Source organism: Achromobacter sp. Root170, assembly GCF_001428165.1.
Taxonomy (GTDB): Bacteria; Pseudomonadota; Gammaproteobacteria; order Burkholderiales; family Burkholderiaceae_B; genus Achromobacter; species Achromobacter mucicolens.
Genome location: NZ_LMHN01000015.1, coordinates 336,125 through 449,934 on the forward strand (window position 1 = coordinate 336,125; position 113,810 = coordinate 449,934).

Below are 113,810 nucleotides of genomic sequence, written 5' to 3' on the forward strand. Positions count from 1 at the left end.
TCGAAGCCTTTCTGTGGTCCGCCCGGCTGGGCAGTTTCCGCGCCGCCAGCGACCGCCTGCACATCACGCAGGCGGCGGTGGCAAACCGCGTCGCGTCGCTGGAAGAAGACATCGGCGCGCGCCTGTTCGAACGCGACGCCAAGGAACTGAAGCTCACCGCGGTCGGCACACGGCTGCTGGACTACGGCGAGCGCCTGCTCGAGATCCGCCAGCAGATCCTGTCGCTGGGCAAGCGGGGCGACGAGGTCGCCGGTCTGGTGCGCATCGGTGCGATCGAAACCGTCGTGCATACGTGGCTGATCGGTTTTCTGACGAACCTGCGATCGACGTATCCGGGCATCGAGGTGCAGCTCACGTCGGAAACCACGCGCGCCCTGCATCGCGGCCTGCGCGAAGGCACGCTGGACATCGCGTTCCAGACGGACGTGCTGAACGATACGGGCATCATCAGCATGCCGTGCCTGCCGATGGAAATGGGCTGGGTCGGGCCGGCGGGGGGTGAAGACGCCATGACGGTGCATGACCTGCTGGGCGAGCCGGTGCTGACGATGAGCCCGGGCTCGCAGCCGCACGAGGCGCTCAAGGCGCTGTACCGCGAGGTGGGCATGCCGCAAGGCAAGGTGCATTTCGTCAGCTCGATCTCGGCGCTGGCGCGGCTGGTGCGCAGCGGGTTCGGCCGCGCGCTTGTGCCGTTGCCTCCCATCTACGAATACGTCGCGCGCGGCGAGATCCAGGTGATCCGCACCGACCTGCCGGCGCCGCCGCAGCTGCTGGTGGTGAGCTACCTGGAAAGCGGCGGGTCCGACGCCATCCGGCTGGTTGCCGAGCTGGCCTGCCGCGCGTCGGATCAGTTCACGGCCGCGGTGGTGGCCCCGCAGGCCGAACCGGCCCGTTGGCAAGGGTGAAAACCCCGGATCGCTTTCAGTAATTCTGTTGCCGGGTGCAAGATTTATTGGTTTGCCGCGCGGCGGCCTGCGCCCGAAGATGAGGCCTTGCTCATCCCGACCCTCTGCCGCCATGACGCCTGATTCCGAATTCCCGCTTGTGCCCAACGGGCTGCTTTTCGTCGCAACCGACGTCGATCCCGCCGATGAACCCGATTTCAACCGCTGGTACGACCGCGAGCATGTCGAGGAACGCGTGCGGATTCCCGGCTTCCTGTCGGGCGCGCGCTATGTGTCCGTGCAGGGCGGGCGCAAGTATCTGGGCCTGTACCGCACCCAGTCGCTGGGCGCGTTCACCACGGCGGCTTACCGCGCCGCGTTCGAGCGTCAGACCGCCTGGTCGGTAGCCAACCTGGACCGCATGCGCGATCCGATGCGTCGCGTGTGCGCGGTGGAAGCGGTGACCGGCGCGGGCAGCGGCAGCCAGCTTGTGGTGCTGCCCTTGCCGGTGGGCTGTGCGGGTGCGCCGGTGGGACGGGCGCGTAATGCCGGCGCCGAATTGCGTGAGGTCGACGGCTTCGTGCGGTCTTGTCTGCTGGTGCCCGACGCGGCGCTCAGCACCCCGCTGCCGCGAGAGTCCGCCAGCGGCCGCGTGCTGTCGCCCCTGTTTGTTGTCGAGGCCAGCACGCCGGCCGCGGCGCGAACCTTGCGCGATGGCGCCGCCGCGGCTTTTGATGCCGATCCCGCCGCAGCGTGGTGGTACGCGCTGGGGTGGAAGCTGGAGGGGGCGGACCTCGCGTAGCGGCTTGCCGCTTGCGGCCCAGCGCGTCAATGCGCCTGCGGATCGAACTTCTTGACCAGCACGGCCCACTTGTCGTGTTCGCTCTTGATGAAGGTGGCGAACTGCGCCGGCGTGCCGCCGACCGGCTCGGCGCCTTCACGCAGCATCTGCTCGTTCAAGGCGGGCAGCGTCGCGTTGACTTCGCGGTTGACCAGATCGACCACCTGCTGCGGGGTGCCCTTGGGGGCGAAGAAGCCAAACCACGAACCCGCGTCAAAACCCGGATAACCGGATTCCGCGATGGTCGGCAGCTCGGGCAGGGTGGCGGACCGTTGCTGCGTGCTGACCGCCAGCGCGCGCAGCTTGCCGGCGCGAATGTGCCCGATCACGGACGGAATGGTCGCGAACATGAAGTCGATGCGGCCGGCCAGCAGGTCGTTCACGGCGTCCGCGCCCTTGTACGGCACGTGGGTGGCGTTGACCTTCAGTTCGTCCATCAGCATGTAGCTGGACAGGTGCGACGACGTGCCCACGCCGGTGGAGCTGTAGTTCAGATCGCGCGCGGACTTCACGTATTTCAGAAAGCCCTGGATGTCCTTGGCGGGCGATGACGGCGGCACGACCAGCACGTTGGGCACGGTCGCGATCTGCACCATCGGCACCAGGTCGGTGAGCGGATCGTAGGACAGCTTGTTCAGCGACGGGTTGACGGCGATGGGGCCGACCGAGTTCACGATCAGCGTGTGGCCGTCGGGCGCGGCGCGCACCACGTACTCGGTGCCGATGTTGCCGCCCGCGCCGGGTTTGTTTTCCACGACGAAGGGCTGGCCCAGCTTCTGCGTGAGCGTGTTCGTGACGCTGCGGGTGAGCGTGTCGGTGGTGCCGCCGGGCGAGAAGGCCACGATGACCTTGACCGGCCGGTCGGGATAGCCGGCGGCGATGGCGGCGGGCGCGGTACAGGCGCCCGCCAGCGCCGCGCAAGCGAGCAGGGCTTGGGCAGTTTTCATGATGTCTCCTCGCGTGGTCGTTGTCGTGTGATGAGGGCCCCGTGCCGCCACGCCGGCCGGGACGCTGAAAAATCGGATGGTCAGTCGCGGTAACCGGGATCGATCCGGTCCAGCTTGCGCAAGAGCGCGGGCCACTCCATGACGCCGTAGGGGCGCCGGGTGCCAGGCTGGTAGTTGTTCCAGGTTTCTTCCAGCACCGGTTGCGGCACGGGCTGAAGCCGAGCGCCCGTTGCCATGGCCGCCAGTTGCGAACGGCAGGCCAGTTCCAGGCGGTGCATCCAGTTGAAGGCCTCGCCCACGGTGCGGCCCACGGTCAGTGCGCCGTGATTGCGCAGGATCAGCGCCTCGCCCTGGCCCAGATCGGCCAGCAGCGAGGCCTGCTCGTCGGTGCCCAGCACCACGCCCTGGTAATCGTGGTAGCCGATCTTCAGAAATCGCATGGCGGTCTGCGTCAGCGGCAACAGGCCGCATTCCAGCGACGACACGGCCATCGACGCCCAACTGTGGGTGTGGATGACGCAGTCCACCTCGTGGCGGTGGGCATGCACCGCGCTGTGGATCACATAGCCGGCCTTGTTGATGCCGTAGTTCAGATCGCCGAAGTCGGGCTTGGACAGGATGGTGCCGTCCAGGTCGACCTTGATGAGGCTGGAGGCCGTGATCTCCTCGTACATCATGCCGTAGGGGTTGATGAGGAACGCGTTGTCCTCGCCGGGCACGCGGGCCGAGATGTGGTTGGCCATCATGTCGGCCATGCCGTAAAGCTCGACCAGCCGGTAACAGGCCGCCAGGTCCACGCGGGCTTGCCACTCGGCGTCGGAGCAGTGGGGGCGCATGGAGGAAATGCCCAGCCGGCCGGGGCGATTCGGAGTAGTGGTCATCGGATTTCGTGAAGGTAAATCGCCGCGGCACGCTGCCGCGACTTGATGTGGATCAATTTATCTTCTAGAAAACCGACCGCCTAGGGATCCTAAGCGTATGGGGGCATCACGAATCGAGAAGGGTGGCGCCTGGCCAGCCGCCGTGCCGGACCAGGGCGCGCATGGCGTCCAGCAGCACCACGCGCGCGGCCAGGGCCGCGGGCGATAGTTCGTCGTCGCTGATGCAGTAGATCTGGTTGCGGCGAAAAAGATATGGGTCGTCGATGGGGTGCATGCTGAGCAGCCCGGTTTCGACGCGGGCCACGGCAGCGCCGGGCTGGATCGTCGCGATCGGATGGGCCTGAACCAGGTCCATCAACGTGGTCAGGCCGTCGACCTCGACGCCGATCCAGGGCTCGATGCCGGCCCGCTCGAAAGCCGCCTCGACCCACGCGCGCAGCCCGTGCGCCTTGCTGGTGACGGCCAGCGGCAGCCCCGCCAGATCGGCCATGCGGACGGGTTCGCCATCGGGACGCTCCATCATGCCGCGCGGGGCCAGCAGGAACAGGCGTTCGTCCAGCACCGGCACCACGCTGCGGCCTTGCGCGCTGTCGTTCTGAAATAGGACGGCCAGATCCAGCCGGCGGGCGTTGAGCAGGTCGCCCAGGTTGCCCGACAGGCCCTCGACCAGATGCAGCCGCACGTTGGGATAGCGCTCGGTCATGGCGGCATAGAACGGACGCGCCAGCAGCGACGCGGTGGTGGGCGCGAAACCGACGCTGACCGTGCCGGCCAACCGCGCCTCGCGCGCGGCCGCAATGGCGCTTTCCGCATGCCGCAGCGTCAGCTGCGCCTGCCGCAGGAAGGCCGCGCCGGCGGGCGTGGTGGTCACGCCCGTGGTGCTGCGCGTGAGCAGCCGCGTGGCCAGCTCGCTTTCCAGCCGGCTGATCTGCTGGCTGAGCGCCGAGGCCACCACGCCCAGGTCTCGCGCGGCCCGGCCAATGCTGCCCAGTTCGGCGACGCGGACGAAGTAACGGAGTTGGCGCAATTCCATGGGGCGAATTCCAGAGTGAAAAAGCAGGGCCGGCAAGACCATTTGCGGCCTGCCGCAGCATACTTTTTTTGTTCAAAAAGTTGTCAGCTATCTGAACAGGGCCTGAATAACAAACGAAAATTGTTTACACTCGCATCCACAAAATTCAAGCCGGAACGGTCCGCCGCGGGGGCGAGCCGTCCGGATTACGGGAGAAATTCGATGCGCAAGTTGCTTTTGGGGGCGGTGCTGGCTGCTGCGGTGTATGGCGGAACGGCGATGGCCGCCGTCGAACCCAAGGCCGTGGTCGCCACGTACTCCGATCTGGCGCTGGCCGGCTACGAGGATTCGCTGACGGCAGCCAAGAAGCTGCGCGAGGCCATCAATGCGCTGGTCGCCAAGCCCAGCGCCGACACCCTGAAGGCCGCGCGCGAAGCGTGGATCGTGGCGCGCGTGCCCTACCAGCAGACCGAGGCCTACCGTTTCGGCAACCCCATCGTCGACGACTGGGAAGGCCGCGTGAACGCTTGGCCGCTGGATGAAGGCCTGATCGACTATGTCGACGCGTCCTACGGCACCGAAAACGACGAGAACGCCTTCTACGCCGTCAACGTCATCGCCAATTCCAAGATCTCGGTGGGCGGCAAGACGGTCGACGTCAGCAAGATCACGCCCGAACTGCTGTCCGAAGTGCTGCACGAGGCCGACGGCAACGAAGCCAACGTGGCTACGGGTTATCACGCGATCGAATTCCTGCTGTGGGGCCAGGACCTGAACGGCACCGGCGCCGCGCCCAAGGATCGCAAGGGCACGCCGCAGGAGCGCCATTCCGGCAACCGCCCGCACACCGACTTCGATCCCAAGCAGTGCACCGGCGGCCACTGCGAACGCCGCATCGAATTCCTGAAGGCCGTGACGGACCTGCTGGTGACCGACCTGGAAGAAATGGTGGGCAACTGGAAGAAGGACGGCGCCGCGCGCAAGGCCGTAGAAGAGGATCCGAAGGCGGGCCTGATCGCCATGCTGACCGGGCTGGGCAGCCTGTCGTACGGCGAACTGGCGGGCGAGCGCATGAAGCTGGGCCTGATGCTGCACGATCCCGAGGAAGAGCACGATTGCTTCTCGGACAACACGCACAACTCGCACTATTACGACCAGATCGGCATCCGCAATGTCTATCTGGGTTCGTACACCCGCATCGACGGCAAGACCGTGTCGGGCGCGAGCCTGTCGGAACTGGTCAAGGCCAAGGATCCCAAGCTGGACGCCGAGGTGCGCGCCAAGCTGGACGCCACGGTCGCGGCCATGCAGGCCATGAAGACCCGCGCCGAGACGGTCGAGACCTATGATCAGATGATCGCGGACGGCAACAAGGAGGGCAACGCGGTGGTGCAGGCAGCCATCGACAGCCTGGTGGCGCAGACGCGCAGCCTGGAGCGCGTGATTACGTTGCTGGAACTGGGCAAGGTCGCCATCGAAGGTTCCGACAGCCTGGACAAACCTGACGCCGTATTCAAGTGAAACTCGTATTAGCCGCCGTACTGGCGGCGTCGGCCCATGCCGGCGCCGCCGCCGCGCCCGCCGCTTCCGGCGGGCGTGACGACCTGACGCCCGAAGACCAGAAGCGCGTCACCGCCATCACGGCGCCCACGCAGGATTTCTCGAAGATCGAATCGTTCGAGACCATGCAGGCCGGCGCCGCCACCACCAACAAGCTCATCAACGCCGACATCTTTTCGCAGCCGTCGGCCAACATGAGCTTTGAAGGCCGCCAGGAATTCCAGGTCGGCAACGGCCTGTTCCGCAAGGACTGGGTGTCCGCGCCCGCGTCCACGCAGGCGTCCGACGGCCTGGGACCGCTCTTCAATGCGCGCTCCTGTCAGGCCTGTCACACCAAGGACGGCCGCGGCACGGTGCCGGGCTTCGATCCGCTGGAACGCACCGACGCCGTCGCCTTGCTGCTGCGCCTGGCCGTGCCGCAAGGCGCGGACCGGGGGCATCCCAAGCTGGGCGCCGGCGAGATCGCGGCCTTGCCGGAACCCGTCTACGGCGTCCAGCTTCAGAACTTCGCGGTCGCGGGCCTGCCCGCCGAGGGCCGCATGGAGATCGAGTACGAACCCGTGCCGGTCGCGCTGCGCGGCGGCGAGACCGCCACGCTGATGAAGCCCACCTACCGCATCGAGAACCTGGGCTACGGGCCCATGCGCGCGGACACGCAGATCTCGCCGCGGCTGGCGCCGCCAATGATCGGACTGGGCCTGCTGGAATCGATCCACGAGGCCGACATCCTGGCGAACATCGGCGTGGACAAGCGCGACGGCATCGTCGGCAAGGCCAACTGGGTCACCGACGCGCGCACCGGCGAGCGGGCGCTGGGCCGCTTCAACCTGAAAGCCGGACAGCCGACGGTCGAGCAGCAAAGCGCCGCGGCATTCTCCAATGACATGGGCCTGTCCACGCCGATGTTCCCCAAGCATTCCGGCGACTGCACCGCCGCGCAGCCGCAATGCCTGGACATGCCGCATGGCGCGCAGCCGCGCTTCGGCCCGGAGGAAGTGCCGGCCAAGCTGATGGACTTCATCACCACCTATTCGACGAACCTGGCGGTGCCGCAGCGGCGCGATGCGGACGACGCGCGCGTGCTGGCCGGCAAGAAGCTCTTCTACGAGGCCAATTGCGTGGCCTGCCACGTGCCCAAGTACGTGACCAGCCGCAATGCCAAGCAGCCGGAACACCGCTTCCAGCTCATCTGGCCGTACACCGACATGCTGGTGCACGACATGGGCGACGACCTTGCCGACGGCGTGAGCGACGGCATGGCCACCGGCCGAGAATGGCGCACGCCGCCGCTGTGGGGCATCGGCCTGACCAAGACCGTCAATCCCAACGCCACCTGGCTGCATGACGGGCGCGCCCGCACGCTGCTGGAAGCCGTGCTGTGGCATGGCGGCGCGGCCAAGCCCGCGCGCGACCGCGTCGTGAACATGACGCCCGACGAACGCGCGGACCTGATCCGCTTCCTGGAGTCGCTGTGATGGCCCGTTCCGTCCGCCTTCCGTTCAAGCGCGCCGCGGCCGTGGCGCTGATGCTGGCGGCGCCGCTGTCTGCGCCGATTGCCGCGCAGGCCGCCTTGCCAGCCGACCTGGGTGAACGCCTGGCGCGCGATTACGCGCGGCCGGCGGTGGCCAAGATGACGGACGCCGCCGCGGCCCTGGAAGGGGCGCTGGGCGGCTGGTGCGCCAAGCCTGACGCGGCAGGCGCCAAGCGCGTCGGCGATGCCTTCGGCACGCTGGCGCACGCGTGGTCTGGGGTCGAGATCCTGCGCTTCGGCCCGCTGGTGCAGGCCAACCGCTTCGAACGGCTGGCGTTTTGGCCCGATACGCGTGGCGTGATGCCCCGCCAGGTGCAGGCGCTGATCGCGGCCAAGGACGACGCGCTGCTCCAGCCCGGCGCGCTGGCCGGACGCAGCGTGGCGGTGCAAGGGCTGCCCGCGCTGGAATATGTGCTCTATGGCGAACCGGATCTGCTCAAGCAGACCGGCGCGCCCGGTTTTGCCTACGCCTGCGGCTATGCCACGGCCATCGCGTCCAACGTGGCAAGCATCTCGCGCGATGTGGGCGAGGCCTGGAGCCCGCAGGGCGCGTTCGGCCGTCAGTTCGCCGCGCCCAAGCCGGGCAACGACCTGTACCGCAGTTCGCAGGAGGTGGCGGCCGAGGCCATGAAGGCCTTGTCGACCGGACTGCAGTTCGCGCGCGACGTCAAGATCGAACCGGTGCTGGGCGATTCGCCGCAGGCCGCGCGGCCCAAGCGGGCGGCGTTCTGGCGCAGCAATCTGTCGACCAGCCTCTTGGCCGCCAACGTGGATGCGCTCAAGGCGTTCTATGTGGCGGGCGCGTACCCGTTGCCGGCGGGCGAGGGCTGGATGGATGCGTCGGTGCGGGGCGAGTTGTCCAGCGCGGCGCACACGCTGCGCGATGTGCCGGTTCCGCTGGATGCGGCGCTGGCCAGTGAAGAGGGACGCCGTCTGCTCATGCTGGCATCGCTGACGCTCAAGAACGCCAAGGCCATCGTTGACGAGAACCTGGCGCCTGCGCTGGGCGTGACCATCGGGTTCAATGCGCTCGATGGTGATTGACCGGCGCCGGTTCCTGGCGCTGGCCGCCGCGCTGGGCTTGCCGCCCGCCGCCGCGCGCGCCGCAATGCCAGCCGGTGGCGGGCCGCTGTACCTGACCGCGCGCAAGCGCGGCGGGCGCGACGAGGCCGTGGTGCTGGACGAGACCGGCCGCGACCGCCTGGCCATCCCGATGCCCGCCCGCGGCCACAGTTTTGCGGTCGATGGCGCCGCTGGGCGCGCGGTCGTGTTCGGCCGCCAGCCGGGCTTTTTCGCGCTGGGTTTTTCGTTGGCCGGGGGCGAGCCGGTGGCGCTGACGCTGCCCGACGACCGCCACTTCTTCGGCCACGGCGCGTTCGTGCAAGGCGGGCGGCTTCTGGCCGCCACGGAAAACGACTTCGAGGCCGGGCGCGGCGTGCTGGGTCTGTACGACGCCACGCCGGGCGGCGATTACCGGCGCGTGGGCGAGTTCGACGCCGGCGGCATCGGTCCGCACGAAGTCGTGCTGCTGCCGGACGGCAAGACGCTATGCGTGGCCAATGGCGGCATCCTGACGCATCCGGACTACGGCAAGCTGGAATTGAACCTGGACACCATGCGGCCGTCGCTCGCGTATATCGACGCGGCCACCGGCCAGCTGCTGGAAAAGGTGGAGCTCGCGCCTTCGCTGCATCGGCTGTCGATCCGGCATCTGGCGCTGGCGGCCGATGGCGCGGTGTGGTTCGGTTGCCAATACATGGGGCCGGCCGCCGACCGGCCCGCGCTGGTCGGACGGCACCGCCGCGGCGCGGCGCTTGAACTGTTCGAAGGACCGCCCGAGACGCTGCGCAACATGCGCAACTACGTCGGCTCCGTCGCGGTCGATGCCGCAGGCGGCATCGTGGCCACGTCCAGCCCGGTTGGAGGGCAGGTGATCTACTGGGATGCCGCCAGCGGCAAATGCCTGGGGACCACCGCGCTTGCCGACGGCTGCGGCGTCGCGCCCGCCGCGCAAGCGGGCTTTCTGGTCACGAGCGGTTTGGGCGCGATGATCCGCACGGACGCTCAAGGCAAGGAAAGGCCGGTCCTGCCGCCGTCGCGCGATGTCTCCTGGGACAACCACTTTCGCATCGTGCCTGCGTAACGCGGCTTTGCCTGCCGGCGCCGGAAGACCTATGCTGCAGGTCGGTTCTCTTTACAAAGCCTGACACTCCCGCCAGGCGCCGCGCCGTTTTGCGCAAGCCGCTTCTGATACATTCTTCCGTCGATTTTTTTTCGCAGGAGGTTCCTCCATGGATGAGGCCGTAAAAGAGTTCTATCTGTGGGCGCCCAGGCTGATGGACATGGGCATCAATCTGCTGGTTGCCTTGCTTATCCTGGGCATCGGCTGGTGGGTGTCGTCGTTGCTGGGCGGTTGGGTCCGCCGGGCCGCCACGCGGTCGCCCAAGATCGATCCCACGATCGTTCCCATGTTCTCCACGACCGTGATCTGGGCGGTACGCATCTTCACGGTGATCGCGGTGCTGGCGCGCTTTGGCGTGCAGACGGCCAGCCTGATCGCGGTGCTGGGCGCCGCCGGTCTTGCCGTCGGCCTGGCCTTGCAGGGCACGCTGCAGAACATCGCGGCCGGCATCATGCTGCTGATCCTGCGTCCCATCCGCGCCGGCGAATACATCGCCCTCAGTTCGGGCGCCGACGGCACGGTCGAGGAGGTGGGCCTGTTTCTCACGCGTCTCGTGCAGGGCGATGGCATTCATCTCACGCTGCCCAACAGCACGGTATGGAACGCCACCATCACCAACTACAGCCGCAACAAGACGCGCCGTCTGGATATCCCCGTGCCGGTGCGTTATGGCGACGATCTGGATGCGGTGGTCGCCAAGCTGCAGCAGATCGTGGATGCGCGTCCCGATGCGTTGAAGGATCCGGCGCCGCAGGTCAAGGTGTTCGACTACAAGGAAAACGGCGTCACCGTGAACGTGCGCGTGTGGGCCGAGTCGGGCAAGTACTGGGAATTGCGCTGGAGCCTGTACCAGGAAATCCGCCGCGCCCTCGAAGAGGCTGGCTTCCAGGCCCCGATCCCGCTGCGCGAGATCCAGAATCCCAAAACCGGCGCCGCGGCTTCCTGAACGAGGCGCGCAGGGCGTCAGGCATGAAAATGGGAGCCTCGCGGGGCTCCCATTTTTTACGTCGCAGCTTCGTGGCTTTCTTCAGTGCATGAAAGCGATGCGGCAGATCCCGGGTTCAGGCCGGCATCGCCAGCCGGGCCAGTTCCGTCTTGATCCAGCCTGCGATCTCGCGCTGGCGCTGCGCGGGCATGCGGTCGATGATGGCCGTGACGCTGACCGCCAACAGGGGCGCGCCCTGCGCGTCCAGCAGCGCGCAACCCACGCCCAGGGCGCCGCGTACCGCATGGTTGCCCACCACGGAATAGCCGCGCGCACGGGTGTTTTCGATGAGGCGGAACATCTCTTGCGGCGTCATGCCGCCGTACTCGTCCAGCCTGCCGGAGTTGCGTTCGACGATGCCGCGCGCCACGTCGTCGGGCAGGGCCGCCAGCAGCGCCATGCCGCCCGATCCCACGCCCAGCGGCTGGCGCTTGCCCGCGTACGTGGCCAGGATCTGCACGGGATAGCTGCCGATCTCGCGATGCAGGCTGATGGAATCGTCTTCTTCGCGCACCACCAGGAACACGGCGTCGCCGGTGCGGTCGGCCAGGCGGCGCAGCACGGGCAGCAGCTGTCGCACGCGCGGGTCGCGCGAACGCGTGTCCGGGTCCACGGCGAGCTGGGCGCGGTACTTCTTGGTGCCCGTGACCGGCAACACCAGGCCGGCGTCCAGCAGCGCTGCCAGCAACCGATAGATGGTGGGACGCTGAATGCCGGTCAACCGGGCAATGTCGGTCACGCTCAGGCCGTCCGGGCCTTGGTCACGCAGGGCTGCCAGCACGGCCAAACCACGGCGTAGCGTGCGTGGGCCGGCGGACGCGGCATCGCTGTCTTGCATGCAAATCTCTGAAAACTAAGGGTTATCAACGAACGGACGAGGGAAAACCATTGTCCGTAGGGTGGACTCTACCTTGATGCCATCCGCATGTATAGCGCAGAATGCGTTCATCCAATAATTCAAATCGTCCATCTAATGGACAGTACCTGCACGGAGACACTATGACTACAGGTCACAAGCCTGGCATGCGGCGTCTGGCCGCCACCCTTCTGGCCACCGCCGCAAGCGCATTTGCAATGGGTTCCGCCCACGCTGCCTATCCCGACAAGCCCGTCCGTATCGTGGTCGGTTTCTCGGCCGGCGGCACCACCGACGTGATCGCCCGGATCATGGCCAAAGAACTGACCGAGTCGCTCGGCCAGTCATTCGTGGTTGAAAACAAGCCGGGCGCCGGCAGCAATATCGCCACCGACCAGGTCATGCGCGCCACGCCCGACGGCTACACGCTGCTGTTCGTGGCGGTGACCAGCGCGATCAACCAGACCCTGTACAAGAACGTTTCGTTCGACCTGACGAAGGACTTCGCACCGGTCGCCCTGGGCGCCAAGGTGCCGAATATCCTGGTGGTCAATCCCCAGGTGCCGGTCAAGTCCGTGAAGGAATTGGTCGACTACGCCAAGAAGAATCCGGGCAAGCTGGCTTTCGCCTCGTCCGGCAGCGGCACCTCCATCCACATGGCGGGCGAGCTGTTCAAGATGAAGGCGGGCATCGACGTCCTGCACGTGCCGTACAAGGGCAGCGCCCCGGCCATGACCGACCTGATCGGCGGCCAGGTGCAGTTCATGTTCGACAACATGCCGTCGGCCTGGCCGCACGCCCAGTCGGGCAAGCTGAACGCGCTGGCCGTGACCACGCGTGAGCGCTCCAAGAGCGCGCCGGACCTGCCGACCATGCAGGAATCGGGCTTTGCGGACTTCGACGTGTCGTCCTGGTTCGGCCTGCTGGCCCCGGCCGGCACGCCGCCGGAAGTGATCAACAAGCTCAACGCCGCCATGCAGCAGGCGCTGGACAAGCCCTCTGTGCAGACCAGCTTTGAAAAGCTGGGCGCCGTGGGCGTGAAGACCACGCCGGCCGAATTCGGCCAGTTCATCAAGTCGGAAGTCGACGGCTGGGCCCCCGTGGTCAAGGCCTCGGGCGCGAAGGTGGACTGACCGGCATGACCGCCGGCGAGCTGCCGGCGGACGGGCCAAACAAGAAGGGACGGGCAATGCCCGTCCCTTTTTTATTCGTGCATTTGGCAATGCCGTTGCCGGCCTGCCGGTCCGGGCGGCTATTTCTTCTTGACCGCGTTCAGCATCGCCGTGCAGACGCCACGCATCATGTCCACCTCGTCGCGGGTGAGCGACAGGCGCGAATACAGATGGCGCATGCGCGGCATCAGCTTCTTGGGATGGGAGGGGTCCAGGAATTGGACGCCGACCAGCGCTTCTTCCCAGTGGGCCAGAAAGGCCTGGACCGCCTCGCTGGAGGCAGGGGCCGCGCCGCGCGCGGGCTCCTGGGCGGTGGAACGGGGCAGCAGCTCGGCCCCCTGGTCCACCAGCAGGGCGTAACGCAGCTCCCAGGCGGCTAATTGCAGCGCCTGGGCGACGTTCAGCGAGCTGTACTCGGGATTGGCCGGGATATGGCAGATACGGTGGCACAGCGCGATCTGCGCGTTCGTCAGGCCGGCGCGCTCGGTGCCCAGCACCACGGCGGCCACGCCCTCGGCCGTGTCCGCCAGATGCGCGCAGGCCAGGTCGGCCGCCTGCCGGATGTCGCAAGGCGGAGGGCCCAGGTCACGGACCCGGGCAGTCAGCGCAAACGCCAGCGTGACGGGCGCCAGGGCTTCTTCCAGCGTCGGGTAGATGCGGGCGTTTTCAAGCACGTCCAGCGCGCCGCTGGCCAGCGCCACGGCCTCCGGCTGGCTTGTTACATCCGGGAATTTGGGGTCCACCAGGACCAGTTCCGAGAAGCCCATCGTCTTGATTGCGCGGGCCGCGGAACCGACGTTTCCGGGGTGGCTGGGGTTCACCATTACGAAGCGAACACGTGAAAATGCTTGAGTCATTTAAAATGGCACGTTTGGCTTCGTGCCTTCCTGGTTTTTTGGGTCGATTTCCCCGTGGGGGCGACGGCGCGGCGGGGGGCGGCAAGCGGCCTATCATCAAGCCAACTCATCGCATACGTACGGAATTTTATGCACCCGATGCTCAACATCGCCATCAAGGCGGCCCGGCGTGCCGGCACCATTATCAACCGTGCCAGCATGGATTTGGAACGACTCAGCGTGGCTCGCAAGGGTCCGCGCGATTATGTCACGGAAGTCGATCGGGCCGCCGAAGAGTCCATCGTCGAAACGCTGCACGCGGCCTATCCGGACCACGCCGTTCTGGGCGAGGAGTTCGGCCTGCAGGGTCCTGACCAGGCGGAATTCCAATGGATCATCGATCCTCTGGACGGCACCACGAACTTCATCCACGGCCTGCCCAACTACGCCGTGTCGATCGCGCTGACGCAGCGCGGCCAGGTCACGCAAGCGGTCATCTATGATCCCTCGCGCAACGAACTCTTCACGGCCAGCCGCGGCAGCGGCACGTTCCTGAATGACCGCCGCGTGCGCGTGTCGGGCCGTACCCGCTACCACGACGCGCTGTTGGGCGCGCACTGGCCTAACGCCGGCGACCCCGAACAGGGTTCGCAGCGTTTCCGCCAGATGGCCGAAGGCGCCACGGGCGTGCGCCGCCTGGGTTCCACCGTGCTGGATCTGGCCTACGTGGCCACCGGCCGCCTGGACGGCTTCTGCGGCGTGGGGCTCAAGCCTTGGGATCTGGCCGCGGGCAGCCTGATGGTCCTGGAAGCCGGCGGCCTGGTCGCCGATTTCGACGGCGAACAAGGCTGGATGGACAGCGGCAACGTGCTGGCCGCCAGCCCCAAGATCTTCACGCAGATGCTTGCCACGCTGAACCCGCCGTCCGCCGCCTGATCGGCGCGGCACAAAGAAAAACCGGCCCTCGTGGCCGGTTTTCTTTTTATCAATCGGGCCGATCAGGCGTCGCCGTTCTGCGTAATCAGCTGTCCGTCGGGCAGCACCATCCACGCTTGCACACCCAGGCGTCGCACCAGCTGCGCGGTGCGATCCAGCGGCATGTTCGAGAACGCGGTCGACAACGCATCGGCCGCGGTTGCCGTGGACGCCATGACCGATACGCTGCGGTACAGCGGCCGCGCCCGGCCGCTGTGCGGATCGAAGAGATGCGAATACCGCCCCTCGGCATCGAACGGCGTGCCGTAGCCGCCGGACGTGGCAAGCGCCTGGTTGCTGATCGGCACCTGCGTCAGGATCTGTTCCGGGGACAACGGGTCGGCCAGCCCGACGCGCCAGCCCGTTGCGCCGGCCGATTCATCCAGGCCGCGGATTTCGCCCATATCGACCAGCGCGCGCTCCAGCCCGGCATGGCGAAGCAGGTCCGTCACGCGGTCCGTGATGTAGCCCTGGGCGATGCCGTTCAGCGTAAGCGCCATGCCTGGCTGCAGGCCGATGCGTTGCGGGTCGATCTCGATGCCTTGGTACGAGACGCGCTGCAGGGCCGCTGCGATGTCGGCCTGCGCCGGCCCGCCCACCGATGCCCCCGGCTGCGCGAAGTGATCGGCGTATACACGCCACAACGGCTGCACGGAGGGATCGAAGAGGCCGCCGGTCAGTTCGGCGTAGTGCCGGCTTTCGCTCAGCAGCCGGACAAGATCGGATGGCGGATCGGCCAGGTATCCCTGGCGGTTCAGGACCGACAGCGCACTGTCGTCGCGATACAGGCTGAATACCCCTTCCAGCCGCCGAAGTTCTTGCAGCGCCTGTTCGATCAGCCGTTCGGCCGCCTGGCGGTCGGGATGGTACAGCCGCAGTTCCGCATCGGCGCCCAGCGCCACGCCTTGCCAGCGCGTGGGTGCGATGGCCGCTTGCGCGCGGCGCCATAAGCTGGGGGCGAGGGCTAGCGCGGATGACGCGGCGACGATACCGAGGAAGCGGCGGCGGGTGGGACGGTTCATGGCGTTATCTACTGAAAGGGCGCGAGGGGCAGGGAGGCTTCGAGGCAGGGCGGCGGCCGATCGCTATTGGGCAAACACGTAGTCCTCGGGCACGTCGGCAAAGCGCACAACGCGGCCGCCGTGGGTCTGGGCGAAGGCAAGCGCCCGGGTTTGATCCGAAAACGGCATGGCGTCTTCGGCGCCCATGCCGCCAAGAAAGCTGGAACCAATGACATAGAACGCCTCGCGGGCGTCCACCCAGGCTTTCGGGTCGGCGGCGCCGTCGGGCCCCGCGGCCGCCATGTCGTTGACGTAGATGGCGGCAAGCCCCTTGGGTTCCTCGGGCAGCCGGGTGTAGGCAAAGACCTGTTTGATCGACGAGAACCACACGGGCGCCGCGCGGCCCTTGACGAATATCTGGCCCTTCGGCCCCGCATGGTCCTTGAGCATCATCCCGCAGTAGTGGCCGACGGCGTCGGCGGACACCGCCTGGGGCGCGGGCGGCGGCGCGGCGGGTTCGTCGCCGCCGCAGGCCGAAAGCGCCAGCATGATGGCCGAGAAGGCCGTCACTGCGGCCCAACGTTGCAGTGTCATAGCTGTTTCCTCCGGAAGCAGAAGGCGGCCAGAAGGAACGGCACCGCGATCCACAGCAATTGCGCCGCCACCAGCAGCGGCACGGGCATCTGGGCCTGGTCGCTGACCCCCGCCATGCCCGCGTACATGGAGATGTTCTCGAAGCCCGTCAGGTTCAGCAGGCGGTACACGTCGGACGGGTTGGCCAGCAGCAGCGCGTTGAGCATGCCCGGCGTGACGTGACGGCCCTGGTCCGCCGCCAGCACGCCCAGCAGGCCCATGTCGTAGATGACGACAAAGAACAGCCACACGCCCAGCGCGATGCCCGCGGCGGTCGCGCGTTCGCGCACCAGCGTGCTGATGAGGTAGCCCATCGCCAGAAAGCTCGCGCCCAGCAGCACGCTGGCCCCGATCAGCATGGCAAAGGGTCGCCACGCGCCGGCATCCATGCCGCCATAGACCCATTGCAGCGCCAGTCCCGCAGACCCGTAGCCCGCGCCGGTGGCAATGGCCAGGATGGCCAGGTGCCCGATGAACTTGCCCATGATGACCTGCCATCGCGACACCGGATAGCTGAGCAGCAGGGCCATGGTGCCGCGGTCGACCTCGCCGACGATCGCGTCATAGGCGAGCAGCATGGCGATGAGCGGCACCAGGAAGATCGACAGGCTGGACAGGCTGACCACCGTGACGGTCAGGGGATCGACCTTGACTGCGCCAGTGGGAGCGCTGCCCAAGAGGCCCAGCGCCAGCGCCAGCGCGGCCAGGAGGACTGAGGTGGCAAGGACCCAGCGGTTGCGCAAGCCGTCGCGGATTTCCTTGCCGATGATTGTGCTTACGGCGTTCATGCGTCTTCCCGTTCAAGCAGGTGGGCGTAGATGTCGTCCAGCCCGGGAACCTGGATGTCCAGGTCGCCGATGGGCGCCCGGATGGCGCCGATGCTGCGGATAGCCTCGACTTTGTCCGATTCGTGGCACAGCCGCTCGTAGCGGCCGGCTTCGACCTGTCGCCAGGACGAGGAGGGCGGGGGGGCGGACGCATCGTCCGGCCCGAGCGTCACGCTGATGCGGATCGGCAGGCCGGTATCGCGGCGCAACGCGGACATGCCGCCGTCGGCGATCTTCACGCCCGCCTTCATGACGACGATGCGGTCGGCATGGCCAGCCAGTTCCGACAAGGCGTGCGTGCTGAGCAGGATGGTCGCGCCGCTGGCGCGCAATTCATGCACGATCTCGTAGAACTTGAGCCGCGACGCGGGGTCCAGGCCGGTAGTGGGCTCGTCGAACAGCAGGATGCGCGGTTCGCCCAGCAGGGCCTGCGCCAGCGCCAGCCGTTGGCGCATGCCTTTTGAATAGCCGCCCACGCGGCGGTGCGCCGCGCCGGAAATGCCCACCTTTTCAAGCAGTTCCGCGTTGCGCGATAAGGGCTGACGCTTCAAGCGCGCATAGAACGCCAGGGTTTCGGCGCCCGTCATCGCGGGATGCAGCGCCACGGTTTCAGGCAGGTAGCCGATCCGGTCCCGCAGGCGCGCGGCAGCCGGGCTGTGCGCGTCCTGGCCAAACAGCGTGACGCGCCCGTGCGTGGGGCGGATCAGTCCCAGGATCAGCTTGATCAGCGTGCTTTTGCCCGCGCCGTTGTGACCGGCCAGCGCCACGCATTCGCCTTCGCGCAGGTCCAGGTCCAGGACGCTGATGGCCCGGTGGTCGCCATAGTGTTTGCTGACGCCCGAAAGCGTCACCAGTGGATTGCTCATTGGATGTCCTCGGCGCGTTTCGCGCCGGTTTTTGCGCCGCGCGGCCTGGCGGGCTTCATCAGCGGAGCGCTGTCGATCACGCCGCCCGGCAGGATCGCGGGGAACTGCGATTGCGCCCAGCGCACCACCGAGATGGCGGGGCTGTTGAGCAGGATGCGCGCAGCCGGGGCGCGCCACAGCAGCTGGTCCACCACGTCGTTAGGGCGGTAGGCCGTGTCGGCGATGCCATCGCCGTCCAGGTCGAAGGCGGTGTTGTCGCTCCAGTAGTTGCCGCGGCCGCCGTCCGACCATTCCATCACCCGCGTGCCCACGTACTTGACCTGGTTGCGGTTGTTGATGAAGGCGTTGCCCGAGATGCGGTTGCCTTCGGAGCCCGCGGTGAAATGGATGCCGATGCCGCAGTTGGAAAAATGGTTGTCCGCAAAGCGGTTCTTGTTGGCGTTGTAGATGAACACGCACTTGGCCGCGCCATCGACGGTGTTGCCCGAGATGTCCGAGTCGTTGGCGTAGTTCATCATCAGGCCCTGCTCGACGTTGTTCACGGCCTCGTTGCCGGTGACGACCAGGCGGTGCGAATACATGATGGCAAAGCCGATGTCGTTGCCGGTGGACACGTTGCCGCTGATCTCGCTGTCGTTCGTGTACATGTAGTGCACGCCGTAGCGCAGGTCGTGGAAGCGGTTGCCGGTGAAGCGGTTCTGCTTGCTGGTGTTCACGAAGATGCCGTCGCGGCCGGCGGAAATGTCGTTGTCCACCACCGCGCTGCCGGGCGTGTTCCACAGGGACACCCCATTGCCGCGCTCGGCCACGCGCAGTTCCTGATTGCCCACGATGCGGTTGCCCCGCACCATCGCATCTTGCGGACCCCACACATACACGCCGAACAGGTTGTCCAGAATGTCGTTGTGTTCCACCAGCGCGCGATGCGCGGTGCGGTCCAGGAAAATGCCCGCGTCCATGGCGGGCAAATCCAGCCCCGAGCGCGTGACGGTCAGATTGCGCAGCGATACGTCCGCGGCCTTGACCCACAGCGTGCGGCCTTGGCGCGTGCCGGCGATGATCGCGGAACGGTCCTGCGGTCCTTCAAGGGTGAGCGGCTTGTCGATGACGAGGGCGCCCGCGTAGGACCCCGGCGCCAGGCGCAGCGTGTCGCCCGGTTGCGCCGCGGCGACGGCCTGCGCCAGGTCCGCGCCCGCCGCCACGTCCAGCGTCGCGGCCGCGGCGGCCCCGTGCAGGGCCGGGCCGAAGCCGGCCAGCACGAAGCCGGCCGCGGCCCATGCCGCGAGTCGCAAGGTTGCGATGGCAGCCATGGATCGTTACGCGGACTTCTTGGGGTGCACGATCATCTGGCCGGACATTTCCATGTGCAGCGCGTGGCAGAACCACTGGCAGTAGTACCAGTAGATGCCCGGGCGGTCGGCCTTGAACGTCACGGACGACGTGGCCTGGGGTCCGATTTCCATTGCGATGCCGTGGCCTTCCAGCGTGAAGCCGTGCGTCAGGTCTTCGATCACTTCCATGTTGGTCACGAACACCGTGACTTCGTCGCCCTGATTGACCTCGAACTGCTTCAGGCTGAACATCGGCGCGACCGCCATCATGTACACGCGCACCTTGTTGCCGTCGCGCACCACCTTGGCGGCGTCTTCCAGCGACACGCCGTCCTTCTTGGCGATCTGGCGGGCGTCTTCCCACATGGGGTCGTCGCGCTTCCAGACGCTGATCGGGTTGATCTTGGAGCGGTGCACCAGGCACATGTCGTGCGGCTCGGCAAAGCTGGGGCCATCATGGACAAGCTTCATTTCGTCGCCGGAAATGTCGATGAGCTGGTCGTTCTCGGGCTTGAGCGGGCCCACGTTCAGGAACCGGTCCTTGGAGAACTTGTTCAGCGACACCAGCCACTTGCCGTCGGCCTCCTTGGTTTCGCCCATGGTCGAGTGGTTGTGGCCCGGCTGGTAGTGCACGTCCAGCTTCTGGATGATCGGGTCGACCTTTTCGCCCTTGTAGGCGCGCTTGGCCTTGTCGATGTTCCACTTGACCATCTGGCTGTCGATGAACAGCGTGGTGTAGGCATTGCCGCGGCCGTCGAACGCGGTGTGCAGCGGGCCCAGGCCAAGCTGCGGTTCGGCCACGACGCAGTCGCGCGGCTTGATCTTGTCGGCGAACAGGTCGTCCAGCTTGCGCACGTCGATCACCGTCACGGTGGGCGACAGCTTGCCGTTCAGCATGAGGTGGATGCCGTCGGGCGCGGCGTTGCAGCCGTGGGGCGAGTTGGGCACCGGGATGTAGCGCGTGTACTTGGAACCGTGGCGGCCATCGACGACCGGCACGCCGCCCATCGTCTTGAAGTCGCCGTCCTTGACGGCCTGCTCGATGCGCTTGATGTTGAAGACCACGACCCAGTCCTGCTCGTTGGCCGACATCTCTTCAACGGTGACGCCTTTCTCGGAGTTGTAGCAGGTGGCAAACGAGTACTTGCCCTGGTAGTCGGCATCGCCGTTGTCCAGGTTGCCGTCGACCAGCACCTGCCACGCCACCTTCATCGTGTCGCCGTCCAGCGCCGTGTAGACGGAGAAGAAGTTCTTCTTCGGGTCGTCCAGCACCTTGCCGTCGTTGGGCAGGGGAATGATGTGCTCGCCGTTGGCAAACACGTAACCGGTGCGCGGGTAGCGCTGCGGACGCAGGCCGTGCACGCCCGATACGTTGGGCAGCTCGGTGATCTTGTCGGTCTTCATCACGTCAAGGCGGATGCGCGCGACGCGGTTGTTGGCCTTGTCGTTGATGAAGAGGTAGCGGCCGTCGTAGGTCTGGTCGGTGAACGACAGGTGGGGGTGGTGGGCGTCGCCGTTGGGGAACACGCCGCCCTTGTCCTTCAGGAACTCGCGGGTTTCGGGCGTGAGGCCGTCGGTCAGGATCTTGCGGCTTTCGTTGGTGCGGCCCCAGCCCGTGGCGCTGCATTGATTGAAGACGGGGATGCGCACCAGTTCGCGCATCGACGGCAGGCCCAGCACGCGGACTTCGCCCGACTGGCCGCTGGAGTTGAACGCGTAGTATTCGTCCAGTTCACCCGGCGCGACGTGCCCGAGCACGCCGCCGTTGCCGGACTTGGCGTCCTTGCCGTGCGCGGTGGACATCTGCGCCCCGGCAACGAGGCCGGCCGCGCCGGTGATGGCTGCGGTGCCCAGGAAGCTGCGGCGGGTAAGGCCGGCTTTTTCGGGGGTCTTGTCGGACATGGATAACTCCTAGGTAGTGGCGGCGCGGTGCGCCGCGGTACGAAAATCGTGTTTCACGATTCCGGGTTGGGGCGATTCGCCGGGTTGGGGCTGGGCATGCGGTGCAGAACGACTTCGTGCACCGCCGGCTCCGGGGGCGGCGCCGGGCGCCGTTCGCGCTTGGCCTGCTTCTGGATCAGGTGAGGGCACTTCTGCTTGTGGTGGTACAGCATCTGGCAATGCAGGCACTGGATGCACTCGTTCGGGTTGATTTCGCCGGATGGGTCGATGGCCTGGACGGGGCATTCGATGTTGCAGCGCTGACAGGGGTTGCCGCAGTCGCGGTAGCGCTTGAGCCAGTTGAAGATGCGCAGCCGGGCGGGGATGGCCAGGGCGGCGCCCAGCGGGCACAGGTAGCGGCAGAAGAAGCGCTCGATGAACAGGCCCGCGACAAGCAGCGCCACGGCGAACAGCACGAAGGGCCAGTGACGCACGAAGTGCAGGATGATCGCGGTCTTGAAGGGCTCGACTTCGGCGAGCTGCTCGGCGACCGCCAGGTCATACAGCGAGAAGCCGAAAAGCAGCAGGAAGATCACATACTTGAACGTGGACAGCCGCTGCGCCACGCCGTGGCGGATCTTCAGCTGGCGCACGCCCAGCCGCCGGGCGATGCGGTTGGTCAGTTCCTGCAGCGCGCCGAACGGGCACAGCCAGCCGCAGAACGCGCCGCGGTTCCAGAACACCATGGAGATGGCGGTGGCGCACCACAGGATGAACACCAGCGGGTCCATCAGGAAGTATTCCCAGCGGAAGTCGGTGCGCAGGGCAGAGAAGAACGTCAGCACGTTCACGATGGACAGCTGCGCCTGGCCGTACCAGCCGATCCAGAACAGCGCGAAGGCAAGGAACGCCAGGCGCAGGCGGTCGTGCAGCAGCGGGCGCGACGTGAGCTGGTCCTGGAAGAAGAAGATGCCGACGAGCACCGTCAGGGCGACGGTCAGGATGGCGATCTGGCCGGCCTTGCCGTGCCAGATCTGTTTCCATAGCGCGGGCGCGGAATCGGCCTCGGGCGCGGTCGCGGGCGAGGCTTGCGCCGGGCTGGGCGCGGAGGCGGCCGGGGGCGCGACGGAGCGGGTGTAGGCCTGGGGAAGTTCGTAGGGCAGATCGAACGTGACGAACGCCTTGTCCGACACGCTGAGCACGCGCTGCACCATCAGTTGCAGGCGCCACGGTTTGACCGGGTCGAGGGACGCGTCTTCGGGCACCACAAAGAGGGCGACTTCGCGCAGCGCCGGCGCGCCCTTGGCGTTGACGTCGGCCAGACGCTGGTGGTTGCGGTCGCGAAAGCGGAAGGCGCTTTCGTCCTGGATGACCTCGATGCGGTCGAAGATGCCGCCGCGCACATAGCCCGATCCCTTGAAGGAATACAGGCCGTTGCCCGCCACCAGCACGGCCTGCTGGCCGGGCTTCAAGCGCTCTTTCAGTCGCTGCCAGCCGATGTCGCCCAGCAGGCTGCGGCCGATGGACGGCGCGCTGACCAGCGCCGCATACAGATCGATGAAGGTGTCGTCGGGGCCGCCTTCGCCGTGTTCGGCGGCGTCTTTGCGGCCGGATCGCAGGAACGCCTGATTGACGTCGTCAGGCGTCAGGCGCAGGTTCTTCACGGCGCCCGCGTCGAGCAGTTCCTGCCAGCTCTGCACCGTGTCCTTGTCCTCGTCCAGCACGCGCGTGGCGGCCGGCTGCGCCGCTGGGCGCGCCGCGCCGGACTTGTCGATGCCGTGCGCGCGCGCCACCGCGATGGCCGATCGGGTGATCGTGTCGCCGATCACCATCAGCGTGACGGTGGCGCCGCTGACGATGTCCACGGGCGGCGGCGCGCCGTGGCGGGGCGGGGCCTCAACGAAGTTCAGGCCGACGTAGCCCTGGATGAAGTGGTCGACCTTGGACTGGGGAATGCCGATCAGCACGATGGGCTCGTGGTGTTCGACGAGCTTTGCGCCCATGATGCGGCCGTCGTCCGAAAGCCCCACCAGCACGTCGATCGGCTTGCTGGAGTACCCGCGCGTGTTGACCACGTCGGTGGTGAGATAGACCAGACCCAGTTGTTTGCCGCCCGCATAGACGCGGGCGACGGCGGGCTTGCCTTCGACGGGGCCGGTGCGGTCGGCGCCGGGAAAGATCTCGGTGATGGGCGTGGCGGCCAGGAATTCAGGCAGGCGTTGCGCCTGCGCCGCTGGCGCCAGGAACAGGCAGGAAAGCCAAAATGCAATCAACGCGGCTTGAACGTATCGTGCGACCCGGTGGTGTACTTCGGTACTGCCGCGCATGCTGAACTCTATTCGTCGTGTTTGCTTACAGGCATCCTACGAACATGCACTCCGCGGCGGATTGCGGTTTGTCAATTTGGCCTTTTGAATGCGTAATAGCCCTACGAAATGTAGGGGAAGTTCCCTAGTTTTGGGGGGTATGCGGGGTTGGGCTTGATGGATGTCAAGAGAGCGATGGGAAGGCGGTCCTACACTGGTCCGCGGCGGCAACGGCGTCTGCATATGGCTGGCGTACGTGCATCGACCGCTGTGTCATCGGAGAATTTCATGCTGGCAAAAGCCACCCTCGCCATCCTTCTTTCCGCCACCAGCCTGCCCGTGCTGGCCGCGCAATGTGAAGCCACCGTCGAAAGCAACGACGCCATGCAGTTCAACGTCAAGGAAATCGTCGTCGACAAGAGCTGCAAGGAATTCACGGTCACCCTCAAGCACGTCGGCAAGATGGCCAAGGTCGCCATGGGCCACAACTGGGTGCTCACCAAGGAAGCCGACAAGCAGGGCGTCGCCACCGACGGCATGGGCGCCGGCCTCGCACAGGATTACGTCAAGGCGGGCGACACCCGCGTCATCGCGCACACCAAGGTCATCGGCGGCGGCGAATCCGACTCCGTCAAGATCGACGTCTCCAAGCTCGCCGCGGGCGAAAACTACGCATTCTTCTGCTCCTTCCCCGGCCACTGGGCCATGATGAAGGGCACGCTGAAAGTCGGCGGCTGATACGCCGACGGGCCTGTTGAGACAAGCAAGAGCCGGCCGGGGGGCCGGCTTTTTCATTGCCGGGCCGCCCCGTTCAGGCGCTTGCAAGCCTTAGTCCTTTCGGGCCAAAGCCTCTGTCCATCAGGCTTACGGAGGGGATACGTCACCGGCATGTCACGGATTTTCCATGTACGATTACCGGTCGTGTAACTTCTGGAGCTCCTGATGGAGTGGCTGCTGGACCCCGCTGCGTGGGTCGGCTTGCTTACCCTGGTCGTCCTAGAGATCGTCCTGGGCATTGATAACCTGATTTTCATCGCCATCCTGGCGGACAAGCTGCCGCCCGCGCAGCGCGATCGCGCACGCATCATGGGCCTGAGCCTCGCGCTGATCATGCGCCTGGGCCTGCTGTCCGTCATGTCCTGGCTGGTCACCCTGACCACCCCGCTGTTCAATATTGGTCCCCTGTCGCCCTCGGGGCGCGACCTGATCCTGATGGTGGGCGGCCTGTTCCTGCTGTTCAAAGGCACCATGGAACTGCACGAGCGCCTGGAAGGCAGCGCCCATACCGGCGCGTCCGGGCCGCGCGTCTATGCCAGTTTCTGGGTGATCGTCACGCAGATCGTGGTGCTGGATGCGGTGTTCTCGCTGGACTCGGTCATTACCGCCGTCGGCATGGTGGATCACCTGGCCATCATGATGATCGCGGTCATCATCGCCATCGGCATCATGCTGATCGCGTCCAAGCCGCTGACGCGCTTTGTCAACGCCCACCCCACGGTGGTGGTGCTGTGCCTGGGCTTTTTGCTGATGATCGGCTTTTCGCTCCTGGCCGAAGCCTTCGGCTTCAAGGTGCCCAAGGGTTATTTGTACGCTGCCATCGGCTTTTCGGTCGCCATCGAGGCGCTGAACCAGGTGGCCCGTCGCAATCTGCTCAAGCTGGATGCGCGCCGTCCGATGCGCGAACGCACGGCGTCGGCCGTGCTGCGCATGCTGGGCAAGCGGCCGCCCGCCAGCGACGAACCCGACCTGCCGCACGCCGACGGCCCGTCCGTCCAGGCGTTCGGGGTCGAGGAACGCAACATGGTCAGCGGGGTACTGACCCTGGCCGAGCGCTCCATCCGGTCCATCATGACGCCGCGCACCGACGTGTCCTGGATCAACATCGACGACGATCCCGAGAACATCCGCCGACAGCTCACCGAAGCGCCCCACAGCTTTTTCCCGGTGTGCCGCGGCTCGTTCGACGAAGTGCTGGGCATTGGCCGCGCCAAGGACCTGATTGCCGACCTGATCACCGAGGGCAGGGTGCGCCGCAACCGCCTGCGCGATCCCATCATCGTGCACGAGTCGATCGGCATCCTGCGTCTCATGGACACCCTCAAGCGCTCGCGCGGCCAGCTTGTGCTGGTGGCCGACGAATTCGGCGCCATCGAAGGCCTGGTGACGCCGATTGACGTCTTCGAGGCCATCGCCGGCGAATTCCCCGACGAGGACGAACTGCCCGACATCGTGGCGGACGGCGAAAACACCTGGAAGATCGATGGGGCCGCCGACCTGCACCACGTCGAACAGGTGCTGGAAACCGAAGGCCTGGTCGACGACGCCCAGGACTTCTCCACGCTTGCGGGCTATCTGCTTTCTCGCTTCGGACATCTGCCCAAGCCGGGCGACGTCTGCGAATACCAGATTCACCACCAGCATTTCCGTTTCGAAGTCCTGGAAATGGACGGCCGCCGCATCGCGCTCGTGCGCGTCGAAAAGCGCCCGCAAGAGCATTTCCCTGACGAATCCTCCCTAGCCAACGACTAACAGAAAGAGACCCCAGCCCGTGACCGAGAACACGCTCTATCTGATCAAAGCATTCATCCTGGGCATCCTGGAAGGCCTGACGGAATTCATTCCCGTGTCCAGCACGGGCCACCTCATCCTGGTCGGCGACTGGCTGAATTTCGATTCGGGCGACGGCAAGGTGTTCGAGGTGGTCATCCAGCTGGGATCCATCCTTGCCGTGATGTGGGTCTTCCGGGCCCGACTGCTCCAGCTCATTCGCGGCACGCTGACCGGCGTGCCCAGCGAGGTGGCCTTCACCCGCAACCTGATCCTGGCCTTCCTGCCCGCGGCGGTGATCGGCGCGATCTTCATCAAGACCATCAAATCGGTGTTCTACCACCCGGCAGTGGTGGTGGTGACGCTTGTGCTGGGCGGGCTGATCATGCTGTACGTCGAACGCCGCACGCGCCACACGCCGGGCGACGCACCGGGCGCGGCGGACGACACCGCATCTGACGAACGCGCATCGGCCCACACGCTGGAGCAGATCACCTGGAAGCAGGCGCTGGGCGTGGGCGTGGCCCAGTGCTTTGCCATGATTCCCGGCACCTCGCGCTCGGGCGCCACCATCATCGGCGGCATGATCGCGGGCATCCAGCGCAAGACGGCCACCGAGTTCTCGTTCTTCCTGGCCATGCCCACCATGCTGGGCGCGGCGGCCTACGACATGTACAAGAACTTCGGCCTCCTTACCCAGCATGACCTGTCCGGCATCGCCGTGGGCTTCGTCGCCGCATTCCTGAGCGCCATGGTGGTGGTGCGCGCCGTGCTGCGCTTCGTGGCCAACCACACGTACCGTGTCTTCGCCTGGTACCGGATCATCTTCGGCGGCGTCGTGGCCGCCTGGATCTTCACACGCTGATGCCTTCCCGCCACGGCGGGGCGCAGAATACACAAGGGCCGCTTTTTCAAGCGGCCCTTGTGTTTGACTTGCGCGGTACGGCAGCGGCTACGCTTCTGTTTCCAGATCGTAGAACTGCAATCCGTCTCGGTCGATGACCAGCCAGCCGCCGCGCGGGGGCGACACGTGGTCGCAGTCCCAGTCGGGCAGCACCCAGCGTTCGCGTTTTTCGCCGTCGACCTCCAGCACGTGGCGCGCGGGGCGATGCGTGTGGCCATGCACCAGCACGCGCACGCCCGATTCGCGGAAGATCGATTCGATGGCGCCCGCGTTGACGTCCATGATCTCCATGGACTTCGTCTGGTTGGCCGCCTGGCTTTCGCCGCGCGCCTGCTGCGCCATGGCCAGCCGCTCGGGGATGGTCTTGGCCAAAAATTCGGCCTGCCATTGCGGATTGCGGACCATCTGGCGGAATTGCTGATAGGCGGCGTCGTCCGTACAGAATTCGTCGCCGTGCGTCAGCAGGATCGAGCCGAAATCGGTTTCCAGCAGCGCCGGCTCGGGCAGCAGTTGCGCGCCCACGGCCTTTGCCAGTTCCTCGCCGATCAGGAAATCGCGGTTGCCGCGTCCCAGCCAGACCGGGATGCGGGCTGCCGTGGTCTTCAACGCCGCCAGCACCGTGGCAAGCCACGGCGGGGCGGCGCGGATCACGTCGTCGCCGATCCAGGCATCGAAGATGTCGCCGGGCAGCAGCAGGGCTGCCGCCTCTTCTTGCGCAACCTGCAGAAAGGCCAGGAAGGCCTCCGAGGTGGCCGGCGTGGCCGGCCCCAGGTGCAGGTCCGATGCCAGCCAGACCGGGCCGGGCAGCGTGATCTTATTCAAGAACTTCGGCCTTCTCGATGATGACGTCTTCGTTCGGCACGTTCTGGTGGAAGCCCTTGTTGCCGGTCTTCACGCCCTTGATCTTGTCGACCACGTCCTGGCCTTCGGTGACGGCGCCGAACACGGCATAGCCCCAGCCGTTCGGCGTGGGCGACGTGAAGTTCAGGAAGTCGTTGTTGGACACGTTGATGAAGAACTGGGCGGTGGCCGAGTGCGGGTCGCTGGTGCGGGCCATGGCCAGGGTGTACTTGTCGTTCTTCAGGCCGTTGTTGGCCTCGTTTTCGATCGGAGCGTGGGTTTGCTTCTGCTTCATGCCGGGCTCGAAGCCGCCGCCCTGGATCATGAAGCCGTCGATCACGCGATGGAACACCGTGCCGTTGTAGAAGCCTTCCTTGACGTAGGTCAGGAAGTTTTCGACGGACTTGGGCGCCTTGGCGGCGTCCAGGGTGATGACCATGTCGCCTTGGTTCGTTTGAAGCTTGACGCGGGGATTGGTGCTCATGGTTTTGGTGCCTTCGGAGGTGGAGGGGGAAGAAGAGGCTGCCGGGGCGGCGCTGACCAGCGCCGGTGCGAATGCAGCCAGCGCGAACGAGCACGCCGTCAGGCGCAGCAGGTGTAGAGGGGAGTAACGGGACATCATTTGCCTTGTTTATCCTTCAACATTGTTTCAACTTCGCGGACCTTTTCGCGCATGCCGGGCACGCCGTCGCCGGCGGCTTCCTTGTAGGTGCGCAGGGCCTGCAGCAACTGCAGGTCGCCCAGGTTGGCGCGGGCAGCCGCGTAGTTCGGGTCGGCGCGCAGGGCCATCTGCAAGGCATCCTGCGCCCGGTCGAGTTCACCGCGGCTTGCATATAGAGCCGCCAGGTTGTTCCAGGGTTCCGGCAATTCGGGGAACCGCGTCGTCATGTCGTCGTAGATGTCGATGGCTTCGTTCGTGCGCTTGAGCGCCGCCAGGGCGCGCGCATGCTGGAACATGAGCTGGACATCGGTGCCGCGCTGGTCCTTGATCTCGGCCTCGCGCTTTTCGATCATCGCCAGCGCCTTCTCGTTATCGCCGCGGTTCAAGAGAAGCTCGATGTGCGTCGTGATCTGGGAGGCGGACGGGGTCAGGCGCGTATCCACGCTGGGCTTGGCGGCCTCCAGCAGCTTGGCCAGGGCGTCCCAGCCGCCTTCGGGCGGGATGGGGTCCAGGGTGGTGCGAGTGGCGTTGGGGTTCTCGCCCGCGCCACCGCTCATCGACTGGGCGATGGCGACGCCCGCGGGCGAGCTGGCCAGGGCCAGGGCGAGCAGGGCAACGCAAAAACGCGGCTTGATAGTCACGTGTGGGTTCCGTTAAAAGTCTTGGCCGGCCGGCGCTTACGCGCTCGACCGGGCCGCTTGCTATACTTGACGACCACCATTTTAGCCCCGGTTGGGTTTTGGCTCGACCATCGCGTTCAGGGCAGGAAGGGAAAGCAGGTCGCGAAGTCATTCTTTTTACGCGAACCCGCCTGCCAAAGTGCAATGGGACGACCCTGAACAAAGTGCAATGGGACGACCCTGAACAAGGGAAGCCCCCTGCAAACGGGTCGGCACTGTAAATGGGGCGGCACGCGTCGGCGGATCTTCCGCCGACTGCAATTTTCCGAACCGCCACGGAACACTAATCGAAGCCTATCGCGCCATGCTGCAAATCTACAACACGTTATCGCGTACCAAAGAACCGTTCAAACCGGCCCAGGCCGGCCAGGTGCGCATGTACGTGTGTGGCATGACCGTCTACGACTTCTGCCATCTGGGCCACGCTCGCATGCTGGTGTCGTTCGACGTCGTGCAGCGCTGGCTGCGCGCCAGCGGCCTGGCTGTCGACTACGTGCGCAACATCACGGACATCGACGACAAGATCATCCGCCGCGCGGTCGAGACCGGCCGCCGCATTGGCGAAGTCACCGAGTTCTATATCGACGCCATGCACGCCGACGAGCGCGCGCTGGGCGTTGAATCCCCCGACCGCGAGCCGCGCGCCACGCAATACGTGGGCGAGATGCTCGACATCATCGGCAAGCTCGAACAAAACGGCCTGGCCTATCAAGCCGAAGACGGCGATGTGAACTACGCCGTCCGCGGGTTTGCCGGCTACGGCAAACTGTCCGGCAAGACACTGGATGACCTGCGCGCCGGCGAGCGCGTGGCCGTCGGCTCCGGCAAGCGCGACCCCCTGGATTTTGTTCTCTGGAAGTCCGCCAAGGCCGAAGAACCGGCTGACACCAAGTGGGAATCGCCCTACGGCCTGGGCCGCCCGGGCTGGCACATCGAGTGCTCGGCCATGAGCAAGTCGCTGCTGGGCCTGCCCCTGGATATTCACGGCGGCGGTCCGGACCTGAAATTCCCGCACCATGAAAACGAGATCGCGCAGACCGAAGGCGCGTTCGGCGGCACGCTGGCCAACATCTGGATGCATTGCGGCCCGCTCATGGTCGATTCGGACAAGATGTCCAAGTCGCTCGGCAACTTCCGGACCATCCGCCAGACCATTGCCCAAAGCGATCCGGCAGCCGACCAGTCCGATTACGCGGTGAACCCGCGCGAAGCCGAAATGGTGCGCTTTTTCATCGTGCGCAACCACTACCGCAGCCCGCAGAACTACACGCCGGATAACCTCGTCGACGCGCAGAACGCGCTGGATCGCCTGTACCAGGCCTTGCAGAACGTGCCGGCCGACGACCAGGGCATCGACTGGAACGAGCCGCAGGCGCAAGCCTTCAAGGCGGCCATGGACGACGACTTCAACAGCTCGGGCGCCGTGGCCGCGCTGTTCGAACTGGCCTCCGAGGCCAACCGTACCAAGAGCGCGCGCAGCGCCGGACAGATGAAGGCGCTTGCCTCGCTGCTGGGGCTGCTGCAGCAAGCCCCGGCCGCCTACTTCCAGTCCGCCACCCGCTATTCGGCGGCCGCCATGGAGCAGGGCGCGCGCAGCACGCTCGACGCCGACGCCATTCAGGCCCTGATCGACGCGCGCGCGGCCGCCAAGGCCGCCCGCAACTTTGCGGAGGCCGACCGCATCCGCGCCGAACTGCGCGATGCCGGCATCGAGCTGGACGACAAACCGGGTGGCCTCACGCAATGGCGCCGCGCGTGACCAAGCAGGATACGCCGGCCATGTCCACCGCAGATCTCGACATTCCCAAGCCTGAATATTGGGAAGCCGCCGTCGCGCACTTGATGCGCCGCGACCGCATCCTGAAAAAGATCATCCCCCAGCATCCCGAGGTCTGGCTCACCTCGCGGGGCACGCCGTTCATCACGCTGGCGCGGGCGATCATCGGGCAGCAGATTTCCCCCAAGGCGGCCGATGCCGTCTGGACCAAGTTCATCGACGCCGTGGGCAAGCGCCCCACGCCCGTCGCCGTGCTGCGCGTGGGCGTGGACGGCCTGCGCAAGGCCGGACTGTCCCAACGCAAGGCCGAATACGTGCTCGACCTGGCCGTGCATTTCGGCGAACGCCGGGTCCACCCCGAGAAATGGGCGGCCATGGACGATGAGGCCGTCATTTCTGAACTGGTCGCCATCCGCGGCATCGGACGCTGGACGGCGGAGATGTTTTTGATTTTCAATCTACAGCGGCCTGATGTCCTGCCGCTGGATGATCCTGGGTTGCTCAAGGCAATCTCGCTACACTATTTCAGCGGCGAGCCTGTCTCTCGCTTCGAGGCTCGCGAAGTCTCGTTGGCGTGGCAACCCTGGCGTACCGTGGCAACCTGGTATCTGTGGCGCAGTCTGGAACCGACGCCGGTCCAATACTGACGCAAACCAGGCAGCCCATCTACGGAACCACACTACATGCGCAATACATTTCTGGAATTTGAACAGCCGCTCGCCGAGCTTGAGAACAAGATCGAGCAGCTGCGCTATGTGCAGGCCGATTCGGCGGTAGACATCTCCGATGAAATCGGACGTCTGCAGCAGAAGAGCCAGACGCTCGCCAAAGAGATCTACGCCAAGCTCACGCCCTGGCAGACGGCGCTGGTCGCGCGCCACCCCCAGCGTCCCTACACGCTGGACTACGTGCGCGAAATGTTCACCGACTTCCATGAACTGCATGGCGATCGCATGTATGCCGACGACCAGTCCATCGTGGGCGGCCTGGCGCGCTTTAACGGCACGCCTTGCATGGTCATCGGCCACCAGAAGGGCCGCGACACCAAAGAGCGCGCCGCGCGCAACTTCGGCATGCCGCGCCCCGAGGGCTATCGCAAGGCCCTGCGCCTGATGCGCCTGGCCGAAAAATTCGGCATTCCCGTCTTCACGTTCGTGGACACCCCCGGCGCCTACCCCGGCATCGGCGCCGAAGAGCGCGGCCAGTCCGAAGCCATCGGCCACAACCTGTACGCCATGGCTGAGCTCAAGGTGCCGGTGATCTGCACGATCATCGGCGAAGGCGGTTCGGGCGGCGCGCTGGCCATTGCCGTGGGCAATGCCGTGCTGATGCTGCAATACGCCACCTATGCCGTGATTTCGCCCGAAGGCTGCGCCTCGATCCTCTGGCGCAGCGCCGACAAGGCCCCCGAGGCCGCCGATGCGCTGGCCATCATCGCTCCGCGCCTCAAGGATCTGGGCCTGGTGGATCGCGTCGTCAACGAACCCGTGGGCGGCGCCCACCGCGACCCCCGCGTCATGGCGCGCCTCTTGCGCCGCGCGCTCGGCGACGCCCTGCGCCAGCTTCAGGGCCTGACGCCCGAACAGCTCGTCGAGCAGCGCGTGCAGCGCGTGCTCTCGTACGGCGCCTTCCAGGAAGTGCGCGCGTAGAGCGGGCAGGGCGCCGGCCCCCAGTGCCGGCGCCGCGGCCCCCGCGCCTTCTGCCATGACCGACGTCCCGCCGCCCGGCATCTCCCCTCGGGCCGACGCGGGCGGCAGTTTCTCCTTGCCTCTTTGCGCCGCGCTTGCCGCGGCGTTGCGTCAGGCGCTCACGGCATTGCCCGAGCGTCCGCGCCGCATCGCCATCGCCTTCAGCGGCGGGGCGGACTCGGCCGTGCTGGCCGTTCATGCAGCCGCGGTTGCGCCGGCGCTTGGCATCGAGGTGCTGCTATTCCATGTGCATCACGGCCTGCAGGCGCAGGCGGACGCCTGGGCGCGGCATGGCCAGGACCTGGCCGCACGGCTTGCGCTGCCGCTATATGAAGCGCGCGTGCGGGTAGAGCCGGCCGCCGGCAAGGGCATCGAGGCCGCTGCACGCGACGCGCGCTATGCCGCGCTGGCCGGGTTGGCGCGCCAGCACGAAGTCCATCACATCCTCCTTGCCCACCATCGCAACGATCAGGCCGAAACCGTGCTGCTGCGCCTGCTGCGCGGCACCGGACTGGCCGGCATGGCCGCCATGGCGCCGGTGGCGCAGCGCGATGGCGTGACTTACTTACGGCCGTGGCTGGAGCGGGATCGCAGCGAGATCCTGGGCGCGGCGAACGACCTCGAAGCCGCCATCGGCTGGCGCGCCGTGCAGGACCCCACCAACGCCGATCCGCGCTACACCCGCGCCGCGCTGCGCGAATTGCTGGCGCCCGTGCTGGATGCGCGGTGGCCCGGCTGGCGCGCCATCGTCGCGCGCCATGCGCGGCACATGGCCGAGGCGGCCGAGATCCTAGGTGAAGTGGCGGCCGAGGATTTTGCGCGGCTGGACCCCAGCCCTGACGGCGTGAGCTTTTCGCTACAGGCATGGCGCGGTCTGTCGCCCGCCCGGCAGGCGCACGTGCTGCGCCATTGGCTGGCGTGCAACGGCGCCCGCATGCCGACCGATGCGCGCATGGCCGATCTGTTGCGGCAGTTGCGGGGGCTGCACAGCCTGGGCCACGACCGGCAGTTGCGGGTGGAGCAGGCCGGCCACGTGGTCCGGTGCCATCGCGGCCGCGTGTGGGTCGAGGCCCGGGACGGTTCGGATTCGTAATCGGGGCGCGGCGATGCGGGATCGCAGGTTTTAACGTGGCTGCCAGCGATTTTGCGCGCGGAATGGACATAAATTTCCGCAATCTGCGCAAATTTTTACCGTCGCGCTAGAATATATGGTTTTGCCCGTCAACACTTGCGGCGGGTGTCCAGCCAGAGTACGAGATGTCCCTGATCGTTCACAAATATGGCGGTACTTCGATGGGCTCGGTCGAGCGCATCAGAAACGTGGCGCGTCGCGTCGCAAAGTGGCACGCCGCCGGCCACCAAGTTGTTGTTGTCCCGTCCGCCATGGCGGGCGAGACGAATCGTCTGCTGGGTCTGGCGCGCGAGATTTCGCCCCAGCCCGACGGCCGCGAGCTCGACATGATCGCCGCCACCGGCGAGCAAGCCAGCAGCGGCCTTCTGGCCATTGCGTTGCAGGCCGAAGGCGTGCCCGCGCGCAGCTATGCCGGTTGGCAAGTGCCCGTGCGCACCGATTCGTCGTTCACGAAAGCCCGCATCACGTCCATCGACGACGCCCGCGTGCGCGCCGACCTGGACGCCGGCCGCGTGGTCATCGTGACGGGCTTTCAGGGCATCGACCCCGACGGCCACATCACCACGCTGGGCCGCGGCGGCTCCGACACCTCGGCCGTGGCCGTGGCGGCTGCCATCAAGGCCGACGAATGCCTGATCTACACCGACGTGGACGGCGTCTACACGACCGATCCGCGCGTGGTGCCCGAAGCGCGCCGCATGGCCGTCGTTTCCTTCGAGGAAATGCTGGAAATGGCTTCGCTGGGCTCCAAGGTCCTGCAGATCCGGTCGGTCGAATTCGCCGGCAAGTATCGTGTTCCGGTCCGGGTCCTGTCCTCGCTGACCGACCCCCTTATCCCGCTCGAGGAAGAAATGGTCTCGGGCACGCTGATTACTTTTGAGGAAGACGAAAAAATGGAAGCCGCCGTTGTCTCCGGCATCGCCTTCAGCCGCGACGAAGCCAAAATCACCCTGCTGGGCGTTCCCGACAAACCCGGCATCGCATTCTCCATCCTGGGCCCCGTCGCCGCCGCCAACATCGACGTCGACATGATCGTGCAGAACCAGTCCGTGGCCGGCACGACCGACTTCTCGTTCACCGTGAACCGCAATGAATTTGCGCGCGCCGTGGACTTGCTCAAGCGCGAAGTCATCCCCGCCGTGGGCGCGCGTGAACTGTCCACCGACGAAAAGGTCGCCAAGGTCTCCATCGTCGGCATCGGCATGCGCTCGCACGTCGGCGTTGCCAGCCTGATGTTCCAGACGCTCTCGCAAGAGGGCATCAACATCCAGATGATCAGCACGAGCGAAATCAAGACCTCGGTCATCATCGACGACAAGTACATGGAACTGGGCGTGCGCGCGCTGCACAAGGCCTTCGGTCTGGACCAGGCGCCCGCCACCAAGGTCTGACGAATCAGGTCCGGCACGATTTTTTTGCGTGAATGCCCGAACCGCGGGCGAGAGCCAAAAAAATCGTGCTAGAATCTCGTTCTCTTTTCGGAGACGTGCCCGAGAGGCTGAAGGGGCTCCCCTGCTAAGGGAGTATGTGGCTAAAAACTGCATCGTGGGTTCGAATCCCACCGTCTCCGCCAAAGACACTTGCACCAGTGACACAAGGTTGCCTCAAGACCCGTATAGCTTATTGCTCTGCGGGTTTTTTGTTTTGTTTGTGTTTGTGGTTGCGTGATTCAGCGCTGGAGTTTTGCGGGTACTTTCGGATATGCGGATCCGGTGGATGGGAGGCTCCAACATTCGGCCGACACGGCGTCCGAGAACTCCACGAAACCATCCCCCGCGCGGATTAGGAGCCTCAGTTCTTGGACGGCAGGGTATGCCATCTGATGCAGCCGGAGATCAAACGAGAAATCTACGGCCTGCCCGAGTATCTGGCGGCGTTCAACTCGGCATGGCTCAACGAAGCCGCGACGCTGTTCCGCCGAAAGTACTACCTGAACGGCAGTGACGCCGGGTTTGTGATGGATGTGACGGACGCGCTACAGGATGAGTCGTATGTGAACGACATTCGCAAGGCGATGAAAGAAGCCAGGGGGCCGGGGAACTCCCGCAATCTGTTTGTGTACGCGCCAGGCGGAAAGAAGGACGGCCTGCAGATCGTCCCTGCTAGCGAGGTGGCCGCGCGTGATGACTTCTTCAACATCAAGAACGTTTCGCGTGATGATGTGTTGGCCGCGCATCGCGTGCCGCCGCAGTTGATGGGCTCGGTGCGATCGAACTCGGGTGGCTTTGGAACGCCGATATCGGCGGCCAAGGTTTTCGCGCCAATGAGCTGGAGCCACTGCAGGCCAAGTTTCTGGGAATCAACTAATGGATTGGTTAGGAGGTGGTCAGATTTAAGCCCTACACCATCCCTGGCGAGAGCGACGAGTAAGTCGCGACCGCATCCATCTAACCCCGCCTATGCGGGTTTTTTTCGCCGCTTTTTACTTCTGTTCGCCGCGCCTGGCGTTGGGCTTCACGGCCAGTGCTTCGTTCAGACAGGGTTCGGCCGCCACGTACTCGCGCAGCTCGGCCACGCGGTCGATGATGTCCTGGCGGTGGCGCAGTCCGCTGGCGCTCCGCAAGCCGGCCCCCCAGGGCCACGATGACGCGCTGCAGGCGCCATATCTCCCATGCCATAGCGCAGGCCTCGGAGGTCGGATTGCGGGCGTACAGCTCGCGTGTGCGGGCCGCCGGCAGGGGCGCCGGCGCTGAACGGTCGAAGAAGTCCATGATGCACCTCAGAATGCTGTATAAATATACAGAATTTGGCACGGTGCGACGTCCTGGCGCGCAGTTCTCCCCCTCCGCGCCTGCGCGCTAAATCTGCGGGAAATGACTCGGCCGTAGATCACCCGCTGGCCCCAGCATTGGTTTGCCTCTGCGGGCTACTGAGGGGCTTTGTCAGGCGACGCAGAACGACGCAATCACGACGCTCTTTTACCCGCCTATTCCGGAGGCTAGTTTTCGATCAGATCGAAGACGCTACAAAGGTAGACTGATCCATCAATGCGCACGCGGGCCAGGGGTTCGCCGAGCGCGTGGGTCAGCCCCACAAAAACACCAATTTCGTTGTATTGAGCGTGGTTGGCGTTGTTGATGATGACTTCAGTGCCATGCTGGATCGGCGATGTGGGCAGGTGGTTACTTCGCATATAACTTTTTGGAGGGGCAGACGCCAAGACGCGACTGAGGTCTGGTCTGCTCAGAGATCTATTGCGTGAGTCAGCCCAAAATAGGGCCCATCAGCCGCATGACGCGCTCAGGTTGAGTTGTATAGGTGTGGACGGCCAATAGGTTGAGAAGTGTCACTCGGACATCCATATCCTTGGCGTTGTGAAGTTGCGCTGCGATCTTTACACAAAGGTCGGTCACGATCTTCTTGCAGCTGTCCCTCGGCTTGGCGGGATCAAATGGGGGAAGCCAATCGGTGCGAAGCGAAATGTTGTGATTGTTATAGTGCGCGCGCAATTGGGTCCGCACAGCCTCTCGCTCGGTTCGCAGAAATTCGACGAGCCCAACTTCGGGTGTAAAGGGCAGATATGAAATCTGGTCGCTCCTTCTGTCGCGGATGTCGATAATGTCGGCTTTCGTTGCAGTATCAAGAGACTGCTCTGCGTCTGCGTCGAGAAGTATGAATGCTCTTGAAATAGCGGGGAGTAAGTGGATTTGTTGGTCGAAAAATCTTAGAACATTTACAAAACCGCCTACCGGTACTACCGAGAAACTCGGTACGACCTGGTCATCCGCGTATTTCCGCGTCAAGAACTTTCGGGCAAATTGCTCTGCAACGATACGCGCGGCATCGTCCTCCACGTAGATGATGATGTCGGCTGCGGACTCTTCACGATCAGCCATTGCTCCCAATACGAACGAAGGGAAGCAACCTGACACCGTCTTGATCTCGCCGTCATCTTGACGCTGGAGCATCAATATTTGCCGACGATGGACACGTTTAATCAGCGTAGATGAATGCGTCGAAAAAATAACGGTTAGTTGCTTTTCATCGGCGATCTTGTGGAGGTAGTCCAACAGAGCAGCTTGTGCGAGAGGATGTAGCGCAAGCTCTAATTCATCGATTAGGACGAGGCTACCCCGCGGGCAGTCCTTTAGCGTCTTCAGTAGCTTTAGGATGCACAGTTCGCCAAGACTGAGATGGCGTTCAGAGTAATAGCGCTTAGTTTTGGATTTGGGCCCGGGAATTTCCAATAGGAACGCGTCCGCGCCGACTCCACGACGAAGGTTGACGACGTGCAGGTTATCGAACTTTTTAGTATCGAAAATGCGGTTGACTTCACTGATAAGTTCGGCATTTGCCGGCCGGATGCGCTGATGTTTGAATTCGTCGATCCGAGGTTCCATACGTGCCGCATTCGCAGCGATGGTTAGCACGGCTGGATAGCCGAGCGATTGCAACGCTTTACTGTTCTTCCGGGGTGTAGGCGCCCAGCGCTCACTCCCAGCGGTGTAGGTGACCTCGCCCTCAGGCGTCTCGTACTTGATCCAGGCGCCTTCGGACGAGTCCAGGTTTCGCAAAAGCTGCGAGCGAGGGAAGTGGAGGGCGAAGGCGTTTGGATCGCCTATTCGACGCAAGCAGGCCAGCAAGGAAGTCTTGCCGCTGCCATTTGTCCCAGTCAGCAAATGCACGCCTTGTTTGGGAATATCGAACCTCAAGATCTTGATGTGTCGCAAACCGGAAATTGTGATTGTCGCCAACGACCTTCTCCATATTCTCTATCTGTGTGTATCAACGATGCTCGCTCGGCTTTACGGGCTGCTGGTATATCTTGGTAAGTCGTGCAAGTTGTCGGGCCAATGACGCCACTTGTTATGTGGGTTCCTCCGGGCTTGCGACGGGCTGTGTCGCCTTTGTCGAAGTAGGATGGCGCGACTTCCTTCCAGTCACACGATCTGTAAGCCGCTCACGTAGGGCCGGCATAGTTTCAACGGCTCTTTGAAATGCTTTTGAATCGATGAACTCGTGCATGGGGCTGCTGTAAAGACCGGCGCCTTCGAGTAATCGAATTGGGGGCTCTTCCAATCTATCGAGAGCAGCGCTAAAGAGACGAGTGGAGAAATCCGTTACTGCGAGTGAGCTTGCTTCTTCTCTGTATCCCTCATAAGCCTTCGCGACTGATGCCTTGAATGCATAGTCTTCTGCCAAGCGAAAACGTTGTCCAATTTGGCTGGTCGCTAACCAAGCAAACCAAAGAGGTGCGCCAACGGATAGCACAGACAGCACGATTTGCAATATCAGTGATCCAGCATTTGCGTTGGTCGAAATGAGCTGGGTAAGGGCTGAAATTCGGCTGCTGCCTAACAACGCTCCTATGGCGAGCGCCGCTAAGAGTCCAGCAGTCCACCAGCCAATCGACCAATTCAGACTCGTGGCCTTCTGTTGGAATGCTCCGGCAAGTCCGGTCGACGTGGCAATCCGATAAGCATCTTTGCACTTTGCCACTATTGCGGTGGCTTCCGCTGCTTGTTCATTGAGTTTTTTAAGTTGAAGGGAAGCAGACAATTGAGTGCTTTCAATGCTCACCCTTGTTTCGGCACATGATTTCTCTGCCGCATGCAATTCCTCCCGAACTCGGTCGAGTTCCTCCAGATCCGCCGGGAATGCCTCCGCTACTTCATGGACACGCTGTATTGTGTCCAGCTTTTCCTGTAGGCCTTCACTACTGTTTTCCACGTCCTGCACACGACGTTCAGCTGCCTTGATCCGGCGCGACAGCTTTGGTGGCATCGCATACTCTTCCCGCGAACTCGGCCAGCGTAGCCATTTCGCGAGGAGCATATGGATAGGCAACAGCGTGGATAAGATGGATGACGCCGCCTGCCCACCGTTTCCGTTCCACAGGTTTGGGACGGCATTGGTTTCAAGTAGCGCAATCCGCTTTGCGAAACTCACGACGTATGTGCGAAGCGAACTTCGGGCTTCGTCTTCCCAGTCAATGTCTTGCGTCGAATCTCTCACATCGTCAACCAGCTCGTTGATGTAACGAACCATGTCATATTTGTCGATTGCCGCGCCTGCGAGTCCCACAAGCTCTTGAAAGCTCCTTCTTTCGTCTGAGCTCTCGCTGATCGCCTTGGACAACGACCGTAGCGCGTTGATAAGCCGTTGTGAGGGAGACAACTCAGCGGTAGGTTCTGACATTGCATGTCCTATTTTGACAGTTGGTGTCATCAAGGTTAGCGACCACCTGTGAGCATGACAACAGAGCAACACTCCATTTTTTTACATGAATGCGGGTACTTGTGAGGGTATGTGTAAATTAGAACGGAGAAAAACAGTTAATTATCAATGGGTTGTGAAATAAATGAGGGTGTCACCGTCTCCGCCAAAGACACTTGCACCAGTGAAACAAGGTTGCCTCAAGACCCGCATAGCTTATTGCTCTGCGGGTTTTTTTGTTTTGTGCGGTCCATTGCGGGCCGCAGTTGTGCCGGCGTAAAGCAAGGCGCGCTGCGATTCACCCCAGCCTGTCGATCAGCGTTTGCGCTTGCTCGATGACATCGGGGTCATTCGGCCGGAAATCCAGCCGCTCGGCGCGTGGCAGATTCACAAAGTGCGACTGCGAGCTGCGCGCGTACGCCGGGTCGTAATGGCGGTCGATGAGTTCGCGCGCGAGGTCTTCGCGGCGGCCTTCGTCCACCAATGTCATCCAGCCCTTGATGGTGTCTCGGCTGTGCAGCCCGACCATGCGCTGCAATTGCGCCTTTAGCCAATCCGGCGTCTCAAAGAGCTGTGCATAATCCTGTTGCAGGAAGCGCGCGCGGTCTTCGCGGCTGGCGCGTACGTCAATGCATTGGCCGTGATGCATGGCGCGCAGCAGCGATGCGGGAATTTCCACCGCGCCAATCTTGCGGCTTTCGGCTTCGATGAACACCGGCTGGCTGGCATCGAGTTCGCGCAGTCGCACCGCCAGCAGCGTGTCGAAGCGCTTTTGCGTGGGCTGCTCAGCGTGCGGCCAGGCGCCCAGCAGCGAGCCGCGGTGCGAGGCAAGCGCTTCCAGATCCAAGGTCTGCGCGCCTGCTTCGCGCAAGGCGTGTAATAGCCGCGTCTTGCCGCTGCCGGTGGGACCGGTCAGCACGACAAAACGCAGTGGTTGCGGCAGCGTCTGCAGGTCGTCCAGCGTGGCGCGCCGGTAGGTCTTGTAGCCGCCGTCCAGTTGCCGGGCGCGCCAGCCGATCATATTGAACATCAGCGTCATCGATCCCGAACGCTTGCCGCCGCGCCAGCAATACACCAGCGGACGCCATCCTTGCGGGCGGTCCGCGAAGGTGGTCTCCAGGTGGCGGGCGATGTTGAGCGCGACGAGGGCGGCGCCTGCGCGGGAGGCTTCGAACGGCGAGACTTGCTTGTACATCGTGCCGATCAGCGCGCGTTCTTCGTTGTTGAGCACCGGTGCGTTGCAGGCGCCTGGAATGTGGTCGTCGGCGTATTCAAGCGGCGTGCGCACATCGATGATTTCGTCGAAATCATGCAGCCTTTCCAGGCTGACAAGCAGGTGTTTCACGAAGACCGCCTCGGTGGAAGAATCGGAAGATTTTCGCACGCGGCGCGGGGGCGATGGGTTGGAGGGCAAGCGAAGCGGGGGCGTGCGCGGCGTGTTCGCGCTTGAGGGCGGTGTGCAGGCTGGGGCGATGGAGGGGAAGCTAGAATGATGGCCCCCGCGCCGCGCCGGTGTCAGGCCGGCGGGACAGTCTGCAGGAGCCACCCGGATGGACTTTTTCTTTACATGCACCGCCTGCGGCGAGGTTCATTACGGCTTGCCGAGCTTTGGCGCGGAGGCGCCCGCGACGTACTACGCCGTGCCGCCCGAAGAGCGCGACCGGCGCTGCGATCTGGGCAGCGATGATTGCGTGATCGATGAACAGCACTTCTATGTGCGCGGCTGCATCGAGTTGCCGATCGCCGGTTATCCCGACCCGTTCGTGTGGGGCGTATGGGTGTCGCTCAGTCTGCAAAGCTATGAGACCTGGGTGCGGATGTCGGACGAACCGAAGCGGTCGCACACGCCACCCTTGTTCGGCTGGCTCACGACGCGACTTGATCCGTATCCGGACACCATTGGATTGAAGACGCACGTGCATCTCAGGGACGATGGCATCCGGCCGTACATCGAACTGGAGGCGACGAGCCATCCCTTGGCTGTCGAGCAGCGGGAGGGGATCACGACCGGCCGTGTCGCGCAGATTTACGCGCTGCTGGTGCACGGACAGGCGGGTCCGGGGTAGACGGGCTCACGTGCCATCCGACTTGCGCAACCTTCGAAACAACGCTATTATTCAAGGCTTGCTTTTTCAAGCGCCCGTAGCTCAGCTGGATAGAGTACCTGGCTACGAACCAGGGGGTCGTAGGTTCGAATCCTGCCGGGCGCGCCAAGTTATTTCGCGGTTGTTTGCGCTATGCGCAATGTCTGCGAGACCGATGAAAAAGCAGCGTTTGTAGTGAAGAGAAGTTATGCGTCACTACAAACATGGCACGATTATTCTGATATAATTTTGCCTCTTTGCCGGAGCGCCCGTAGCTCAGCTGGATAGAGTACCTGGCTACGAACCAGGGGGTCGTAGGTTCGAATCCTGCCGGGCGCGCCAAATCATCACGGTTTAAACATCGCGATGAAAATGCGGCAAAGAAAAATTGCAGTAAAGAAAGTGCAGTAAACAAAATGGAAAGGCCTTTGATCTTGCATCGAAGGCCTTTTTGTTTTGGCGCGCGATTTTTTATGCGTGGTTCTGTAGTGCCGGTTGCCGTTAATGCTTGTGCGCGTGCGTAAGGTTTTGCTTGCTACTTGCCCCGCACGGCAACATCGCAAACGTGCAGGGCGGCAGTGCCGGGCTTCCTCCCCGATCAATGCCGATCAATGCGCGGCGCTTTCTTCCGCGCTTTCCTTCTCTGCATCCTTCGATTTTTCGTCCGCGTTGTCGAAGCCCCAATCTCCGAACAGATACCAATCTTCGCCCAGCGATTCCGCCGGGTGCATGGTGCGCCCAGAGCCGTTGCCGCAGGCCATGGAGTCGGTGGAACAGTAGCGGTCGCAGCCCCAGCATATGCGTTCGGGGTGCTTGGGGTGGAGAGGAAACTTCTTGGCCATGCTGTCTGCCTGATGTTCTTGTTGAACTCAGCGTACTGCTGTCGGGGCCTGCGATTCATTGACATCGCGCAAATGCGGGGTCGCCACGTGTGCCGAGTCTCGGTTTAAACGGGGTCGATTTGCATGGTGTGATTCTTTCGTGTTATAAACACGCCTCTTTCGGGGCGCCCGTAGCTCAGCTGGATAGAGTACCTGGCTACGAACCAGGGGGTCGTAGGTTCGAATCCTGCCGGGCGCGCCAACTTATTCGAGATCATGCTGCACAGCGTGGTTTCCGCAGAAAAAACCGCAGCAATGCGGACGCGAAAAGCGGCTTGATGAATTCATCAAGCCGCTTTTTTTCGTGGCGCGGATCACTGGCGCGGATCACTGGCGCGGATCACTGGCGCGGATCACTGGCGAGGATCACCACACGCGGTACACGCGTCCCGTCTGCGCGCCTTCGACGCTGCGGCTGAAGGCCAGCGCCACGCGGCTGGCCGGGGCCGCCTCGAAGCCCTGGAAGTAGGGGCCATAGCTGTCCAGCGACTCCTGCAGCACGGTGGGGCTGACCGCGTTGATGCGGATCCCTTGCAGTTCCACTGCCGCGCCGCGCACAAAGCCATCGATGGCGCTGTTCACGGCGGCGGCGTTGGCGCCATAGCGAATGGGCTCGTCGCTCAGAATGCCGCTGGTCAGGGTGATCGAGCCGCCCGCGTTGACGTAGTGCTGGCCGATGAGGGCCAAGTCGACCTGTCCCAGCAATTTGTCATGCAGCCCGATCTTGAACTGATCCGCCGTCATGTCGGCAAGCGGGCCGAAGTGCAGGCTGCCGGCGGCGGACACGATCGCGTCAACCTTGCCGACCCGTTCGAAGAGGTCGCGAATGCTGTCGCTGCGGGTCATGTCGACCTGATATTGGCCGCGGCGCTTGCCCACCGCGATGATGTCGTGACGTTGGCCCAGTTCGCGGGCGACAGCGCTGCCGAGCGTGCCATTTGCGCCGATGAGGATGATCTTCATGGAGTTCTCCGTGGAATGCCGTTTGGGGTGGCACCGGCGGGTCCGCCAGCGCATGAACGCATTCTGCGCGTCGCATTCCGCAAGAAAAATCCTAGAATTGTCGGATCAGTCAACACTCAGGGTACGGAATCCATGGATCGCCTGCTTAGCATGGAAGTCTTCGTGGCGGTGGTCGAGCTGGGCAGCCTGACGGCCGCCGCGGCGCAGCTGGACATGTCGCCCGCGATGGCCGCCAAGCACGTCAAGGGGCTGGAAGACCGGCTGGGACTGCGGCTGATGAGCCGCACGACGCGCCGCCAGAGCCTGACCGAGGCAGGCCAGGCCTACTTTGCGCGCTGCAAGGCCATCCTGGCGGACATTCGCGATGCGGAGCAAGGCGCCGAGGCGCTGCGATCGGCCCCGCGCGGCCATCTGCGCATCACGTCGTCGGTGTCGTTCGGGTCATTCGCGCTGGCGCCGGTGATCGCCGATTACCTGTCGATCTATCCGGACGTGAGCGTGGAACTGTCGTTGAGCGATAGCGTGGAAGACGTGGTGGCGTCGCGCTTTGACGTCGCGCTGCGTATTGGCGAGCCCGCGGATTCGGGCCTCGTGGCGCGGCGCATCGGGCTTTATCAGATGATTGTCTGCGCCGCGCCGGCGTATCTGGCCCGCTACGGCACGCCCGCCACGCCTGGCGATCTGGCCCGGCATCAGTGCCTGGATTTTTCGCATTGGAGCCGGCGCACGGGCTGGCGGCTGGGCACGGATGAGGGCGGGGAAATGGGGTATCCCACGGGGCGGTTCGTGTCGAACAATGGGCAGGCGCTGCGGCAGGCGGCGCTGGCCGGCTTTGGCATCGTGTTGCAGCCCGAACTGCTGCTGACTGACGACGTGCGCGCCGGCCGCCTGGTGCCGATTCTGCAGCCTTATTGGCCGGTCGCCCGGCCCATCACGCTGCTGTATGCGAAGGATCGCCAGGCGCCGCCCAAACTCACGACCTTCGTGGATTTCGTGGTGACGCGGTTTGCGCGGTAGCGGCAGGGCATCAGGCGCGTCGTCGGTCCACCGCCGTCAGGGATGTGCCGCTTTTGAGAAGCTGATAGGTCTGGCCGCCCAGCCACGCGACCTTTTCACCGGAGCTGGTGCGGCAGACGCAATGCGTCTTCGGGTCAAAGCGTGGCGTGCCCAGCGCGGAATACGCATCGGGATCGGAAACGAAACGTTCGATGCGATACAACGTGCCATCCGGCGATGTGGCGAGCACATCGGTCAATCGTCTTGCGGTGCCGAGCATATTCAATACCTCCATGCGCGGGCCGTCAGGTGTCGGCGCCAAAGTCGTCTGAACAATTCACGGCGGGAGCGCGAGGCAATGCCTTGCGCGCGACGCTAATGAAACTGTCCTCCTAACAATGAATCATCCAGTTGGTCTGGCGATACGCCCAGGGCCTCCGATACACGGTCAAGAATGACCTGCCGGGGCCGCGGGCGCGGCCGTTCCAACTCGATATAGATGGAGTGATCGACGCCAAGCCGGGCAGCCATCTCAGCAGTGCTGATGTTCAGATGCTCGCGCCAGGCGCGTATCAAGCTCCAATCGTTGCCGGTTTTTAGATTGACTACAGCTGGCGGCAGGCGCGCCTTGGCCCCTGCAACTTTCTTGCGAGAGGCGCGCGGCGCGGATGCCGCCTTTTCATCGCCCGGGACCGCGCCGCTGTGCCGCGATTCGCCCCGGGGTGTAGTGTGTGCCGTGACGGCAAGAAAGATGGCGCCGCCGTTCAGTTGGCGATACTTGTCGTTGCCCATCCAGCACAGCGTTTCGCCGTTGTCGAGCTTGCATTCGCAATCCAGGTGGGTATTGCTGGGCATGCCTTCGAGCTTGGCGATGGTTTCCGTGGTCGTGGCGTGACGCACCACACGGTGCAGCACACCGTCCGGCGAACGTACGAAGACGTCAGGAAGTCTCCAGGAAAACGGAATGATCATCTCCACAAACGAAGCCCATTACACCACTGTATAGCGCCGATGTAATGGTGAATTTGAGGGTTTTCCTGGAAGTGTCGCGCAAGTGTCATAGGCGTGTGGTTGGACGCCACGGATGCTCACAAAACCTCGCGGCCGCCCGGTGTTGCCGGCGTGGCCGGCAGGCCTGGCGTGAATTGCGCCGCCGCCAGCACGGCGGGCATGATCTGGGCCGCGGCGCCGCGCAGGTTGTGATGGGCGATCGCGTCCAGCGGCGTTGCGGCCGGGTTGACCTGCACGACCGTGGCGCCGCCCGCGACGGCCAGCCGCGGCAGTTCGGCCGCGGGATACACGAGGGACGAGGTGCCGATGCTGAAAAGCAGGTCGCACTGCTGCACGGCAAGGGTGGCGTCACGCCAGGCCTGCGCGGGCAGGCTTTCGCCGAACCAGACGACACCGGGCCGTACCGGCGCGCCGCATTCCGTGCACGCGGGCGGCGCCAGGCGCCGGCCGGCGTCGGGCTCTTGCGGCAGGTCGGTGGCAAACGCTTGCGGAGCGCCGCAGCGCGAACAACGCGGCGCATGCAGGCTGCCGTGCAGATGCGTGACCGCGCGGCTGCCCGCGCGCTCGTGCAGGTCGTCCACGTTCTGCGTGATGACGGCCAGCTCCGGAACATGGTGCGCCAGCGCCGCGATGGCATGGTGTGCGGCGTTGGGCGCGGCGCGCAGGACCTGCGCGCGCCGCCATTCGTACCAGCCCCATACCAGGTCGGGATGTTCGCGGAATGCTTCGGGCGTGGCCAGCGCCTGGGCGTCAAAGCGCGACCAGAGCCCGGTCAGGGCATCGCGGAACGTGGCGATGCCGCTTTCGGCGGACACCCCGGCGCCCGTGAATACGACGACGCGGCGCGCGCTGCGCAGGGCCTGCGCCAGCGCGGGCGGAATATCGTGATGCGTGTTTTTCATTTCCAACCTTGCAGACAGTTCGATACGCTGCACGCGCCGGCAAGGCGCTGTCAAGGGTGGACACACGGCGCCGCGCGGGCCAGCAAGCGGGACGCGCGTGCGTCCGCGTCCCGAATCGTGGATACTGTTTTTTCAATCTGGGATTTCATCCCGCCTTGGAGAGCTGAGAATGCCTGAATCGAACACCGGCCTGGAACGGCTGCGCCGTTTTATTGCCACTGCGACGCGGCTGGCTTCGCCGCAGGCGCTGGACCAGGGCCCCGAGCTGGCGGCCGCGTTCGCGGACCTGGTGGGTCACGACGATTGGCTGCCCGACGCCTGTACCGCCCCGCATCCGCAGTTCTACCAGCAGTACCTGCTGCATTGCGATCCGCTGGAGCGTTTCTCGCTGGTGAGCTTTGTCTGGGGGCCGGGGCAGTCCACGCCCGTGCACGATCACGAGGTCTGGGGCTATGTGGGCATGCTGCGCGGCGCCGAGATCAATCAGCGGTTCACGCGCGATGGGGACGGCCGGTTGGCGTTGGCGGGCGAAGCGACCACGCTTCGCCCAGGCGACGTCGAGCGCCTGTCGCCGGCCGAGGGCGACATCCATCGCGTGTCCAATGCCTATCCGGATAGGGTGTCCATCAGCGTGCACCTGTATGGCGGCAATATCGGCGCGGTGTCGCGTCACGTGTATGACCCCGATACCGGCCAGGCCAAGCCGTTCGTCTCGGGCTATTCGTCGCCTAGCCTGCCCAATCTGTGGGATCGGTCCGCCGCCGTGCGCGCCACGCTGGGCTAGCGTATCCGCCGGGCGGAATTTGCTGTTCCCGCATCGCGTCCCGTGCTATGTTCCCGTCCTAAATATTAGGAAAAATCACGAATGGACAAGACGCTGCTCAAAGGGCTGATGGTGTTGGAAGCCGTGACCGATGTGGACAATCCGCCGCGCACCATCGACGCGCTGGCGGCCCGCGTGGGTCTGACCCGCAGCAATACGCATCGCACCTTGCAGACGCTGATACATGCCGGCTACGTGATCAAGGACGACGACGGCGGCGGTTACCGCGGGGCCGTGCGCCTTTTCGAACTGGCGGCGCGGCAACTGGCGCAACTGGACGTGCGCAAACTGGCCGCGCCCCACATGCGCACGCTGGCGGATCAGACAGGCGAAACCGTGCACTTGTCGGTGCTGGATGGCTTTGACGTGGTGTACGTGGACAAGATCGACAGCCCGCAACCCATTCGCGCGTACTCGATGGTGGGCGGCCGCGCGCCCGCCTATGCGGTGGCGACCGGCAAGGCGCTGCTTGCGTATCAGCCCGAGGGCTACGTCGAGCGCTACGCGGAGCAGATGGTGCGGCACACGCCGTCCACGATCGTGTCCATGCCGCTTTTGAAAGACGAGCTGCGCAAGATCGCGCGCGCCGGTTATGCGGTGAATCGCGGAGAGTGGCGCGAAGGGGTGGGCGGGCTGGCGGTGACGGTGTTCAACAGTCTGGACCAGCCCGTGGCCGCGGTGGGCATCTCTGGCCCCCTGGATCGCCTGAGCGCCGCTAGGATGAAGCAGCTTGCGCCGGATGTGGCGGCCTGTGCGCAGTCCATCTCTCAGGGAATGGGCTATCGCCGCGGCTTTCTGGATCAGTGAGGGGCGTGGCGCGCAGGGTGGCCGCGATCCGCTCGGCCTGATCGCGCGCCAGGCGGGCATTGACGTCCATGGACGTGGTCCAGAAGTAGGTGCCTCCGGCCAGGCTGCCCAGCACCGAGACGCCAGCCACGTGCTGGCCGGCGCCATTTATCAGGCAGCCCGTGTCGTAGTGCAGCGTGAGTCCGCCGTGCGGATCGGCCTGCGCGTGACCTTCGCGCAGCAGTTCAGACACCAGCGGATCGTCCGTGCGCGCTGCGTCCACCGAGAAGCTCGTGGCGTTGATCAGATGATGGCTCAGGTGTTCGATCTGGCCGTCCGCCGTGCGCAGCCGCGTGCGGAACAGGCCACTGGCCGGAACGTGTTCGCAGCCGGCAAAGCCCGCCGCAACGCTGAGCTGATTCGCGCCGAACAGTGCCTGCAATTTCAAGGCGTTGCGCATGGGGAAGGTCGCGCGCCGGGCCATCCATAGCGATCGCCATTGCGACTGGAAGCGGCGCCGTTCGGTATCGGGCAGCAAGTGCCAGATCTGATCCACCGCCGCGTTGGTGGCTGCGGCCACCGCCTGCCACGGACGCGGGGCGGCGGACGACCGGCGGATCTCGTCTTCCAGCGCGGATCGCGCGTCGCCGTCCATGCCCAGCACCTCGTCGGGGTCCAGAGAACCCTGCAACGCCAGCACTTCGTCGCGCAGGGCTTGCCAGATGATGTCCAGCGTCAGCGCCCCGCCGTGCTGAGCGGCCAGGGCGAGGGCGCCGTCTCGGCTCAGGCGTTGCAGCGTGTCCGGGGGACGGTTGTGCGGGCTGCGCACGGACGGCAAGCGGCCGTTGCGCGACACGCACAGGATCGGGCCTTGGTGTCCGGCCTGTTGCAGTGCGGCCACGGCGTCCACCGCACTCAGGCTGGTGCCGACGATGCACACGGACGCATCGGGTGCGATGTCCTGCGCTAGCGCCGACACCGGATACGGGCTGTTGAAGTAACCGGCCACGCCTTCCAGCGAGGGAAACGCCTGCGAGGGCAGGTTGCCGTTGCACAGCACGGCGTGGCGCGCGTGGCGCAGCGCGCCGTGTTCGGGCTGGATGATCGCGCCGCCGTCCGGCTGCGGCGCCACGCGGTGCACGCGGCTGCGCACGTGTTCCAGCGTCACGCCCAGGGACCGGGCGAGCTGGCGGCAGCGTTCGTAGACCGCGCCCATGTAGGCGCCGAAGAGCGGACGCGGCAGAAAGTCGGCCGGATCGATCGCGGTGACGCCGTAGCCGCCGAGCCAGCCGGCATCCTGCGCGCGCAGCCAGTCGACGAAGTCCAGCCGATGGTCGGCGCGCGCCGACATGTTGCCGGCGGGGATATTGAGCAGGTTGCTGCGCAGGTCGTCCTGGTATGCGCCGCCCGGGCCGGGCACAGCCTGCGGTTCGAACAGATGGATCACCGGCGGCCGCGCCTCCCGCGCGGGGGGCGCGGCCTGCATCGCCAGCAGGAACTGATACAGGAAGCTGACGCCGACCGAGCCGCCGCCGACGATGGCCAGGTCGATTGCGGCCGGCCGGCCCGATGCGGGGGTGTGCGTCATTTCGCCACCGACAGGCGCACCACGTCGGCCCAGCGCGAGGTTTCCTGCTTGAGCATCCGGCTGGTGTCGGCCGGGGTCGTGGCGATGGCGTCGGCGCCGAGCTTCAAGGCGGCCTGCTGCACGGAGGGCATCGCGGCGGCGCGGCGCATCCCGTCCGACAGCTTCTCGACGACCGCGGGCGGCGTGCCCGCCGGCGCGAGCAGGGCGTACGTGGTGGCGACCGAATAGTCTTTCACTCCCTGTTCCATCAGTGTCGGCAGGTCGGGCAGGGCCGTGGCGCGCTTGGCGGTCGTGACGCCCAAAAGGCGGATCTTGCCGCTGGCAACCTGCGGCAAGAGGGCGGGCAGGGTTTCGATGACCATGTCGATCTGGCCGCCCAGCAGATCCGTGATGGCCGGCCCGCTGCCGCGGTAAGGCACGTGCATCAGCCGCGTGCCGGTCACCGCCTGGAAGAGTTCGCCCGCCATGTGCTGCGAGGTGCCCGGGCCGGCCGATCCGAACGTGATCGTGCCGGGTTTGCTTTTGGCCAGCGCAATCAGTTCCTGCACGTTCTTGGCGGAGATCTTGCTGCTGTTGACCGCCACCGCCATCGGCATGCTGGTGGCCATCGACACGCCGACGAAGGCCGTGCCGAAATCGTAGCCCGGCTTGTCGGGCATGGCCGCGTGGATGGCGTGGCTGCCCACGGCGCCCATCAGCAGCGTGTAGCCGTCGCCCGCGGACTTGGCGACGAACTCCGCGCCGATCTCGCCACCCGCGCCCGCCTTGTTTTCCACGACCACGCTCTGGCCGAGAAAGTCTCCCAGATGCTGCGCATAGATACGCGCGGCGGCGTCTGTGGCTCCGCCCGGCGGAAACGGCACCACCATGCGCACGGGTTTCGTTGGCCAGTTATCCGCGGAAGCGGGATTGGCCGACAGCGCCAGCACCGTGCTGGCCAAGGCAATACGCCACAACAGTCTCATGCAAGTCTCCTCGGTGGATGGGGCAGCATGCGACAGGCGCCGTGCGTATCGCCGGCGACTTGACCGCTGCAGTCCTCTTCTACTAAATCCTAAAATATAGGATCGACGTTCCAATAAATGGTTTACGTAGAATTCCACACGGTGCTATGCTGGTCAACAATTAACCGCGACACCTAGGGATTGCACTAGGCTTCGCCTGGAAATCAACGGCTTCCCGTCTTGGTCGGACTGGATGATGCCACCGTTGAAAGCCGCGTCTTATACTGTTTTTCTTATCCCAAATATTGAATTTTCATAACGAGAGGTCAGACATGACACCCAGTTCGGCGCTAACCGGCATCACAGTGCTGGAGATTTGCAACGTCGCGGCGGGACCCTTTTGCGGCATGTTGTTGGCGGACATGGGCGCGGACGTCATCAAGGTGGAGCACCCCGAAGGCGGCGATACGCTGCGCAGCTGGCCGCCCATCTCCGATGGCTACAGCGAGAACTTCGCTTCGCTCAACCGCAACAAGCGCTCGGTGACGCTGAACCTGAAGGATCCCGGCGACGTGGCCTTGGCGCGCGAGCTGGCGCTGCGCGCCGACGTGCTCATCGAAAACAACCGGCCGGGCGTGATGGATCGGTTGGGCCTGGGATACCTGCAGCTGCGCGAGGCCAATCCGCGCCTGGTCTATTGCTCGATTTCCGCCTACGGCCAGTCCGGACCGCGCTCGCAGGAAGGCGGCTTTGACCTCACCATCCAGGCCATGAGCGGGATCATGAGCGTGACGGGCGAGGCCGGCGGCGAACCCGTCAAATGCGGCGTGCCGCTGGCCGATTTTTCGGCCGGGCTGTATGGCGCGTTCGCCATCGCGTCTGCGCTGCGCGCGGCGCAGGCAAGCGGGCAGGGCACGCACATCGACGTGCCGATGCTGGGCGCGACGCTGGGCATCGCTGCCTTGCAGACGTCCGAGTTCTTCGGCAGCGGCAAGGATCCCGTCAAGCTGGGGTCGGCGCACCCGCGCAACGCGCCGTATCAGGCATTTCGCTGCAAGAACGGGTATTTCGGCATGGCCGCCGGCAACCAGGCGCTGTGGAAAGCCGTGTGCGCCACGGTGGGACGCGACGACCTGCTGGCCGATCCGCGCTTTACCGACACCAGCGCCCGCGCGCGCAACCAGACCGCGCTGCGCGACATCCTGGAAGCGATCTTTGCGGAACACGAGGCGCAGGAATGGCTGGCGCGTTTCCGCGCGGCCGGCGTGCCGTGCGCGCCCATCAACACGTATTCCGAGGTGCTGGACGATCCGCAGGTCGCGCACATGGGCTGGGTCCAGCCGCTTGAACTGCCCAACGGCGTGCAGACGCGCACGTTCGGGCTGCCGGTGCGGTTCGACGGCGAGACGACGGCGCTGCGGCGCAGGCCCCCGGCGCTGGGCGAACACAACGACGAAGTGCTGGGGCCGCTGCGTGCGGGCGGCAAAGGGAGCGCGGCATGAGCGTCCTGCGTATCGACAGACAAGGGCCGCGCCACGTGCTGACGCTGGCGCGCCCCGAAAAGATGAATGCGCTGTCGGCCGACCTGGTCGAGGCGCTGATCGCGGCGCTTGACGAGGCCGAAGGCCAGGGCGCCAAGGTCATCGTGCTGCAAGGCGAAGGCAAGAATTTCAGCGCGGGCTTTGACTTCGGCGATTGGCAGACGCAGAGCGAAGGCGATCTGCTGCTGCGCTTCGTGCGGATCGAAACCCTGCTGCAGCGGCTGGCGGCCTCGCCGTGCCTGACCGTCGCGCTGGCGCACGGGCGCAATTTCGGCGCGGGCGTGGATGTGTTCGGCGCCTGCAAATGGCGCGTCAGCGCGCCGGACGCCACGTTCCGGATGCCCGGTCTGAAGTTTGGACTGGTGCTGGGCACGCGGCGGTTTGCGTCGCTGGTGGGCGCCGAGCGCGCGCGCACGGTGCTTGAGCAGGCCGCCACGTTCAATGCCGAAGACGCATTGCGCGACGGCTTTGCCAGCCGGCTTGCGGCGCCGGCCGACTGGACGCGGATCGGCGACGAGGCGCTGGAAACCGCCGGCGCGCTCACGGACGACAGCCGCGTGCAGCTTTACGCAGCGCTGTCGCAGGAGACGCCGGACACGGACCTGGCACGGTTGGTGCGCTCGGCATCGGCGCCCGGGCTGAAGGACCGCGTGGCGGCATATCTGCAGGCGCGCTAGGCGCGTCCCATCAAGCAGGGAGGAAGACAATGGCTTCAGGATTCAATCAGAAGAACAAGCAGTGCAGCTTGCAGGAACTGGCGGCGCTGGTGCCTAACGGGGCATCGATCGCGCTGGGCGGCAGCTTCCTGCATCGCGGCCCGTTCGCGTTCGTGCGTGAACTGATCCGCCAGGAAAAGCGCGATCTCGAACTCATCAAGCAGTCGCCGGGGTACGACGTCGACATCCTGTGCCGGGCGGGCGTGCTGCGCCGCGTGCGCGCGGGCATCGTCGCGATGGAGGGCAACTTCGGTCTGGCGCCCTGGTACCGGCGCGCCGTGGAACGCCACGAGATCGAGCTGGAGGAACATGCCTGCGCCAGCCTGACTGCCGGCCTGCGCGCGGCGGCCTTCGGCGTGCCGTTCCAGCCCTGCGGCGGCCTGCATGGCAGCGGCCTGCCGGAACTGAACGGCTGGAAATGCCTGGAAGACCCGTACGGCAGCGGCGAGAAGACCTGGGTGGTGCCCGCGATCCGGCCGGACTTCGCGGTGATCCAGGCGTCGGAGGTGGATGCGCAGGGCAATGTGCGCGTGCATGGCACCGCGCATTGGGACCGGATCATGTCGCGTGCCGCCGGCAGCGTGCTGGTGGTGGCCGAAAAGCAGGTGGATAGCGCCGTGTTCGAGGCGCAGCCTGAATCCACGCTGGTGCCGTATTTCATGGTGCAGGCGTATGCGGTCGTGCCGGGGGGCGCGTGGCCGGGATCGTGCTGGCCCGATTACGCCATCGACTATCCGGCGGTGGAAACCTACATGGACAAGAACAGCGATCTGCGCGCGCACCTGGCTGCGGCGCCCGAAGCGCGGGAGGGAAATCATGGCTGAGCAATGGTCGGGCTTTTCGTACATCGTCACCAATCTGGCGCGCTTCATCCGCCCCGATGAAATCACGTTCAGCGGCGTGAACTCCACGATGCCCATGCTGGCCTGCCTGCTGGCCAAGCGTGCGTATGACTGGGACTTCGTCTACATCAACGTGGCTGGCGGCGTGAACCCGCGGCCCTCGCACATTCCGTTGTCCAGCTCCGATCCGGTGCTGGCCGAGCACACGGCGTCGATCTTCTCGAACGAAGACTTCTACGACCTGTGCACGCGCGGCCGCATGGACCTGACGTTTCTGGGCGCGGCGCAGATCGACGGCGCGGGCTGCGCCAACAACTCGTGCATCGGCGACTGGCATGAACCCAAGGTCCGCCTGCCCGGCGGCGGCGGCGGCGCGGTGATGCTGCCCACGGCGCGGCGCGCCTGCACCTGGCGCACCGAGCATTCGCGCCGCACGTTCGTGCCCAAGCTGGACTTCATGACGTCGTGGGGCGGCTTTCATGGGGTGGTCACGCCGATCGCCGTGTTCATCAAACGCGACGGCCGGCTGGCGCTGCAATCGTGGCATCCGGAGTCCAGCCTGTCCGAGGTGCGCGAGCGCACGGGCTTTGAGTTCGACGCCGCCGGCGCGGGCCCGACCGAACCGCCGACCGAGCGCGAAGCCCTTGCCTTGCGCGAACTGGACGCGGACGGGCAGTTCGAACGCGACGCCGCCGTCACGCTGCGCTGATCGCGCATCTACCCATCACATCGAGCCCGGTACAGGGGGAATCAGTCATGTCGATTGCCGATGCCACGGTCGTGGCGGCGTTTGCACGCTTGTGGGACCAGCCGGAATGGGCCGCGCGCCCCGCGCTCGTGACCGCCGAGGAAACCGTCACCTACGCGGACCTGCGCCGCCGGGTGGGGCAGGCCGCGGGCGGCCTGAGGGCTGCCGGCGTTGCGCCCGGCGACTACGTTGGCGTGGCGATGGAGCGCTCGCTGGCGCAGGTGCTGGCCATCCTGGGCGTCATGGCGGCGGGCGGATGCCCGTGCCCGCTGGAGCCGCGGCTGTCGGTTGAGGAAACCGCGCGGCGGGTGGCGGCAGTGGGGCTGACGTGGATGCTGGCCGATAGCGACAACGCCGCCACCGCGCGCGGCTGCGGCCTGCCGGCGGCGCGCGTGCTCGATGCGGCAACGATCGCGCAGGGCGGGCAGGACTGGTCCGGCGCGGATGTCGCGCCAGATGCGCCGGGGCTGTTGCTCTTTACGTCCGGCAGCACCGGCAATCCGAAGGGCGTGCTGCTCAGCCATCGGGGGCTCGTGAACAACGCGCGCGGCGTTCTGGCGCATACGGGTCTGACGCCCGGCGATCGCCTGCTGCACGTCATGCCGCTGCACCACACCAACGCGCTCAACAATCAAATTTTCACGCCGCTGCTGGCGGGGGCGAGCGTGGCGCTGGCCGGCCGGTTCCGCGCGCAGGACATGCCGGGTCTGCTGGCCGCCTTCCGGCCCACGATCATCACCGGCGTGCCGACGATGTATGCGCGGATGCTGGAATTGACGTTCGATCCGGACAGCCTTGCCGGCCTGCGCTTTGCCCGGTGCGGCTCGGCGCCCATCACCGAGGCCTTGCACCGCCGGATCGAAGCCTTCCTCGGGTGTCCGCTGGTCGTGTCCTATGGCCTGTCGGAGGCCACGTGCACGTCCACCATGAATCCGCCCGCGGCGCGGCGCGTGGGATCGGTGGGCACGGTGCTTGAAGGGCAGGACGTGAGCTTGCGCCTGCCCGACGGCAGCCTTGCGCCGGCAGGCGCCGAAGGCGAGATCTGCATTGCGGGCGACAGCCTGATGCTGGGCTATCTGGGCGTGGACAGTGCGGACGCGGGCGCGCCGCGGCTGCTGCGCACGGGCGACCTGGGCCGCTTCGACGCAGAGGGTTATCTGATGATCACCGGCCGCATCAAGGACGTCATCATCCGCGGCGGCGAGAACATTTCGCCCGCGCTCATCGAAGGCGTGGTGACGGGCATGCCCGGCATCGCCGCCTGCTGCGTGGTGGGGGCGCCGGACGAGGATCTGGGCGAGACGCCGGTGATCTTCGTGCACGGCAATGGCGACGCCGCGCCTGACGCGGCCGCGATACAGGCCGAGGTGCTGGCGCGGCTGGGCCGGATCTACGTGCCGCGTGACGTGATCTGGGTCGACCGGTTGCCGGAGAACGCGGTGGGCAAGGTGGACCGCAAGGCGCTGGCCCGGCAAGCGGCGGGGCGCGAAACGGTGCAATGAAAAAGGGGGCTCGAAGCCCCCCGATAGCAGCTACGTTCCGCTCGTCATTCGACCTTGCCGATCCGCTTGACCGCCACTTCCAGCGACGCGGAGTCCTTTTTCCAGTAGTCGTCGAACGCCGGCGCGTCCAGGTACTGCACCGGGCTGCCGGTGCCGGCGATGCGCGCCTGCACCGCGGGATCGTCCGCGATCTGCTTGACGGCATCGCGCAGCTTGTCGATGACGGCGGGCGGCGTGCCGGCCAGCGCGAAGATGCCGGACCACTGCACGAAGCTCGCGTCAAACCCCTTGGACTTAAGCGATGGCACCTGCGGCAGGCTCTCCAGCTTGCCATCGCCCCAATGCGCCAGGGGGCGGACACGTCCAGCTTGAATGAGCTGCATGACGCTGGACGGGCCGGTGGCCAGGGCGTCAACCTGCCCGCCGACCAGCGCCTGCACCGCGGGACCCGCGCCGGTGAAGGGCACGTGCATCATCTTGATGCCGGCGGCGTTCTGCAGCATTTCCATCGGCACGTGCATCGTGCCGTAGATGCCCGAGCTGCCGTAGCTCAGCTTGCCGCCCTGTTTCCTGGCCGCCTCAAGGAATTCGTCCAGCGTCTTGTAGGGCGCGTCCGCGCGCACCACCAGCACGGTGGGATCGGCGGTGATGCGGGCGATCGGCACGAACTGGTCCAGCTGATAGGCGGGTTTGCGCTCCAGCACCCGGTCGGCCGCGGGCAGGATGGAGATCGACGACAGGCTCATCAGCAACGTGTAGCCATCGGGCTTGGCGCGGCCCGCCTGGCCGATGCCGATGGCTCCACCGGCGCCGCCCTTGTTTTCGATGACGATGGGTTGGCCCAGCTTGTCGCCCAAGGCCTGGGCAATGGGGCGGGCGATGGTGTCGGCCACGCCGCCGGGCGGGAAGGGCACCACCAGCGTGACGGGGCGTTCGGGATAGCCGGCGGCCAGCACGGTCATCGTGGCCGTCGCACTCAGGCATAGCAAGGCAGCCGCAGCCACCTGTTTGCAGCGCAGTTTCATGTCTCACTCCTTATGGGCTTGCGTGCTGCGCGGCGCCGGTTTCATTGACCGGCGCTCATTGGCGCGGGCGTCAGACGAATCGGTTCTCGATCCTTCCAATGCCGTCGATTTCAATGCGGACGGTGTCCCCGCTCTTGAGGAACTGGGGCGGATTCAGGCCCTGGCCGACGCCAGCGGGCGTGCCGGTGGCAATGACGTCGCCGGGGTACAGCGTGATGCCGCGCGAGCAGGTTTCGATGAGCGTGGGAATGTCGAAGATCAGGTCTTCCGTGTTGCCGTCCTGGCGCAGCTCGCCGTTCACCCAGCAGCGCACGCGCGTGTTGCGCCCGTCCAGCTCGTCGGCGGTGACCAGCCACGGACCCATCGGGCAGAAGGTGTCGAAGGATTTGCCCAGGTCCCACTGCTGGTGGCGCATCTGCACGTCGCGTGCCGTGACGTCATTGACCACGGTGTAGGCGATGACGTGGCTCATGGCTTCGGCGCGAGAGATGTTGCGACCGCCCTTGCCGATCACCACCGCCAGTTCGGCCTCGTAGTCGATCTTGTCGGAGATGCCCGTGGGCAGCGTCACGTCGGACCAGGGGCCCACCACGGTTTGCGGCACCTTGGTAAAGACGATGGGCCAGGACTCCGGGTTGGCGTCGTTGTCCTTGAAGACGGAGTCGCGCAGTTCCTTGGCATGGGCGTGATAGTTGCGGCCCACGCAGAACAGGTTGCGCGGCTGCGCCGGCAGGGGCGCTTCGTGCTCGACCTGATCCCAGCGATAGGACGGTCCCGTCCGGGCGGGCAGGGCGCGGCCCTCGGCCAGCCACCGCACCGCCGTCAGGGCGCCGGCCGCGGCCAGTTCGGGCGCGAAGTCCAGCGCGGTAACCGTGCTGCCGTCGTCCGAGACCACGCCCACGCGCCGTTCACCATTGACTCGAAATACCGCGATTTTCATGCTTGCTCCTGCGGGGCTTACGCCGCCCGTTGATGAAATACCAAAACATACCAATTTGAATAATTCAGGCCCAATTGGTGCTGTTCGGCAGGATAAACCAAAATTCTCCGCAGGCGAATCGGTTTATTGCCGGATAAGCAGGAATTTATTGGACTGATTTGGTATCATCGCGGCATTCATCCGGGAGTCCTCATGGACAAAGCCTCCGCCATGCGGGCGGTCATCATCGAAAACCTGCAGTCGGGCATCTGGCCCGCCGGCCATCGCCTGCCGACCGAGCGCGCGTTAAGCGAGGAATTCGGCCTCAGCCGGTCTACCGTGCGCCGCACGCTGGCGCAGTTGAAGGACGATGGACTGATCTCGCAGCGCGTGGGCAGCGGCACCTACGCCAACCCGCCGTCGACGCTGGCGCAGACCGAGGCGTTCTTGCGCGGCGAGGTGCTGTCCACGAGCCCCGCCGAACTGATGGCCGCGCGCCTGGTGCTGGAACCGGCCATTGCGGCGTTGGTGGTGCAGCACGGCACGCCGGCCGATTTCGCCGCCATGCAGCATGCATGCGACGAGGCGGAGGCCGCGGCCAGCTTTGAAGCGTTCGAGGTGTGGGACGCGAAACTGCACGAACTGATGGCCACGGCCACGCACAATCTCTTCATCGAAAAGGTCTTCGCGTTGATGACCGCGGCGCGCTCGCAGGCCACCTGGGGCGCGCTCAAGCGCAAGAGCCTCACCCCCGAACGGCGCGCGGCCTACCAGGCCGAACACCGCGAAATCGTCGAGGCGCTACATGACCGCGACGCAGACCGCGCCATCGCGGCGGTGCGCCGGCATCTGGTGCACGTCAGGGAGAACTTGCTGGGGTGAGCCAGGGCGTGCGCCCGCGATGCAGGCGCCTAGTTCACGCGCAGATGCCGTTGCAGCGTATCCAGAAACACCTTCGCCCGCGCCGGCGTCACGCGGTTGTCGGAGAGCGCGTAGATGGTCGCCGGGGGCAATTTCCAGTCTGGCAGGATCTGTTCCAGATCCAGTTCCCGCAGCGTTTGCGACAGCGCCAGGTGGCTGGGCATCCAGGCAATGCCCAGCCCGGCGATGGCAAGCTGCACGCCCAGCGCCGAGCTATTGGTGCCGATGTGGGTGGGGCCGAGGACGTTCAGCAGGCTCTCGCCTTCCCCCAGTGTCCAGTCCTGCAGGTCGCCGGTGATGATGCGCTCGTGCAGGCCCAGGTCTTCCGGGCAGGTCGGCCGGCCGAATCGGTCCAGGTAGCTGCTGGCCGCGACCAGCACCCACTGCACCTGCGCGACGTGCTTCTGGATGAACGCCGAATCCGCCAGCTCGCCTGAGCGCAACATCAGGTCGAAGTGCTGGCCATTGCGGCCCGTGTCGGCCAAGCCAAGCTCCACCTCGAACGAGATCTGCGGATAGGTTTCGCGCAGCTCTTTCAGCACCGCCGGCAGGATCGTCGTCAGGCCGGGCATGACCGACACGCGCAGCGTGCCCGCCAGGTGGTTCAAGCGCGAATTGATGATTTCATGCGCCGACAGGGCGCTTTCGACGTGTTCCGCGCAATGATCGAAGTACTGCTGTCCGATGGCCGTCAGGCTGACGCTGCGCGTCGTGCGATGCAGGAGCTTGTAGCCCAGCGCCTGTTCCAGCTGCGTGAGCCGCCGCGACAGCGTGGCGACGGGGATGCCGAGCGCGGCGGCGGTGGCGGACAGCTTTCCACGCTTGGCGACTTCGACGAAGTAATGGATGTCCTGCATCGAGATATCGTTTCTGTTCATGATGAGTTCCGGGCGCGAGCCTTGATTGCCTGCCTATTGTCGGCGTGACCGCGCCTGCCGATTGTTGCCATTGCGGCAACATCATGGTCCCCGCGCCGGGGCTACTGCGGTCCGGCGGGCCGGCCTACGATTTGGGCGTCGAACAAGCAAGCGCCGCGCCCGGCAACCCGATCGGGAAGCGCCCAACCCACCCAGGAGCCATCATGAGCCAACGTCTCAACGCCTTTGCCCAATCGCCGGAACTGTTCAAGAAGTTTGTCGAATTCACCATGCTGGCCAAATCCGGCACCATCGAAAAGTCGATCCTTGACCTGGTCGACATCCGCGCCTCGCAGATCAACGGCTGCGGCTTCTGCCTGGACATGCACATCAAGCAGGCCAAGCTTGCCGGCGAGCGCGAACTGCGCCTGCACCATGTCGCCATCTGGCGCGAATCCAATCAATTTTCGGCGCGCGAGCGCGCCTGCCTGGCCTGGACCGAAGCGCTGACCACGCTGGGCGTGCATGGCGTGCCGACCGAAGTGTACGAGCGCGTGCGCGGCGAACTGTCCGAAAAGGAAATCTCGGACCTCAGCTTTGCCGTCATGGCCATCAATGGCTGGAACCGGCTGAACGTGGGATTCCAGACCGTGCCCGGCTCGGCCGACAAGGCGTATGGGCTGGACAAGGCCCAATTCAACTAAGGATCGATCATGAAAATCCTCGTCATCGGCGGCACGGGCCTGATCGGCTCCAAGCTCGTCAAACTGCTTGCCGAACGCGGCCATGAGGCCATCGCCGCCTCGCCCGCCACCGGCGTGAACACCATCACCGGCGAAGGCCTGGACGCGGCCCTGGACGGGGTCGAGGTCGTGGTCGACGTGGCCAACTCGCCGTCCTTCGAAGACAAGGCCGTCCTGGAATTCTTCCAGACCTCCGGCCGCAACCTGCTGGCCGCCGAAAAGCGCGCGGGCGTGCGCCATCATGTCGCGCTGTCCGTGGTGGGCACCCGCCGCCTGGCCGAAAGCGGCTACTTCCGCGGCAAGATCGCGCAGGAAGACCTGATCGAAGCCGCCGGCATTCCGTACACCATCGTGCACAGCACGCAGTTCTTCGAGTTCCTGGGCGGCATCGTGCAGTCCGGCACGCAGGGCGAAGAGGTGCGGCTGTCCTCCGCCTACGTGCAGCCCATCGCCTCGGACGACGTAGCGCTGGCCATGGCCGACGCCACGTTGGGCGCGCCCGTGAACGGCATTGTCGAGATCGCCGGTCCGGAGAAGGTCAGGTTGTCCGAACTGGCCCAACGCTACATGAGTAGAATCGGGGACACCCGCACCGTGCACGCGGACGCCGGCGTGCGCTATTTCGGCGCGCTGCTGGACGACAGCACACTGGTGCCGGGAACCATCCCGCGTCTGGGCAAGATCGGCTTTGACACCTGGTTCAGCCGTTCGGGTGCAAGAAAGTAGCGGCGGTCACAAGGACCTACATGAGCAAACTGCGGCCTCCTCCCCAAAGCCTCCTGGACAAGTACCGGGGCGGCGCCTTCCGTCCCCTGTACACCACCAGCGTGACAGTACGGGGCGGGGAGGCCGCGCATGGCCGCGCCTCGGGCATCGCCATCTCGGACGACGGCGAACTGCTTGTGGAATTACGGTTGCCCGTCGAACTGGGCGGCACGGGCGGCGGAACCAACCCCGAGCAGCTCTTTGCCGCCGGTTACGCAGCCTGCTTTCACGGTGCGCTCAGCATGCTGGCCCAGCGGTCCGGTCTGTCCATTCCCGACGCCTCGGTTACCGCCACGATCGCGTTCGGACGCGACCCCGTCGATGGCCTGTTTGCGCTGAAGGCGGACGTCAACATTCACCTGCCCGGCCTGGACAAGGCCATTGCCGAAGAACTGGTGCGCAACACCGAGCGCCTCTGCCCTTATTCCAAGATGGCGCAGGGCGGCATCGAAAGCGTCGTCGCGCTGACGCAATAGCGCCGCTTGCCGGGGCGCCTTTCCACGCGCCTTGCTGCCTTGCGCTTCACGCCGGCTTGACCAGCAGGCTGTCCAGTATCTGCAGGTCCATCGCGCGTATGTTCTCCGTCATGTAATCGATGAACACGCGCATGCGCACCGGCAGGTGCTGGCGGCTGAGAAAGCACAGGTAATGCCCGCGGTCGTCCGGCGCATATTGCGGCAGGCAGGCCACCAGCCGGCCCGCCCGCAGATGGTCGCAGACCTGATAGGCCGCCATCTGCGCGATGCCGTGTCCGTCCAGCACCGATTGCAGCACCAGGTCCGCGTCGTTGAAGGTCAGCATGCCGGGCGGCGCCACCTTGCGCATCTGTCCGCCCACCTTGAACTCCCATTCGAACACGCGGCCGGACGCCAGCTTGAAATTCACGCAAGCATGGTCCGCGATGTCCTCGACGCTGGCGGGCAGTCCGTGGCGCGCGGCATAGGCTGGCGACGCGCACAGCAACATCTGCATCGGGATCACCTTCTTGGCAATCACCTGGCTGTCTTCCATGCGCCCGTTGCGAAAGGACACGTCCACGCGGTCGGTCGTGAAGTCGGTAGGGCCGTCGTCCAGCAGCAACTCCACCGAGATGCCCGGATTGGCCTCGCGAAATCCCTTCAACAGCGGCGCGACGATCTTGCGGCCGAAGCCCACGGTGGCGCACACGCGTAACTGGCCCGACGGCGGGCCCTCGCGAAGGTCGCGCATGTCGTCCAGCGCCTGGATGATGCGTTCAACCCCCGGGTGGCATTGCTCGTAGAAGCGCTGGCCCTCGGGCGTGAGCGACGTGCTGCGCGTGGTGCGCACGAACAGTCGCGTGCCGAGCTGATCTTCAAGCTTCTGCACGCTGCGGCTGACGGCCGAGCGGCCGATGCCAAGCCGGTCGCCCGCCTTGGCGAAATTGCCTTCGGCGGCGACGGCGATGAAGGCCATGACACCGGCATAGCTGGTGGCAAAGCTGTCGGCCAGAGAATCCGGTCCGGCCGAAGCAGGGGTATCCGAAGGGGCAGGGTAGGGTGTCGACATGGTGGCGGCGCCGCAAGTGGGTTGATCCTACAGCTAAGACGGCGCAGCCTGCAATCTTGTGACATCACGCGCAAAAAAAGGCTTTCCCCCGAGGGGAAGGCCTGGCGGGCCGACGAAAGGCCCCCGCCGCGTGCAGGGCAACCTTATTTGACCGGGGTCAGGGCGGGCGCGCCTTGCTTCTTGATGAGGACGACCAGGAACTTGGCCGGCTGGGTCTGGCTGGCATTACGCCCCACCGTGTGAACGTCGTCCGGCCCTTCATAGAAGGTTTGCCCGGGCGTCAGCGTGACTTCCTTGCCGCCCTTGACCTGCATGACGATGCTGCCTTCCAGCACATAGACAAAACCATACGCATCGTGGCGGTGAATGGGATCGGCCCCGCCGGGCGGATAGTCGACGATGAGCATCAACGCGTCCTTGCCGGGAATGTCCGGCAGGGCCTTGGTCATCAGTTCGGTGACGATGGGATCCGCGGCCGTGGCGCCGGACGATGCGTGATGGGAGGCGGCGTAAACGGGCTGGCCGAGCAGCGCCGCCGCGGCGATGAAGGGCAATCCGAACTTGGTGGTCTTAGACATGGCCTGTCCTTGCGTGTGTGAGTGATGACAGGTCCATCGTAGAAGCGCGGCCCGCGAGGCGGTAGGCACGCACAGGGGATCACCGTGTTGCCTGCCAGGCACCAACGCATCAGGCCGCCAGTGGCGGCGCGTAGCCAGGGCCGCTGGCGGTGTCTGACACCCTTGGGACATGAACTTGGTATGAAGCGAATCTCACAAGGGTGTCAGACACCAAGAGCGGAAGCAGCCACACGCGAAGCGCCATCGCCACGACGCAAGACGCCGCGTAAGCCCACGAAGGCCGCCCGCGCGGCCGCCCGGGGGCGGGCCCCGCAAGACGCTTCTCTTCCACCCCGTCGCATGCAAGAACCTTAAGAACCCAATTCGCCCCGCTGTCCGACAAGATTCAACGGCAGAGCCCGGTGTGGCGTGGGCCTGGGGTGGGCGGGGCGTTTAGATGCGCCCGGCGGAAACCGAAGGGAGCCGAAGGCGGACGAGGTTGAGCGCGGGGCAGTCCGGAGCGAAGGCTCCGGACCGCAATCGGAGCCCCGCCCGCCCCAGGCCCACGCCGCGCCGGGCGTCTCAAGAACCCAGCCGAATCCCATGCAAACCCACCCAGTCCGCAACTCGATGCAGCGCAATTCCCCTTCCACGCCACCCGCGCGCATGAACACGCCACCCGCGCGCATCAAGAGCCCTTGAGCGCCGCGGCAACGCCCGCAAGCTTGTCCGGATTTCGCTGCACCAGCACCCGCGTCAGCCGTTCGCCATCGGTCTCGTAAGACTGCACGGACTCCAGATCGCCGTCGATGAAGCGCAAGAGGGTCCATTGCCCGTTCACCTGCACCACCCGGACATCCAGCGCGTCGCGATACCGGCGCTTGCCAGCATAAAAGAGCTGCGCCAGCCGCTTGCCGCCCACCAGACTGGCAAACGCGGTCACCTTGTCGCCGCCGTCGCCGATCAGTTCGGCGTCGTCGCTCAGAAGCGCAAGCAGTCCGTTGAAATCGCTGCGCTGCATCGCGTCGGCAAACGCCTGCAACAGGCGCTGCAGCGTCGCGCGCGGCACGGCCTCGCGCGGCGCGCCCTGGCGCAGTTGCTGGCGCGCGCGCCGCACCATCTGGCGCACGGCCGCCGGGGTCTTGTCCAGCGTTTGCGCGATGTCTTCGTAGTCCGCATCGAACACGTCGCGCATGAGAAACGCCGCGCGGGCATCCGGCGACAGGCGTTCCAGCATGAACAGAAACGCCACCGACACATCGTCCGCCTGCTCATGGATCTGCTCCGGCGTGGAGGGCGCCGCCATCAGCATGGGTTCCGGCAGCCAGACACCAACGTAGTGTTCGCGTTCAGCCTTGACAGCGCGCAAGCGGTCGATCGACAGGCGCGTGGTCACCGTGACGAGCCATGCTTCGGGATTCTGGATGACCGCGCGGTCAGCCTCGTGCCAGCGCAGCCACGCTTCCTGCACGACGTCTTCGGCCTCTGCCACGGCGCCCAGCATGCGGTACGCAATGCCATAAAGGCGGGAACGGTGCTGGTCGAAGAGGGCGGAGTCGGTCATGGTGCCAGCGCCGGGGCGAGGGGAGGGACGCAGGTATTTTGCCGTAGCGGCCTGCCCGCCACAAGCGCGCACGACGTCCATATCGGCCTCCATGCCCGCCTCCTGATGTAGCTGCACGGGCGCGACGCTGAGATCGGCCAGAGGCATGAGTTTGTTGTGCCCACAGCAACTACGAGCCGGGTGGTTCTTCGCGAGAATCGAGAAAAGGGTGCGCCGCCGCGGCGGCGGCCAGCAGCGGGCCGTCGCTGCCATGACGGCCAACGAGTTGCACACCCAGCGGCAGGCCTTCGATTGACCATGCCGTGGGCAAATGCACAGCTGGCCAGCCAAGCACGGACCAGATCCGGTTGAACGTCGATTCGCCCGTGCTTGCCAGACCAGTTGGGGCGATCCCCGCCGCGCTGGGAGTGAGGATGAAATCGAAGCCTGCAATAGCCTGTTCGAAAACTTGGCGCTCGGCGTTCGCGCGAGCCAAGGCGTTGCGATACGTGGTGTCGTCGATCGCCAGTCCGTCGCGGATCGCGCCGCGCAGTACGTCGCTTAGGGGTTGAGTTCGTAAGTAGGACTGCGGCGACAGCGAGCGGGCCAGCTCATACAGCATGATCTGACGATGGCATCGTGCCAGGGCGGGAAGGCACTCCTGCATGGAAACCGCTACGACTTCGTGGCCGGCATCGCGCATCGCTTGTGCCGCGGCGTGCAGCGTGCGCAGCGCCTGCGGTTCCAGCGGTCCCAAGGGTTCGGCATCAACGAGCATCACGCGCCATGTATCGGGCGTCGCGAGCGTGAGGCCGGGCAGCAACGCGCGTGCCGCTTGAACTGCATCCTCCGTGCTGCGGGCGAACCAACCCAGACAATCCAGACTGCCGGCTACGGGGGCGACGCCGTCGAGAGACAGAGCTCCCAACGACGTCTTGACGCCGACGACACCGCAATAGGCGGCTGGGCGTATCACCGAACCACCGGTTTGAGTGCCCAGCGCAAGTGGCACCACGCCGGCCCCAACGGCTGCGGCGGATCCGCTGGATGAGCCGCCTGGGGTCCGGTCCAGGGCGTGCGGATTGCGGGTCGGGCCGGGATGCGCGTATGCGTGTTCGGCTGTGACTGTCTTGCCGACCGGTACCGCGCCCGCCGCGCGCAGCAGCGCCACGCACGTCGCGTCGCGGTCGGCCGGCGCCGGCGTGAAGCCGGCCAGGCCCAGCGCCGTGGGCATGCCGGCAACATCGATCACGTCCTTGACCCCCACTGGCACGCCAAGCAGCGGCAAATCGCGTCCCGCTTGGACTGCGAGATACTCGGCCTCTACCTGTCGCGGATCGAACCAGCTCCATGCGCGTATCGCGGACTCTTGTCGAACCTGGGCCGACACCAGGGCGCGACTTGTTGTGGCGGTCGTTAGCGTGCCGTGGCGTAGCGCCCGGGCGATGCCAAGTGCGCTTTGGGAAGATTTGAAAAGTTTTTGCATGGTCGCAAGTATCGCCAATGCGTAAACGCTGCGACCGTAGGGCGGGCGGCGATTTTTTTTCGTGCCCCCCACGCCTATTCGTCGTTTGCCTGTCGGCTGCCCTACGGACCAGACTTGGGTTCCAAGGAGAACGCCATGCAAGAGTATTCCGATCAATTAGGCCTGCGCTGCGTGCTGATGCGCGGCGGCACTTCCAAGGGGCCTTTTTTTTTAGAGCAGGACCTGCCCGCGCCGGGGCCGAGGCGCGATGCCGCGCTGCTGCGCTTGATGGGCGCATTGGAGCCGCGACGCGTCGATGGTATTGGGGGCATTGATTCATTGACCAACAAGGTCGCCATAATCTCTGCCAGCAACAGGCCGGATGTGGATGTGGATTATCTGTTTGGGCAGATATGCGTGCATAAGAACACGATCGATTATTCGGTGAACTGCGGCAATATGTTGGCGGGGGTCGGGCCTTTCGCCATTGACGAGGGACTGGTCCGTGCAACCGGCGACGCCACCAAAGTTGCCATTTTCAACGTCAACACGGGCAAGCGGATTGTCGCGACGGTGCGCACCCGTCGGGGACTCACCGTCTACGACGGGCAAGACGCCATTGACGGGGTCGCGGGGCATGCTGCGCCCGTGTGGCTGAAGTTTTGCGAGGTGGCCGGATCCAAGACCGGAAAGCTGCTGCCGACAGGGCGCGCCGTCGATGTCATCGAGGGTGTTGCAGTGAGTTGCGTGGATGCGGCCGTGCCGATGGCCATCGTAGACGCGGCGGTGTTCGGACTGACGGGTCGAGAGTCGGCAGAAGAGATTAATGCAAATCCTGAACTGCTCGCCCATGTCGAGCGCGTGCGTTGCGCGGCGGGCAGAGCGATGGGCCTGGGGGATGTGGCGAAGCTGGAAATGCCCAAGCTCGTGACGGTTTCGTCGCCACGATTCGGAGGTTCCATAAGCGCGCGATACTTCATGCCCTACACCTGCCATACGTCATTCGCAGTGACCGGCGCAGTCTGCCTGGCCGCTGCCGCGCAGATACCCGGGACCGTAGCCGCGCACGCCGCCACTTTGGCCGCGGTGGGCAAAGTCGTCATCGAGCATCCGGCCGGTAGGCTCGATGTCGACGTGGAGGCCGACCATGCGCAGGCCGGCGTGGAGATCAAATCGGCCAGTCTCCTGCGAACCGCCAGGCGGCTGTTGGCAGGCACCGTGTATGTTCCGGCCGCAACCTTGGCGGCGCAGCAATTCGAAGCGGCAGAGCAAAGTTGATCATGAAAATCCTATCCACATTTATTTTCCTGGCCTCGACGGCCATCTTGATTTGGGGCAACCCTGCGGCTGCGGCCGATACCTACCCGTCCCGGCCGATCCGCCTAGTGGTGCCTTTTCCCGCCGGAGGCGGTACGGACACGCTGGCACGGGAGCTGGCGCGCGAACTCGACCGCCAATGGCATCAGCGTGTTGTTGTCGAGAACCGCCCGGGCGCTGGCGGCTCCATTGGCGCAGTCAGCGTGGCGAATGCCGAGCCTGACGGTTACACCATGCTGATGACGACTGCTGGTGTTTCTGCCATCAATCCTGGGCTCTACAAGTCGTTGAACTATGATCCTCAGGCGCAGTTCACGCCTGTGAGCCGCGTGGCTTCAACTGTCTTCGGCGTGCTGGTGCATCCGTCGCTGCCAGTGGACTCGATTGAGGAACTCGTCGCGCTGGCCAGGAGCAAGCCTGGGTCGCTAACCTTCGGATCTGCTGGCAACGGCGCGGCAGGTCACCTGCCGGCTGAACTTTTTCGCTCAATGGCGGACGTGGACATACGCCATGTGCCGTACCGAGGGACGACCCCGGCGCTGAACGATCTGCTGGGCGGGCAGATATCCATGATGTTCGCGATCCTCGGTCCAGCCGCGCCCTACGTCCAGGCGGGCAAGGTCAAGCTGCTCGCCACGACAGGTGCGACCCGCTCACGGAGTTTTCCCGATGTCCCCACGGTCGCCGAAGCCGGGCTGCCCGGCTATGTGGCGGACGAATGGTGGGGCGTGGCAGCGCCAAAGGCTACGCCGCCGGAGATTGTCCAGAAATGGAACGCGGCGATGCGATCGTACGTAACGAGGCCTGAAGTGCAGCGCAAGCTCGTCGAAAGCGGCTATGAACCGGCCGCTGATTCCGTCGAGGATTTCGCTGCGCTCATCACGGCCGACAAAGCCAAGTGGAGCAAGGTGATCCAAGAGGCCTCGGTCCGCGTCGACTGAAACGTGCGCGTCATCGACTCAGGACCGGACCTGTTCTTGAAGCGCCAGTAGCAGGCGCGACACCGCCGGGCTGGGAATTACGCCCGGGTCCATCACAATCCTGAGCTCGAAATGCGCCCACTCGTCCGACAGGGCGACTAGGCGCACGTTCCGGGGAACGTGCCACGACGATGGCGCGGCCGGCACGATGGCCACGCCAAGCCCGGCGCTGACCAGCGAAAACAGTGCGGGGAAGCTGGTCACCTGTGTATTCACAGCAGCCGGCTGTGCGCCTTCAGCCGAAGGTTGACCGGAGAATTGCGCCAGCGCGCTGCCAGGGGCGCGAGCCAGGTGCGGGTATATCAGGGTTTCGGCATAGGTCACCGAATGCCGGGCTGCCAACGCATGCTTTTCGGGCACTGCCAGCACCAGCGGCGTGCGGGTATAGGGTGAGGAATTCAGGCCCGCGCGGTCGGCGCTGGCGTGAGCGATGCCCAGGTCCGCGGATCCGTTGGCCACGGCATCCGCGACGGCCGCGCTGGTGGCCTCCTGGAGCGAGATCCGGATGTCGGGGTAGTCGGCCGAAAATCGCGCCAGCAGTTCCGCCAGACCGGCCGACAGGCCGGAGGTGTTGGAGGCGATCCGAACGTGGCCTCTTCGGCCTTCGGCGAAGCCCGCCAAATCTGCGTGCAGTTCTCGCAGTTCTTCCAGGACGCGTGCGCTACGTTGTGCCACCTTGTGTCCGGCCGCGGTCAGGCATGCGCCTTCCGGTCGTCGCAGCAGCAGCGCAATGCCCAATTGCGTTTCCAATTCCAGGATGCGCTTGCTGGCGGCGGAAGCGGTCAGGTGGATGGTTTCGGCCGCGCGCGCGACGCTTCCGGTCTCGTCAACTTTGCGCAGCAATTGCAGGGTCAGCAGGTCGAAGCGAGGATTCATTCGGCACATCCTTGAACGCTGCGCGATTGATGGCGATGTGTTGGACCGCCGCGGAGCAGGCTGATGCGCGTCTTTCCCATCATGCGCTTTCCCGGCGTACGATGCGAAAACCGATTTCCACCACCGACTGCGCGGGACGCTGGCCGTTGGCGCGCAAGCCGATCATCTCGGCCGCCTGCGCGCCGATCGCGGCGCCGTCCACGTGCACGGAGGTGATGGCCGGAGACATCGACGCGGCGATGTCCATGTCGCCAAAGCCCATCACGGCCAGTTGCCCAGGCACGTCCAGCCCTTGCGCCGCGGCCTCGGTCAGCACGCCGGCCGCCATCATGTCGGAACTGCAAAACACCGCGTCGATGCCTTGGCCCGACCGCTGCAGCGCGCGCAGCCCTTCGCGGCCTTGCGCGTGCGTTGTCGGCGCGGGCATGTAGTGCACCAACGGTTCGGGCAGGCCCGATTCCAGCGCCGCGCGAACCAGGCTTTCGGCGCGCAGCCGGGCGCGGTGGTCGTCGCCGCTCAGCACCGCCTGCCGCGTCTTGCCTGCGTCGCGCAGGTAGTGGCTGACGGCCGCGCCGATGGCGTCGTGCGACAGGCTGAGCAGCATGTCGATGGGGGCGTCCGTGGCATCCCATGTTTCGACGATGGGGATGCCCGATGCCTTGAGCAGCTGCCGGCCCTGCGGCGAGTGCATCACGCCCGTCAGCACGATGCCGTCCGGGCGCCGTCCGATGATGGCGCGCAGCAGCGCGTCCTCGCGGGGCGAGTCGTAGCCGCTCTGGCCCACCATGAGCTGAAAGCCCTTGGCCTCCAGCGACTGCGTCAGCGCGGTCAGCATCCCGCCAAAGAGCGATCCGGCGATCGAGGGCACCAGCACCATCACCAGGTTGCTGCGCGACAGGCGCAGGCTGCCGGCCATCAGGTTGGGCACATAGCCCAGCGCCTGGATCGCGGCGTTGACCTTGTCCAGCGTGGCGGGCGAGACCTGCTGCGGCGTGTTGATGGCGCGCGAAACGGTAATCATCGACACCCCAGCCGCTTGCGCCACCTCGCGCACGGTGACGTTGGCGCGCTCCGGGGAGCGGGAAGGGGAGTCGGCGGACGGCATGCGGGGCGGGTGCATCAAAAAGGGAGTCGAAAACGGCGGGGTGCAATTGGCGTCAAGCCTAACCGCAGACGCACGCCTTGCGGGCCAGATGGTGTCAGGGTTTGTCCGGATGGCGAACCGTCGGCGCCCCGAAATATTCTAAAAAAGCCGTCATGTTAACGTTAACAAAAGAAATGTTAACGTTAACGTAAATAAAAGAACCCAATCCGGAGACAGTAATGAAGACCAATGCGCGCAAGTGGATGCTTGGATTGACCCTGATGGCCGCCGCAGGCGCGGCGCAGGCCTGGCCTGACAAGGCGGTCACCGTCGTCGTCCCGTTCCCGCCCGGCGGCGCAACCGATTCGGTGGCGCGCGCGCTGTCCAACAAGCTGGGCGAACAGCTCAAGCAATCCTTCGTCGTGGAAAACAAGGCGGGCGCCACCGGCACCATCGGCGCGTCGCAAGTGGCCCGCGCCGCGCCGGACGGCTACACCCTGATGGTCACCTCGCTGGCCCCGCTGGTCGTGGCCCCGCATCTGATGAAGGGCATCACCTACGATCCGGCCAAGGATTTCACGTATCTCACCGTGGCCGTGCAGACGCCCAATGTGCTGGTGGTCAGCCCCAAGCTCGCGCCCCAGATCAACAGCGTGCAAGACGTGCTGAAGCTGCTGAAGGACAAGCCGGGCGCGATCAGTTTCGCGACCTCCGGCGCGGGCTCGTCCGACCACCTGACCGCCGAACTCTTCTGGCAGAAGACCGGCACCAAGGGCCTGCATGTGCCCTACAAGGGCGGCGCGCCCGCCATTTCCGATCTGCTGGGCAACCAGGTCGACATGTCGTTCCAGAACGTGAACGCCGTGCTGCCGCATATCAAGTCCGGTAAGCTCAAGGCCATCGCCGTCACCGGTTCCAAGCGCTCGCCCGTGCTGCCCGACGTTCCCACGTTCGCCGAAGTCTCGGTGCCCGGCGTCGACGTCTATGCCTGGCAGGCCGTCGTGGCGCCCAAGAACCTGCCCGCCGACGTGCGCGACAAGCTGTCCGCCGCCCTGACCGCCGCGCTGAAGGATCCGGCGCTCAGCAAACCCTTCACCGACATCGGCCTGGAGGTCGTCGCCAACTCGCCCGAAGCCTTCACCGAGTTCCAGCAGCAGGAAAGCGCCCGCTGGAAGCAGGTCATCGAGACCGGCGGCATCTCCGTGCAATGACGCAACGCGCCCGGCCCCGCCGGCCGGGCATTTTCAAGAAGCAATCATGACTCTTCACGCATCGCAAGCCTCCCAGACGCCCACGATTACCGGCATGCGCGTTGTGCCGGTCGCCGGCCAGGACTCCATGCTGCTCAACCTGAGCGGCGCCCACGCGCCTTACTTCACGCGCAACCTGGTCATCCTGACCGACAGCGCGGGCAACACCGGCGTCGGCGAAGTGCCTGGCGGCGAAAAGATTCGCGCCACGCTGGAAGACGCGCGCGCCCTTATCGCGGGCAGCTCCATCGGCAACTACCAGCACACGCTGAACCAGATGCGCCAGGCCTTCGCCGGTCTGGACAGCGCGGGCCGCGGCGCCCAGACCTTCGACCTGCGCGTGGCGATCCATGCCGTGACGGCGGTGGAGTCTGCGTTGCTGGACCTGCTGGGCCAGCACCTGGGCGTTCCCGTGGCCGCGCTGCTGGGCGAAGGCGTGCAGCGCACCTCCGTGCAGATGCTGGGATACCTGTTCTACGTGGGCGACTCGTCGCTCACGCCGCTGCCTTACCAGACGGCGCCCGACGCCGATGGCTGGCTGCGTGTGCGGCACGAAAAGGCCATGACGCCCGAGGCCATCGTCCGCTTGGCCGAAGCCGCTCATGACCGCTATGGCTTTCAGGACTTCAAGTTGAAGGGCGGCGTTTTGCGCGGCGAGGAAGAGGTCGAAGCCATCCGCGCCCTGCACGAGCGCTTCCCCGAAGCGCGCGTCACGCTCGACCCGAACGGCGGCTGGCTGCTCAAGGACGCCGTGCGTCTGTGCCGCGACCTGCACGGCGTGATGGCCTATGCCGAAGACCCGTGCGGCGCCGAAGGCGTGTTTTCCGGCCGCGAGGTCATGGCCGAGTTCCGCCGTGCCACGGGCCTGCCCACCGCCACCAACATGGTCGCCACCGACTGGCGCGAAATGGCGCATGCGCTATCGCTGCAGTCGGTCGACATTCCGCTGGCCGATCCGCATTTCTGGACGCTGCAGGGGTCGGTGCGCGTGGCCCAGACCTGCCAGGCCTTCGGCCTGACGTGGGGCTCGCATTCCAACAATCACTTCGATGTGTCGCTGGCGATGTTCACGCATGTGGGCGCCGCCGCGCCGGGCCGCGTCACCGCGATCGACACGCACTGGATCTGGCAGGACGGCCAGCATCTGACCCGCAACCCGCTGCAGATCCGCAACGGCTACGTCGAACTGCCGCAGACCGGCGGACTGGGCATCGAGCTGGACATGGACGCGATTGAACGCGCGCATCAGCTCTACCTGCAGCATGGCCTGGGCGCGCGCGACGATGCCACGGCCATGCAGTATCTGGTGCCGGGCTGGAAGTTCGACAACAAGCGGCCTTGCATGGTGCGCTGAGCGCATCAAAAAAAATCGGGGCGGCAATATGCCGCCCCGATTTGCTTGCAGCCCGCGTTCCGCGGTTCAGGACTGCCCGCGCAAGCGTTCCAGTTCAGCCGACAGCTCCGCCACCAGCGCCTGTGCGCGCGCGAGCGGATCGTGTCCGTTGACCGGCGCCTGCGGTTCCGGGGCGGGGTCATGCAGCCGCGGCTGCACGCTTTCGTGTCCCATGCTGACGTCCACGTCGAACACCAGTTGTTCGGCGCGGTGCCAGGTGGTGAACCATTCCAGCGGCTTGCCGTGCTGGTCCATGCCCTGGCCTTGCAGCATCAGCAGCGGCGTGCCGGTCTGTGTGTCGAGCAGCCTGGCGAGCTTGTCGTCGGCCGCGACGGCGCGGATCTGGTTGCGCCCCGCGCCGGGGCGCAGGCCGAACTGCCGCGTCAGCACGCCGTGCAGGGAGGCGTCGGCCAGATGGTCGGCGACGAGGCCCGGCACCGCGTCGGCGGGCAGCCAGGTGCGCACGTAGGCCAGCGGCGCTTCGGCCACGTGGCGCAGGCGTTCCAGCAATAACAGGCGGGTGGTGCCGAAGAACTCGGCCACGTCGGCGGGCGGCTCGGCCGGGCCCAGCGCCAGCACGCGCGTGCGCAGCGCAACACCGGATTGGGCGAACTGTTCGTAAAGACCCGTGGACCGCTGCACCAGGCGGCGGTGTTCCTGCGGCGCCGCCACGGTGGCGGGGCGGCCGGTCTCGCGTTGAATGAGACCCTCGGCGGCCAGCGCCGCCAGGGCCTGGCGCACCACGCTGCGCGCCACGCCGAAGCGGTCGCAAAGCGCCGCCTCGCTGGGCAGCACGGCGCCTGCCGCGAGCTTGTTCGTGCGGATGTATCCGCGCAACCGCGACGCCACCTGGGCGTGCAGCGGGATGTCTCCCGCGCGGTCAAGATCGGGCAATGCGTCGTGCGTGGCGGGCGCCATGGGAATCAACCTCCGGTTTGTGCCCGCGCAGTTTCCCATACATGCGTCCAGCCCGGGGCCAGATGCGCGGCGCGCTCGGCGGCCAGGATCAGGCTGTCTTCGCGCGCGATTCCCTTGCCGGCAATGTCGAACGCGGTGCCGTGGTCCACGGACACGCGCACGACCGGCAGGCCCACGGTGATGTTGACGCCGTCGTCGCCGTACACGGACTTGAAGGGCGCGTGGCCCTGGTCGTGGTAACAGGCGATCACGAACTTCCACTTGCCGCGCACGGCCTGCGGGAACAGCGCGTCGGCCGGGATGGGACCCGCGGCCAGGATGCCGGCGGCGTTGGCTTCGGCCACGGCGGGCGCCAGGATGTCGGCGTCTTCGCTGCCGAAGATGCCGTTCTCACCGGCGTGCGGGTTCAGGCCGGCGACCGCCACGGGTTCGTCGGCACGGCCCAGCGCGGTGGCGAACGAGCCGGCCAGCCGCAGCACGGCGCGCATGCGGGCTGGGTTCACGTCTTCGATGGCCTGGCGCAGCGACACGTGCGTCGTGGCGTGGAAGATGTAGAGGTCGCCGGCCGACAGCACCAGCGAGAACGTCTTGACGCCGAACTCATGTGCCAGCAGTTCGGTGTGGCCGGGCCACTTGTGGCCGGCGGCGTGCATGGCGGCCTTGTTCAGCGGAGCGGTGACGATGCCGTCGATCTCGCCGGCGCGCGCCAGGGCGCAGGCCGTCGTGACAAAGCGGACCGAGCCGTCGCCGGCGTCCGCGCTGATCTCGCCCAGCTTCACGTGCGCCAGCGACGGGCCGGCCTGCAGGACTTCGATCAGGCCCGGGGTGTTGGTCGCGTCGGCCGGGCGCTCGATCTTGCGCACGATGGCAGGGTCGGCGCCCAGATTGCGCACCGCATTGGCCATGACGTCTGCATCGCCGACCACGAAGAGGCGCGCCTTCTGGCGCAGTTCGTCGTGGCCCATGAGCATCTTGGCCGTGATTTCCGGCCCGATGCCCGCTACGTCGCCCAAGGTCACAGCCAAGAGGGGCAGCTTCGCGGGAGGGGTTTGTGTCATCGCTTGAATCTCCTGTCGCGGATCGCGCGCACCGCGCGAACCAGTACGTCTTCGGTGCCAAAGCCGCCGGCCTTGGTCACCACGGGCAGGCCTGCGGCCGTGCCTCCGGTCAGCGTGCCCAGAGGCACGCCGCCCATCACTTCGTCCACCAGCGCGATGCCGTTGGCTTGCAGCGCCAACAGTACGCTGCGCGCGCCATCGCCGCCGGTGGCGACCACGCCGGCCGCGCGCGAGGCGGCAATCAATTGCGCGGCCAGGCTGCCGAGGCGGTCGGCGACCTTGTCGGAATCCAGGCCGGCGCGCTGGCCTTCTGGGGCCAGCAGCAGAATCGTGCCGGCTTCCAGCGGGGCCTGCGCGTGCGCCTGCAGCAGCGGCTGGCTCCATGCCTGCCATTGCGCGTCGTCAGCAAGTTGCTCGAGCGACGGGCGCCAGGTGTCGGCGCCCGCAGCCTGCAGCGCGGCGGCCTGGCCGCGCGCGGCGCTGTGCTGCGAGGTCACCACGACCACGACAGGCGCGGTCTGGTCGGCGCCTGCCCACACGCGGGCAAGCGGCACGGCCAGTCCGCCCGCGCCCACGGGCAGGGCGCGCTCGCCCAGCAGTCCGACGGCGCGCGCCAGCCGTTCCAGGTCGTCATCGGTGGCGGCATCGACCACCACGGTGGCGCCGGCCTGCGCGATGCGCGCGGCCAGCGTTTCAGGCGTGTCGTCCGCCAGCGGCGCCACGTGGGCGCTGCCGAGCAAGGTCGGAATATGGCTTTCGGTTACCGGCGTCACGGGGTCGGTGGCCGCCGAGGTCTCGGTGACCGGCTTGCCGTTCACATACAGAATGCCTTGCTCGACCGTGCGGCCCGTGGCCGGAAAGGCGGGGCAGACCACCGCGATGGCGTCGTCGCGCCAGGCGTCGCGCGCCGCGTCGATCTCGGCCTTGAAGGCACCGCGCAGGGTCGAATCGACCTTCTTGTACAGGCGCGACACGCCGGCTTCACGCAATTGCCGCACGTTGCGGCCGATGACGTCGGCGGCATCGGCGGCGCTGAACGCCCGGCTGTTGGTCGTGACGGCCAGCACCTGGACGTCGTCGTGCGCGGGACCGGCCAGGGCCTCGTCCGCGCCGCCGATGGACAGGTGCGTGCACCAGCCAGCCCGCACGAATTGCACGGCGGTGTCGCCGGATCCGGTCAGGTCGTCGGCGACGATGGCGATGGCGGGTTTCACAAGGCCTCTCCGCGGGCTTCGGTCAGGGGCGGGGCAACGGTGGCATCGGCGTCCTCGGACTTGAGCTCACCGGCGCGCTTGAGGAACCAGGATGCCAGCACCGGGGCCAGAATGGAACTGATCAGCACGCACGCGGCGACCTGCGCGGTGGCGGCCGACACATACTGCTGGAAGTTGGGGTCGGCTGCCGCGACCACGGCGGGCGTGGCGATGGCGTTGCCGGCGGTGGTGCCGGCCGCAAAGCCCAGACCGCTCTTGCCGCCGCGGCGCAGGATCAGGCGATAGCCCAGGTAGACCAGACCGCCGGTGATGGGGCTGATGATCAGGCCCAGGATCAGACCGCTGATGCCGCCGCTGACGACCGCGCCCAGATTAATGCCGGTGCCCAGGGCAAAGGCGAAGAACGGGATGACGATATTCGGCACGGGCTTGAGCACGTCGCGCCACTTCGGGTCCAGGTTGCCCACGACCACGCCCAGCAGGAAGGGCACCAGCGCGGCCACCAGGGCGATCATCGGAATGTCGGCAAGGCCCGACGCGCCCAGGAACAGCAGGCTGAAGAAGGGGCCGTCGTTGACCGCGCTGGCCACGTAGGCGCCGCGATCGCGGGCATCGCCGTACTGGCCGGTGTAGGCCAGCCACAGGCCGCCGTTGCTGTTGTCGAAGGCGGCGAGCATCGCCAGGATCGACACGCCCCACAGGCCGTCAAGACCGACGTAGCTGCCCAGGATGATGATGAGGGTGGCGGGCACCAGCGTCTTCATCAGCAGGATGGTGCCGGCGGTGGCCAGGATGGGACCGCCCGTGCGGGCGTTGACGTGCGTGCCGGTTGCGAAGATCAGCAGCGCGATCAGCGGCAGTGCGCTGTTCTTGAAGAGAGCAGTGGTGAAGCCGCCGATGGCGAGCGCTTCGGGGGCAAAGGTGCCGATCAGGGAACCCAGGATCAGCGGCACCAGCATCAATCCACCGGGGATTTTCTGCATCGTGCCAAAAAAGGGCGAGCGGGTAGTTGCGGTCGACACTATCGGGGTCTCCAGGACGATTTTTCTGGGTTGCAGACGTTCATGCGCGCGTCTGTCGGACGGTTGAAAAAATCGTAGTGTACACCTGTACGTACAGCATGTACGTACAGGTTGACCCGAGGTGTCCGTCCCAGATATGGGGACGGTTTGGGCGTCAGAAGCGGTAGGCGCCGCTCAACATGACCGTGCGGCGCGCGCCGTAGAAGCAGTCTCCGCGGTCCAGGCACACCACTTCATACGTGCGGTCCGCGATGTTGTTGACGTTGAGCGCGTAGCGCCACGGTCCGTTCGTGTAGCTGACCATCGCATCGAACAGCGTCACCGACGGCGTTTCCGGCGCGCCGCCGTCGCGGAACTTGGACAGGAAGCGGGTGCCGGCGCCGACCGCGAAGCCGGGCTGGCCCGCGAGCGTGAAGCGGTATTTGCCCCACAGCGACGCCATGTGCTTGGGCATGCCTTCAAGCTGCGGATCGATGTCGGTGTAGATGTAGTTGGCGATCACGTCCACATTCTGGGTGACGCGGCCGCGCATCTCCAGTTCGACGCCGCGCGTGCGCGTCTTGCCTGCCTGGATCTGGTTGTTGGGGTTGTCCGGATCGTTGGTCTGGCGGTTGCTTTCGCGCAGGTCGTACGCCGCTGCCGTGAATTCCAGGTCGGCGCCGGGCGGCATGTACTTCAGGCCCACTTCCCACTGCTTGCCTCGCATGGGTTTCCAGCGCTGGTTGTAGAAGTCCGCGCCCGCGATGGGGGTGAAGGACTCGCTGTAGCTCACGTAGGGCGACCAGCCGTTGTCGGCCGCGTACATCAGGCCGAAGCGCTTGGTGGTGGCCTGGTCGGTTTCCTTGTCCTGGCCCTCGGTCGTGCTTTCGACACGATCGCGTCGGATGCCCGCCAGCAGGATCCAGTTCTTGTCGAACGTGATCTGATCCTGCGCGTAGAAGCCTATTTGCTGCTGGCGCTGCTTGGGCGTGTCGGTCAGCGTGTAGTCCGGCGCGTTGCCGTATACCGGGTGGTACAGGTTCAGCGGCGATCCCAGCCCGCTGTCGGACTGGCTGGTTTCGCGGTAGCGCGTGTAGTCCATCCCCACGATCACGGTGTGCTGCGTGCGGCCCCAGTTCAGCTTGCCTTCCAGGTTCTGGTCGGCCAGCAGCGTGCGCATGCGGGGCTTGTTGATGTAGTAGTAGCGGTCGACGGTGGTCTGCGCGTCTTCGATGTACGAATCGCCACGGCGGTCGCCATAGACGTTCGGATAGAGCGACTTGTAGTCGACGCTGCTGACCGTGTTGCGAAAGCTCTGGCGGACCTTCCAGGTGTCGTTGAACTGGTGTTCGAACAGCCAGCCCACGTTGAATTGCTCGGTGTCGTAGGCGTCAAAGCCCGGCTCGCTGGCGAAGCGGCGCGTGGGGATGCGGCCGTTCGGATTGTGGTCGACGGTGCCGCTCCAGGGCAGAAACGATTGCGTCGTGCCGGACCGGTCCTTCTGCCACGAGGCCAGCAGCGTGAGCGAGGTGGCCGCGCTGGGCTGCCACGTGAGCGACGGGGCAAGAAACATCCGGTCGTCCTGCGCGTACTGCACCTGCGTGTCGCTGTCGCGGCCCAGGGCCACCACGCGGTACAGCCACTGGCCGTCCTCGGTCAGCGGACCGGTGATGTCCGCCTGGATTTCGCGGCGGTTGAAGTTGCCCAGTTGCACGCCGATTTCGCCCTGCTGTTCGGCCTGCGGGCGCTTGCTGACCAGATTGACGATGCCGCCCGTGCTGCCCTGTCCGTACAGCATCGACGCCGGGCCGCGCAGCACCTCGACGCGTTCCAGGCCGTAGACCTCGGTGCGCGGGTTGTTGTAGTTGAAGAACTGGCGCAGGCCGTCCAGGTACTGCACGGGCTCCACGCCGCGCACGCGCACGTAATCGCCGCGGTTGTCCACGCCGTAGGCATTCGGACGCACGCCCGCCGCGTAGTTCATCGTGTCCTGCACGTTCTGCGCGCCCTGGTCGATGATCTGCTCGCGCGGGATCACGGTGATCGCTTGCGGCGTCTCGGACAGCGGCGTGTCGGTCTTGGTGCCGGTGGCGCTGCGCCGGGCCACGTAGCCGTCGACGGGGCCGGTGGCGGTCTCGCCGGTGCCAAGGACCTGCACGGCGGGCAGCGTGGCGGGCTGCTCGGGTTGCGCGTGCGCGGCGCCCGCGCCCAGGCAGGCGGCCAGCGCGGCGGCGGCGGGAACACGGGGGCGCAGCCGCGCGCGCAGGGCGGCCGGAGTGTGATGGCGTTTCAAAAGGATCTCCCCACTGGCGCGGCTAAGGGCGCGTCCAGTTACTCATAGAAATAACAACGATAACTATTATTAATTGTGTTGATGGACACAGCCAATAGCGGACGTCGGGGAAGATGTAAAAAAGCCCTGCGGCAGCGCGGGGCTTTGGGAATTGCCGAAGAAAAGCCTTGCGAATTCAGCGGGTTGACGCGCAGGACCGCGCCAGGGGCCGACGCGGGCGCTGTTGCCCGCGTGCGACAGTGCCGCGTGGGCCGAAAGGCGGCGCGCCCGCGGCGATCAGTCCTGGCCGGTCGCCTGGCGGGTGATGGCGGGAGCGGGAGCGGCGGCGTTGCCGATGGCGTCGGTCGCCGCGTGGGACGCAATGGCCGGCGCCCCGCCTTGCGCGTCCGGGCGCAGTTCGCGCCGCAGGATCTTGCCCACGGTGGTGCGCGGCAGGTCGTCGCGGAATTCGATGTACCGAGGCACCTTGTACCCCGTGAGCTGCGTGCGGCAATGCGCGATCAACGTGTCCGCGTCCAGCGTGGGATCCTTGCGGATGACGTAGAGCTTGACGGCCTCGCCGGAGCGCTCGTCAGGCACGCCCACCGCCGCCACCTCGCGCACGCCCGGGTGCAGCGCTGCCACGTCCTCGACTTCGTTCGGGTACACGTTAAAGCCCGACACCAGGATCATGTCCTTCTTGCGGTCGACCAGATAGACATAGCCCGTCTCGTCGACGTAGCCAATGTCGCCTGTGCGCAGGAAGCCGTCCGGGTACATGACCAGCGCCGTCTCGTCCGGCCGGTTCCAATAGCCCTTCGTGACCTGCGGGCCGCGCACGCAGATCTCGCCGTTTTCCCCGACCCCCAGTTCGCGGCCGGCGTCGTCGCGGATCGACAGGTCGGTGGAGGGCACGGGCAAGCCGATGGACCCGTTGAAGATCTTGGTGTCCAGGGGATTGATGGTGACGGCGGGCGACGTTTCCGTAAGCCCGTAAGCCTGCGCGATCGACACGCCCGTTGCGGCGCGCCAGCGGTCTGCGACCGAGCGCTGCACCGCCATGCCGCCGCCCATCGTCAAGCGCAGCCGCGAGAAATCCAGGTGGGCAAAATCCGGGTGGTTGAGCAGCGCGTTAAAGAGCGTGTTCACGCCTGTGAATGCCGAGAACGGCACCTTGCCCATCTCTTTTATCAGCCCCGGAATATCGCGCGGATTGATGATGAGCAGGTTGCTTGCGCCCAGTTTCATGAACGTCAGGCAGTTCGCCGTCAGCGCAAAGATGTGATACAGCGGCAGGGCCGTGACGATGCATTCCTCGCCGTCTTTCACCAGGGGCCTGACCCAGGCGTAGGCCTGGCTGACGTTTGCCACCAGGTTGCCGTGCGACAGCATGGCGGCTTTGGCCACGCCGGTCGTGCCGCCCGTGTACTGCAGAAACGCCAGGTCGGCAGCCGTGAGCGGCACGTCGGTGAACGGCAGGTCGCGGGCTTGGCGCAGCGCATCGCCCAGTTTCTGCGAGCCGGGCAGCGACCACGCCGGCACCATGCGCTTGACGCGCCGCAAGGCAAAGTCCACAAGACGACCCTTGATGGGACCCAGCATCTCGCCGATGGACGTCACCAGCACGCGTTCGATTTGCGTGGCGGGCAACGCCTTTTGCAGCGTGGCCGCAAAGTTGTCCGCGACCACGATGGCGCGCGCGCCCGCATCGGCAAGCTGGTGTTCAAGCTCGTGCGCGGTGTAGAGCGGGTTGCAGTTCACCACGATGCAGCCGGCGCGCAGGGCGCCGAAGAGGCAGACGGGATACTGCAGCAGATTGGGCATCATCAGCGCGACGCGGTCGCCGCGGCCAAGGCCGTTCGCGTGCAGCCATGCGGCGAAGCGTCGCGTCAGCGCGTCCAGTTCGGCATAGGTGATCGATTTGCCCATGCTGATGTAGGCCGTCTTGCCGGGAAAGCGCCGGAAGCTCTCCTGGATGATCGTCACCAGGGTGGTCGCGCTGTCGGTCCCGATCTCGGCGGGCACACCGTAGGGATAGCTCTTGTGCCAGATTCGTTCCATGTCTTGCGGTTCCGTTGGGGCGCAAGGCCCTAGTTGCCCAGCAGGGCTTTCTTCAGGGAGGCCTGGGCGGGGCTGTCGCCCAGCCAGACGCGAAGCAGGGCGCGGGCGAAGGCGGGATCGTCGATGCGCCCGCGCGGCTTGCCGTTGCTGGCAACGGCGACGCCGCGGGCATCGAAGTCCAGATCGATGACATCGCCCTCGCGCGCGGCGCCGATGTCGCTCATCAAGCGTGACAGGCGCTCGGCGGGCGCTTTCAGCGCGGCAAGTTCCTGCGAGGTCGTATTGTCTCGCAATCCGTCCCGCAGCGCGCCATCCAGGCTTTTGCTGTCCACGTCGCGCAGCATCCGCAGCCGCATGCGGCGCGGCTGCGTGCTGTCAATGAGTGCCGCGGCATCGTGGCTTTTCGTGGTGACGTACAGCGCGGCCACGTAGACCTTCACGACGAAACGGGTGCGCAGGCCCGCGCCGTTCAGCGTCAGCGCCTGGCTGCCTTCGGCAAGCTGTTCGGGCACGCGCACGCCGGCAACGTCCACGTCGGCAAAGGCGGGCGCGCCCGCCAGGCAGGCCGCGAGAATCAGGCTCAGGGCGGCGGTGCGCCCTCCGGGGTTGAAACGCATTTGTCACCTCCAGTGTTCTTCTGCTTGTAGAACTTCTTGTCTGCGATGTAGATCGTGCGTTCCACGACGGCGTATACGACGTCGTCCTTGTCCTTCAGTTCGACCGTGTAGGTGCGGGTCGTTTCGTGGTGCGTGGCGAGCAAGCGCCGGATTTCGGCGATCTCGCCCGGCGGCAGCCGGAAGTCGACATACAGCGTGGTGTAGGCGGGCTTGCGGAAACGGATGGAGGCCGCCTTGTCCCAGACGATGTGATCCGGGCCCAACGCCGACATCAGCATGGTCGGGTGGGCGCCATCGGTTACCGCAAAGAGCGAGCCGCCGTACATCGACCCCACGATGTTGCGGGTGCGGCGCAAGAGCGGCAGCTTGATGCGTATGTGCTGGAAGTCCGGCGACACGTGCAGCACGCGGCCGCCGGTGGCGCGAAAGGCCGGATGCAGGTTGAAGCCCACCCGCATCAGCCGCGCGCGCCACTCGGGCGACAGGTTCTTGAACCAGTAGGGCTTCACGCTGGCCGCCGTTTGGTTACATGGCCTCGAACAGGCCGGCCGCGCCCATGCCGGTGCCGATGCACATCGTGACCAGCCCGTACTTGCCGCCGGTGCGGCGCAGCCCGTGCGTGATCGTCGCGGTGCGGATCGCGCCCGTGGCCCCCAGCGGGTGGCCCAGCGCAATGGCCCCGCCCAGCGGGTTGACCTTGGCCGGATCCAGGTTCAGCTCGCGGATCACGGCCAGCGACTGGGCCGCGAACGCTTCGTTGAGCTCGATCCAGTCCAGCGCGTCCTGCTTGATGCCGGCGCGTTCCAGCACCTTCGGGATGGCGGCGACGGGGCCGATGCCCATGACCTCGGGCGGCACACCGGCCACGGCAAAGCCCACGAAGCGCGCCAGCGGGCTCAGGTTGAATTCGCGCAGGATGCGATCGGACACCAGGATCACGGCCGCCGCGCCGTCCGACATCTGCGAGCTGTTGCCCGCCGTGACGCTGCCGCGCGTGGAGAAGACCGGCTTGAGCCGCGCCAGCGCTTCCAGGCTGCTGTCGGGACGCGGGCCTTCGTCGACCTCGACGAGGCGGCGCGCGACGCGCACCGCGCCGCTGGCGCCGTCCGGCAGGTGCGTGACGACCTCAAAAGGCGTGGTCTCGGCGCGGAAGTGGCCGGCGGCAATCGCCGCGCAGGCCTTCTGGTGCGAGGCCAGCGCAAAGGCGTCCTGATCCTCGCGCGACACCTTCCAGCGTTCGGCGACCTTTTCGCCGGTCAGGCCCATGCCGAACGCCATGCCGATGTTTTCTTCGTGAGCGAAGATGGCAGGGTTCATGGACACCTTGTTGCCCATGATCTGCGGCATGGCGCTCATGGATTCGGTGCCCGCGCCGATCATGATGTCGGCCTCGCCCAGCCGAATGCGGGCGGCGGCATCCGCCACGGCCTGCAGTCCCGACGCGCAGAAGCGGTTGACGGTGACGCCCGCCACGCTTTGCGGCAGGCCGGCCAGCAGCAGGCTGATGCGGGCCACGTTCATGCCCTGTTCGGCCTCGGGCATGGCGCATCCGGCGATCACGTCGTCGATGCGGGCGGCGTCCAGCCCGGGCGCCTGCGCCAGCGCGCCGTTCAGCGCGGCGGCCAGCATGTCGTCGGGGCGGGTGGTGATGTAGGCGCCATTGCGCTTGCCCACCGGCAGGCGCGTGGCGGCAACGATGTAGGCGTCTTGGATCTGCGTGCTCATATCCATTTCCTCAACTAACAATAGCGAGATATATCAATCGGACCCCCCGCGCAAAATGGTCTCCCACAAGCGGGGCCGCGCGGATCCGGCTTTTCCGGTCCGCTTGCGGCGCCCCTGGGGGAAGCGCCGCAGGCGCCTGGGGGGGATCAATTCCGTAGCGGCTTGCCGGTTTCCAGGGTGTGGCGGATGCGCGCCTGGGTCTCAGGCGTGCGCAGCAGCGCCACGAATTCCTTGCGCTCCACGGCCAGCAGCCATTCTTCGTCGACCTTGGTGCCGGTCTCGACCTCGCCGCCGCACAGCGCGACGGCCGCGCTGCGGGCCACGCGGTAGTCGTGCGCGCTGATCATGCCGCCTTCGCGCATGTTGACCAGCACCATCTCGAAATTGGCGATGCCGTTGCGGCCGGCCACCGGCACGTTCTGCAGGCGGGCAGGCGGCGTGTAGCCTGCCTGTGCCGCGGCGCGTGCCTGGCCGATGGCCACATACAACAGTTCGCCGGGATGGAACAGCACGATGTCGTGTTCGCGGGCAAAGCCGGCCTCGATGGCTTCCAGTGCGCTCTTGGCGACCTGGGCCATCGCAATGGTCTGGAAGACCGGTTGCAGGTAGGGGAAGACTTCGCCGGGCGTGGCCGTCTTGGCCGCCAGCGCCGCCGCACGCGCGGCGAACTCCTTGCTGCCGCCGCCCGCCGGAATGAGGCCGACGCCGGCCTCGACCAACCCGATGTAGCTTTCCAACGCCAGCACGCGGTGCGAGGCGTGCATCAGGAATTCGCAGCCGCCGCCCAGCGCCATGCCCTGCACCGCGGCAACGGTCGGGATCTGCGCGTACTTGAACGACTGCGAAGCCCGCTGGAATTTTTCGACCGTGGCTTCCAGCATGTCCCACTGGCCCGCCGCGCAGGCTTCAACGACCTGCTGCAGGTTGGCGCCCACCGCAAACGGCGCGTCGTGCCAGATGACCAGGCCGTCGAATTCACGTTCGGCCTTGGCCACCGCCTGCAGCACGCCTTCCAGCACCTCGGCGCCCAGCGTGTGGTTGCGCGACGTGACCGACAGGATGGCGATGCCGGCGTCGACCTGCGGCAGGTTCCACAGGCGCACGCCTTCGTTTTCCCAGACCGTGACGCCGCGGTCGTCGGCGGCTTCGCCCACGACGCGTTCCGGGAACAGCTGGCGCGCGTACACCGGCAACGTCGAGCGCGGGTGCAGCTTGCCCGTGCGGGCGGAGTACGAGCCTTGCGGCGCATGCACGCCCTGGCGGTCCGGTTCCAGCACCCAGGCGGGCAGGGGCGTGTCGCTCATGGCGCGGCCGGCGGCGATGTCCTCGGCCACGGCGGCGGCGATGGCCTGCCAGCCCGCGGCCTGCCAGGTTTCGAACGGGCCTTGCGACCAGCCGAAGCCCCAGCGCATGGCCAGGTCCAGGTCGCGCGCGTTGTCGGCCACGTGCTCGAGCTGCACGGCGCTGTAATGGAAGATGTCGCGGAACAGGCTCCACAGGAATTGCGCCTGCGGATGCTCGCTGGCGCGCAGGGCGGCAAAGCGCTTGGCCGGGTCGCGTTCCTTGAGCAGCGCGGCCACTTCATCGGCCAGCTTGCCCGTTCCTGGCGCGTAATCCTGCTTTTTCAGATCCAGCACCTGGATCTCTCGGCCCTGCTTGCGGTAGACACCCGCGCCGCTCTTCTGGCCCAGCGCGCCCTTGGAGATCAGCGCCGACAGCCAGTCCGGCAGCGCGAAGTACCGGTGCCACGGATCGTCCGGCAGGTTCTTTTCCATCGTGCCCACCACGTGGGCCAGCGTGTCCAGCCCCACCACGTCGGCGGTGCGGTACGTGGCGCTCTTGGGGCGGCCGATCTTGGGACCGGTCAGCGCGTCGACTTCGTCGAAGGCCAGGCCCAGCCGCGCGGTATGGTGCATGGCGGCCAGGATCGAAAACACGCCAATGCGGTTGGCAACGAAGTTCGGGGTGTCCAGCGCGCGGATCACGCCCTTGCCCAGCGCGGAGGTCAGCCAGGTTTCCAGCTGGTCCAGCACGTCCGGTTGCGTGTGCGAGGTGGCAATGATCTCCACCAGGCGCATGTAGCGCGGCGGATTGAAGAAATGGATGCCGCAGAAGCGGTCGCGCAGCCCGGCGGGCAGCGCGTTGGCCAGCGCGTCGATGGACAGGCCGGACGTATTCGAGGCCACGATGGCGCCGGGCGCCACGTGCGGCGCGATGCGCTCGTACAGTGCCGTCTTCCAATCCATGCGCTCGGCGATGGCTTCGATGACGAGATCGCAGCCGCTCAGGCGGGCGAGGTCGTCATCGTAATTGGCGGGCGTGATGAGCGCCAGGCGCGAGGCGCCGGCCAGCGGCGCGGGTTCCAGTTTTTTCAGGCCGGCCAGCGCCTTCTTGACGGTGCCGTTGCGGTCGCCTTCGCGGGCGGCCAGGTCGAACAGCGTGACCGGCACGCCGGCATTGGCCAGGTGGGCGGCGATCTGCGCGCCCATGACGCCGGCACCCAGCACGGCGACGTTTTTGACGACGAACTTGCTCAAGGGAGTCTCCTGAAAAAGCGGGGGACGGCGCGCGGCCGTCCCCCGGTTCACGGCTAGAAGCGGGACGAGAGTTGCAGGCCGAGGATGTGGCCGCTGCTGTCGTAGGTGCCCGCGACACGGCCCTTGGTGGCCGCGCTGCCGGACGTGGTGTCGATGTCCGTCTTGCGCAGGTACAGATAGGTGTAGCCCAGGTCGATCGTGGTGTCCTTCGTGGCGGCCCATTGCACGCCGGTCGAGAACCAGTAGCGGTCGTTGTCGGGCAGGGACGTGGGACGGTCGGCGGCGTCATGCACCGGCGACTGATCGAACGCCAGGCCGAACTTCCACTTCCAGGCGGGGGCGAACTTGTAGTTGGTGCCCACGGCAACGCGCCAGGTATCGCGGAAGTTGAGCGGCAGCACATCGTCGCGCGCGCCCGGACCCGAGTTCTTGATCTTCAACTGGGGGATGCTGCTCCAGCCGGTCCACGAGACGTCGCCCAACAGTTCCCATTTTTCGTTGAGCTGGTGCGTGGCGCTAAGAATCAACGTGTCGGGCAGGTCGACGTTGGCCTTGGCATCGAACGACACGGACTGGCCGGTGGGGCCGATGTTGTCGATGTCGGTGTCGCCCTTGGCCGAGTGCTTGATCTTCGAGCGGTACGACAGGCCGATGCGCGTGTCTTCGGTGGGTTGCAGCATGAAGCCGACGTTCCAGCCCCACGCATCGCCCTTCAGGTTCAGGTCGGCGTCGCCATTGGTGGCCAGCGGCAGGCCGGCGATGGGCACCACGGTTTTTTTCTTGTAGGTGGCGTCGATGTGTTGCCAGTTCACGCCGAAACCCATCGAGAATTTCTCGTTGACCTTGTAGGCGATGGACGGGTTGACGTTGATGGTCTTGATGTCGAACTTGTTCGAGTGGTATTGACCGACCCAGCCGTCGTCGTATTCGGTCATCAGGCCGAACGGTGCGCCGACGCCCAGACCGATGTACCACTGCTCGTTCAGTTGCCAGGAGGCGTAGAGGTTGGGCACGACGCCCAGATGGCCCGCGTCCCCGCCATTGCCGCCGGTGGGAACCGAACCGTTCAAGCCCGATCCGGGAATGCCCGGCGCGCTGGGGTTGCGGCTGTTTCCGTTGTCCGAAAACTTGAACGACGGTTTGATCAGGTTTACCCCGCCGGAGAAATTAAGGCCCGGCAGATAGGTCAAGCCTGCCGGGTTGAAATACATGATGCTGGCATTCTCCGGGTTTGCCGCCGAGCCCGCATACGCGTTGCCCAGGCCGCTGGCGTTCTGCTCCAAGAGCTGAAAACCGGCGCCGTAGGACGTTGCGGATGCGCCCAGGCCGACCAGGATGGCCGACAGGGTGCTCAGGGACAATGGACGTCTGCGCATGGTACTGCCTCCTCGAGTTGGATGTGTGTCTCTCTTCCACTGCCGGCCTGGTTTCGCCGGTCTAATCGGCGCGAGCCGCTGTGCTGCGGTCCTGCTTGGTGCTGCCTGCTTCGTAATGCAAGGGGCCTCCCGTGAATGGCGCGAAGCCCGTCCCAAAAATCACGCCGGCATCCGCCAGATCGGCGTCGGCCACGATGCCGCCCACGACCCGTTCCCGCGTGGCGTCGATGAGCGGCTGGATCAGGCGCTGGGCCAGGCCGGCGGGCGCTGCGGCGGGATCCGCGCTGCGCTGCTTGACCGGCTTGCCATCGCGCCAGGTGTAAAAGCCCTTGCCGCTCTTTTTGCCCAGCTCGTTGCGCGCCAGGCGCTCGGCCAGGCAACGTGGCGGCTCGGCGCCGCCGGCCAGTTGCGCGCCGGCGTCGCGTGCGATGTCCAGGCCCACGGTGTCGGCCAGCTCCAGCGGCCCCATCGGCATGCCGAAGGCCACCATCGCGGCGTCCACGGTTTCCGGCGCGACGCCTTCGTCCACGCTGCGCATGGCCTGCAGCATGTAGGGCGCCAGCACCGCATTCACCAGGAAGCCGGGCGCGCTCTTGACCGGCAGCGCCAGCTTGTCGATCTGCCCCACGAAGGCGCAGGCGCGGGTCTGGGCGTCGGGGTCGCCGCCTTGCGCGTGCACGACTTCCACGAGCGGCATCTTGGCCACGGGATTGAAGAAATGAATGCCCACCAGACGCTCCGGCCGCGCAAGGCCTTCGCGCAGCGTTTCAAGCGACAGGCTGGACGTGTTGGTGGCCAGCAGCGCATCCGGCTTCATGCGCGGTTCCAGCGACCGGTACAGCGCGCGTTTGGCGTCGGGGTGCTCGCTGATGGCCTCGATGATGACGTCGGCCAGCGGCACGCCGTTGCCTTCCGGGTCCGGCACCAGCCGGTCGAAGGCGGCGCGCGCCAGTCGCGGGTCTTTCAGGCGGCGCGTGTAAAGCGCTGCGGCGCGCTTGAGGGCCGGCGCGATGCGGGACATCTCCTGGTCCTGCAAAGTCACGGTCATGCCCTTGTACGCGCACCAGGCGGCAATGTCGCCGCCCATTACGCCCGCGCCCACCACGTGCACATGGCGCGCAGGCGCAACGCCGGGCTGCTTGCCGTTGGCCTTCAGACGCTCTTGCAGGCGGAACACGCGTAGCAGGTTGCGCGCCGTGCCGGACGAAATAATGCGGTCGATGAGGTCGGGCGCCTTGAGCGCATTGCCGCCATGCTTTTCCCAGATTTCCACGATGGCGGGCGCGGCCGGGTAATGGCCCAGCGGATCCTTCGCGGCAATCTGCTTGCGGGCGCGGTTGGCGACGATGGCTTTCAGTGGCCAGCGGTTCAGCAACGCGCCCAGGCCGCGCGCGCGCCGGGCGGGCTTGCGCGACAGGACCGTCTGGCGCGCCGCGGCCAGCAGCAGGCGTGGCGGCACGCGCGCGTCCACCAGCCCCAACGCGGCCGCGCGGCGGGCATCGGCGCCGCGGCCGGTCAGCATCATGTCCAGCGCAGCCGGCGCGCCGATCACCTGCGGCAGGCGCAGCATGCCGCCCCAGCCGGGAAAGATGCCAAGCATGACTTCGGGCAGCGCCAGCGAGGCGCCGGGCTGGTCCGCCACCAGCCGGTAGCGGCAAGCCAGCGCCAGTTCCAGGCCGCCGCCCAGGCAATGCCCCTGGATCAGCGCCAGCGTCGGATAGCGCACGCCCGCCAGGCGGTTCATGAGATTCCAGCCGCGCGACACCAGCCCGCGCGCCTGTTCGGGCGTGTCCAGCGTGGCGAATTCGTTGACGTCGGCGCCCACGATGAAGCCCGTCGCCTTGCCGGACTGGATGATGAGGCCCTGGGGCGGATCGCGGTCCAGCGCGTCAAGCACCACCGAGAGTTCGGCCATGGTATCGGCCGACAGGGCGTTGACCGCGCTGCCCGCGCGGTCGAAGGTCAGCCAGGCGACGCCGTCGGGGTCGCGGTCCAGGCGCCAGTGGGAAAGCGTATCCAATGTCGTCATGGGCGGTCCTCGTCCAGGGTTTCGACCAGCATCGCGCCGCCTTGGCCGCCGCCGATGCAGATGGCAGCCATGCCGCGCCGCGCGCCGCGGCGCTTGAGCGCATGCAGCAGATGCAGCACGATGCGTGCCCCCGAGGCGCCCACCGGGTGTCCGATGGCAATGGCGCCGCCGTCGACGTTGAGGCGCGCGGGGTCCAGTTCGCCCCAGGCGGGCGTGCCGAAGTTTTCCTGGCAGTAGGCCTCGTCCCGCCACGCGGCCAGGCAACCTAGCACCTGCGCCGCGAAGGCTTCGTTGATCTCCCACAGGTCCAGGTCATTCAAGCCCAGCCCATGGCGCTGCAGGATCGGCGTGGCCGCATGCACGGGGCCCAGGCCCATGATCGCGGGGTCCAGCCCGGCCCATTGCGAATCGATGATGCGGCCCAGCGGGCGCAGGTTCCATTTGCGCACGGCTTCTTCCGAAGCCAGCACCAGCATGGCCGCGCCGTCGGTGACCTGAGAACTGTTGCCTGCGGTGATGTTGCCCCACGGCTTGTCGAACACCGGCTTGAGTTTGGCCAGCTTGTCGGGCGTGGAGTCTTCGCGTACACCGTCGTCCGCGGCGTGCAGTGTGCCCTGCGTGTCGATGACCGGTGTGACCTCGGGCATGCCGGCGGCGCGGGCCGCCAGCGCGCGCTGGTGGCTGCGCGCCGCGTATGCATCCATGGCGGCGCGGTCGATATTGAACAGCGTGGCGACGTTCTCGGCGGTCTGACCCATCGACAGGCCCACAACCGGGTCCGTCAGGCCCTTGAGCAGGCCGATCACGGGCGCCAGGTGCTTGGGCCGGAAACCGCCCAGCGCCTTGAGCTTGGCGCCCACGCCGCGCGCGGCGTACCAGCGCGACAGCCAGCGCACCATGCCGTCCGAAAACAGCACCGGCGCGCGCGACAGCGCATCGGTGCCGCCGGCCAGCACCAGGTGCGACCGGCCGTTCTGGATGTTTGCAATGGCCGAATCCAACGCTTGCATGCCCGATGCGCAGTTGCGCATGACGGTCCAGCCGGGCACCCGATCGCCGCAACCTAGCCGCAGCGAAATCACGCGGCCGATGTTGACCTCTTCGGGCGAGGCCGCCGCGCAACCCACGATGACCTCGTCCAGGTCGGTGGGCGCGTAGGGCTGGCGCAGCAGCAGGGCGCGGCCGGCCTGCACCGCCAGATCCCCGGCAGAGAAGGGGCCCGGGCCCGTGCGGGCCTTCAAAAAGGGCGTGCGTGAACCGTCGACGACGTAAACCGGTTTGAATGCCATCCGCTACCTCCCTCAGGCGACCTTGCGTTCGGCCGTGGGCCGGTCCGCGTCGGCGGCGCCGAGGTCAAAGGGGAAATCATCCACTTTCACCACGGTGTCGCGCAAGCGGTTGCGGCGCTTGACCACCGCGTACTCTTCCGCGGTGATGCCGCCGATGGCCACTGCCGCGTCGGCGATGTCGCGCACATTTGCTTGCGGATTTCCGTCCAGCACGCCGCGCTTTTCCAGTTCGCGGATCTTGGCCTCGATCGGCTCGGCGTCCAGCGTGGCGGCCAGCGCCTGCTCGATCGCGCCCACAGGCTCGTCCGCGGTGGCGGGCAGATGGCAGCCGGCGGTCAGGCGGTCGCGCGTGGCGCTGGGGCTGATGAGCAGCCGGGCCACGTCCTGGCCAAGCTGGTCCGACGGCGGGATCTGGCTGTGGCCCCACGGAAACACAATGCGGCGAATGATCCAGGCCACCGCACGGTTCGGGAAGTTGTCCAGCACGCCGTCAAAGGCTTCCTGCAATTTGCACAATGCGTCCTGGATGGACCAGTGCGCCAGCGGCGCGTCGGCGGCCTGCCGGCCTTCGTCCTCGAAACGCTTGAGCGTGGCGCTGATCAGGTACATCTGCGACAGCACGTCGCCCAGCCGCGCCGACAGGCGCTCGCGCCGCTTCAGGCTGCCGCCCAGCACCAGCATCGAGGTGTCGGCCAGCATCGCGAATGCCGCGGAATAACGGCCCAGCAGCTGGTAGTAGCGCTTCATGGCGGGCGAGACGTCGGCGTTCACGGCGGCAAACCGCGCGCCGGTCAGCGACGTGCCCAGCGCACGGAAGGTGTTGCGCACCACGAAGCCCACGTGGCCCCAGAACGCGGCGTCGAAATCATCCAGCCCCCGCTTGCGGTCCGGCGATTGCGCAGCCTGCATTTCGGCAAGCACGTAGGGGTGGCAGCGGATCGCGCCCTGGCCGAAGATGATGAGGCTGCGCGTCAGGATATTGGCGCCTTCGACCGTGATGCCGATGGGGATCTGCTGGTAGGCGCGGCCCAGGAAGTTGGACGGTCCCAGGCAGATGCCCTTGCCGCCGATCACGTCCATGCCGTCGTTGACGACCTGGCGCGCGCGCTCCGTGACGTGGTATTTGACGATGGCTGACACGACCGACGGCTTTTCGCCCAGGTCCACCGCGCCGGCCGTCATGGTGCGCGCAGCGTCCATCATGTAGGTGTGTCCGCCAATGCGCGCCAGCGCCTCTTCGACGCCTTCGAATTTGCCGACCGGCATGCGGAACTGGCTGCGCACGCGCGCATAGCCGCCCACGGCGCGCGCTGTCAGCTTGGACATGCCGGTGTTCGAGGAAGGCAGCGAGATCGAGCGGCCGGCGGCCAGGCATTCCATCAGCATGCGCCAGCCCTGGCCGGCCATGGCGGGACCGCCGATGATGAAGTCCAGCGGCATGAAGACGTCGGCGCCGCGCGTGGGGCCGTTCATGAACATGGCGTTCAGCGGGAAATGGCGCCGGCCGGTGTCCACGCCGGGGTGGTCGTGCGGCACGAGCGCGCAGGTGATGCCCAGGTCCTTCTTGCCGCCCAGCAGGCCGTCCGGGTCGTACAGGCGGAACGCCAGGCCCAGCAATGTGCAGACGGGCGCGAGCGTGATGTAGCGCTTGTCCCAGGTGACGCGCATGCCGATCACCTCGCGGCCCTGCCATTCGCCCTTGCAGATGATGCCGCTGTCGGGAATGGCAGCCGCATCCGAACCCGCCCACGGGCTGGTCAGCGCAAACGCCGGCACTTCCTCGCCGCGGGCCAGGCGCGGCAGATAGTGGTTCTTCTGTTCCTCGGTGCCGTAATGCAGCAGCAGTTCAGCCGGACCCAGCGAGTTCGGCACCATGACCGACACGGCCAGCGCGGAAGAACGCGTGGATAGCTTGGTCACGATTTCGGAATGGGCGTAAGCGGAGAACGCAAGGCCGCCGTACTGCTTGGGAATGATCATGCCGAGGAAACCCTCGGTCTTCAGATAGTTCCATACGTCGGCGGGCAGGTCGAAGCGCTCTTGCGTGACGTGCCAGTCGTTGACCATGCGGCACGCGGTCTCGGCCTGGTTGTCCAGAAAGCGCTGCTCTTCGTCGGTCAGTTGCGGGCGGGGATAGGCCAGCAGACGGCTCCAGTCGGGCCGGCCGCGAAAGAGCTCGCCTTCCCACCAGACGGTGCCCGCCTCGAGCGCATCGCGCTCGGTGTCCGACATCTGCGGCAACACCTTGCGATACAGGTTGAAGATCGGCGCGGACAACAGCGCTCGCCGGATGGGGCGCACGCCCAGCAACACGGCGGCCAGGAGCGCAATGACAACCAGCGCGACGATGACTGCGTACATTTTCTTGTCTCCTCGTTGTTCTTCAGGTGCGTGGCGGCCTTCGAAGGAGGGCGCGCCGGCCGGGCGGGCGGTGGACGGCGGTCAGGCGCCTCCGGGGCTTGCGTTCACGTGCGGCAAGGGCGAACGCAGTCCGCCCAGCAGAAAACTCATCAGGCGCGGCAGAAGCAGTTCGCGGTCGTTGGGCTGCTCGGCTTCGTCGCCGGCCAGGCCGGTGACCGAACGCAGCAGGTCGGTGCCCATGATTGCGTACGACGTCGCGCCCAGCATGAACTGGAAACGCCAGATGATCTCGGCGCGGGGGACGTCCGGCAGGGCGGCGAACAGGGCGTTGCGGTAGCGCGCGAGCACGTCGGCGTATTCCTCGGCGAATAGGGCCCGGATGAAATCCGTGGGATCGGTCATCGTGCGTTCCAGCAGCGGCAGGAACGTGCTGCCGGCCTGCGCGGGATCGGCGGCCAGGCGCAGCAGCGTGCCGAAGAACGCATCGACGATCTGCGAGGGCTTCAGGGGTTTGCCGCCGGATTGCGCCTCCAGTTCGTCCAGAAGGCGCATGCGCTCGCGATTCAGCACTTCCAGGCGGCGTTTGAGCACCGCCTGCACGAGTGACTCCTTGGAGCCGAAGTGATAGTTCACCGAAGCGAGGTTCACACCGGCCGCGCCGGTGATCTGGCGCATCGACGTCGCTTCGTGTCCTTGTTGCGCGAACAGGGACTCGGCGGTGTCCAGGATGGCTTCTCTCGTGGGTGTGGAGCGGATTTCTTGCATAAGGTTGAATTCAAACGTTTGTTTCAATGCATTATGCGGGAGCCTTGGATGAGAGGCGAGCCTCTGCTATCCCCAATAGGGTTTACCCCTAAGCGCTAGAGGCCGTGGTGTTGCTTTGGCCGCGTGCGCGCTTCGCATCGTGCGTACGGACGAGGCCCTGCCGCGAAGAAGCATGAGGCGCGGCCCGCGCGGGAGGTTGAGATTTAGCCGAATGTCCTCGGACACCAGTCCTAGGATGAATGCGCTCTGGAACGCACGCTCAAAAGCCCGCAGTATCAGCGCGAGAACATAAAAGCATTGCCCCGGGTGTGTGCCGGGCGAGGCCCTGCGCAGTCACGGCGCGGCAGGCCAATCGCCCTGATACAGGAGCACGAGAAATGACGACGTACAAGGTGGGATTGCTGGTTGACGGGTATGAGCAACCCGGCTGGATGCACGAGATGGTTGAGTGGCTACTCCACAGCCAGGAGTTCGAGCTCACGGCGTTGCTGGTGATGAACGGAGAGGTCGCCGACAGTGCACCGAGGCTGAGCGTGAAGGCGCTGTTCGGCACGCTGTCGCGCCTGGAAGGCAAGCTGCTGCCGCAGAAGCAGCGCGACATGCTCGCCTGCCGCGACATGCGCGACAGCCTGCAGCAGGCCGGCACGGCGGTCATTCCGCTGGCGCCCCGCGATGAGGATCCGCAGGCGCGCCGCGAGGTGCAGGCGCTGGGGCTGGACCTGGTGATCACGCTGGGCGCGTCGCTCGCGACGCGCTCGCAACTTTCCAGCTGGTCGCGGCTGGGCGTGTGGCAATTGAGCTATTCGGATATTGCGGTGGCAACCAGCCGTTATGCCGGCTTCTGGGAGGTCTTTCAGCGCGAAGATCACACCACCGTGAAACTCTGGCGCATCGGCGCGCGGCAGGAAGACGACGAACTCCTGGACCAGCGCAGTTTCAACACGGAAGTGTTCTGGCTGAAGAATCAGGCCCGCGCTTTCAGTTTGGGAAACTTCATGGTCTATGACGCCTTGCAGGCGCTGGCCCACGACCGGCCGGGCGTCGCGCCGCCCGCCATGCAGATCATGAGCGGTCCGCGCCGCGCCGACCCGGCTGAGTGGGACAGCGCCGCATATATTGCGCGCCAGGCGTGGTTAATGTCGGATCTGGTTGTGCGGCGCATCATGAAACGCAATGTCCGGTGGCGGATCGGTATGTTTCCCTCTGCGCGGCAGCAGGCGGTTGTATCGGAGGCGATGGTATTGCAGCCGCCCAAGGGGCGGTTTTTCGCGGATCCCTTTGTTTATACGCACGACAAAAAACCATATATATTTTTCGAGGACTATGATTTTACGTCCCGCAAGGGCACGATCTCCGTCGCGACCTACTCCGACGGGGCTTTCCGGCTGTTGGGCACCGCGCTGAACCTGCCTTATCATCTTTCATTTCCGTATATTTTTGAACACGAAGGCGTGACATACATGGTTCCGGAAACGTGCGGAAATCGCAGTATCGAGCTATGGAAATGCACGGAATTTCCGCTGAAATGGGAGCTGGATGTTAATCTGATGACCAATATTTCTGCCGTGGACACCATTATTTTTAAACACGGCGAATACTGGTGGCTATTAACAAATATCGACCGGACTGACGGCCAGAGCCACTGCGACGAGCTGTTCGCGTTTTTCTCGGATTCGCCCCGCTCGACGTCCTGGACGCCCCACGCCTGCAACCCGATCGTGCGCAACCCGATGCGCGCCCGAAACGCCGGAATCGTTGTATCGCCTGACGGAGACGTGATCCGGTGCGCCCAGTACCAAGGCTTCTGTCACTACGGCAAGGGCGTCTCGCTGAACAAGATTGAGGAGCTTTCGCCTTCCACTTACGTCGAAACCGATGGCGAGATCCACTACGCTAACTTCCTGAGAAAACGCCATGCTTCAATGCACCATTGGCATCATCAGGGGGGACATACGGTATTTGACTTCGCCTATATGGAGTAAATACGCCTGCGGGCGTAAAAATAAAAATGTTACCGTTATTTCGATTGCAGGGATCGCTCACCGGCGTGATGTGTCGACAGATACAAGTTGACAGCTTTCCCTCCCCATCCGGCACCCCAAGGCCGCGTCAGGCAGATGCCCCGACGTGGCTTTTTTTCGTCTGTAACACGGGCATTCCGGGCGTGGCAGGCCGGCAAACCGAGGCCGTGTCATAGGGAGAACCGCGGGTGCAACGGGGTGATACTGGTGAAAACCCTAGCGGTAAAAAGGACGAGATGAGGTTCCTCATCCGTATTTAGGAACATGATTAAGGCTAACGATTGATTTCTGATTTTGTCGGATTATATCGCCCTGAAACGTCTTGATTTTGACAAATCCGAACCATAAGATGGGTTCCATGCCATCCGTTATGTTGGCTACCAAAGTCGACCAGCCTAAACGTCCCGGTTCAGCTTCATTAGATATTCCGGGATATGCGGACCACCCCCGCAGGGCTGGATAAATAATATCTTCAGCACAGCGAAGATCCCTTCTAGGCCCGTCGAAAAACCGGGAGGACACCATGGCCAAGATGGTCCTGATTGAAGCCCATCCGCTACTGCGGTTGGGGTTGTGGCAAATTCTTAGCAAGTTGGATGATGTGTGGGAGATCGAGGGGATGGGCCTTGCGGACGTGTCCAAGGCCGACGGCGTGCACGCGGGCGCCGATCTTCTGATCTATGGATTGCCAGTGGATACCGATGAAGCATGGAGCGCCTTGCACGAGATTCAGCGCGTGCTGACGCCCAAGCGGATTCTGCTTCTGACGGACGTCATGCCCTTGCCCATGCCGGTGCAAGGCCTGCCTGGCGCCAGTGTGTACGGTTGCCTGATGAAGACGGCTTCGGTCGAGATCCTCGAGGCCGCCATCCGCCTGGTGATGGCGGGCGGGCAATGCTTCCCGAGCGAACAGGCGCTGCAGGCGCCGGCCTCCGCCGTATGCGCCTTGCCGTCGCGGGATGCGGAAGAAGGCGGTGCGAAGGGCGCCATGCCGGTCAGCGCGGGCGCACAGCTCCTGCAGATCACGCCGCGCCAGTACGAAGTGTTGGTGTTGCTTGCAAGGGGCTATCCCATCAAGACCGTCAGCCGGATGTTGAACATCTCGGTGGCAACCGCGAAGACGCACGCGTGCACGCTGTACCAACGCCTGCATGTCAAGAACAAGGGCGAAGCCGTGTACGCGGCGCTGCAACGCGGCGCGACCCTTGAATGGCATGAACCGAATGGTCGCGAAGTGGATGCCGGGCAGATCTATGGGCGCAAGCTCGGTTAAGCAAGGTTTGCGCTGCCTGCCCGGCAGCAGGAACGCCCGTTCCAACGCTGCCGGGACCGCGCATAGCCAATACGGCTAAGGCATAGAAAGCAGGTGTTCACGTCGCTGTCGCCTCGCTTTCCGCCACCAATCATCCTCCTGAACGAGATTCAGCGAACGTAGCCGCTGATAGCATGAGTTGTGTCCGCAAGCATGGATTGATAGGGCGAATCACTTAGTCTCGCCACTGCAATCCCAAGGCTGCGGACAGGATTCCCCTGAACCTGGCGACGCGCGTGAACCCGCGCATTGCGCGGCGTCGCGCCAGCGTCATGGGAACCGTAATGGGCCATGCGTCACAAGGTTCTTCCCGGGATGACAACCGTACTGATCGAAGACTACGCTCTGCTTCGTGTCGCAATTCAGCATGTGCTGGAACGTGTGCGCAACGCCGACGATATCCTGGCCATCTCGCCAGCCCACCTCCTTAATATGTCCAGCTCGATCAACAAGCCAGTGGAGTTGCTGGTGATCGGTTGCAGCGGCACCGCGGAAGAGGACATCGGCCTTCTATCGCAGGCCATGGCCTTTTTCATGCCCAGGCTGGTGCTGGTGCTGTATTCCGCGCTGGACCAGAGCGTGATGGCCGCGTGTGCGCGCGCCGGGGTCGCGGGCTATCTGCCCAAGGCTTCCAGCCCCGATGCGCTGGCCGCGGCAGTCAGTCTGGTGATTGCGGGCGGCGAATGCTACCCGCAACCCGCCGGCCGGCCGCCCAGCACCGCGCACGCGTCCGTGCAAGAGCTGCGCGAGCTCACGCAGCGGCAGGAGGAAATCCTGCAACTGCTCGTGCAAGGCAAGACCATGCGCGAGATCGGCCAACAGGTCGGCATCTCGGTCGCCACCGTCAAGAGCCACGCGCGCACGCTCTATTGGAAGCTGAACGCACGCAACCAGGCCGAGGCCGCGTACATCGCGGTGCAGATGGGACTGGTACGCAGCTCGAATGGGCAGCCTGCGCCGGCCAAGGGCGACGCGAGCTGAAACGAGGACGTGAGTCAGGGCCTGTGCGGGTGGCGCTGCCGCCCGCACAGGCCCTGGCTTTTTTGTGCGCCTGAAAGTTGTCGCAATAGAAGCTGACGAACTTCAAAATCGTACTTGTCTGATACCCAAGCCTGGGCAGGCGTGCCGTAATGGGCGCGCGCAGGCTGGGCACGCATTGGTGGTGTGGAAAGCCTGTGGTTTCCGGGAGCCCGACATTCCTATCCAGTCCGATTTCGCTTCGTATTTGCCATCGACGACAAGTCCTTCGACGTCGTCGTGTACACCTTGCGGGAAGGTCTGTCCAAGGCCTTCGTGTTGCCTGTGGGCCATGAAGACCCCGCTATGACAACGCCCCACAAGAAAGCGCTGAGTCCCGACCGCCCTAATGAAAAACAACTGGGCAAGGCCATCTCACCGCCATCGTGTCAGCGGTGTGTGCCCATCTACCCTTTGCGCTACGGCGTTGCAGAGCGCACCTGGGATAAAGACGTGTTTCCCACGCTAAGCGCTGAGGGCTATCCCGCGCTGACCGCCGGCAAGGCATACGGTCTGCGCGTGCTGCGTCCAGGCACCTACGTTTACCTCTGCTACTTCCAGAACGGCCGGATGTGGACGCAGCACTATCAAGTCACCGACGACATGCGATTTGCGCGCATCTGGTGGACTCCTGCAGACGAAGACGATGCCATCCCCGGGCGGCTCGCTCGCCCCGAAACGGTCAGCGCCAAACCTTGTCTGTCTGCCCCAGCGACCCAAGAAGCAGACGTCGTCTACCTGCTGACCAGCGAAACGATGCTGACCCATGCCAGGCTCTGGAGCATCGAGAACGATACGGGCGGCATCCGCTCCAGGTTGGCGACAAAGGTCAGGCCCGCTGGTGGTGTTGAGCAACCCCATGTGTTCAACATCGCGTTGCTTGCTTACGCGACGCCGGAACTGCGACGACCCGACCTGAGTGGCAAGTCGGGGTACTACACATGGAGCGAGATATCAGCGCCGGAGTCGTTCCCCACCTACGAAACCGTCATCCCGGGCGCTTACGTCGAGCTGGTTCCGATCAAGGATATCGTTCCTCTGGCAGTCGTGCTGCACGACCCGATCGGCGTCATGAGTGAACTGGCGCATCTTGTCGCAGTTGCGGCGGCAGATCGGCAAGCTTATGAAATCGATAACAATCACGCTTACACAAGCGCCACCGTCATAAAGCAGTACTTGCAGAGCGTTCAGAAGCGTGCGACTCCAGAAGCCTATGCCAAAAGGCGAGATCTGGTTCGCTTTGACGCGAACGATGACGCGGACCGCTCCCATGGCAATGCTGTTCCATACATGCGCTCGTATGAACAGACAGTCAGGCGGAAACAGGCCGACATTGACACGCTGGTGAAGGACCTTGAAGGCTGGATCAGGACTGGCGGCAGCGCCATCGCCAAGGATTGGCAGGATGGATGGTTTGGCAAGGTGCTGTCCTGTTTTGACTTGGGTGCAAAAGAGAATGCACAGGACTACGAGCGCGTTGTTGCACACTGCGTGGGTAATCTGACTCACAGCGAAAGTGGTCGATCGACGTACCGGAGTTTGTTGCTGGCCCCACCAGAAAGAAGTCCTGTCTGGTTGGCGCTAGCGCATGGCATCCCTGAGTTGCACGCCGATTTCGCCAACCCTGCGCCGCTGAAGAACGTGCTGGACGTTGGGATTGCGGCCTTTGCGCCCATCTTTCAACTGAACGTCTCCTATCCAGCGACCCAGTCCTCAGATGTACTCGTAAGCCAGATGCTTTCTCAGCTTGGTGATACGCGTTTACCCGAGGCCACAGCCAGCAGCATCGTCCGGCGATTACGCCTGTATGCAGAAGTCCGCGTTGGCAACACCATTGTCACGTACCGCGTGTCTAGCGCCGAGGCGAATTTCCAATACTCCCAGTTCCACGGTGAACGAAGCATGAACACCGAACAACTAAGGAAGTGGGGTATTACCGTCAAGCAGCCATTGCGCAATCAGCCGGCGACGGTGCTCCTTTACGAAACCGTGCGCATCGGTGATCAAGCAACCCGTATTTCTCCTGCCCAACCGTCTGTGCACAATCCGCAGCCGTTCCAACTTGAAGGAAATGTATTCAAGCGGATGCTGGATCAGGTTCGTCAAAGTAAAGCCTACGGCGCCGCGCAGACTGGAATCGTACGCGGGGAATACGGGTTCACAGGCCTGGCCGCCATTTCCGCCATCATGGCACTTCGGTCGTCGATCAAAGATCTCGCGAACGGGAAGATTGATCGATCAGTTACTGGGTTCGCCAACGGGGCTAGCGCGTTGGCGGCGGTATTCGCTGTGATGAGCTCCGGCATGTTGCTGAAGGGCGACGCGATTCAGCTACATGCACTCGCGAAAGGGAACTCGTTGAGCATGGCGCGGGAAGCAGCCCGCGAAGTGCGAAAGCTAGCGACAAAGCTAGGCGCAGTAACTGCCGCTATTGGGGCAGTCGCTGATGGATTACGTGCCGCTAGCGCCTACGCCACGCAACAAAACTCCGAAGCAGGTCGAATGTATCTGGCGTCTGCTGGCTGTGGAGTACTTGCGACTGCTGGACTGCTTTTAAGCGCCTCCAGCGTCGTCCTCGGCGTCATTGGGCCAGTCGGCTGGCTTGTGCTGGCTTTTATCGCCACCCTAGGAGTAATTTATTTCAGCATCCAGGCCGCTCTCGCGAAATATCAGCCCGACGAAGTCTGGTTGGCACACAGCTTTTGGAGTCAGGGTGATCGAGCATACCGTTATAGCTCTCTGGACCAGGAACTTGCCGCATTCCACGGTGCCGTTTATGGCGTCCGCGCGGTAGCGAATTGGGAAACCCCCGAGGTGTCGGTGGGTGATATTGCAGTCCGCAGCATTCCCATTTACGGACTCTGGCAAGACAGCATTGATCTAAATCGCGCTATCGCCCAAGAAAGGATAGGAACACTGTCCCTATCTTTGGTCCTGCCCGGCTATCCAACTTCGGGCGAAGAGTCGCAGCAAGTAAAGCATGCTGAAGTCTTCCAATACACGCTCAAAGCCAGGCGGAACGGCCAAATACTAAACATGGTTCGGGGGCCCATTGCGGCATCTCCGGAATACCGATTCCCTTTTGATGCGGAATGTATGGTTGTTGACAAGGATTTCATTCAAGATGGCACCCGCCAGTTGAGTTGGCAAATCGTTATGCGGGAAGACACAGAGGTCATGCTGGACTACTGTTACAGGCCGGATGTCGTTAACCAGCCTAGTCTCGCGCTGTTCCCGCAGCGAGAACCGCTTGTCTTTACACGCGGCACGTGGCTCACGGATCCTATTGACGAAGAGTTGCTTGCTCCAGTCGCGGAGCCCAAGTGATGCGGACTACCAAGAAAATTCGAGTGCCTCGCCCAACGTTTAGGGAAATCCAGAACAAATGGCGGCTCTTTCGCTTCGCGAGCACATTACTGCCGTCGGAGCCTAGTGCGTCTGAAACCCCAGCCATCGAAGCAATAAGCGTTAACGAGAGTTGCATCGAAGTGGTTTCCGATACCTTGCAAGATGGCCATGAGGGGGTAATCCTTCAGGCATTTACTTTCTCAGGGCTTTTTTCATTGCTGTTTGCCGTGATGGGGGGCTTCGGCGGCTGGTCTGTAGGCGTGTTAATTTTTTCTCTCGGCCTGCCCGGCTTGGGAGTTGTGTTGTTTTTCCTTTCTTGTGTCTTGGGGCCGCGCTATCGATACCGATGTTCGAAAGTACGTTTCGATCGCCGTAGCCGTCGTGTCTATTACGTCCCGTATCCCGAGGAAAGCTTGGACGCGATATGGGAACTTGATTGGGATCGGCTCCAGGGCATCAGGTGGATGACGGGGCGAGCGCAATCGTATCTTTACCTTGTGGGCTACACCTGCAACCTGCCCGAGCCGAAACTGGTAAAGATACCAATAATGGCTAATCACGAATTTTTCGCAAGCCATATCTGGGCATGGCTTCAACGTTTCATGGCCGGCCAGGTTGGAGGCTTGCCCGCACCAAAAATCATCAAGCTTCCTCAAAAGCCGAGCGATGTGCTGATGCGTTACGGGGGGCGCTTGGTCATGTGGTCCATCACCACAAGGAAAGGGCGGCGATTTTTACCTCTAATGATCTGGGTTGATCTCGCGATTCTGCTGCTATACATGCCATCCCGGGCCTTGCCGCAACTGATCATTCTCCAGTATCCGGAGATCCGATTCCCGAAAGAGAGCGATCGACATTGTGGTTTTTCTACGGAGTGAGCATGAATGGCAGGTAAGGGCGACGAATTGCATGCTGTCCCGCGACCGTCAACGCCTGCACAAAACCCGGCCCACGCCATTTTGAAGTATTTCCCCTCCCTCGCCCAGAAGCCTAAGTAATGCAAGCCACCAAGCAAGCCCGAGAGCCGCGCCCGTCGTTTAGGAAGATCCAGGAAAAGTGGCGGCTGTTTCGCTTCGCGAGTACGTTGTTGCCAGCGCTGCCCGATACGCAGGAACCCGCCGCCATCGTGGCAACACGGTTGAACGACCATTGCGTTGAGGTCGTTTCCAATACGTTGCAAACTGAAGGCGCGGGATTTTTACTTCGACTCATCACCTTCTTTGGACTGCTTTCTTTTTTTTTGGCAGTGTTCGGAGTATTCGGTGGCTGGTCTGCAGGTGTGCTCATACTTTCCCTCGGTCTACCTTGCATGGGGCTTATATGGTTTTTTTTGCCATGCCTTTTGGCGCCACGTTATCGATACCGTTGTTCGAAAGTACGTTTTGACCGCCGCAGCCGTCGCGTCTATTACGTTCCATATCCTGAGGAAAGCTCGGATGCAATATGGGAACTTGAGTGGGATCGGCTTCAGGGCATCAGCTGGTCCACAGGTCAAGCGCAAGCGTATCTTTACCTTGTGGGCTATACCTGCAACCTGCCTGAGTCTCAATTGGTCAAGATACCCATAATGTTTAGTGAGAAAATTTTCGCAAGTCACATATGGGCTTGGCTTCACGGTTTTATGGACAAGGTCGAAGCCTTGCCCGCACCCAAGATTATCGCGTTCCCTCAAAATTCGCGAGATGTGCTTATGCGCTACGGTGGTCGTTGGATCACATGGTCCCTCACCACAAAGAAGGGACGGCTATGGTTGCCTTTGATGATCTGGGTGGATTTGGCGGTTCTGCTGATGTTCATGCCCGTCCTGGCGTTGCCGCAACTGATCGTTCTTATGTATCCGGAGATCCGATTCCCGAAAGAGAGCGATCGACATTGTGGTTTTTCTCCGGATTGAGCATGAATGGCAGGTAAGGGCGACGAATTGCATGCTTTCCCGCGACCGTCAACGCCTGCACAAAACCCGGCCCACGCCATTTCAAGAGTTTCCCCTCCCTCGGCCAGAAGCCTAAGTAATGCAAGCCACCAAGCAAGCCCGAGAGCCGCGCCCGTCGTTTAGGAAGATCCAGGAAAAGTGGCGGCTATTTCGCTTCGCAAGTACGTTATTGCCTTTGGATCCTGCCGCTCACGAAGTACCAGCTATCGAAGCAACGCGTTTAAATGAAAATTGCATCGAAGTGGTTTCCGATACGCTACAAGGGGAACTTGAGGGAGTGGGTCTTCGATTGCTCACTTTATTCGGGCTAGTTGTTTTTTATATTGCATTAATCGCGGGCGTCGACGATGGGTTTGGACTGATTTGGGTGCCTATTCTAGGTCTTCCGATCATAGGGCTTTCGGGGTTTTTCCTTCCGCGCGTCTTGCTGTCGCGATATAAATACCGATCTTCCAAAGTACGTTTTGACCGCCGCTCCCGGCGCGTGTACTACGTCCCTTATCCAGAGGAAAGCTTGGACGCGATATGGGAACTGGATTGGGACCAGTTGCAGGGCATTGATTGGACAACAGGTAGATCGCAACCGTATCTCTACCTTGTTGGTTATACCTGCAACTTGCCGGAGCCTCAGTTAGTGAAGATACCCGTAATGTATAACGGTGAGGTTTGGGCGAGCCATATCTGGGCTTGGCTTCATCGTTTCATGGATAACGTTGAAGACCTACCTCCACCAAAGATCATCACGCTTCCTGAAAGGCCGAGTGATGTGCTGATGCGTTATGGTGGCCGCTGGATCAAATGGTCCCTGACTACAAAGCAGGGACGGCTATGGTTGCCTTTGATGATCTGGGTTGATCTCGCGATTCTGCTGCTATATATGCCGTCCTGGAGCTTGCCGCAGCTGATTGTTCTTCTCTATCCGGAGATTCAATTTCCGGAAGAGAACAATCGATATTGTGGCTTTTCAACGGGCTGAGCAAGACGCGCGGGGCAAGTGCTCTCCATGCCGCCCCGCACCCGCCAACACCTGCGCCAATTCCCTCACACCCCCCCCCCCCTTCAAACATCCCCCTCACTCGCTCGCGTTCCCGCCGGCGTCGCGCGGCCCTTGTTTTTCGCAATTGCCATGAACTCCCGCTCCGCCGCGCCCAGCACCGCATCCACGTGCAGGTGCGCCATCGCATACTGCCGGGCGGCGGCGCCCAGGGTTTCGCGGATCTGTGCGTTGTAGCTGAGCTTGCGTACGGCTTCAGCCATCGCTGCGGCGTCTTCGGGCGGGGTCAGCAGGCCACAGCGCGACACCACGTTGGCGAGCTCGGTGCCGCGCGCCGCGCCGCAGACTACGGGGCGGCCGGTGGCCAGCATGCCCGTCAGCTTGGACGGCATGACCAGGTCAGCCGCGCCGGCGCGTTGCGGCAGCAGGTGGATGTCGGCCGTGCCTAAAAGCGCGCCCAGGCGTTCGGCCGGTTGCAAGTCCAGGAAGATGACGCGTGTCAGGCCGCGGCACTTTTCCTCCAGCGCCGCGCGTTCGGGGCCCTGGCCGCAGAACAGGAACCACAGGCGGTCTTCGCGGTTCAGGCGGCGTGCTACGTCGGCGAGGATCTGCAGGCCCTGCTTGCCGCCCATGTTGCCCGAATACAGCGCGACGATGGCGTTGTCCGGAATGCCGAGCTGCGCGCGATAGTCGCCGCCTTCGGCCAAGGGCGTGATGGCATTGACGTCGATCCAGTTGGGCAGCAGCACGGCGCGGGCCGGGTCGATGCCTTTGGAAAGCGCCAGGTCCAGCATGCGGTTTGAAATCGTGGACACGCGGTCAAACCTGCGCATCAGCCAGCGTTCGGCGCGCTTGACCATCGAGCGCAGGACGCCGCCCTTGAGCAGCCCGAGTTCGAACGCCGCGTCGACTTCGAAGTCCTGGATGTGCAGCCAGGCGCGGGCGCCGGTCAGGCGGGCGGTCAGCCACGCGGCCGGGGCGCAGAAGAGGGCGGGTTCGACGACCAGGATGATGTCCGGCCGCCGCATTGCCGCGCGCAGCAGCGACGGCAGGCTGGACAGCGCGAAGCTGGCCAGATGCACCAGCCGCTTGGCGCCGCCCGGTCTTTCGGGGACCCACAAGGGTGCGCGCCGCACGGTCACGCCCCGGCGCGTTTCCTTGGTGTAGCGTGTGCCGCGGTAGCCGTCGTGGACCCGCCATTGCGGGTAGTAGGGCGGGGCGGTGACCACGTTGACTTCGTGCCCGCGCGCGGCCAGCCACTCGGCCAGTTCGGCGGTGTATTTGCCAGTGCCGGTCAGTTCGGGCGCGTAGTTGATGCCATAGATGAGTATTTTCATGTTGGCGTGGCGGTGCGTGGCCGGATGGGGCGGCACGGGTTGCCGTGGCACACCATCGCGGCGGGCATGTTGCGAAACACCGAGCTGCGCGCGCCGATCACGGCCTCGCGTCCGATGGTCACGCCCGGACCGACGAATACGTCCGTGGCCACCCATGCGCCGTCTTCGACACGCACGGCGCGTTCGCGCAGCGGAAAATCGGGCCGGCCGGCATCGTGATCGGCTGCGCATAGATAACTGCGTTGCGAGACCACGGCGTGCGCGCCGATGTGGATAGGGCCCAGGCTGTAGATCACGGCGTCGTCGCCGATCCAGGCGTAGTCGCCGATTTCCACTTTCCAGGGATAGGTGACCGTGGCCGTGGGCCGGATCAGCACCTTGTGCCCGACGCGCGCGCCGAAGCGGCGCAGCAGCCAGCGGCGAAAGCCGTAGGCTACCTGCGGCGACCAGCGGAACAGGGTGCCCTGCACCATCCACCACAACTGCACGGTCAGCGCCGACCGTCCGCGCTGACCCGGCGCCAGCGCGAATTGGTCCAGGCGTTGCAAGGTGCTCATTTGGCCGCTCCCGCAACGGCGTCGCGCCGCGATGCGGCCTCGCTGGCCTGGCGCGCCTTCAGGATCTCTTCGGTCTTGATGCGGATCTGCCAGTAATACATGGCGCGCGCGACCGCATAGTCGTAGCCGGCCTTTCCATCCAGGAATCCCAGTTTGAAGACATAGGAGTGCAGGAACGAGATCGGCGCCTTGAATGGCATGGCCTGGAAGATGCGCTTGAGCAAGGCCCGGCCGCCGACGTTGGCCTCTCGCGGATCGTTCATCAGGCCCTTGGTGCGCAGGTTCGCTTCCCAGTCCGAATAGCGGTTGTGCTTGTCGAAGTAGTGATACAGCGAGTCGTGGTCGTTGTGCACCATGCGCTGTCGCAGCGCAAAGGTCTCGCCCTGGACCTGCGGCTGGTAGTGACCCTCGACCTCCCACATGTTGGCGACGTCCAGGTCGTCGTAGTCCAGAAAGCGCGAGCGGTCGCGCGCCAGGAGCGCCAGCTTGTAGACGCGATGGCCATGTTCCAGCTTCTTGCCGCAGAACACGTAGTCGAAGGGCACGAAAGCGCCGCCAGCTCCCGCGGCAAAGCGCGGCAGGACCTCGCGGATCTCGGCGGCCAGGCCCGGCGTCATTTCTTCGTCGGCGTCCACGTACAGCACGACGGGGTGCGTGAAGGGAAGCTGCTCCAGGCACCACTGCTTTTTCTTCGGATACTTGCCGTCCCACTGGAAATTCGAAACGCGCGCGCCCATCGCCGTGGCGATCGAGCAGGTCGCGTCGGTGCTGTTGGAGTCCACGACGAAGACTTCGTCGAACTCCACCAGCGCCTTCAGGCACTTCGCGATGTTGCGTTCCTCGTTCTTGGTCATCACCACGACGGATACCGGTATCTTCTGCATGATGCTGTCCTGTTCAGGGCGTTCCGCGCTGCATGAGCGGGCGGAAGAGATCGATGACGTTGCGGCAGTGCCGCTCGAGGGAAAAGGCGTCCGCGCGCTCGGGGCCCTGGGCCGCAAGCTTCTCGCGCATCTCGCCGTCGTAGGCCAGTCGACGCACCGCCTCGGCCAGCGCCTCGGCGTCGCCTACCGGCACCAGCAGCCCGTACCGGCCGGCGTCCAGGATCTCGGCGGGGCCGTGCGGGCAGTCGGTGGAGATGACGGGCACGCCCAGGCACAGGGCCTCGACCAGCACGTTGCCGAAGCTTTCGCGCACGGAGGTGAGCGCGAAGGCGCCGGCGCCGGCAATGACCGGAAACGGATTGTCGATGTGGCCGGCCAGCGTGACCTGCGTGCGGGACGGCCGGTCGTCGATGCGCTTTTGCAGGGCGGCGTGCTCGGAGCCTTCGCCCAGGATCGTGAACGCAATGCCCGGATCGTCGAGCAGCGCGGCCGCGTCGATCAGCGTGGCGTAGTCCTTGACGGCTTCGAGCCGGCCCACGGCCACCACGTGATAGGGCGAGTCGCCGCCATCGGCCGTCTTCGGCTGGGCGCCCTGGCGCCGCACGTTATCCAGCGGCACGCCGTTATAGATGGTGTGCACCTTGCCGCGCAGCGGCGGAAACATGCTGACCAGGTCTTCCTTGACGCCGCGCGACACCCCGACCACCGCGTCGTGCCGCCGGTAGGTCTGGCTGACCAGCCAGCACTTCAGGCGGCGCATCTTGGAGGCGCCGTAGTGGATGGCCGGGCTGCTGTGTTCGAAGGCCACCGTGCGGAAGTTGCCGCGCAGGATCTTTCTGGCCAGCACGACCAGCATGTTGCACAGAAGGCCGTGCGAGCAGACGATGGCGGGCTTTTCGCGGCGTATGTGCTGCAGCAGCTTGAAGAACGCCACGGGCAGGGCCAGCCGCAGCTTGGTGGGAGACTCGATGATCGGAAATGCGCGGGTGACCTTGGGGTTGGCGATGGGATACTCGCGGTTGCGCGAGCGCAGCAGGAACAGGGCGGAGTCCACCCCCTGTTCCGGCAACGCATCCACAATGAAGGCGACGCATCTTCCGACGCCGCCATGCAAGTCCGGTGCGACAAACAAGACATCAGACATGGGGTATTACTCGCGTGGGTGGCGCCCGGCGCACGATGTCCGGGCGAGGGCTGGGAGCGGGAGATTCTTGGCGAGGCACGGGCATGATCTGGGCATTTCGCATCAGCGAAAGGCAGTAACACAGCAGAAAGCCGGTAAACGCGGTCTTGGGCGCATAGGCCAGGCCGCCGGACATCGAGTCGATGAAGATGTAGATGGGCGCGGTGGCGAGCAGGTATCGCCGGTGCATCTCCAGCCCGGGATGGGCGTAGCGCCGAAAGAGCGAGAACAGCAGGATGAGCAGCGGCGGCAGCATGATCATGATCGTGCCGACAACGCCGAACTTCATCAGATAGAACGCCCAGGAGTTGTGCGCGAACGTGCTGAGTTCAAAGCCGTTCTCGCCCATCACCCAGCTGCGAAAGCCCGCACCCTTGCCAAAGACGGGGCTTTCGGCAAAGAACTGCATCTGGCCTTCCATTTCCTGCACCCGCGCGCCGTAGCTGGAGTCTTCGTCCAGGCGTTCGACGCTGAAGATGCGTTGGGTCAGCACGTCCAGGTAGCCGATGCTGGCAAAGATCAGCACGCCGGCCACGGCGGCAGGCGCGAAGATCATGATGGCGCGGCGGCGGATGTCGGCATTGCCGGCCAGCAGCACGGCGATGACCACGGAAATGGCAAGCTGCAGGTATTGGCTGCGGTTCAGCGAGAACACCAGCGCCATCACCATGTACAGCGTCAGCGCGTAGGCCTTGGGGCCCGACACGTTCAGCGTCCGGCGAAAGTACAGCAGCGAGACCACGCCCATCGGAATCGCCCAGACGCCCAGGCGCACGTTGCGCAGCGGGTTGGCGACGCTGAAGCCGGTCGCCTGTTCCAGCAGCATCAGCGTGGCGACCGCCAGGCAGGCCGCCACGATGTACTTCTGCAGGATGGCATAGGCGTGGGGACTGTCGATGTCCTTGTAGCAAAGGAACGGCGTGCACAGGAAGTAGAAGACGATGCGCAGATCGCGCGCCACGTCGCCGGTCTCGATCCCGGGATGGTGGGCCGAGACCACCAGCAGATAGATCACCGAAATGGCCTGGATGCCGAGCAACACGCCCAGCGGGCCGCGTGGCAGCGCGTAGGCGCCCGGGTGGGCCAGGCGCAGCGCCTTGACGCCCAGCATGGCCACGAACAGCAGATCGAAGGGCGACAGCTTGAAGCTGCCCACCCCCACGATGAACCTGTCGTCGTTCAGCGCCAGCGCGGTGAAGACGAACAGGCCCAGGAGATGCAGGGTGGAAAGGCGGCGCGTGGTCATTGCGGTTCCGTATCAGTGAGGGCCGACTAGTGCGCGGCCCAGTCGTCCCGGCCGAAGATCTTGGTGGTCAGCTTTTCCAGCAGGTAGGTCAGGTCGCCCTGCCTGGCATGCGCGGCCACCTTCGAGGCGCGGCACGACAGTTCGAACAGCTTTCCCAACCCTGGCTCGGTCCGGCGGATGCGGCTGACGATCTGTTCGCGCTCTTCCAGCAGCACGTCCTGCATCAGGGCGGTCTTGGTCTCGTCGTGGGCGGTGTACACGCCCAGCGCGTCGGGAACGATCAGGTTCTTGCCCTCGCGCAGCAGCCGGCTCCACAGTTCGAGGTCCATGCAGTACCGCATGCTTTCCTGCAGCAGGCCGTACTTGCGCAGCAGGTCACGGCGGAAGATGGCGGACTGGTTCGGGATGGAGGCCTTGACCACCGTCAGCGTGCCGCGGTTGACGGGCGTGTAGTGGATCTTGCGGAAGATGCGGTTGTCTGCATCCGCCACGAAGAGGTTGCCGCTGACGATCGGCGCGCGGCCCTTGGCCGCGGCGGCGCCCAGTTTGCGCAGCGCGCCCGGGAAATACAGGTCGTCCGAGTTCTGCCAGCCTACGTAGTCGCCCGTGGCGCGTTCGAACCCCTTGTTGATCGCATGCGACTGGCCCCGGTCGGGGGTGCTTTCCCAATAGGACAGATAGCGCTCGTACTTCTTGATGATGTCCACGCTGCCGTCGGTGGAGCCGCCATCGATGATGATGTATTCCAGCCGCGGATACCCCTGGTTCAGCACGGACAGGATGGTGCGCTCCAGGAACTTGGCCTGGTTGAACGAGGGCGTCACGATCGTCACCTTGGGCAGCAGCCCGCTGGCGATGGGCGCCGGCGGACGAAGCTCGCGGACGAAGTCGATGAGCTGGCGTGAATACTCGTTATGGCGCTTGCGCATGTAGGACCTCAGCATGTTGGTTATCGGGTGGCCGCAGGCATGGCGCCCGGAAAGTCGGGGCGGGATTGACGGATGGCGAGGGCCACGCCGGCCAGCGTGATCGCCGCGTAGGCCATGCGGCCCCAGGCTGCGGCGTGTTCCCCCGCCACGTGAACCAGTCCCGCCATGACGCACAGCATTGCCAGGCCGCCCAGTCCGTTCAGGATTGCGACAGCGCGGGAATTGCCGAGCCCCAGGAGGGAGAAGTGCGCCGCGGCGTTCAGGGACAAGAGGCCCGATGCCACGATCAGCAACTGGAAGGTGCCCAGATGGCCGCTGGCGACGTTCTCGCCCAGCAGCACGTTCAGAAGCGGCTTGCTGACCGCCAGCACGGCCAGCGTGGCGCTGGCGGATAGCGCCAGGTTCCACAGCATCATGCGGCGGATTTCGCGTTCCGCGGCGCCGGGGTAGGGCGGCGAGACGGACAGGCGCGTCACGCGCGGCATCGCCTTCTGGAAGATGGCGACGGACGCCGTATGGATGATCTGGCCGACCTGCACGCCGACGGTGTAGATCGCCAGCGCCGCCGGTCCCATCAGGCTGCCGACCAGCACCCGGTCGACCGAGCCGAAAGCCAGCGCGCTCAGGCTGTTCAGCCACGACCAGCGCGAGAAGCGGAAGGCGGCCATCATGGCGCCGCGGTCGCGCACGGGCCGCACGATGAATCGGTCATAGGCGCGCGAGAACACCCGCATCTTCACGCTGCCCGCGATGAGCAGGCCCAGCGCCTGCGCCAGGCCGGTCCAGGTGGGCGAGGCGGTGTACCAGGCGGCCGCGCACGCCAGCGCCATCGTGCCGGTGCGGCTGAAGACCTCGCACAGCGCGGTGGCGCGAAAGTCCTCGCGTCCCTTCAGGCAGCCGGAAAAGAGCTGGTCATACTGCTGCGTGAGGTAGATGGCCAGGGCGGGCATGGCCAGCATCGTGACGGCCACGCCGCCAAACGTGGCGTCCGGCCAGCCCAGCCCCACCACGCCCCACAGCAGCACGGCGGCCAGGGTGACGACGGCCAGCGCACAGCCGATCAGCGACATGCTGACGCCGGCCGCGCGATAGGCGCCGCCGGGCTCGTGCACGCTCTCGGAGACGAGCTTGGTCGCGGTCACCGCCGCGCCCAGGTTCGCCGCGTTGCCGAACCCGGCCAGCGCGATGATCATGGAATATTGGCCGAAGCCGACCGTGCCGAGCTGGCGAAAGAGGATCGGCAGCGCCACCAGCGCCGCGACGGGACCGATGCCGTATTCCACCAGCCCCCAGAAGGAAGCATTGCCGGCGATGTGTTTCTTCACGAATCCAAGCATCGGTAACCCTGTCTGTCATGCTGGCGCGGCCGTCAGGCGACCGGCAGCGCCTGTTGCGTGCGCTCGCGCAGGAAATGGCCATAGGCCAGCGTGATGCCGTGCGTCAGGGAGATCTCCGGCCGCCAGCCCAGCGCCTGCACGCGCGACGAGTCCATCAGCTTGCGCGGCGTGCCGTCGGGCTTGGAGGTGTCGTAGACGATCTTGCCCTCGTAGCCGATCACGCGCGCCACCAGCCGCGCCAGGTCCGCAATGGAGATGTCCTGGCCGGCGCCGATGTTGTAGATGCCCTCGGCGTCCGGATGCTCCATCAGCATGACGCTGGCCTGCGCCAGGTCGTCGACATACAGAAACTCGCGCAGCGGCGCCCCGGTGCCCCAGATCGTCACGCTTTCCGCGCCGGCCTCGCGGCCCTCGTGGAATTTGCGGATCAGGGCAGGCAGCACGTGGCTGCTGTGCAAGTCGTAGTTGTCGTGCGGGCCGTACAGGTTGGTCGGCATGGCGCAGATGAAGCGCGCGCCGAACTCGCGCTGGTAGGCCTCGCACAGCTTCAGGCCGGCGATCTTGGCGATGGCGTAGGGCTCGTTGGTGGATTCGAGCGGACCGGTCAGCAGCGCGTCCTCGCGGATGGGCTGCGGCGCCTCGCGCGGATAGATGCATGACGAACCCAGGAACAGCAGCTTGCGCACCCCGGCCGCATACGCGGCGCGGATCACGTTGCACTGGATCATCAGGTTCTTGTACAGAAAGTCCACCGGATGCGTCTGGTTGGCCAGGATGCCGCCCACCTTGGCGGCGGCCAGGTACACCACATCGACCGGCGTGGTCGAAAAGAAGCGGTGCACCTGGTTCTGGTTTTCCAGGTCCAGTTCGGCGCGGCTGCGGGTCAGCACGTTCTCGTAGCCGCGCCGGTGCAGTTCGCGGGTGATCGCCGCGCCCACCATCCCGCGGTGGCCGGCGACGAACACGCGTTGGTCCAGGTTCGTCATGGCGGGCTACTCCTTGTACGCGTAGATTTCGTAGCCGTTCTGTTCGACCAGCGCATCGCGCC

General features: G+C 65.1%; 101 protein-coding genes, 4 tRNA genes and 1 pseudogene (2 of these 106 running past the window's edge). 46 read left to right on the forward strand and 60 right to left on the reverse strand.

The window, feature by feature from the left end; translation table 11 throughout:
* Both ASD87_RS15950 and ASD87_RS15955 read left to right on the forward strand, forming a co-directional pair.
* On the forward strand, positions 1-905 hold the 3' portion of the coding sequence (locus tag ASD87_RS15950) for a LysR family transcriptional regulator (RefSeq protein ID WP_056323455.1). It extends 16 nt beyond the left edge of the window; 905 of the gene's 921 nt are visible here — the last part of the coding sequence; the start codon falls outside the window, past its left edge; the stop codon is at positions 903-905.
* A gap of 112 nt (positions 906-1,017) precedes the next feature.
* Positions 1,018-1,686: a DUF4286 family protein gene (locus tag ASD87_RS15955; protein ID WP_056323458.1), complete on the forward strand. Its 669-nt coding sequence runs from the start codon at positions 1,018-1,020 to the stop codon at positions 1,684-1,686.
* A 26-nt stretch (positions 1,687-1,712) separates the two neighbouring features.
* Here the strand turns inward: ASD87_RS15955 and ASD87_RS15960 are convergent, their stop codons facing one another.
* From ASD87_RS15960 to ASD87_RS15970, 3 genes are all read right to left on the reverse strand, one after another.
* Positions 1,713-2,672 carry a tripartite tricarboxylate transporter substrate binding protein gene (locus ASD87_RS15960; RefSeq protein ID WP_056323460.1) on the reverse strand — a complete coding sequence of 320 codons (960 nt, stop codon included), beginning with the start codon at positions 2,670-2,672 and terminating at the stop codon, positions 1,713-1,715.
* A gap of 80 nt (positions 2,673-2,752) precedes the next feature.
* On the reverse strand, positions 2,753-3,553 hold the full coding sequence (locus tag ASD87_RS15965) for a class II aldolase/adducin family protein (RefSeq protein WP_056323463.1): 801 nt from the start codon (positions 3,551-3,553) through the stop codon (positions 2,753-2,755).
* A gap of 106 nt (positions 3,554-3,659) precedes the next feature.
* Positions 3,660-4,586, reverse strand: coding sequence for a LysR family transcriptional regulator (locus ASD87_RS15970; protein WP_056323466.1), 927 nt, complete (start codon positions 4,584-4,586; stop codon positions 3,660-3,662).
* A gap of 201 nt (positions 4,587-4,787) precedes the next feature.
* Here ASD87_RS15970 and ASD87_RS15975 point away from each other — a divergent pair, with 201 nt between their 5' ends.
* The 5 genes from ASD87_RS15975 to ASD87_RS15995 all read left to right on the forward strand — a co-directional run bounded on the left by ASD87_RS15975 (position 4,788) and on the right by ASD87_RS15995 (position 10,784).
* The gene (locus ASD87_RS15975; RefSeq protein ID WP_056323468.1) at positions 4,788-6,086 is read left to right on the forward strand and encodes an imelysin family protein; all 1,299 of its coding nucleotides are present in this window, start codon (positions 4,788-4,790) and stop codon (positions 6,084-6,086) included.
* Positions 6,083-7,600, forward strand: coding sequence for a di-heme oxidoredictase family protein (locus ASD87_RS15980; RefSeq protein ID WP_056323471.1), 1,518 nt, complete (start codon positions 6,083-6,085; stop codon positions 7,598-7,600). The genes ASD87_RS15975 and ASD87_RS15980 overlap by 4 nt, the downstream gene beginning before the upstream one ends.
* A complete protein-coding gene (locus ASD87_RS15985) occupies positions 7,600-8,700 on the forward strand; it encodes an imelysin family protein (protein ID WP_056323474.1) in 1,101 nt (366 codons plus the stop codon). The genes ASD87_RS15980 and ASD87_RS15985 overlap by 1 nt, the downstream gene beginning before the upstream one ends.
* Positions 8,690-9,799, forward strand: a complete 1,110-nt coding sequence (locus ASD87_RS15990; RefSeq protein WP_056323476.1) for a DUF1513 domain-containing protein — start codon at positions 8,690-8,692, stop codon at positions 9,797-9,799. Before ASD87_RS15985 ends, ASD87_RS15990 begins: the two co-directional genes overlap by 11 nt.
* 148 nt (positions 9,800-9,947) lie before the next feature.
* Entirely contained in the window at positions 9,948-10,784 is an 837-nt protein-coding gene (locus tag ASD87_RS15995) for a mechanosensitive ion channel family protein (RefSeq protein WP_056323479.1), read from the forward strand.
* A gap of 115 nt (positions 10,785-10,899) precedes the next feature.
* Here ASD87_RS15995 and ASD87_RS16000 read toward each other — a convergent pair whose 3' ends face one another.
* Positions 10,900-11,661, reverse strand: coding sequence for an IclR family transcriptional regulator (locus ASD87_RS16000; protein WP_056323481.1), 762 nt, complete (start codon positions 11,659-11,661; stop codon positions 10,900-10,902).
* Between the two features lie 161 nt (positions 11,662-11,822).
* Here ASD87_RS16000 and ASD87_RS16005 point away from each other — a divergent pair, with 161 nt between their 5' ends.
* Entirely contained in the window at positions 11,823-12,812 is a 990-nt protein-coding gene (locus tag ASD87_RS16005) for a tripartite tricarboxylate transporter substrate binding protein (RefSeq protein ID WP_056323484.1), read from the forward strand.
* Positions 12,813-12,931: 119 nt separating this feature from the next.
* Here the strand turns inward: ASD87_RS16005 and ASD87_RS16010 are convergent, their stop codons facing one another.
* On the reverse strand, positions 12,932-13,708 hold the full coding sequence (locus ASD87_RS16010) for an RNA methyltransferase (protein WP_142054336.1): 777 nt from the start codon (positions 13,706-13,708) through the stop codon (positions 12,932-12,934).
* Positions 13,709-13,837: 129 nt separating this feature from the next.
* On the opposite strand from ASD87_RS16010, the gene ASD87_RS16015 reads away from it, so the two are divergent.
* Positions 13,838-14,623 (forward strand): inositol monophosphatase family protein, encoded by a 786-nt coding sequence (locus ASD87_RS16015; RefSeq protein ID WP_056323489.1) that lies wholly within the window; start codon positions 13,838-13,840, stop codon positions 14,621-14,623.
* A 62-nt stretch (positions 14,624-14,685) separates the two neighbouring features.
* On the opposite strand, the gene ASD87_RS16020 is transcribed toward ASD87_RS16015, so the two are convergent.
* From ASD87_RS16020 to ASD87_RS16050, 7 genes are all read right to left on the reverse strand, one after another.
* Entirely contained in the window at positions 14,686-15,684 is a 999-nt protein-coding gene (locus ASD87_RS16020; RefSeq protein ID WP_056323490.1) for an FAD:protein FMN transferase, read from the reverse strand.
* Between the two features lie 63 nt (positions 15,685-15,747).
* Entirely contained in the window at positions 15,748-16,257 is a 510-nt protein-coding gene (locus ASD87_RS16025; RefSeq protein WP_056323493.1) for a nitrous oxide reductase accessory protein NosL, read from the reverse strand.
* On the reverse strand, positions 16,254-17,084 hold the full coding sequence (locus tag ASD87_RS16030; protein WP_056323496.1) for an ABC transporter permease: 831 nt from the start codon (positions 17,082-17,084) through the stop codon (positions 16,254-16,256). The genes ASD87_RS16025 and ASD87_RS16030 overlap by 4 nt, the downstream gene beginning before the upstream one ends.
* Positions 17,081-17,989, reverse strand: coding sequence for an ABC transporter ATP-binding protein (locus tag ASD87_RS16035; RefSeq protein ID WP_056323498.1), 909 nt, complete (start codon positions 17,987-17,989; stop codon positions 17,081-17,083). The genes ASD87_RS16030 and ASD87_RS16035 overlap by 4 nt, the downstream gene beginning before the upstream one ends.
* Positions 17,986-19,299, reverse strand: a complete 1,314-nt coding sequence (locus ASD87_RS16040; protein ID WP_056323502.1) for a nitrous oxide reductase family maturation protein NosD — start codon at positions 19,297-19,299, stop codon at positions 17,986-17,988. The genes ASD87_RS16035 and ASD87_RS16040 overlap by 4 nt, the downstream gene beginning before the upstream one ends.
* A gap of 6 nt (positions 19,300-19,305) precedes the next feature.
* Positions 19,306-21,222 carry a TAT-dependent nitrous-oxide reductase gene (gene nosZ, locus ASD87_RS16045; protein WP_056323503.1) on the reverse strand — a complete coding sequence of 639 codons (1,917 nt, stop codon included), beginning with the start codon at positions 21,220-21,222 and terminating at the stop codon, positions 19,306-19,308.
* Positions 21,223-21,275: 53 nt separating this feature from the next.
* Complete coding sequence (locus tag ASD87_RS16050; RefSeq protein WP_082586313.1) at positions 21,276-23,528, reverse strand: NosR/NirI family protein; 2,253 nt, start codon at positions 23,526-23,528, stop codon at positions 21,276-21,278.
* A 267-nt stretch (positions 23,529-23,795) separates the two neighbouring features.
* Here ASD87_RS16050 and azu point away from each other — a divergent pair, with 267 nt between their 5' ends.
* The 3 genes from azu to ASD87_RS16065 all read left to right on the forward strand — a co-directional run bounded on the left by azu (position 23,796) and on the right by ASD87_RS16065 (position 26,919).
* A complete protein-coding gene (gene azu, locus ASD87_RS16055; protein ID WP_056323506.1) occupies positions 23,796-24,245 on the forward strand; it encodes an azurin in 450 nt (149 codons plus the stop codon).
* Positions 24,246-24,449: 204 nt separating this feature from the next.
* Entirely contained in the window at positions 24,450-26,036 is a 1,587-nt protein-coding gene (locus tag ASD87_RS16060) for a TerC family protein (protein WP_056323509.1), read from the forward strand.
* A 19-nt stretch (positions 26,037-26,055) separates the two neighbouring features.
* The gene (locus ASD87_RS16065) at positions 26,056-26,919 is read left to right on the forward strand and encodes an undecaprenyl-diphosphate phosphatase (RefSeq protein WP_056323512.1); all 864 of its coding nucleotides are present in this window, start codon (positions 26,056-26,058) and stop codon (positions 26,917-26,919) included.
* Between the two features lie 87 nt (positions 26,920-27,006).
* On the opposite strand, the gene ASD87_RS16070 is transcribed toward ASD87_RS16065, so the two are convergent.
* From ASD87_RS16070 to ASD87_RS16080, 3 genes are all read right to left on the reverse strand, one after another.
* Positions 27,007-27,780, reverse strand: a complete 774-nt coding sequence (locus ASD87_RS16070) for a UDP-2,3-diacylglucosamine diphosphatase (RefSeq protein WP_056323515.1) — start codon at positions 27,778-27,780, stop codon at positions 27,007-27,009.
* Complete coding sequence (locus ASD87_RS16075; RefSeq protein ID WP_056324586.1) at positions 27,773-28,282, reverse strand: peptidylprolyl isomerase; 510 nt, start codon at positions 28,280-28,282, stop codon at positions 27,773-27,775. Before ASD87_RS16075 ends, ASD87_RS16070 begins: the two co-directional genes overlap by 8 nt.
* Before the next feature lie 134 nt (positions 28,283-28,416).
* Positions 28,417-29,100, reverse strand: a complete 684-nt coding sequence (locus ASD87_RS16080; protein WP_056323518.1) for a tetratricopeptide repeat protein — start codon at positions 29,098-29,100, stop codon at positions 28,417-28,419.
* A gap of 343 nt (positions 29,101-29,443) precedes the next feature.
* On the opposite strand from ASD87_RS16080, the gene cysS reads away from it, so the two are divergent.
* The 7 genes and pseudogenes from cysS to ASD87_RS27345 form a co-directional block, all read left to right on the forward strand.
* Positions 29,444-30,898, forward strand: coding sequence for a cysteine--tRNA ligase (gene cysS / locus ASD87_RS16085; protein ID WP_056323521.1), 1,455 nt, complete (start codon positions 29,444-29,446; stop codon positions 30,896-30,898).
* Positions 30,899-30,918: 20 nt separating this feature from the next.
* Positions 30,919-31,563 carry a DNA-3-methyladenine glycosylase gene (locus tag ASD87_RS16090; RefSeq protein ID WP_056324588.1) on the forward strand — a complete coding sequence of 215 codons (645 nt, stop codon included), beginning with the start codon at positions 30,919-30,921 and terminating at the stop codon, positions 31,561-31,563.
* Between the two features lie 36 nt (positions 31,564-31,599).
* On the forward strand, positions 31,600-32,565 hold the full coding sequence (locus ASD87_RS16095) for an acetyl-CoA carboxylase carboxyltransferase subunit alpha (RefSeq protein WP_056323524.1): 966 nt from the start codon (positions 31,600-31,602) through the stop codon (positions 32,563-32,565).
* Positions 32,566-32,710: 145 nt separating this feature from the next.
* The gene (tilS, locus tag ASD87_RS16100; protein WP_369818555.1) at positions 32,711-33,697 is read left to right on the forward strand and encodes a tRNA lysidine(34) synthetase TilS; all 987 of its coding nucleotides are present in this window, start codon (positions 32,711-32,713) and stop codon (positions 33,695-33,697) included.
* Positions 33,698-33,861: 164 nt separating this feature from the next.
* Positions 33,862-35,127 carry an aspartate kinase gene (locus tag ASD87_RS16105; RefSeq protein WP_056323526.1) on the forward strand — a complete coding sequence of 422 codons (1,266 nt, stop codon included), beginning with the start codon at positions 33,862-33,864 and terminating at the stop codon, positions 35,125-35,127.
* Positions 35,128-35,216: 89 nt separating this feature from the next.
* A tRNA-Ser gene (locus ASD87_RS16110) sits at positions 35,217-35,309 on the forward strand.
* A 219-nt stretch (positions 35,310-35,528) separates the two neighbouring features.
* Positions 35,529-36,043 (forward strand): annotated as a pseudogene (locus ASD87_RS27345) (phage portal protein); the annotation flags it as partial.
* A 115-nt stretch (positions 36,044-36,158) separates the two neighbouring features.
* Here ASD87_RS27345 and ASD87_RS27350 read toward each other — a convergent pair.
* The 5 genes from ASD87_RS27350 to mnmH form a co-directional block, all read right to left on the reverse strand.
* Positions 36,159-36,299, reverse strand: coding sequence for a hypothetical protein (locus tag ASD87_RS27350; RefSeq protein ID WP_235512723.1), 141 nt, complete (start codon positions 36,297-36,299; stop codon positions 36,159-36,161).
* 375 nt (positions 36,300-36,674) lie between these two features.
* Positions 36,675-36,869, reverse strand: coding sequence for a hypothetical protein (locus ASD87_RS16115; protein WP_056323529.1), 195 nt, complete (start codon positions 36,867-36,869; stop codon positions 36,675-36,677).
* A 70-nt stretch (positions 36,870-36,939) separates the two neighbouring features.
* Entirely contained in the window at positions 36,940-38,430 is a 1,491-nt protein-coding gene (locus ASD87_RS16120) for an ATP-dependent endonuclease (protein WP_235512726.1), read from the reverse strand.
* A gap of 112 nt (positions 38,431-38,542) precedes the next feature.
* Positions 38,543-39,874: a hypothetical protein gene (locus ASD87_RS26940; protein WP_156403437.1), complete on the reverse strand. Its 1,332-nt coding sequence runs from the start codon at positions 39,872-39,874 to the stop codon at positions 38,543-38,545.
* A 316-nt stretch (positions 39,875-40,190) separates the two neighbouring features.
* On the reverse strand, positions 40,191-41,237 hold the full coding sequence (gene mnmH / locus ASD87_RS16125; protein WP_056323532.1) for a tRNA 2-selenouridine(34) synthase MnmH: 1,047 nt from the start codon (positions 41,235-41,237) through the stop codon (positions 40,191-40,193).
* Positions 41,238-41,442: 205 nt separating this feature from the next.
* Between mnmH and ASD87_RS16130 the strand changes: the two genes are divergently transcribed.
* The 3 genes from ASD87_RS16130 to ASD87_RS16140 all read left to right on the forward strand — a co-directional run bounded on the left by ASD87_RS16130 (position 41,443) and on the right by ASD87_RS16140 (position 42,318).
* The gene (locus tag ASD87_RS16130) at positions 41,443-41,958 is read left to right on the forward strand and encodes a DUF2199 domain-containing protein (protein ID WP_056323534.1); all 516 of its coding nucleotides are present in this window, start codon (positions 41,443-41,445) and stop codon (positions 41,956-41,958) included.
* Between the two features lie 70 nt (positions 41,959-42,028).
* A tRNA-Arg gene (locus ASD87_RS16135) sits at positions 42,029-42,105 on the forward strand.
* 136 nt (positions 42,106-42,241) lie between these two features.
* Positions 42,242-42,318: transfer RNA gene (locus ASD87_RS16140), tRNA-Arg, on the forward strand.
* Positions 42,319-42,584: 266 nt separating this feature from the next.
* Here the strand turns inward: ASD87_RS16140 and ASD87_RS16145 are convergent.
* Positions 42,585-42,818, reverse strand: a complete 234-nt coding sequence (locus tag ASD87_RS16145) for a DUF3079 domain-containing protein (protein ID WP_056323539.1) — start codon at positions 42,816-42,818, stop codon at positions 42,585-42,587.
* Positions 42,819-42,982: 164 nt separating this feature from the next.
* On the opposite strand from ASD87_RS16145, the gene ASD87_RS16150 reads away from it, so the two are divergent.
* A tRNA-Arg gene (locus ASD87_RS16150) sits at positions 42,983-43,059 on the forward strand.
* 164 nt (positions 43,060-43,223) lie between these two features.
* Here the strand turns inward: ASD87_RS16150 and ASD87_RS16155 are convergent.
* Positions 43,224-43,820, reverse strand: a complete 597-nt coding sequence (locus ASD87_RS16155; protein ID WP_056323541.1) for a short chain dehydrogenase — start codon at positions 43,818-43,820, stop codon at positions 43,224-43,226.
* Positions 43,821-43,952: 132 nt separating this feature from the next.
* On the opposite strand from ASD87_RS16155, the gene ASD87_RS16160 reads away from it, so the two are divergent.
* On the forward strand, positions 43,953-44,837 hold the full coding sequence (locus ASD87_RS16160) for a LysR family transcriptional regulator (RefSeq protein WP_056323544.1): 885 nt from the start codon (positions 43,953-43,955) through the stop codon (positions 44,835-44,837).
* A gap of 10 nt (positions 44,838-44,847) precedes the next feature.
* Here the strand turns inward: ASD87_RS16160 and ASD87_RS16165 are convergent, their stop codons facing one another.
* From ASD87_RS16165 to ASD87_RS16175, 3 genes are all read right to left on the reverse strand, one after another.
* Complete coding sequence (locus ASD87_RS16165) at positions 44,848-45,096, reverse strand: hypothetical protein (protein ID WP_172802127.1); 249 nt, start codon at positions 45,094-45,096, stop codon at positions 44,848-44,850.
* Positions 45,097-45,191: 95 nt separating this feature from the next.
* On the reverse strand, positions 45,192-45,794 hold the full coding sequence (locus tag ASD87_RS16170) for a helix-turn-helix domain-containing protein (RefSeq protein ID WP_056323551.1): 603 nt from the start codon (positions 45,792-45,794) through the stop codon (positions 45,192-45,194).
* A 110-nt stretch (positions 45,795-45,904) separates the two neighbouring features.
* Positions 45,905-46,729 carry an NAD-dependent protein deacylase gene (locus tag ASD87_RS16175; RefSeq protein WP_056323552.1) on the reverse strand — a complete coding sequence of 275 codons (825 nt, stop codon included), beginning with the start codon at positions 46,727-46,729 and terminating at the stop codon, positions 45,905-45,907.
* A gap of 169 nt (positions 46,730-46,898) precedes the next feature.
* On the opposite strand from ASD87_RS16175, the gene ASD87_RS16180 reads away from it, so the two are divergent.
* Both ASD87_RS16180 and ASD87_RS16185 read left to right on the forward strand, forming a co-directional pair.
* Positions 46,899-47,513 carry a cysteine dioxygenase gene (locus ASD87_RS16180; RefSeq protein WP_056323555.1) on the forward strand — a complete coding sequence of 205 codons (615 nt, stop codon included), beginning with the start codon at positions 46,899-46,901 and terminating at the stop codon, positions 47,511-47,513.
* An 81-nt stretch (positions 47,514-47,594) separates the two neighbouring features.
* The gene (locus ASD87_RS16185) at positions 47,595-48,359 is read left to right on the forward strand and encodes an IclR family transcriptional regulator (protein WP_056323557.1); all 765 of its coding nucleotides are present in this window, start codon (positions 47,595-47,597) and stop codon (positions 48,357-48,359) included.
* Here the strand turns inward: ASD87_RS16185 and ASD87_RS16190 are convergent.
* Both ASD87_RS16190 and ASD87_RS16195 read right to left on the reverse strand, forming a co-directional pair.
* On the reverse strand, positions 48,268-49,926 hold the full coding sequence (locus ASD87_RS16190) for an FAD/NAD(P)-binding protein (RefSeq protein ID WP_056323561.1): 1,659 nt from the start codon (positions 49,924-49,926) through the stop codon (positions 48,268-48,270). The genes ASD87_RS16185 and ASD87_RS16190 overlap by 92 nt on opposite strands.
* Positions 49,923-50,891: a tripartite tricarboxylate transporter substrate binding protein gene (locus tag ASD87_RS16195; RefSeq protein WP_056323564.1), complete on the reverse strand. Its 969-nt coding sequence runs from the start codon at positions 50,889-50,891 to the stop codon at positions 49,923-49,925. The genes ASD87_RS16190 and ASD87_RS16195 overlap by 4 nt, the downstream gene beginning before the upstream one ends.
* A gap of 311 nt (positions 50,892-51,202) precedes the next feature.
* Here ASD87_RS16195 and ASD87_RS16200 point away from each other — a divergent pair, with 311 nt between their 5' ends.
* From ASD87_RS16200 to ASD87_RS16220, 5 genes are read left to right on the forward strand one after another with little or no spacing between them, the layout of a single operon-like run.
* Positions 51,203-52,372, forward strand: coding sequence for a CaiB/BaiF CoA-transferase family protein (locus tag ASD87_RS16200; RefSeq protein ID WP_056323567.1), 1,170 nt, complete (start codon positions 51,203-51,205; stop codon positions 52,370-52,372).
* Positions 52,369-53,088 carry an enoyl-CoA hydratase/isomerase family protein gene (locus ASD87_RS16205; protein WP_056323570.1) on the forward strand — a complete coding sequence of 240 codons (720 nt, stop codon included), beginning with the start codon at positions 52,369-52,371 and terminating at the stop codon, positions 53,086-53,088. Before ASD87_RS16200 ends, ASD87_RS16205 begins: the two co-directional genes overlap by 4 nt.
* Positions 53,089-53,117: 29 nt before the next feature.
* A complete protein-coding gene (locus tag ASD87_RS16210) occupies positions 53,118-53,951 on the forward strand; it encodes a CoA transferase subunit A (RefSeq protein WP_056323572.1) in 834 nt (277 codons plus the stop codon).
* Positions 53,944-54,678, forward strand: coding sequence for a CoA-transferase subunit beta (locus ASD87_RS16215; RefSeq protein ID WP_056323575.1), 735 nt, complete (start codon positions 53,944-53,946; stop codon positions 54,676-54,678). The genes ASD87_RS16210 and ASD87_RS16215 overlap by 8 nt, the downstream gene beginning before the upstream one ends.
* Positions 54,679-54,725: 47 nt before the next feature.
* Complete coding sequence (locus tag ASD87_RS16220) at positions 54,726-56,219, forward strand: class I adenylate-forming enzyme family protein (RefSeq protein WP_056323579.1); 1,494 nt, start codon at positions 54,726-54,728, stop codon at positions 56,217-56,219.
* Between the two features lie 44 nt (positions 56,220-56,263).
* Here ASD87_RS16220 and ASD87_RS16225 read toward each other — a convergent pair whose 3' ends face one another.
* Together ASD87_RS16225 and ASD87_RS16230 are read right to left on the reverse strand one after the other, a co-directional pair.
* Positions 56,264-57,244, reverse strand: coding sequence for a tripartite tricarboxylate transporter substrate binding protein (locus ASD87_RS16225; RefSeq protein WP_056323581.1), 981 nt, complete (start codon positions 57,242-57,244; stop codon positions 56,264-56,266).
* A gap of 70 nt (positions 57,245-57,314) precedes the next feature.
* Positions 57,315-58,184 carry a fumarylacetoacetate hydrolase family protein gene (locus ASD87_RS16230; RefSeq protein WP_056323584.1) on the reverse strand — a complete coding sequence of 290 codons (870 nt, stop codon included), beginning with the start codon at positions 58,182-58,184 and terminating at the stop codon, positions 57,315-57,317.
* Positions 58,185-58,376: 192 nt separating this feature from the next.
* Here ASD87_RS16230 and ASD87_RS16235 point away from each other — a divergent pair, with 192 nt between their 5' ends.
* Complete coding sequence (locus tag ASD87_RS16235) at positions 58,377-59,045, forward strand: FadR/GntR family transcriptional regulator (protein ID WP_056323587.1); 669 nt, start codon at positions 58,377-58,379, stop codon at positions 59,043-59,045.
* 29 nt (positions 59,046-59,074) lie between these two features.
* Here ASD87_RS16235 and ASD87_RS16240 read toward each other — a convergent pair whose 3' ends face one another.
* Complete coding sequence (locus ASD87_RS16240; protein WP_056323591.1) at positions 59,075-59,962, reverse strand: LysR family transcriptional regulator; 888 nt, start codon at positions 59,960-59,962, stop codon at positions 59,075-59,077.
* A gap of 203 nt (positions 59,963-60,165) precedes the next feature.
* Here ASD87_RS16240 and ASD87_RS16245 point away from each other — a divergent pair, with 203 nt between their 5' ends.
* From ASD87_RS16245 to ASD87_RS16255, 3 genes are read left to right on the forward strand one after another with little or no spacing between them, the layout of a single operon-like run.
* Positions 60,166-60,645, forward strand: coding sequence for a carboxymuconolactone decarboxylase family protein (locus ASD87_RS16245; RefSeq protein WP_056323593.1), 480 nt, complete (start codon positions 60,166-60,168; stop codon positions 60,643-60,645).
* 9 nt (positions 60,646-60,654) lie between these two features.
* On the forward strand, positions 60,655-61,410 hold the full coding sequence (locus ASD87_RS16250) for an SDR family oxidoreductase (RefSeq protein WP_056323596.1): 756 nt from the start codon (positions 60,655-60,657) through the stop codon (positions 61,408-61,410).
* Positions 61,411-61,430: 20 nt separating this feature from the next.
* Positions 61,431-61,925: an Ohr family peroxiredoxin gene (locus ASD87_RS16255; RefSeq protein ID WP_056323598.1), complete on the forward strand. Its 495-nt coding sequence runs from the start codon at positions 61,431-61,433 to the stop codon at positions 61,923-61,925.
* Between the two features lie 46 nt (positions 61,926-61,971).
* Here the strand turns inward: ASD87_RS16255 and ASD87_RS16260 are convergent, their stop codons facing one another.
* The 4 genes from ASD87_RS16260 to ASD87_RS16275 all read right to left on the reverse strand — a co-directional run bounded on the left by ASD87_RS16260 (position 61,972) and on the right by ASD87_RS16275 (position 66,562).
* Complete coding sequence (locus tag ASD87_RS16260; RefSeq protein ID WP_056323601.1) at positions 61,972-62,976, reverse strand: LysR family transcriptional regulator; 1,005 nt, start codon at positions 62,974-62,976, stop codon at positions 61,972-61,974.
* Between the two features lie 143 nt (positions 62,977-63,119).
* Positions 63,120-63,554 carry a cupin domain-containing protein gene (locus ASD87_RS16265; RefSeq protein WP_142054388.1) on the reverse strand — a complete coding sequence of 145 codons (435 nt, stop codon included), beginning with the start codon at positions 63,552-63,554 and terminating at the stop codon, positions 63,120-63,122.
* 667 nt (positions 63,555-64,221) lie between these two features.
* Positions 64,222-65,097: an RNA polymerase sigma-70 factor gene (locus ASD87_RS16270; protein ID WP_056323604.1), complete on the reverse strand. Its 876-nt coding sequence runs from the start codon at positions 65,095-65,097 to the stop codon at positions 64,222-64,224.
* Positions 65,098-65,266: 169 nt separating this feature from the next.
* On the reverse strand, positions 65,267-66,562 hold the full coding sequence (locus ASD87_RS16275; protein WP_082586315.1) for an amidase: 1,296 nt from the start codon (positions 66,560-66,562) through the stop codon (positions 65,267-65,269).
* Between the two features lie 135 nt (positions 66,563-66,697).
* Here ASD87_RS16275 and ASD87_RS16280 point away from each other — a divergent pair, with 135 nt between their 5' ends.
* Positions 66,698-67,819, forward strand: a complete 1,122-nt coding sequence (locus ASD87_RS16280; protein ID WP_056323610.1) for a 4-oxalomesaconate tautomerase — start codon at positions 66,698-66,700, stop codon at positions 67,817-67,819.
* 2 nt (positions 67,820-67,821) lie between these two features.
* The gene (locus ASD87_RS16285) at positions 67,822-68,799 is read left to right on the forward strand and encodes a tripartite tricarboxylate transporter substrate binding protein (RefSeq protein ID WP_056323613.1); all 978 of its coding nucleotides are present in this window, start codon (positions 67,822-67,824) and stop codon (positions 68,797-68,799) included.
* Positions 68,800-68,817: 18 nt separating this feature from the next.
* Here ASD87_RS16285 and ASD87_RS16290 read toward each other — a convergent pair whose 3' ends face one another.
* Both ASD87_RS16290 and ASD87_RS16295 read right to left on the reverse strand, forming a co-directional pair.
* Positions 68,818-69,714 (reverse strand): LysR family transcriptional regulator, encoded by an 897-nt coding sequence (locus ASD87_RS16290; RefSeq protein WP_056323616.1) that lies wholly within the window; start codon positions 69,712-69,714, stop codon positions 68,818-68,820.
* A 79-nt stretch (positions 69,715-69,793) separates the two neighbouring features.
* Entirely contained in the window at positions 69,794-70,819 is a 1,026-nt protein-coding gene (locus ASD87_RS16295) for a LacI family DNA-binding transcriptional regulator (protein WP_082586317.1), read from the reverse strand.
* 218 nt (positions 70,820-71,037) lie between these two features.
* On the opposite strand from ASD87_RS16295, the gene ASD87_RS16300 reads away from it, so the two are divergent.
* On the forward strand, positions 71,038-72,009 hold the full coding sequence (locus ASD87_RS16300; RefSeq protein ID WP_056323622.1) for a tripartite tricarboxylate transporter substrate binding protein: 972 nt from the start codon (positions 71,038-71,040) through the stop codon (positions 72,007-72,009).
* Between the two features lie 46 nt (positions 72,010-72,055).
* The gene (gene gudD / locus ASD87_RS16305) at positions 72,056-73,402 is read left to right on the forward strand and encodes a glucarate dehydratase (RefSeq protein WP_056323626.1); all 1,347 of its coding nucleotides are present in this window, start codon (positions 72,056-72,058) and stop codon (positions 73,400-73,402) included.
* Between the two features lie 66 nt (positions 73,403-73,468).
* Here gudD and ASD87_RS16310 read toward each other — a convergent pair whose 3' ends face one another.
* From ASD87_RS16310 to ASD87_RS27355, 15 genes are all read right to left on the reverse strand, one after another.
* Positions 73,469-74,359, reverse strand: coding sequence for a GntR family transcriptional regulator (locus tag ASD87_RS16310; RefSeq protein ID WP_056323629.1), 891 nt, complete (start codon positions 74,357-74,359; stop codon positions 73,469-73,471).
* A gap of 5 nt (positions 74,360-74,364) precedes the next feature.
* Entirely contained in the window at positions 74,365-75,417 is a 1,053-nt protein-coding gene (gene pdxA / locus ASD87_RS16315) for a 4-hydroxythreonine-4-phosphate dehydrogenase PdxA (protein ID WP_056323631.1), read from the reverse strand.
* Positions 75,414-76,631, reverse strand: coding sequence for a D-threonate kinase (gene dtnK / locus ASD87_RS16320; protein WP_056323634.1), 1,218 nt, complete (start codon positions 76,629-76,631; stop codon positions 75,414-75,416). Before dtnK ends, pdxA begins: the two co-directional genes overlap by 4 nt.
* Positions 76,628-77,614 carry a 2-keto-3-deoxygluconate permease gene (locus tag ASD87_RS16325; protein WP_056323637.1) on the reverse strand — a complete coding sequence of 329 codons (987 nt, stop codon included), beginning with the start codon at positions 77,612-77,614 and terminating at the stop codon, positions 76,628-76,630. Before ASD87_RS16325 ends, dtnK begins: the two co-directional genes overlap by 4 nt.
* A gap of 193 nt (positions 77,615-77,807) precedes the next feature.
* Positions 77,808-79,925 carry a TonB-dependent siderophore receptor gene (locus tag ASD87_RS16330; RefSeq protein WP_369818545.1) on the reverse strand — a complete coding sequence of 706 codons (2,118 nt, stop codon included), beginning with the start codon at positions 79,923-79,925 and terminating at the stop codon, positions 77,808-77,810.
* Positions 79,926-80,201: 276 nt separating this feature from the next.
* Positions 80,202-81,965, reverse strand: a complete 1,764-nt coding sequence (locus ASD87_RS16335) for an AMP-binding protein (RefSeq protein ID WP_082586319.1) — start codon at positions 81,963-81,965, stop codon at positions 80,202-80,204.
* 29 nt (positions 81,966-81,994) lie between these two features.
* The gene (locus ASD87_RS16340; RefSeq protein WP_056323639.1) at positions 81,995-82,582 is read right to left on the reverse strand and encodes a chalcone isomerase family protein; all 588 of its coding nucleotides are present in this window, start codon (positions 82,580-82,582) and stop codon (positions 81,995-81,997) included.
* On the reverse strand, positions 82,546-83,091 hold the full coding sequence (locus ASD87_RS16345) for a DUF4442 domain-containing protein (protein WP_056323642.1): 546 nt from the start codon (positions 83,089-83,091) through the stop codon (positions 82,546-82,548). The genes ASD87_RS16340 and ASD87_RS16345 overlap by 37 nt, the downstream gene beginning before the upstream one ends.
* Positions 83,092-83,107: 16 nt before the next feature.
* Positions 83,108-84,307, reverse strand: a complete 1,200-nt coding sequence (locus tag ASD87_RS16350; protein WP_056323645.1) for an acetyl-CoA C-acyltransferase — start codon at positions 84,305-84,307, stop codon at positions 83,108-83,110.
* A gap of 146 nt (positions 84,308-84,453) precedes the next feature.
* Positions 84,454-86,844: a 3-hydroxyacyl-CoA dehydrogenase/enoyl-CoA hydratase family protein gene (locus ASD87_RS16355; RefSeq protein ID WP_056323647.1), complete on the reverse strand. Its 2,391-nt coding sequence runs from the start codon at positions 86,842-86,844 to the stop codon at positions 84,454-84,456.
* Positions 86,845-86,897: 53 nt separating this feature from the next.
* Positions 86,898-88,220 carry an OmpP1/FadL family transporter gene (locus tag ASD87_RS16360; protein ID WP_056323651.1) on the reverse strand — a complete coding sequence of 441 codons (1,323 nt, stop codon included), beginning with the start codon at positions 88,218-88,220 and terminating at the stop codon, positions 86,898-86,900.
* Between the two features lie 61 nt (positions 88,221-88,281).
* The gene (locus ASD87_RS16365) at positions 88,282-90,249 is read right to left on the reverse strand and encodes a 3-hydroxyacyl-CoA dehydrogenase NAD-binding domain-containing protein (protein WP_056323654.1); all 1,968 of its coding nucleotides are present in this window, start codon (positions 90,247-90,249) and stop codon (positions 88,282-88,284) included.
* Positions 90,246-91,538, reverse strand: a complete 1,293-nt coding sequence (locus tag ASD87_RS16370) for an acetyl-CoA C-acetyltransferase (protein ID WP_056323655.1) — start codon at positions 91,536-91,538, stop codon at positions 90,246-90,248. Before ASD87_RS16370 ends, ASD87_RS16365 begins: the two co-directional genes overlap by 4 nt.
* 12 nt (positions 91,539-91,550) lie before the next feature.
* Positions 91,551-93,899 carry an acyl-CoA dehydrogenase gene (locus ASD87_RS16375; RefSeq protein WP_056323658.1) on the reverse strand — a complete coding sequence of 783 codons (2,349 nt, stop codon included), beginning with the start codon at positions 93,897-93,899 and terminating at the stop codon, positions 91,551-91,553.
* An 81-nt stretch (positions 93,900-93,980) separates the two neighbouring features.
* Complete coding sequence (locus ASD87_RS27355; RefSeq protein WP_056323661.1) at positions 93,981-94,664, reverse strand: TetR/AcrR family transcriptional regulator; 684 nt, start codon at positions 94,662-94,664, stop codon at positions 93,981-93,983.
* A 377-nt stretch (positions 94,665-95,041) separates the two neighbouring features.
* On the opposite strand from ASD87_RS27355, the gene ASD87_RS16385 reads away from it, so the two are divergent.
* The 7 genes from ASD87_RS16385 (at position 95,042) to ASD87_RS26960 (ending at position 105,271) form a co-directional block, all read left to right on the forward strand.
* The gene (locus ASD87_RS16385) at positions 95,042-96,646 is read left to right on the forward strand and encodes a hypothetical protein (RefSeq protein ID WP_056323663.1); all 1,605 of its coding nucleotides are present in this window, start codon (positions 95,042-95,044) and stop codon (positions 96,644-96,646) included.
* A 562-nt stretch (positions 96,647-97,208) separates the two neighbouring features.
* Positions 97,209-97,958, forward strand: a complete 750-nt coding sequence (locus ASD87_RS16390) for a response regulator transcription factor (protein ID WP_056323666.1) — start codon at positions 97,209-97,211, stop codon at positions 97,956-97,958.
* 354 nt (positions 97,959-98,312) lie between these two features.
* Positions 98,313-98,978 (forward strand): response regulator transcription factor, encoded by a 666-nt coding sequence (locus ASD87_RS16395; RefSeq protein WP_056323669.1) that lies wholly within the window; start codon positions 98,313-98,315, stop codon positions 98,976-98,978.
* Between the two features lie 183 nt (positions 98,979-99,161).
* Positions 99,162-102,341, forward strand: coding sequence for a toxin VasX (locus ASD87_RS16400; protein ID WP_056323672.1), 3,180 nt, complete (start codon positions 99,162-99,164; stop codon positions 102,339-102,341).
* Positions 102,341-103,240 carry a hypothetical protein gene (locus ASD87_RS26950; RefSeq protein WP_156403438.1) on the forward strand — a complete coding sequence of 300 codons (900 nt, stop codon included), beginning with the start codon at positions 102,341-102,343 and terminating at the stop codon, positions 103,238-103,240. Before ASD87_RS16400 ends, ASD87_RS26950 begins: the two co-directional genes overlap by 1 nt.
* A 119-nt stretch (positions 103,241-103,359) precedes the next feature.
* Entirely contained in the window at positions 103,360-104,256 is an 897-nt protein-coding gene (locus ASD87_RS26955; protein ID WP_156403439.1) for a hypothetical protein, read from the forward strand.
* Positions 104,257-104,374: 118 nt separating this feature from the next.
* On the forward strand, positions 104,375-105,271 hold the full coding sequence (locus ASD87_RS26960) for a hypothetical protein (RefSeq protein WP_156403440.1): 897 nt from the start codon (positions 104,375-104,377) through the stop codon (positions 105,269-105,271).
* A gap of 83 nt (positions 105,272-105,354) precedes the next feature.
* On the opposite strand, the gene ASD87_RS16415 is transcribed toward ASD87_RS26960, so the two are convergent.
* The 9 genes in view from ASD87_RS16415 to gmd are tightly spaced (at most 44 nt apart) and all read right to left on the reverse strand, a layout consistent with a single transcriptional unit that may run on beyond the window.
* Positions 105,355-106,626 (reverse strand): glycosyltransferase WbuB, encoded by a 1,272-nt coding sequence (locus ASD87_RS16415; RefSeq protein ID WP_056324601.1) that lies wholly within the window; start codon positions 106,624-106,626, stop codon positions 105,355-105,357.
* Entirely contained in the window at positions 106,623-107,183 is a 561-nt protein-coding gene (locus ASD87_RS16420; RefSeq protein WP_056323682.1) for a putative colanic acid biosynthesis acetyltransferase, read from the reverse strand. Before ASD87_RS16420 ends, ASD87_RS16415 begins: the two co-directional genes overlap by 4 nt.
* Positions 107,180-108,067: a glycosyltransferase family 2 protein gene (locus ASD87_RS16425; protein WP_056323685.1), complete on the reverse strand. Its 888-nt coding sequence runs from the start codon at positions 108,065-108,067 to the stop codon at positions 107,180-107,182. Before ASD87_RS16425 ends, ASD87_RS16420 begins: the two co-directional genes overlap by 4 nt.
* A gap of 13 nt (positions 108,068-108,080) precedes the next feature.
* Entirely contained in the window at positions 108,081-109,211 is a 1,131-nt protein-coding gene (locus tag ASD87_RS16430) for a glycosyltransferase (protein ID WP_056323688.1), read from the reverse strand.
* Entirely contained in the window at positions 109,204-110,496 is a 1,293-nt protein-coding gene (locus tag ASD87_RS16435) for an O-antigen ligase (protein WP_056323691.1), read from the reverse strand. Before ASD87_RS16435 ends, ASD87_RS16430 begins: the two co-directional genes overlap by 8 nt.
* Positions 110,497-110,522: 26 nt before the next feature.
* On the reverse strand, positions 110,523-111,440 hold the full coding sequence (locus ASD87_RS16440) for a glycosyltransferase family 2 protein (RefSeq protein WP_226846353.1): 918 nt from the start codon (positions 111,438-111,440) through the stop codon (positions 110,523-110,525).
* 5 nt (positions 111,441-111,445) lie between these two features.
* Positions 111,446-112,750, reverse strand: coding sequence for a lipopolysaccharide biosynthesis protein (locus ASD87_RS16445; protein WP_235512728.1), 1,305 nt, complete (start codon positions 112,748-112,750; stop codon positions 111,446-111,448).
* A 44-nt stretch (positions 112,751-112,794) separates the two neighbouring features.
* Positions 112,795-113,748 (reverse strand): GDP-L-fucose synthase, encoded by a 954-nt coding sequence (locus ASD87_RS16450; protein WP_056323700.1) that lies wholly within the window; start codon positions 113,746-113,748, stop codon positions 112,795-112,797.
* 6 nt (positions 113,749-113,754) lie between these two features.
* Positions 113,755-113,810 carry the 3' portion of a GDP-mannose 4,6-dehydratase gene (gmd, locus tag ASD87_RS16455; protein WP_056323703.1) on the reverse strand. 1,054 nt of this gene lie beyond the right edge of the window, so the window shows 56 of its 1,110 coding nt (coding positions 1,055-1,110); its start codon lies beyond the right edge, outside the window; it ends in the stop codon at positions 113,755-113,757.

Coding starts and splice junctions, on each gene's coding strand:
- ASD87_RS15955 (WP_056323458.1), top strand. CDS start 1,018: ATGACGCCTGATTCCGAATTCCCGCTTGTGCCCAACGGGCTGCTTTTC.
- ASD87_RS15960 (WP_056323460.1), bottom strand. CDS start 2,672: ATGAAAACTGCCCAAGCCCTGCTCGCTTGCGCGGCGCTGGCGGGCGCC.
- ASD87_RS15965 (WP_056323463.1), bottom strand. CDS start 3,553: ATGACCACTACTCCGAATCGCCCCGGCCGGCTGGGCATTTCCTCCATG.
- ASD87_RS15970 (WP_056323466.1), bottom strand. CDS start 4,586: ATGGAATTGCGCCAACTCCGTTACTTCGTCCGCGTCGCCGAACTGGGC.
- ASD87_RS15975 (WP_056323468.1), top strand. CDS start 4,788: ATGCGCAAGTTGCTTTTGGGGGCGGTGCTGGCTGCTGCGGTGTATGGC.
- ASD87_RS15985 (WP_056323474.1), top strand. CDS start 7,600: ATGGCCCGTTCCGTCCGCCTTCCGTTCAAGCGCGCCGCGGCCGTGGCG.
- ASD87_RS15990 (WP_056323476.1), top strand. CDS start 8,690: ATGGTGATTGACCGGCGCCGGTTCCTGGCGCTGGCCGCCGCGCTGGGC.
- ASD87_RS15995 (WP_056323479.1), top strand. CDS start 9,948: ATGGATGAGGCCGTAAAAGAGTTCTATCTGTGGGCGCCCAGGCTGATG.
- ASD87_RS16000 (WP_056323481.1), bottom strand. CDS start 11,661: ATGCAAGACAGCGATGCCGCGTCCGCCGGCCCACGCACGCTACGCCGT.
- ASD87_RS16005 (WP_056323484.1), top strand. CDS start 11,823: ATGACTACAGGTCACAAGCCTGGCATGCGGCGTCTGGCCGCCACCCTT.
- ASD87_RS16010 (WP_142054336.1), bottom strand. CDS start 13,708: ATGACTCAAGCATTTTCACGTGTTCGCTTCGTAATGGTGAACCCCAGC.
- ASD87_RS16015 (WP_056323489.1), top strand. CDS start 13,838: ATGCACCCGATGCTCAACATCGCCATCAAGGCGGCCCGGCGTGCCGGC.
- ASD87_RS16020 (WP_056323490.1), bottom strand. CDS start 15,684: ATGAACCGTCCCACCCGCCGCCGCTTCCTCGGTATCGTCGCCGCGTCA.
- ASD87_RS16025 (WP_056323493.1), bottom strand. CDS start 16,257: ATGACACTGCAACGTTGGGCCGCAGTGACGGCCTTCTCGGCCATCATG.
- ASD87_RS16030 (WP_056323496.1), bottom strand. CDS start 17,084: ATGAACGCCGTAAGCACAATCATCGGCAAGGAAATCCGCGACGGCTTG.
- ASD87_RS16035 (WP_056323498.1), bottom strand. CDS start 17,989: ATGAGCAATCCACTGGTGACGCTTTCGGGCGTCAGCAAACACTATGGC.
- ASD87_RS16040 (WP_056323502.1), bottom strand. CDS start 19,299: ATGGCTGCCATCGCAACCTTGCGACTCGCGGCATGGGCCGCGGCCGGC.
- nosZ (WP_056323503.1), bottom strand. CDS start 21,222: ATGTCCGACAAGACCCCCGAAAAAGCCGGCCTTACCCGCCGCAGCTTC.
- ASD87_RS16050 (WP_082586313.1), bottom strand. CDS start 23,528: ATGCGCGGCAGTACCGAAGTACACCACCGGGTCGCACGATACGTTCAA.
- azu (WP_056323506.1), top strand. CDS start 23,796: ATGCTGGCAAAAGCCACCCTCGCCATCCTTCTTTCCGCCACCAGCCTG.
- ASD87_RS16060 (WP_056323509.1), top strand. CDS start 24,450: ATGGAGTGGCTGCTGGACCCCGCTGCGTGGGTCGGCTTGCTTACCCTG.
- ASD87_RS16075 (WP_056324586.1), bottom strand. CDS start 28,282: ATGAGCACCAATCCCCGCGTCAAGCTTCAAACGAACCAAGGCGACATG.
- cysS (WP_056323521.1), top strand. CDS start 29,444: ATGCTGCAAATCTACAACACGTTATCGCGTACCAAAGAACCGTTCAAA.
- ASD87_RS16090 (WP_056324588.1), top strand. CDS start 30,919: ATGTCCACCGCAGATCTCGACATTCCCAAGCCTGAATATTGGGAAGCC.
- ASD87_RS16095 (WP_056323524.1), top strand. CDS start 31,600: ATGCGCAATACATTTCTGGAATTTGAACAGCCGCTCGCCGAGCTTGAG.
- ASD87_RS16105 (WP_056323526.1), top strand. CDS start 33,862: ATGTCCCTGATCGTTCACAAATATGGCGGTACTTCGATGGGCTCGGTC.
- ASD87_RS16115 (WP_056323529.1), bottom strand. CDS start 36,869: ATGCGAAGTAACCACCTGCCCACATCGCCGATCCAGCATGGCACTGAA.
- ASD87_RS26940 (WP_156403437.1), bottom strand. CDS start 39,874: ATGTCAGAACCTACCGCTGAGTTGTCTCCCTCACAACGGCTTATCAAC.
- ASD87_RS16130 (WP_056323534.1), top strand. CDS start 41,443: ATGGACTTTTTCTTTACATGCACCGCCTGCGGCGAGGTTCATTACGGC.
- ASD87_RS16145 (WP_056323539.1), bottom strand. CDS start 42,818: ATGGCCAAGAAGTTTCCTCTCCACCCCAAGCACCCCGAACGCATATGC.
- ASD87_RS16155 (WP_056323541.1), bottom strand. CDS start 43,820: ATGAAGATCATCCTCATCGGCGCAAATGGCACGCTCGGCAGCGCTGTC.
- ASD87_RS16160 (WP_056323544.1), top strand. CDS start 43,953: ATGGATCGCCTGCTTAGCATGGAAGTCTTCGTGGCGGTGGTCGAGCTG.
- ASD87_RS16165 (WP_172802127.1), bottom strand. CDS start 45,096: ATGCTCGGCACCGCAAGACGATTGACCGATGTGCTCGCCACATCGCCG.
- ASD87_RS16175 (WP_056323552.1), bottom strand. CDS start 46,729: ATGAAAAACACGCATCACGATATTCCGCCCGCGCTGGCGCAGGCCCTG.
- ASD87_RS16180 (WP_056323555.1), top strand. CDS start 46,899: ATGCCTGAATCGAACACCGGCCTGGAACGGCTGCGCCGTTTTATTGCC.
- ASD87_RS16185 (WP_056323557.1), top strand. CDS start 47,595: ATGGACAAGACGCTGCTCAAAGGGCTGATGGTGTTGGAAGCCGTGACC.
- ASD87_RS16190 (WP_056323561.1), bottom strand. CDS start 49,926: ATGACGCACACCCCCGCATCGGGCCGGCCGGCCGCAATCGACCTGGCC.
- ASD87_RS16195 (WP_056323564.1), bottom strand. CDS start 50,891: ATGAGACTGTTGTGGCGTATTGCCTTGGCCAGCACGGTGCTGGCGCTG.
- ASD87_RS16200 (WP_056323567.1), top strand. CDS start 51,203: ATGACACCCAGTTCGGCGCTAACCGGCATCACAGTGCTGGAGATTTGC.
- ASD87_RS16205 (WP_056323570.1), top strand. CDS start 52,369: ATGAGCGTCCTGCGTATCGACAGACAAGGGCCGCGCCACGTGCTGACG.
- ASD87_RS16210 (WP_056323572.1), top strand. CDS start 53,118: ATGGCTTCAGGATTCAATCAGAAGAACAAGCAGTGCAGCTTGCAGGAA.
- ASD87_RS16215 (WP_056323575.1), top strand. CDS start 53,944: ATGGCTGAGCAATGGTCGGGCTTTTCGTACATCGTCACCAATCTGGCG.
- ASD87_RS16220 (WP_056323579.1), top strand. CDS start 54,726: ATGTCGATTGCCGATGCCACGGTCGTGGCGGCGTTTGCACGCTTGTGG.
- ASD87_RS16225 (WP_056323581.1), bottom strand. CDS start 57,244: ATGAAACTGCGCTGCAAACAGGTGGCTGCGGCTGCCTTGCTATGCCTG.
- ASD87_RS16230 (WP_056323584.1), bottom strand. CDS start 58,184: ATGAAAATCGCGGTATTTCGAGTCAATGGTGAACGGCGCGTGGGCGTG.
- ASD87_RS16235 (WP_056323587.1), top strand. CDS start 58,377: ATGGACAAAGCCTCCGCCATGCGGGCGGTCATCATCGAAAACCTGCAG.
- ASD87_RS16240 (WP_056323591.1), bottom strand. CDS start 59,962: ATGAACAGAAACGATATCTCGATGCAGGACATCCATTACTTCGTCGAA.
- ASD87_RS16245 (WP_056323593.1), top strand. CDS start 60,166: ATGAGCCAACGTCTCAACGCCTTTGCCCAATCGCCGGAACTGTTCAAG.
- ASD87_RS16250 (WP_056323596.1), top strand. CDS start 60,655: ATGAAAATCCTCGTCATCGGCGGCACGGGCCTGATCGGCTCCAAGCTC.
- ASD87_RS16255 (WP_056323598.1), top strand. CDS start 61,431: ATGAGCAAACTGCGGCCTCCTCCCCAAAGCCTCCTGGACAAGTACCGG.
- ASD87_RS16260 (WP_056323601.1), bottom strand. CDS start 62,976: ATGTCGACACCCTACCCTGCCCCTTCGGATACCCCTGCTTCGGCCGGA.
- ASD87_RS16265 (WP_142054388.1), bottom strand. CDS start 63,554: ATGTCTAAGACCACCAAGTTCGGATTGCCCTTCATCGCCGCGGCGGCG.
- ASD87_RS16270 (WP_056323604.1), bottom strand. CDS start 65,097: ATGACCGACTCCGCCCTCTTCGACCAGCACCGTTCCCGCCTTTATGGC.
- ASD87_RS16275 (WP_082586315.1), bottom strand. CDS start 66,562: ATGCAAAAACTTTTCAAATCTTCCCAAAGCGCACTTGGCATCGCCCGG.
- ASD87_RS16280 (WP_056323610.1), top strand. CDS start 66,698: ATGCAAGAGTATTCCGATCAATTAGGCCTGCGCTGCGTGCTGATGCGC.
- ASD87_RS16285 (WP_056323613.1), top strand. CDS start 67,822: ATGAAAATCCTATCCACATTTATTTTCCTGGCCTCGACGGCCATCTTG.
- ASD87_RS16290 (WP_056323616.1), bottom strand. CDS start 69,714: ATGAATCCTCGCTTCGACCTGCTGACCCTGCAATTGCTGCGCAAAGTT.
- ASD87_RS16295 (WP_082586317.1), bottom strand. CDS start 70,819: ATGCCGTCCGCCGACTCCCCTTCCCGCTCCCCGGAGCGCGCCAACGTC.
- ASD87_RS16300 (WP_056323622.1), top strand. CDS start 71,038: ATGAAGACCAATGCGCGCAAGTGGATGCTTGGATTGACCCTGATGGCC.
- gudD (WP_056323626.1), top strand. CDS start 72,056: ATGACTCTTCACGCATCGCAAGCCTCCCAGACGCCCACGATTACCGGC.
- ASD87_RS16310 (WP_056323629.1), bottom strand. CDS start 74,359: ATGGCGCCCGCCACGCACGACGCATTGCCCGATCTTGACCGCGCGGGA.
- pdxA (WP_056323631.1), bottom strand. CDS start 75,417: ATGACACAAACCCCTCCCGCGAAGCTGCCCCTCTTGGCTGTGACCTTG.
- ASD87_RS16325 (WP_056323637.1), bottom strand. CDS start 77,614: ATGCAGAAAATCCCCGGTGGATTGATGCTGGTGCCGCTGATCCTGGGT.
- ASD87_RS16335 (WP_082586319.1), bottom strand. CDS start 81,965: ATGGAACGAATCTGGCACAAGAGCTATCCCTACGGTGTGCCCGCCGAG.
- ASD87_RS16340 (WP_056323639.1), bottom strand. CDS start 82,582: ATGCGTTTCAACCCCGGAGGGCGCACCGCCGCCCTGAGCCTGATTCTC.
- ASD87_RS16350 (WP_056323645.1), bottom strand. CDS start 84,307: ATGAGCACGCAGATCCAAGACGCCTACATCGTTGCCGCCACGCGCCTG.
- ASD87_RS16360 (WP_056323651.1), bottom strand. CDS start 88,220: ATGCGCAGACGTCCATTGTCCCTGAGCACCCTGTCGGCCATCCTGGTC.
- ASD87_RS16365 (WP_056323654.1), bottom strand. CDS start 90,249: ATGACGACATTGGATACGCTTTCCCACTGGCGCCTGGACCGCGACCCC.
- ASD87_RS16370 (WP_056323655.1), bottom strand. CDS start 91,538: ATGGCATTCAAACCGGTTTACGTCGTCGACGGTTCACGCACGCCCTTT.
- ASD87_RS16375 (WP_056323658.1), bottom strand. CDS start 93,899: ATGTACGCAGTCATCGTCGCGCTGGTTGTCATTGCGCTCCTGGCCGCC.
- ASD87_RS27355 (WP_056323661.1), bottom strand. CDS start 94,664: ATGCAAGAAATCCGCTCCACACCCACGAGAGAAGCCATCCTGGACACC.
- ASD87_RS16385 (WP_056323663.1), top strand. CDS start 95,042: ATGACGACGTACAAGGTGGGATTGCTGGTTGACGGGTATGAGCAACCC.
- ASD87_RS16390 (WP_056323666.1), top strand. CDS start 97,209: ATGGCCAAGATGGTCCTGATTGAAGCCCATCCGCTACTGCGGTTGGGG.
- ASD87_RS16395 (WP_056323669.1), top strand. CDS start 98,313: ATGACAACCGTACTGATCGAAGACTACGCTCTGCTTCGTGTCGCAATT.
- ASD87_RS26950 (WP_156403438.1), top strand. CDS start 102,341: ATGCGGACTACCAAGAAAATTCGAGTGCCTCGCCCAACGTTTAGGGAA.
- ASD87_RS26955 (WP_156403439.1), top strand. CDS start 103,360: ATGCAAGCCACCAAGCAAGCCCGAGAGCCGCGCCCGTCGTTTAGGAAG.
- ASD87_RS26960 (WP_156403440.1), top strand. CDS start 104,375: ATGCAAGCCACCAAGCAAGCCCGAGAGCCGCGCCCGTCGTTTAGGAAG.
- ASD87_RS16415 (WP_056324601.1), bottom strand. CDS start 106,626: ATGAAAATACTCATCTATGGCATCAACTACGCGCCCGAACTGACCGGC.
- ASD87_RS16420 (WP_056323682.1), bottom strand. CDS start 107,183: ATGAGCACCTTGCAACGCCTGGACCAATTCGCGCTGGCGCCGGGTCAG.
- ASD87_RS16425 (WP_056323685.1), bottom strand. CDS start 108,067: ATGCAGAAGATACCGGTATCCGTCGTGGTGATGACCAAGAACGAGGAA.
- ASD87_RS16430 (WP_056323688.1), bottom strand. CDS start 109,211: ATGTCTGATGTCTTGTTTGTCGCACCGGACTTGCATGGCGGCGTCGGA.
- ASD87_RS16435 (WP_056323691.1), bottom strand. CDS start 110,496: ATGACCACGCGCCGCCTTTCCACCCTGCATCTCCTGGGCCTGTTCGTC.
- ASD87_RS16440 (WP_226846353.1), bottom strand. CDS start 111,440: ATGCTGAGGTCCTACATGCGCAAGCGCCATAACGAGTATTCACGCCAG.
- ASD87_RS16450 (WP_056323700.1), bottom strand. CDS start 113,748: ATGACGAACCTGGACCAACGCGTGTTCGTCGCCGGCCACCGCGGGATG.